This is a genomic window from Kribbella sp. VKM Ac-2571 (assembly GCF_004362255.1).
Lineage (GTDB): Bacteria > Actinomycetota > Actinomycetes > Propionibacteriales > Kribbellaceae > Kribbella > Kribbella pratensis.
This window is the reverse complement of record NZ_SNWS01000002.1, coordinates 1-115,343: the sequence shown is the minus strand read 5'-3', so window position 1 is coordinate 115,343 and position 115,343 is coordinate 1. Positions and strand designations below refer to the sequence as shown.

Annotated in this window: 101 protein-coding genes (1 of these 101 running past the window's edge); 37 read left to right on the top strand and 64 right to left on the bottom strand. The window is 68.4% G+C overall.

Annotated elements, in window-relative coordinates:
• From EV651_RS04510 to EV651_RS04460, 11 genes are all read left to right on the top strand, one after another.
• On the top strand, nt 1–1,030 hold the 3' portion of the coding sequence (locus EV651_RS04510; RefSeq protein WP_133782338.1) for a hypothetical protein. 233 nt of this gene lie to the left of the window's left edge; 1,030 of the gene's 1,263 nt are visible here — the last part of the coding sequence; its start codon lies off the left edge, out of view; the stop codon is at nt 1,028–1,030.
• Nucleotides 1,031–1,184: 154 nt separating this feature from the next.
• Nucleotides 1,185–2,447, top strand: coding sequence for a toxic anion resistance protein (locus EV651_RS04505; RefSeq protein ID WP_133782336.1), 1,263 nt, complete (start codon nt 1,185–1,187; stop codon nt 2,445–2,447).
• A gap of 41 nt (nt 2,448–2,488) precedes the next feature.
• Entirely contained in the window at nt 2,489–3,070 is a 582-nt protein-coding gene (locus EV651_RS04500) for a hypothetical protein (protein WP_133782334.1), read from the top strand.
• A complete protein-coding gene (locus tag EV651_RS04495) occupies nt 3,067–4,443 on the top strand; it encodes an AAA family ATPase (protein WP_133782332.1) in 1,377 nt (458 codons plus the stop codon). The genes EV651_RS04500 and EV651_RS04495 overlap by 4 nt, the downstream gene beginning before the upstream one ends.
• Nucleotides 4,440–5,774: a hypothetical protein gene (locus tag EV651_RS04490; RefSeq protein ID WP_133782330.1), complete on the top strand. Its 1,335-nt coding sequence runs from the start codon at nt 4,440–4,442 to the stop codon at nt 5,772–5,774. Before EV651_RS04495 ends, EV651_RS04490 begins: the two co-directional genes overlap by 4 nt.
• Entirely contained in the window at nt 5,771–6,742 is a 972-nt protein-coding gene (locus EV651_RS04485) for a glutamate ABC transporter substrate-binding protein (RefSeq protein ID WP_133782328.1), read from the top strand. The genes EV651_RS04490 and EV651_RS04485 overlap by 4 nt, the downstream gene beginning before the upstream one ends.
• Complete coding sequence (locus EV651_RS04480; RefSeq protein ID WP_133782326.1) at nt 6,739–7,854, top strand: hypothetical protein; 1,116 nt, start codon at nt 6,739–6,741, stop codon at nt 7,852–7,854. The genes EV651_RS04485 and EV651_RS04480 overlap by 4 nt, the downstream gene beginning before the upstream one ends.
• Nucleotides 7,851–10,205, top strand: coding sequence for a serine/threonine-protein kinase (locus EV651_RS04475; protein WP_133782324.1), 2,355 nt, complete (start codon nt 7,851–7,853; stop codon nt 10,203–10,205). Before EV651_RS04480 ends, EV651_RS04475 begins: the two co-directional genes overlap by 4 nt.
• The gene (locus EV651_RS04470) at nt 10,190–11,263 is read left to right on the top strand and encodes a PP2C family serine/threonine-protein phosphatase (RefSeq protein ID WP_133782322.1); all 1,074 of its coding nucleotides are present in this window, start codon (nt 10,190–10,192) and stop codon (nt 11,261–11,263) included. Before EV651_RS04475 ends, EV651_RS04470 begins: the two co-directional genes overlap by 16 nt.
• Nucleotides 11,264–11,279: 16 nt before the next feature.
• Nucleotides 11,280–12,557 carry a VWA domain-containing protein gene (locus EV651_RS04465; protein WP_133782320.1) on the top strand — a complete coding sequence of 426 codons (1,278 nt, stop codon included), beginning with the start codon at nt 11,280–11,282 and terminating at the stop codon, nt 12,555–12,557.
• Nucleotides 12,554–13,348, top strand: a complete 795-nt coding sequence (locus tag EV651_RS04460) for an FHA domain-containing protein (RefSeq protein ID WP_133782318.1) — start codon at nt 12,554–12,556, stop codon at nt 13,346–13,348. The genes EV651_RS04465 and EV651_RS04460 overlap by 4 nt, the downstream gene beginning before the upstream one ends.
• On the opposite strand, the gene EV651_RS04455 is transcribed toward EV651_RS04460, so the two are convergent.
• Nucleotides 13,345–13,806: a hypothetical protein gene (locus tag EV651_RS04455; RefSeq protein WP_133782316.1), complete on the bottom strand. Its 462-nt coding sequence runs from the start codon at nt 13,804–13,806 to the stop codon at nt 13,345–13,347. The two genes, EV651_RS04460 and EV651_RS04455, sit on opposite strands and share 4 nt — an antisense overlap.
• Nucleotides 13,807–13,881: 75 nt before the next feature.
• Nucleotides 13,882–14,814 (bottom strand): N-acetyltransferase, encoded by a 933-nt coding sequence (locus EV651_RS04450; protein WP_133782314.1) that lies wholly within the window; start codon nt 14,812–14,814, stop codon nt 13,882–13,884.
• 242 nt (nt 14,815–15,056) lie between these two features.
• Here EV651_RS04450 and EV651_RS04445 point away from each other — a divergent pair, with 242 nt between their 5' ends.
• Nucleotides 15,057–16,007, top strand: a complete 951-nt coding sequence (locus EV651_RS04445) for a glycoside hydrolase family 6 protein (protein WP_133782312.1) — start codon at nt 15,057–15,059, stop codon at nt 16,005–16,007.
• A gap of 174 nt (nt 16,008–16,181) precedes the next feature.
• Here the strand turns inward: EV651_RS04445 and groL (EV651_RS04440) are convergent, their stop codons facing one another.
• Nucleotides 16,182–17,807, bottom strand: a complete 1,626-nt coding sequence (gene groL, locus EV651_RS04440; protein WP_133782310.1) for a chaperonin GroEL — start codon at nt 17,805–17,807, stop codon at nt 16,182–16,184.
• A 234-nt stretch (nt 17,808–18,041) separates the two neighbouring features.
• Here groL (EV651_RS04440) and EV651_RS04435 point away from each other — a divergent pair, with 234 nt between their 5' ends.
• The gene (locus tag EV651_RS04435) at nt 18,042–18,614 is read left to right on the top strand and encodes a GNAT family N-acetyltransferase (protein ID WP_166658498.1); all 573 of its coding nucleotides are present in this window, start codon (nt 18,042–18,044) and stop codon (nt 18,612–18,614) included.
• A gap of 47 nt (nt 18,615–18,661) precedes the next feature.
• Here the strand turns inward: EV651_RS04435 and EV651_RS04430 are convergent, their stop codons facing one another.
• From EV651_RS04430 to EV651_RS04420, 3 genes are read right to left on the bottom strand one after another with little or no spacing between them, the layout of a single operon-like run.
• Complete coding sequence (locus tag EV651_RS04430; RefSeq protein WP_133782306.1) at nt 18,662–18,997, bottom strand: MmcQ/YjbR family DNA-binding protein; 336 nt, start codon at nt 18,995–18,997, stop codon at nt 18,662–18,664.
• 36 nt (nt 18,998–19,033) lie between these two features.
• Nucleotides 19,034–19,885, bottom strand: a complete 852-nt coding sequence (locus EV651_RS04425; RefSeq protein WP_133782304.1) for a PASTA domain-containing protein — start codon at nt 19,883–19,885, stop codon at nt 19,034–19,036.
• The gene (locus EV651_RS04420; protein ID WP_133782302.1) at nt 19,882–20,373 is read right to left on the bottom strand and encodes a SigE family RNA polymerase sigma factor; all 492 of its coding nucleotides are present in this window, start codon (nt 20,371–20,373) and stop codon (nt 19,882–19,884) included. The genes EV651_RS04425 and EV651_RS04420 overlap by 4 nt, the downstream gene beginning before the upstream one ends.
• A gap of 130 nt (nt 20,374–20,503) precedes the next feature.
• Here EV651_RS04420 and EV651_RS04415 point away from each other — a divergent pair, with 130 nt between their 5' ends.
• Complete coding sequence (locus tag EV651_RS04415) at nt 20,504–20,839, top strand: PspC domain-containing protein (protein WP_133782300.1); 336 nt, start codon at nt 20,504–20,506, stop codon at nt 20,837–20,839.
• 75 nt (nt 20,840–20,914) lie between these two features.
• Here EV651_RS04415 and EV651_RS04410 read toward each other — a convergent pair whose 3' ends face one another.
• Nucleotides 20,915–21,880 (bottom strand): glycerophosphodiester phosphodiesterase, encoded by a 966-nt coding sequence (locus tag EV651_RS04410; protein WP_133782298.1) that lies wholly within the window; start codon nt 21,878–21,880, stop codon nt 20,915–20,917.
• Nucleotides 21,881–22,161: 281 nt separating this feature from the next.
• On the opposite strand from EV651_RS04410, the gene EV651_RS04405 reads away from it, so the two are divergent.
• Complete coding sequence (locus tag EV651_RS04405; RefSeq protein WP_133782296.1) at nt 22,162–23,883, top strand: ABC transporter ATP-binding protein; 1,722 nt, start codon at nt 22,162–22,164, stop codon at nt 23,881–23,883.
• Nucleotides 23,880–25,616, top strand: coding sequence for an ABC transporter ATP-binding protein (locus EV651_RS04400; RefSeq protein ID WP_133782294.1), 1,737 nt, complete (start codon nt 23,880–23,882; stop codon nt 25,614–25,616). The genes EV651_RS04405 and EV651_RS04400 overlap by 4 nt, the downstream gene beginning before the upstream one ends.
• 50 nt (nt 25,617–25,666) lie before the next feature.
• Here EV651_RS04400 and EV651_RS04395 read toward each other — a convergent pair whose 3' ends face one another.
• Together EV651_RS04395 and EV651_RS04390 are read right to left on the bottom strand one after the other, a co-directional pair.
• A complete protein-coding gene (locus EV651_RS04395; RefSeq protein WP_133782292.1) occupies nt 25,667–26,209 on the bottom strand; it encodes an rRNA adenine N(6)-methyltransferase family protein in 543 nt (180 codons plus the stop codon).
• 61 nt (nt 26,210–26,270) lie between these two features.
• Nucleotides 26,271–27,407: a CapA family protein gene (locus tag EV651_RS04390; RefSeq protein ID WP_133782290.1), complete on the bottom strand. Its 1,137-nt coding sequence runs from the start codon at nt 27,405–27,407 to the stop codon at nt 26,271–26,273.
• A gap of 77 nt (nt 27,408–27,484) precedes the next feature.
• Here EV651_RS04390 and map point away from each other — a divergent pair, with 77 nt between their 5' ends.
• The 3 genes from map to EV651_RS04375 all read left to right on the top strand — a co-directional run bounded on the left by map (nt 27,485) and on the right by EV651_RS04375 (nt 30,355).
• On the top strand, nt 27,485–28,252 hold the full coding sequence (gene map, locus EV651_RS04385; RefSeq protein WP_133782288.1) for a type I methionyl aminopeptidase: 768 nt from the start codon (nt 27,485–27,487) through the stop codon (nt 28,250–28,252).
• Between the two features lie 970 nt (nt 28,253–29,222).
• Complete coding sequence (locus EV651_RS04380; RefSeq protein ID WP_133782286.1) at nt 29,223–29,750, top strand: hypothetical protein; 528 nt, start codon at nt 29,223–29,225, stop codon at nt 29,748–29,750.
• Nucleotides 29,747–30,355: a hypothetical protein gene (locus tag EV651_RS04375; RefSeq protein WP_133782284.1), complete on the top strand. Its 609-nt coding sequence runs from the start codon at nt 29,747–29,749 to the stop codon at nt 30,353–30,355. Before EV651_RS04380 ends, EV651_RS04375 begins: the two co-directional genes overlap by 4 nt.
• A 32-nt stretch (nt 30,356–30,387) precedes the next feature.
• Here the strand turns inward: EV651_RS04375 and EV651_RS04370 are convergent, their stop codons facing one another.
• Genes EV651_RS04370 through EV651_RS04350 form a run of 5 tightly spaced genes read right to left on the bottom strand, consistent with a single transcriptional unit; the run spans nt 30,388 to nt 34,314 of the window.
• Nucleotides 30,388–31,404 carry an Rv2578c family radical SAM protein gene (locus tag EV651_RS04370; RefSeq protein WP_133782282.1) on the bottom strand — a complete coding sequence of 339 codons (1,017 nt, stop codon included), beginning with the start codon at nt 31,402–31,404 and terminating at the stop codon, nt 30,388–30,390.
• Between the two features lie 55 nt (nt 31,405–31,459).
• On the bottom strand, nt 31,460–32,209 hold the full coding sequence (locus EV651_RS04365; RefSeq protein ID WP_202870161.1) for a phosphotransferase family protein: 750 nt from the start codon (nt 32,207–32,209) through the stop codon (nt 31,460–31,462).
• A gap of 39 nt (nt 32,210–32,248) precedes the next feature.
• On the bottom strand, nt 32,249–32,887 hold the full coding sequence (locus EV651_RS04360) for an SAM-dependent methyltransferase (protein ID WP_133782278.1): 639 nt from the start codon (nt 32,885–32,887) through the stop codon (nt 32,249–32,251).
• A 13-nt stretch (nt 32,888–32,900) separates the two neighbouring features.
• Nucleotides 32,901–33,464, bottom strand: a complete 564-nt coding sequence (locus EV651_RS04355) for a DinB family protein (RefSeq protein ID WP_238156656.1) — start codon at nt 33,462–33,464, stop codon at nt 32,901–32,903.
• Nucleotides 33,465–33,480: 16 nt separating this feature from the next.
• Nucleotides 33,481–34,314 (bottom strand): NAD(P)H-binding protein, encoded by an 834-nt coding sequence (locus EV651_RS04350; RefSeq protein WP_133782276.1) that lies wholly within the window; start codon nt 34,312–34,314, stop codon nt 33,481–33,483.
• A gap of 70 nt (nt 34,315–34,384) precedes the next feature.
• On the opposite strand from EV651_RS04350, the gene EV651_RS04345 reads away from it, so the two are divergent.
• Nucleotides 34,385–35,176 (top strand): TetR/AcrR family transcriptional regulator, encoded by a 792-nt coding sequence (locus EV651_RS04345; RefSeq protein ID WP_133782274.1) that lies wholly within the window; start codon nt 34,385–34,387, stop codon nt 35,174–35,176.
• Here the strand turns inward: EV651_RS04345 and EV651_RS04340 are convergent.
• Together EV651_RS04340 and guaA are read right to left on the bottom strand one after the other, a co-directional pair.
• Nucleotides 35,173–36,156: a helix-turn-helix transcriptional regulator gene (locus EV651_RS04340; protein ID WP_133782272.1), complete on the bottom strand. Its 984-nt coding sequence runs from the start codon at nt 36,154–36,156 to the stop codon at nt 35,173–35,175. The two genes, EV651_RS04345 and EV651_RS04340, sit on opposite strands and share 4 nt — an antisense overlap.
• Nucleotides 36,157–36,250: 94 nt before the next feature.
• Nucleotides 36,251–37,801, bottom strand: coding sequence for a glutamine-hydrolyzing GMP synthase (gene guaA / locus EV651_RS04335; RefSeq protein ID WP_133782270.1), 1,551 nt, complete (start codon nt 37,799–37,801; stop codon nt 36,251–36,253).
• A 442-nt stretch (nt 37,802–38,243) separates the two neighbouring features.
• Here guaA and EV651_RS04325 point away from each other — a divergent pair, with 442 nt between their 5' ends.
• The gene (locus EV651_RS04325) at nt 38,244–38,945 is read left to right on the top strand and encodes a hypothetical protein (protein ID WP_133782266.1); all 702 of its coding nucleotides are present in this window, start codon (nt 38,244–38,246) and stop codon (nt 38,943–38,945) included.
• Between the two features lie 11 nt (nt 38,946–38,956).
• Here EV651_RS04325 and EV651_RS04320 read toward each other — a convergent pair whose 3' ends face one another.
• The 6 genes from EV651_RS04320 to EV651_RS04295 form a co-directional block, all read right to left on the bottom strand.
• Nucleotides 38,957–40,021: a cytochrome P450 gene (locus EV651_RS04320; RefSeq protein ID WP_133782264.1), complete on the bottom strand. Its 1,065-nt coding sequence runs from the start codon at nt 40,019–40,021 to the stop codon at nt 38,957–38,959.
• Nucleotides 40,018–40,674 carry a dethiobiotin synthase gene (gene bioD, locus EV651_RS04315; protein ID WP_133782262.1) on the bottom strand — a complete coding sequence of 219 codons (657 nt, stop codon included), beginning with the start codon at nt 40,672–40,674 and terminating at the stop codon, nt 40,018–40,020. Before bioD ends, EV651_RS04320 begins: the two co-directional genes overlap by 4 nt.
• Nucleotides 40,671–41,792, bottom strand: a complete 1,122-nt coding sequence (locus EV651_RS04310) for an 8-amino-7-oxononanoate synthase (RefSeq protein WP_133782260.1) — start codon at nt 41,790–41,792, stop codon at nt 40,671–40,673. The genes bioD and EV651_RS04310 overlap by 4 nt, the downstream gene beginning before the upstream one ends.
• Complete coding sequence (locus tag EV651_RS04305) at nt 41,792–43,105, bottom strand: adenosylmethionine--8-amino-7-oxononanoate transaminase (protein ID WP_238156655.1); 1,314 nt, start codon at nt 43,103–43,105, stop codon at nt 41,792–41,794. Before EV651_RS04305 ends, EV651_RS04310 begins: the two co-directional genes overlap by 1 nt.
• A gap of 115 nt (nt 43,106–43,220) precedes the next feature.
• A complete protein-coding gene (locus EV651_RS04300) occupies nt 43,221–44,162 on the bottom strand; it encodes a zeta toxin family protein (RefSeq protein ID WP_133782256.1) in 942 nt (313 codons plus the stop codon).
• Nucleotides 44,162–44,530 carry a hypothetical protein gene (locus tag EV651_RS04295; RefSeq protein ID WP_133782253.1) on the bottom strand — a complete coding sequence of 123 codons (369 nt, stop codon included), beginning with the start codon at nt 44,528–44,530 and terminating at the stop codon, nt 44,162–44,164. Before EV651_RS04295 ends, EV651_RS04300 begins: the two co-directional genes overlap by 1 nt.
• Before the next feature lie 194 nt (nt 44,531–44,724).
• Here EV651_RS04295 and EV651_RS41180 point away from each other — a divergent pair, with 194 nt between their 5' ends.
• Together EV651_RS41180 and EV651_RS04290 are read left to right on the top strand one after the other, a co-directional pair.
• Nucleotides 44,725–44,868, top strand: coding sequence for a hypothetical protein (locus EV651_RS41180; protein ID WP_166658497.1), 144 nt, complete (start codon nt 44,725–44,727; stop codon nt 44,866–44,868).
• Between the two features lie 51 nt (nt 44,869–44,919).
• The gene (locus EV651_RS04290) at nt 44,920–45,108 is read left to right on the top strand and encodes a hypothetical protein (RefSeq protein ID WP_133782251.1); all 189 of its coding nucleotides are present in this window, start codon (nt 44,920–44,922) and stop codon (nt 45,106–45,108) included.
• A 137-nt stretch (nt 45,109–45,245) separates the two neighbouring features.
• Here the strand turns inward: EV651_RS04290 and EV651_RS04285 are convergent, their stop codons facing one another.
• The 6 genes from EV651_RS04285 to EV651_RS04260 all read right to left on the bottom strand — a co-directional run bounded on the left by EV651_RS04285 (nt 45,246) and on the right by EV651_RS04260 (nt 51,665).
• On the bottom strand, nt 45,246–46,337 hold the full coding sequence (locus EV651_RS04285; protein WP_133782249.1) for a hypothetical protein: 1,092 nt from the start codon (nt 46,335–46,337) through the stop codon (nt 45,246–45,248).
• Nucleotides 46,338–46,379: 42 nt separating this feature from the next.
• Nucleotides 46,380–46,586, bottom strand: coding sequence for a hypothetical protein (locus EV651_RS04280; protein ID WP_133782247.1), 207 nt, complete (start codon nt 46,584–46,586; stop codon nt 46,380–46,382).
• 72 nt (nt 46,587–46,658) lie between these two features.
• Nucleotides 46,659–46,850, bottom strand: coding sequence for a hypothetical protein (locus tag EV651_RS04275; protein ID WP_133782245.1), 192 nt, complete (start codon nt 46,848–46,850; stop codon nt 46,659–46,661).
• Entirely contained in the window at nt 46,847–47,842 is a 996-nt protein-coding gene (bioB, locus tag EV651_RS04270; RefSeq protein ID WP_133782243.1) for a biotin synthase BioB, read from the bottom strand. The genes EV651_RS04275 and bioB overlap by 4 nt, the downstream gene beginning before the upstream one ends.
• Before the next feature lie 533 nt (nt 47,843–48,375).
• A complete protein-coding gene (locus EV651_RS04265) occupies nt 48,376–50,076 on the bottom strand; it encodes a GMC oxidoreductase (RefSeq protein WP_133782240.1) in 1,701 nt (566 codons plus the stop codon).
• Nucleotides 50,073–51,665: a succinic semialdehyde dehydrogenase gene (locus EV651_RS04260; RefSeq protein ID WP_133782238.1), complete on the bottom strand. Its 1,593-nt coding sequence runs from the start codon at nt 51,663–51,665 to the stop codon at nt 50,073–50,075. Before EV651_RS04260 ends, EV651_RS04265 begins: the two co-directional genes overlap by 4 nt.
• 258 nt (nt 51,666–51,923) lie before the next feature.
• Here EV651_RS04260 and EV651_RS04250 point away from each other — a divergent pair, with 258 nt between their 5' ends.
• Nucleotides 51,924–53,372 (top strand): hypothetical protein, encoded by a 1,449-nt coding sequence (locus EV651_RS04250; protein ID WP_133782235.1) that lies wholly within the window; start codon nt 51,924–51,926, stop codon nt 53,370–53,372.
• 46 nt (nt 53,373–53,418) lie between these two features.
• Nucleotides 53,419–54,327, top strand: coding sequence for a TIGR03086 family metal-binding protein (locus EV651_RS04245; RefSeq protein WP_133782233.1), 909 nt, complete (start codon nt 53,419–53,421; stop codon nt 54,325–54,327).
• On the opposite strand, the gene EV651_RS04240 is transcribed toward EV651_RS04245, so the two are convergent.
• The 9 genes from EV651_RS04240 to groES form a co-directional block, all read right to left on the bottom strand.
• On the bottom strand, nt 54,312–54,740 hold the full coding sequence (locus EV651_RS04240) for a hypothetical protein (protein WP_133782231.1): 429 nt from the start codon (nt 54,738–54,740) through the stop codon (nt 54,312–54,314). The genes EV651_RS04245 and EV651_RS04240 overlap by 16 nt on opposite strands.
• Nucleotides 54,741–54,792: 52 nt before the next feature.
• A complete protein-coding gene (locus tag EV651_RS04235; protein WP_166658496.1) occupies nt 54,793–55,503 on the bottom strand; it encodes an acyl-CoA thioester hydrolase/BAAT C-terminal domain-containing protein in 711 nt (236 codons plus the stop codon).
• Entirely contained in the window at nt 55,500–56,606 is a 1,107-nt protein-coding gene (locus EV651_RS04230) for a GuaB3 family IMP dehydrogenase-related protein (RefSeq protein WP_133782227.1), read from the bottom strand. The genes EV651_RS04235 and EV651_RS04230 overlap by 4 nt, the downstream gene beginning before the upstream one ends.
• A gap of 27 nt (nt 56,607–56,633) precedes the next feature.
• On the bottom strand, nt 56,634–58,148 hold the full coding sequence (gene guaB / locus EV651_RS04225) for an IMP dehydrogenase (protein WP_133782225.1): 1,515 nt from the start codon (nt 58,146–58,148) through the stop codon (nt 56,634–56,636).
• A 141-nt stretch (nt 58,149–58,289) separates the two neighbouring features.
• Nucleotides 58,290–59,744, bottom strand: a complete 1,455-nt coding sequence (locus EV651_RS04220; protein ID WP_133782223.1) for a hypothetical protein — start codon at nt 59,742–59,744, stop codon at nt 58,290–58,292.
• Nucleotides 59,737–60,360 carry an RNA polymerase sigma factor ShbA gene (gene shbA / locus EV651_RS04215; RefSeq protein WP_133782221.1) on the bottom strand — a complete coding sequence of 208 codons (624 nt, stop codon included), beginning with the start codon at nt 60,358–60,360 and terminating at the stop codon, nt 59,737–59,739. Before shbA ends, EV651_RS04220 begins: the two co-directional genes overlap by 8 nt.
• A gap of 129 nt (nt 60,361–60,489) precedes the next feature.
• Entirely contained in the window at nt 60,490–60,894 is a 405-nt protein-coding gene (locus EV651_RS04210; RefSeq protein ID WP_238156654.1) for a GNAT family N-acetyltransferase, read from the bottom strand.
• Between the two features lie 238 nt (nt 60,895–61,132).
• Nucleotides 61,133–62,752 carry a chaperonin GroEL gene (gene groL / locus EV651_RS04205; protein ID WP_133782218.1) on the bottom strand — a complete coding sequence of 540 codons (1,620 nt, stop codon included), beginning with the start codon at nt 62,750–62,752 and terminating at the stop codon, nt 61,133–61,135.
• A gap of 149 nt (nt 62,753–62,901) precedes the next feature.
• A complete protein-coding gene (gene groES / locus EV651_RS04200) occupies nt 62,902–63,198 on the bottom strand; it encodes a co-chaperone GroES (protein WP_133782216.1) in 297 nt (98 codons plus the stop codon).
• A 265-nt stretch (nt 63,199–63,463) separates the two neighbouring features.
• Between groES and EV651_RS04195 the strand changes: the two genes are divergently transcribed.
• Both EV651_RS04195 and EV651_RS04190 read left to right on the top strand, forming a co-directional pair.
• A complete protein-coding gene (locus tag EV651_RS04195; protein WP_133782213.1) occupies nt 63,464–64,078 on the top strand; it encodes a peptidoglycan-binding protein in 615 nt (204 codons plus the stop codon).
• 9 nt (nt 64,079–64,087) lie between these two features.
• Entirely contained in the window at nt 64,088–65,257 is a 1,170-nt protein-coding gene (locus EV651_RS04190) for a methyltransferase domain-containing protein (protein ID WP_133782211.1), read from the top strand.
• Here the strand turns inward: EV651_RS04190 and EV651_RS04185 are convergent.
• Nucleotides 65,215–66,204, bottom strand: coding sequence for a zinc-binding dehydrogenase (locus EV651_RS04185; RefSeq protein ID WP_133782209.1), 990 nt, complete (start codon nt 66,202–66,204; stop codon nt 65,215–65,217). The two genes, EV651_RS04190 and EV651_RS04185, sit on opposite strands and share 43 nt — an antisense overlap.
• Nucleotides 66,205–66,258: 54 nt before the next feature.
• Between EV651_RS04185 and EV651_RS04180 the strand changes: the two genes are divergently transcribed.
• A complete protein-coding gene (locus tag EV651_RS04180) occupies nt 66,259–67,047 on the top strand; it encodes a helix-turn-helix domain-containing protein (RefSeq protein WP_133782207.1) in 789 nt (262 codons plus the stop codon).
• Between the two features lie 83 nt (nt 67,048–67,130).
• On the opposite strand, the gene EV651_RS04175 is transcribed toward EV651_RS04180, so the two are convergent.
• The 10 genes from EV651_RS04175 to EV651_RS04130 all read right to left on the bottom strand — a co-directional run bounded on the left by EV651_RS04175 (nt 67,131) and on the right by EV651_RS04130 (nt 75,751).
• On the bottom strand, nt 67,131–67,841 hold the full coding sequence (locus tag EV651_RS04175) for a dienelactone hydrolase family protein (RefSeq protein WP_133782205.1): 711 nt from the start codon (nt 67,839–67,841) through the stop codon (nt 67,131–67,133).
• Entirely contained in the window at nt 67,838–68,284 is a 447-nt protein-coding gene (locus EV651_RS04170) for a GNAT family N-acetyltransferase (protein WP_133782203.1), read from the bottom strand. Before EV651_RS04170 ends, EV651_RS04175 begins: the two co-directional genes overlap by 4 nt.
• On the bottom strand, nt 68,281–69,333 hold the full coding sequence (tsaD, locus tag EV651_RS04165) for a tRNA (adenosine(37)-N6)-threonylcarbamoyltransferase complex transferase subunit TsaD (protein WP_133782201.1): 1,053 nt from the start codon (nt 69,331–69,333) through the stop codon (nt 68,281–68,283). Before tsaD ends, EV651_RS04170 begins: the two co-directional genes overlap by 4 nt.
• Nucleotides 69,330–69,779, bottom strand: a complete 450-nt coding sequence (locus EV651_RS04160; protein ID WP_133782198.1) for a GNAT family N-acetyltransferase — start codon at nt 69,777–69,779, stop codon at nt 69,330–69,332. Before EV651_RS04160 ends, tsaD begins: the two co-directional genes overlap by 4 nt.
• A complete protein-coding gene (gene tsaB, locus EV651_RS04155) occupies nt 69,776–70,435 on the bottom strand; it encodes a tRNA (adenosine(37)-N6)-threonylcarbamoyltransferase complex dimerization subunit type 1 TsaB (protein WP_133782196.1) in 660 nt (219 codons plus the stop codon). The genes EV651_RS04160 and tsaB overlap by 4 nt, the downstream gene beginning before the upstream one ends.
• Before the next feature lies 1 nt (nt 70,436).
• Nucleotides 70,437–71,363: a tRNA (adenosine(37)-N6)-threonylcarbamoyltransferase complex ATPase subunit type 1 TsaE gene (tsaE, locus tag EV651_RS04150; RefSeq protein WP_133782194.1), complete on the bottom strand. Its 927-nt coding sequence runs from the start codon at nt 71,361–71,363 to the stop codon at nt 70,437–70,439.
• Nucleotides 71,360–72,478, bottom strand: a complete 1,119-nt coding sequence (locus tag EV651_RS04145; RefSeq protein ID WP_133782192.1) for an alpha/beta fold hydrolase — start codon at nt 72,476–72,478, stop codon at nt 71,360–71,362. The genes tsaE and EV651_RS04145 overlap by 4 nt, the downstream gene beginning before the upstream one ends.
• A 6-nt stretch (nt 72,479–72,484) precedes the next feature.
• Nucleotides 72,485–73,639: an alanine racemase gene (gene alr / locus EV651_RS04140; RefSeq protein WP_133782190.1), complete on the bottom strand. Its 1,155-nt coding sequence runs from the start codon at nt 73,637–73,639 to the stop codon at nt 72,485–72,487.
• A gap of 15 nt (nt 73,640–73,654) precedes the next feature.
• Nucleotides 73,655–74,296: an HAD family phosphatase gene (locus tag EV651_RS04135; protein ID WP_133782188.1), complete on the bottom strand. Its 642-nt coding sequence runs from the start codon at nt 74,294–74,296 to the stop codon at nt 73,655–73,657.
• A gap of 228 nt (nt 74,297–74,524) precedes the next feature.
• The gene (locus EV651_RS04130; protein WP_133782186.1) at nt 74,525–75,751 is read right to left on the bottom strand and encodes a hypothetical protein; all 1,227 of its coding nucleotides are present in this window, start codon (nt 75,749–75,751) and stop codon (nt 74,525–74,527) included.
• A gap of 252 nt (nt 75,752–76,003) precedes the next feature.
• Here EV651_RS04130 and EV651_RS04125 point away from each other — a divergent pair, with 252 nt between their 5' ends.
• Entirely contained in the window at nt 76,004–76,780 is a 777-nt protein-coding gene (locus tag EV651_RS04125; RefSeq protein WP_133783270.1) for an META domain-containing protein, read from the top strand.
• On the opposite strand, the gene EV651_RS04120 is transcribed toward EV651_RS04125, so the two are convergent.
• The 5 genes from EV651_RS04120 to EV651_RS04100 all read right to left on the bottom strand — a co-directional run bounded on the left by EV651_RS04120 (nt 76,764) and on the right by EV651_RS04100 (nt 84,589).
• Nucleotides 76,764–79,754: a PIG-L family deacetylase gene (locus EV651_RS04120; protein ID WP_133782184.1), complete on the bottom strand. Its 2,991-nt coding sequence runs from the start codon at nt 79,752–79,754 to the stop codon at nt 76,764–76,766. The genes EV651_RS04125 and EV651_RS04120 overlap by 17 nt on opposite strands.
• Nucleotides 79,755–79,846: 92 nt before the next feature.
• Nucleotides 79,847–81,274 carry an NAD(P)H-hydrate dehydratase gene (locus EV651_RS04115; RefSeq protein ID WP_133782182.1) on the bottom strand — a complete coding sequence of 476 codons (1,428 nt, stop codon included), beginning with the start codon at nt 81,272–81,274 and terminating at the stop codon, nt 79,847–79,849.
• Between the two features lie 2 nt (nt 81,275–81,276).
• Entirely contained in the window at nt 81,277–81,627 is a 351-nt protein-coding gene (locus EV651_RS04110) for a holo-ACP synthase (RefSeq protein ID WP_130384581.1), read from the bottom strand.
• A gap of 87 nt (nt 81,628–81,714) precedes the next feature.
• Nucleotides 81,715–82,719, bottom strand: a complete 1,005-nt coding sequence (locus tag EV651_RS04105) for a LacI family DNA-binding transcriptional regulator (protein WP_238156652.1) — start codon at nt 82,717–82,719, stop codon at nt 81,715–81,717.
• 31 nt (nt 82,720–82,750) lie between these two features.
• A complete protein-coding gene (locus tag EV651_RS04100; protein ID WP_133782178.1) occupies nt 82,751–84,589 on the bottom strand; it encodes an alpha-glucuronidase in 1,839 nt (612 codons plus the stop codon).
• Nucleotides 84,590–84,741: 152 nt separating this feature from the next.
• Between EV651_RS04100 and coaA the strand changes: the two genes are divergently transcribed.
• The gene (gene coaA, locus EV651_RS04095) at nt 84,742–85,695 is read left to right on the top strand and encodes a type I pantothenate kinase (RefSeq protein WP_166658495.1); all 954 of its coding nucleotides are present in this window, start codon (nt 84,742–84,744) and stop codon (nt 85,693–85,695) included.
• Here coaA and EV651_RS04090 read toward each other — a convergent pair.
• The 3 genes from EV651_RS04090 to EV651_RS04080 all read right to left on the bottom strand — a co-directional run bounded on the left by EV651_RS04090 (nt 85,676) and on the right by EV651_RS04080 (nt 97,070).
• Nucleotides 85,676–86,779, bottom strand: a complete 1,104-nt coding sequence (locus tag EV651_RS04090) for an MFS transporter (protein WP_238156651.1) — start codon at nt 86,777–86,779, stop codon at nt 85,676–85,678. The two genes, coaA and EV651_RS04090, sit on opposite strands and share 20 nt — an antisense overlap.
• Before the next feature lie 806 nt (nt 86,780–87,585).
• On the bottom strand, nt 87,586–88,062 hold the full coding sequence (locus tag EV651_RS04085) for a hypothetical protein (RefSeq protein WP_133782172.1): 477 nt from the start codon (nt 88,060–88,062) through the stop codon (nt 87,586–87,588).
• A gap of 11 nt (nt 88,063–88,073) precedes the next feature.
• A complete protein-coding gene (locus EV651_RS04080; RefSeq protein WP_166658494.1) occupies nt 88,074–97,070 on the bottom strand; it encodes a LamG-like jellyroll fold domain-containing protein in 8,997 nt (2,998 codons plus the stop codon).
• 427 nt (nt 97,071–97,497) lie between these two features.
• On the opposite strand from EV651_RS04080, the gene EV651_RS43195 reads away from it, so the two are divergent.
• The 6 genes from EV651_RS43195 (at nt 97,498) to murQ (ending at nt 105,596) form a co-directional block, all read left to right on the top strand.
• Complete coding sequence (locus EV651_RS43195) at nt 97,498–98,058, top strand: 4'-phosphopantetheinyl transferase superfamily protein (RefSeq protein WP_370352023.1); 561 nt, start codon at nt 97,498–97,500, stop codon at nt 98,056–98,058.
• Nucleotides 98,059–98,140: 82 nt separating this feature from the next.
• Nucleotides 98,141–100,714 (top strand): glycoside hydrolase family 3 N-terminal domain-containing protein, encoded by a 2,574-nt coding sequence (locus EV651_RS04070; RefSeq protein WP_133782166.1) that lies wholly within the window; start codon nt 98,141–98,143, stop codon nt 100,712–100,714.
• Nucleotides 100,715–100,724: 10 nt separating this feature from the next.
• Nucleotides 100,725–101,999, top strand: coding sequence for an exo-beta-N-acetylmuramidase NamZ domain-containing protein (locus EV651_RS04065; protein WP_133782164.1), 1,275 nt, complete (start codon nt 100,725–100,727; stop codon nt 101,997–101,999).
• A complete protein-coding gene (locus EV651_RS04060) occupies nt 101,996–103,720 on the top strand; it encodes a serine hydrolase domain-containing protein (RefSeq protein WP_133782162.1) in 1,725 nt (574 codons plus the stop codon). Before EV651_RS04065 ends, EV651_RS04060 begins: the two co-directional genes overlap by 4 nt.
• A 36-nt stretch (nt 103,721–103,756) precedes the next feature.
• Complete coding sequence (locus EV651_RS04055) at nt 103,757–104,644, top strand: MurR/RpiR family transcriptional regulator (RefSeq protein ID WP_133782160.1); 888 nt, start codon at nt 103,757–103,759, stop codon at nt 104,642–104,644.
• 67 nt (nt 104,645–104,711) lie between these two features.
• Complete coding sequence (gene murQ, locus EV651_RS04050) at nt 104,712–105,596, top strand: N-acetylmuramic acid 6-phosphate etherase (RefSeq protein WP_133782158.1); 885 nt, start codon at nt 104,712–104,714, stop codon at nt 105,594–105,596.
• On the opposite strand, the gene EV651_RS04045 is transcribed toward murQ, so the two are convergent.
• The 7 genes from EV651_RS04045 to EV651_RS04015 form a co-directional block, all read right to left on the bottom strand.
• Nucleotides 105,588–106,751 (bottom strand): low temperature requirement protein A, encoded by a 1,164-nt coding sequence (locus tag EV651_RS04045; RefSeq protein WP_202870160.1) that lies wholly within the window; start codon nt 106,749–106,751, stop codon nt 105,588–105,590. The genes murQ and EV651_RS04045 overlap by 9 nt on opposite strands.
• 10 nt (nt 106,752–106,761) lie before the next feature.
• Complete coding sequence (locus EV651_RS04040) at nt 106,762–108,207, bottom strand: ketol-acid reductoisomerase (protein WP_133782156.1); 1,446 nt, start codon at nt 108,205–108,207, stop codon at nt 106,762–106,764.
• Between the two features lie 76 nt (nt 108,208–108,283).
• Nucleotides 108,284–109,375, bottom strand: a complete 1,092-nt coding sequence (locus tag EV651_RS04035) for a Gfo/Idh/MocA family protein (protein ID WP_133782154.1) — start codon at nt 109,373–109,375, stop codon at nt 108,284–108,286.
• Entirely contained in the window at nt 109,368–110,138 is a 771-nt protein-coding gene (locus EV651_RS04030) for a ThuA domain-containing protein (RefSeq protein ID WP_133782152.1), read from the bottom strand. Before EV651_RS04030 ends, EV651_RS04035 begins: the two co-directional genes overlap by 8 nt.
• A gap of 34 nt (nt 110,139–110,172) precedes the next feature.
• Nucleotides 110,173–110,976 carry a carbohydrate ABC transporter permease gene (locus tag EV651_RS04025; protein WP_133782150.1) on the bottom strand — a complete coding sequence of 268 codons (804 nt, stop codon included), beginning with the start codon at nt 110,974–110,976 and terminating at the stop codon, nt 110,173–110,175.
• Between the two features lie 10 nt (nt 110,977–110,986).
• Nucleotides 110,987–111,925, bottom strand: coding sequence for a carbohydrate ABC transporter permease (locus EV651_RS04020; protein WP_133782148.1), 939 nt, complete (start codon nt 111,923–111,925; stop codon nt 110,987–110,989).
• Between the two features lie 4 nt (nt 111,926–111,929).
• A complete protein-coding gene (locus EV651_RS04015; protein WP_133782145.1) occupies nt 111,930–113,159 on the bottom strand; it encodes an ABC transporter substrate-binding protein in 1,230 nt (409 codons plus the stop codon).
• 148 nt (nt 113,160–113,307) lie between these two features.
• On the opposite strand from EV651_RS04015, the gene EV651_RS04010 reads away from it, so the two are divergent.
• Nucleotides 113,308–114,372 carry a LacI family DNA-binding transcriptional regulator gene (locus EV651_RS04010; protein WP_133782143.1) on the top strand — a complete coding sequence of 355 codons (1,065 nt, stop codon included), beginning with the start codon at nt 113,308–113,310 and terminating at the stop codon, nt 114,370–114,372.
• Here the strand turns inward: EV651_RS04010 and ilvY are convergent.
• Entirely contained in the window at nt 114,296–115,144 is an 849-nt protein-coding gene (gene ilvY, locus EV651_RS04005) for an HTH-type transcriptional activator IlvY (protein WP_238156650.1), read from the bottom strand. The two genes, EV651_RS04010 and ilvY, sit on opposite strands and share 77 nt — an antisense overlap.
• Between the last annotated feature and the right edge of the window lie 199 nt (nt 115,145–115,343).

Sequence of the window (115,343 nt, the reverse complement as noted above, 5' to 3'; positions counted from 1 at the left end):
GCCGCTGCCCACGAACCAGCTACGAGCTGCACTTCTCTCGGCGCAGCGGAGACCGCTACAACGACCCGGAGGATCGTTGTCCGAGAAGGCGACGCAGCGAGTTCTGGACGTACTGATGCGAGAACGACCGTCCCTGGCCGATGCACTGGGCGCACTGCTTGCTGAGTCCCTTCCACCGGACAGGCCAGACCTCCGCCCTCTCGCCGAACAACGTGACGCCGTTGCGACGCTGCTCGAGGTGGCCAGGTTCGCACCCGACGAAGCTCTGAGCTCAGACCGTTCATGGCTCGCCGGCACCAGGCGGACGTTCCTTCCCAGCACACATGGCATCACCCCGCTCGAAGACACGATGCTCGAGCACGATCGAGGAAGGTTTCTAGGTTGGGAGCCCGAAGAGACCGACGACATCGGCGTACGGTCGTTCACGAACGGAGCCGGCAAGGAGCTGCGTGTTCTGAATGTCAATCGATGGACCGCCGAGACCGCATTGGGATGCGACCTTATCTACTACAACGTCCAGCGCCATAGCTATGCCCTTCTGCAGTACAAGCGAATGACATTCGAATCAGGCGAGATGCGCTACCGCCCAGACGCGCATTTTGAGCAGCAGATCGAGCGAATGCGAATACTTGACTCCGATTGCAACGATCAGGATGACTCGCAGTACAGATTGTCACCGACTCCGAGCTATCTGAAGATATGCCAACTCGAATCAATGCAACTTGATAAATTCTCCGTCGTACCCGGTATGTATCTGGCGCGCGAGCAAGCCGAGATACACCTCAACGACCGCGACGGACGCGGCGACCACGGCGGACGTTACTTCTCGTTCAAGAACGTTCAGTCCTACATGACGATGTCAATATTCACGGACCTCTTGTCGTTGGGCCTCATCGGAACCAGCGGAGCGTCGACCGAACACATCCGCGAAATCATCGACATGAGTCTGACTCAGCGTGGCGCGGTGGTTGTTGGCATCCTGAACGACAGGACCGGGCGACGGCCTGGCTGGAAGCAGCCGCCGCAGTAGCTGCTCACACCACGTTGGGTCACGCCAGTCCCCCATCTTCTTCCCCCCGCAGGTAACAACGAGTGCGCAACAGGCGCGCCACGGGGACCTGGAACCGCGTAGATTGTGTGCGCGTCACGGAGGTATCCAGGGGCGCCTCTCGGAGGGGAACACGATGACTGAAGCCGACAACACCGCTGCTCAGCCCGCTGCCGCGCAGCCCGCTGCGGCACCGCTGCAGCCGCCGACGGCCACCGCGCCGGGGCTGATACTGACCGCGCCGCCGCCGTCACAGCCGGTGGCCGAGACTGCCGCGCCGAGTATGGCGCCGGCCGTCGACCCGGCCGCGTTGCCGGGGCTGGACAGCAAGGTGGACACCTTCCTGAGTGCGCTGATGGCGGCCGAGCCCCGCTCGCCGGAGTTCGCGTCGAAGGCCAGTGACGTGCGCAGCATGGGCGACGTCGACATCCGCGCCGCGGCCGAGAGCTCGAACCGGCTGCTCCAGTCCCCGGTGCGGGCGCTGCAGGAAGGCGGCCTGTCGGAGGGTTCGACCGTCGGCAAGACGCTGCTCGAGCTGCGCCGTACGGTCGAGGACCTGGACCCGAAGGAAGCCACGGGGGTGAAGAAGCTCCTCGGGATGATCCCGTTCGGGGACAAGATCGAGGACTACTTCCGCAAGTACCAAACCGCGCAGAGCCATCTCGAGGGCATCCTGCACGCGCTGCGCAACGGTCAGGACGAGCTCGGCAAGGACAACGCCGCGCTGAACCTGGAGAAACAGCAGCTCTGGGACGCGATGACGCGACTGAACCAGTACGTGTACGTCGCCGAGCGCCTCGACGCGCGGCTGTCCGCGGCGATCGCGGAGCTGGAGGTGACCAACCCGGAGAAGGCGAAGGCGTTCCGCGAGGATGTCTTGTTCTACGTCCGGCAGAAGCACCAGGACCTGCTCACGCAGCTGGCCGTGTCGATCCAGAACTACCTGGCCATCGACATCGTGATCAAGAACAACATCGAGCTGATCAAGGGTGTCGACCGGGCATCCACGACCACGGTCTCGGCGCTGCGTACGGCGGTCATCGTCGCGCAGGCGCTCGGTAACCAGAAGCTCGTGCTGGACCAGATCACCGCACTGAACACGACCACCAGCGGGATGATCGAGCGCACCTCGGAGATGCTGCGGGACAACTCGGTGGCGATCCAGCAGCAGGCCGCGTCCGCGACGATCGGGCTGCCGCAGCTGCAGGCCGCGTTCGCGAACATCTACGCGACCATGGACGCGATCGACACGTTCAAGGGCGAGGCGCTGGACAACATGGCCGCGACGATCGGCACGCTGGAGAACGAGGTGACCAAGTCCCGCACGTACCTGGAACGGGTCTCCCAGCAGAACCAGCAGGTCGTCCACGGCAGCCTCGACCTCAACCTCGAACGCTGATCCACACCACCACCAGCTGACAGCGAGAGACGGGGGACTGCATGGCGCTCGGCGACTTCTTCGCGCGGCTGACCGGTCGCAAGGAGGAGCCCGAGCCTGCCCCGATCCCCCGGCCGCCGACGAACGACGACCTGCTGGCGGCGCTGGTCCGCGTCGAGCAGCTGGTCGCGGGCGGCGCCGTACCGGCCGTCGTCTCCTCGCGGGTCGCCCGGGTGGTTCGCGTCGTCCGGGAGACCATCCCGCGGCTGGGGAACCTGGGCGGCAGCGTGCAGGCGTACTCCGTGATGGCGACGGCGACCGACTACCTGCCGGAGGCGATCGGCGGGTACCTGCGGCTGCCGCGGCAGTGGGCCGACACGCGCCCGGTGGACCGTGGCAAGACGTCACTGATGATCCTGATCGACCAGTTGGACCTCTTGGCCGCGACGATGGACAAGGTCTTCGACGCGGTGAACCGCGCCGACGCGGCGGCGCTGATCGCCCACGGCAGGTTCCTGCAGGAGAAGTTCGGCACCGGCTCCACCGGCGGAGGCTTGGCCCTCGGCCCGACCGAGTCGACCCCGCCGCCCGACCTGGGACCGGCGGGACCACTGGCACCACCACCTGGACGAGGAGGGTCATGAGCGGCGCGGGGGGAAAGTCTCTGCAGCAGGCGTTGTCCGAGCTGCTCGTGGTCGCCGGCCGCGCCGGTGTCGACGACGATCGAGCCCGGTCGGAGGCGCTGTCGCTGGCCGCCGCACTGGCCGAGTCGGCACCCGGTGCGCCCGCCGACTGGGGCAAGGCGTTCGAGGGCGCGACGACGCAGGACTTCTTCGACGCCGCCGTCCGCGGCCGGCGTTGGCGCGGCGCCCCGACGGCTGTCCTGACCGAGCTGATCGCCAACGGCTCGGCGGAGAAGACGGCGTACGCCGAAGCTCTGGCGGAAGTGGCCTCCGCGGCCTGCACGTTGGGTGAGCCCACGATGCGGGTCGTCGGCAACGCGTCGGTGGCAGCTGCTGCCCAGCTACAAGCTGCTGGTGCCCGTCCACTGCAGGCTGCTTCGACCCCGCAACCGAAGACCCAGGAAGCACCGCAGGAAGAAGCGGCGGCAGCGGAAGAGCCGGCCAAGACGGTTGAGGAGTTGCTGGCCGAGCTGGACGAGCTGACCGGGCTGGCTCGGGTCAAGCGCGAGGTGCACCGGCAGGTCGCCGTACTGCGGGTTGAGAAATTGCGGACCGAGGCGGGTCTGAAGAGCCCGACGATCACACGGCACCTGGTGTTCGTGGGGAACCCGGGCACCGGCAAGACGACCGTCGCACGGCTGGTGAGCGGGATCTACAAGGCGCTCGGCCTGCTGTCGAAGGGGCAACTGGTCGAGGTCGACCGCTCCGAGCTCGTCGCCGGGTACCTCGGACAGACCGCGACGAAGACCGCCGAGGTGGTTGCCTCCGCGGCGGGTGGCGTGCTGTTCATCGACGAGGCGTACAGCCTGACCGCGGGTGAACTGGGCGCCGACCAGTACGGGCGGGAAGCCGTCGACACGCTGGTCAAGGAGATGGAGGACCGGCGCGACGACCTCGTCGTGATCGTTGCCGGATACCCCCAGCCGATGGAAATGTTCATCGCCGCGAACCCCGGGCTGGCCAGCCGGTTCCGGACCACGATCGAGTTCGAGAACTACAGCGACGACGAACTCACCGACATTCTCACCGGGCTCGCCGAGGCCGCGGACTACGAGCTGGTCCCGGAGGCGGTGGACAAGTTCCACGAGGTGCTCGCGGCGACCCCGCGGGACAGCTCGTTCGGCAACGGACGGTTCGCGCGCAACGTGCTGGAGGCCGCGATCGGGCGGCACGCGTGGCGGCTCCGCGACGTACCGGCTCCCACGACGACCCAGCTGCGTCAGATCCTCGCCGAGGACCTCACCGAGCAGCCCGCCGACGCCGTTGAGCCCGAAGAGCCGGCAACAGCCGGTACTTCGGACGTCACGGAGACCGAACAAGGAGAAGAGGCGTGACCCAGACGCAGAGTGCGCCGCCCGCGACCGTGCCGACGGCCCCACCGCCGGGTACGACGCCGCAGGCGCCGAACGCGAGGACCGCCGGCCCCCGCGGCGCCGTCGCGCAGTGGTTCGAAGGTACGCCGGGCCGGATGCGCGCGTTCCTGATCCTGGCCGCCGCGATGAGTGTGGTGTTCGGCCTCGCCGCCGCGCAGGGCTTCAGTCAGTCCGACGGCGCGCTCGACCGGGCGCAGGCGAACACCGCGCAACTGGTCCGCATCCAGGCGATCCACACCAACCTGGTCAGCGCGAACGCCGACGCCACCAACGCGTTCCTGGTCGGCGGTCTCGAACCGCCGGAGCAGCGTGCACACTTCGTCAACTCGCTGGCCGCGGCCGCCGGGCTGATCGCCGAGGCCGCGACCGCGCAGCCCGCGGACCGCGACGTGCTCGGCGCGCTGAACAAGACGCTGATCACGTACGGCGGCCTGATCGAGCAGGCTCGCGCCAACAACCGCCAGGGTCTCCCGATCGGTTCGCAGTACCTGAAGGACGCGAACTCGGTGTTGCAGGACGACTCGCTGCCGCTGGTGAAGGCGCTGGTCGAGGCGAACGAGAAGCGCGTCGACACCGAGTTCGACGGGATCAGCCAGGGCACCATCTGGATCCTCGTCGGCGGCCTGCTCAGCCTTGTGGTCTTCGCGATCACACTGCGCTGGCTGGCCCGCCGTACGCATCGCTACCTGAACGTCCCGATCGTGGCCGGCGCCGCCCTCGTCCTGCTGACCACCGTCGTCGGCGGGGTTTCACTCGCCAGCGCCTCGAACTCGGCGAAGTACACCCGCAGTTCCGAGTACGAGCGGACCTTGGCGCTGTCACGCGCCCGGATCGCGGCGTACGACGCTCGCTCGAACGAGAGCCTGACCTTGATCGCACGCGGCTCCGGCGACGCCTTCGACAAGGCCTACAACGCGGCGGCCACGCAGGTGAACGAGCAGCTCGGCAAGGTCGGCTCCAGCGACAGCGGGACCCTGACGGACCTGTGGAGCACCTACCAGGCGGTCCACAAGAAGATCCGGACCGCAGACGGTGACAAGGGCGACTGGGAGGGCGCCGTCGCGATGGCGGTCGGCAAGAACGAGACCAGCGACAACTCGGTCTATGCGTTCGACGCCTTCGATTCCGCGTCCAACCAGCAGCTGACCGCCACGAGTACCGCGGTGCAGAAAGATCTCAAGAACGTCCGCGACGGTCTTCCGCCGATCGGCTGGCTCGGCGTACCGATCGGCATCCTGGCCGCACTGCTGGTCGCCTGGGGCATGTCGCAGCGTCTGGAGGAGTACCGATGAAGAAACTGATCCCACTCGCCGCCACCACCGCCCTACTCCTCACCGCCTGCGGCAACGCCAACTACGCCACCACCCAGATCCCGCCGGCGCCGTCACCTTCAGCAGCCGCCCCGCCGGCCCCGTCGGCGCCCAAGCCGTGCGCCGACGGCAAGGACGCGCTGGCCTCGTACCCGCCGCCGGCCACGTTGCCGAAACCCGACGAGCCGGTGACCGGCTACCTGAAGACGATCAGAGACCGCAAACGGTTGATCGCCGGCGTGTCGGCCGACAGTCTGCACCTCGGTGCTCGCAACCCGATCAGCGGCAAGATCGAGGGTTTCGACATCGACATGGTCAAGGCCGTCGCCACGGCAATCTTCGGCACCTGGGAAGGTCACCTCGAGCTCCGGGTGATCTCCAGCCCACAGCGCATTCCGTCACTGCAGAACGGCTCCGTCGACATCGTCGCGCGGAACATGACGATCAACTGCGAGCGTTGGAACCTGATCGCCTTCTCGGCGGAGTACTACCGCTCCGGGCAAAAGACGCTGGTGCCGCTCGACGCCAAGGAAACCAGCGTCAAGCAGCTGTCCGGCAAGACCATTTGCGCTCCCGCAGGTTCCACCAGCCTGACGAACCTCATGAAAGAGAACCCCGCGGTCAAGCCCATCACCGCCGACACCGACACCGGTTGCCTCGTGCTCTTCCAGCAAGGCAAGGCGTACGGAATCTCCGGTGACGACACCGTGCTGGCCGGCGACGCCGCACAGGACCCCTACGCGAAGGTGCTCCCCAACGAGAGGTTCAGCGAGGAGCCGTACGGGCTCGGCATCAACAAAAAGAACGTGGACTTCGTCAAGTTCGTCAACGGTGTGCTCGCCCAGATGAAGGCCAGCGGCGCGTGGATGACTTCCTACAACACCTGGCTCAAGCCTGACCTTGGTGAGCTCGCTGCGCCACCGACACCTCTTTACGGCCGGACGCAATGACCGTTCGTACGCCGGTTGTTTCGGCGCCGGTGCCGGCGGGGCGGATGGGGAGCAGTGTTCCGGCTGCGGAGCTGCTTTCTTATCTCGGTGCGCTCGGGGAGTGGCGGGATCGGCGGAAGGCCGAGCTGGACGAGCTGGATCAGGCCGCCCTGCACTCGCCCGACGGGGATGCCCTCAATGCCGACATCGTGCTCAGCATGACGGTCTGGAAGGCGGTCTCGGACCGGTACGAGTTGATCCTGGTCACCTGGGACTCCGGCCGGGTCGGGCAGACCGAGACCGAGCGGATCTCCACGCTGATCTGGGGCGGCCTGGACGCCGGCGGCGCCGGTGGCTCGCTCCCCGTTTCGTTGCCCGAGGCCTGCAAACTGTCGGACGCGCTGGCTTCCAGCCTGCGCGCGAAGCTCGATCTCCAACCCGGCGACGCCGACCTGGCCGCCCGGCTGCGGCAGTTGCGCGCGCAGGTGGAGCGGATCAGCGACCTGGTCAAGCAGGAGCCCGCGAACGTCCGCAACGACGCCCTCGCCAAGCATCACGACCTCGACCGCCGGCTGACGGACCTTGCCGAACGCAACAAACGCGGTGCCGACATCGGCGGGCTGATCGGCCCGCTGGACATGGACGCGGCGCGCACAGAGCGGGATCTGATCGTCGGCGCCGCCACCCGTAAGGAACGCGCCGCCGACGTTGCCCGGGCCCGCACCGTACGCAGCGAGCTGGAAGCTCAAGGCACCGCTGTCCGCGCGTTGGCCGACAAGGCTGTCGCGACGGTCAGTCCGGCGCCGCGTCTCGCCGTACCGGATGTGACCGCGCTGGGGCCGGTGCCGAACACCCCGGCCGAGCTGGAGAAGTACCTGACCCGGTTGGACGCCGTACGGCGGGCGCTCGGTCAGGCGCAGGCGGCGTACGGCGCTGCTCTGCAGAAGCGTGACGAGCTGACCCAACTGCTGGACGCCTATCAGGTGAAGGCGGCAAGTGTTGCCCCGGGCAACGAAGATCTCGCCGAGCTGTACCGGCGCGGCCGAGCGGTGATCGGGACCGAGCCGGTGGACCTGGCTCGCCTCGGCGCACTGGTAGCGGCCTACCAGGCCTACCTGGAAGGGACGAAATGACGACCAACACCGCCTGCACCCAGCCGGGCTGTACCGGCTCCATCGTGGACGGGTACTGCGACGTCTGCGGCTCCCCCGCCGCGGCGAGTGCCGCCGCGCCGGTTGCTGCTCCTGCGACTGGTGCGTGCACACAGCCGGGCTGCACGGGGACCTATGTCGACGGGTACTGCGACGTGTGCGGCTCGCCCGCGCCGGACGGCAGCACCGCGACCGCTGCCGAGCCGGACGCGCTGAGCTCGGTGTCGACAGTCTCCCGCGCCTCGAACCGGCTGGCCTCCACGCCACTCGGCTCGGCGCGGGCGGCACAGGCCGGCTCGAAGCTGACCCGCAAACTCGGTACGTCGTCCACCCGGCTGCGCGGCGCACGGCTCGGCGCCGGGCTGACTCACGTGCCGACGATCCCGGCGATCGACGCGAGCAAGGCGATCCTGGCCAACCCGATGGTCCCGGAGGACCGCCGGAACTGCCCGAGCTGCGGCCACCCGGTCGGCCGCTCCCGCAACGGCCAGCCCGGCCGTACCGAAGGCTTCTGCCCGAACTGCCGCAACCGGTTCTCGTTCTCGCCGAAGCTGCAGGACGGCGACCTGGTCGGCGGGCAGTACCTGGTCCGCGGCTGCCTCGCGCACGGCGGCTTCGGCTGGATCTACCTGGCCCAGGACCAGAACGTGTCCAACCGCTGGGTGGTCCTGAAGGGCCTGCTGAACTCCGAGGACCCGGACGCGGTCGCGGCGGCCATCGCCGAGCAGCAGTTCCTGGCCCGCGTCGAGCACCCGCTGATCGTCGAGATCTACAACTTCGTCACCCACGACGGCGCCGGCTACATCGTCATGGAGTACGTCGGCGGTACCTCGCTGAAGACCCTGCTCAAGGAGCGGATGGCCGCCAACAACGGTCAGTACGACGCGCTGCCGATCGACCAGGCGATCGCGTACCTGCTGGAGATCCTCCCGGCGTTCTCGTACCTGCACGACCTCGAACTGGTGTACTGCGACTTCAAGCCGGACAACATCATCCAGGTCGGTGACGCCGTCAAGCTGATCGACCTCGGCGGTGTCCGGCGGATCGACGACCCGGACTCGGCGATCTACGGCACCGTCGGCTTCCAGGCGCCCGAGATCGCCGAGGTCGGACCGTCGGTCGCCTCCGACATCTACACGCTCGGCCGGACGCTGTGCGTACTCGCGATGGAGTTCCGCGGTTACCAGAGCCGGTACGTCGACACGCTGCCGCCGGTGGCCGAGGTACCGCTCTTCCAGAAGTACGACTCGGTGTACCGTCTGCTGGCCAAGGCGTGCGCGAAGGACCCCGCGGACCGGTTCCAGTCCGCCGACGAGTTCCGCGTGCAGCTGCTCGGCGTACTGCGTGAGGTCGTCGCCGACAAGCAGGGCGTCAAGGCCGCACAGCACTCGGCGTCCTCGCTCCTGTTCGGGACGCCGGGCGACAGGGCCGCCGGACTGGGTGAGGCGGCCCAGCCGTGGCAGCAACTGCCGTCGCTGGCACCGGACGACAGCGACAAGATGGCCGGCTGGCTCAAGACGGTCAGCGTGCCGGACCCCGTGAAGCGGCTGGAGCTGCTGGTCGACGCGCCGGAACAGTCGCCGCAGACGCTGCTAGAGGTCGCAGAGGCGGCGCTGGAGGTCGGACCGGAGCGCTACGACATGGTCGACACCGCGGTGGCCGACCTGCTCAACGAGGACCCGTGGGAGTGGCGTGCGGTCTGGATGGCCGGACTGGTCGCCCTGGCCCGCGGCGACTCGGCGGCGGCGCAGTCCGCGTTCAACGCCGTCTACGGTCAGGTGCCGGGTGAGCTGGCGCCGAAACTGGCGCTGGCGATCGCCTGTGAGCACAGCGGCGAGTTCGACGTTGCCGAGGGCCTCTACCTCACCTGTGCACGCACCGATGCCAACTACATCGCAGCCTCGGCGTTCGGCCTGACCAACATCAGGACCTCGCGCAACGACGTGGACGGTGCGCTCAACGCGCTCGACCTGGTGCCGCGAACCAGCGGCGAGTACGTGCGGGCCCGTCGCCTGCGAGCCGGTGTGCTGGCAGGATCGGGGCGTGGCCTTCCCGCGCTCGCCCAGGCGATGGACAGCATCGCGACGCTGACCATCGACCCGGTCGACCGGGCCAACCTGGCCGCGAACGTGTTCCGGACCGCGCTCGCCGAGGTCCAGCAGTCCGGTCCGCAGGAAGCTGTGCGGATCGACGGACGGGCAGCCACCGAGACCTCCCTGCGGGACGGGCTCGAGGCCACCTACCGGCTGCTGGCCGACCAGGCGCAGACCCGGCGGGAACGGATCGCCCTGGTCGACCAGGCCAACGAGGTTCGAGGATGGACGTTCCGATGACGAGTACGACCGACACGGTCTGCCCCAGCTGCGGCGGGGCGGTGTCCGAGGCGGACCTGTTCTGCGAGGCCTGCGGTGCCGAACTGAAGCCGGGGACCGCCCCGACCTCACCGGCACTGGACACCGACACCGAGCCGACCGTGGAGATCGGCGCGGTGGCCGGCCCGGAGGCTGCGGCCGCCGGCCCGTGCAGGTCGTGCGGCGGCACCGTCGGTGCGGACGGGTACTGCGAGACCTGTGGCACCAAGGCGGCCAAACCGCGCGACCACTTCGAGGAGCAGCCCGCCGCGTGGGTGGCCGGGGTCTGCGACCGCGGCATCCGGCACAGCCGGAACGAGGACGCGATGGCGATCGCCGCGGACGCCGAGCCGGGCAGCCGGGCACTGCTGGTGGTATGTGACGGCGTCAGCTCGTCACTCGACTCCGACGTCGCCTCGCTCGCGGCCGCCCGGGCAGCGCTCGAGGTGCTCCAAGCCGGTCACGCGCAGGGCCTCGGCACCGAGTCGTCGCGGGCGAGCGCGATCGGGGCCCGGCTCAAGGCGGCGGCCGACGCGGCGAGTGACGCCGTACTCGACAACACCAGTCCGGACAGCCCGAACCCGGCGTCCTGCACGTTCGTCGCAGCTGTACTGGAGAACGGGATGCTCGTGGCGGGCAGTGTCGGCGACAGCCGCGCGTACTGGTTCCCGGACGCGGCCGAGCCGGTCGCTCTGACAGTCGACGACTCGTGGGCCGCCGAGCTGATCTCCACCGGGGTTTCGCGTGAGGAGGCCGAGTCCGGTCCGCATGCGCACGCGATCACCCGCTGGCTCGGCAAGGACGCACCGGACCACACGCCACGGACCACGACGCAGCAGGTGAGCGGGCCGGGCTGGCTGCTGGTCTGCTCCGACGGCCTCTGGAACTACTGCTCCGAGGCGGCACCGCTGGCCGACCTCGTACGTCAGACTGCTGCGGACAAGGGCGGCGAGCCCCTGGCCACCGCGTCCGCCCTGGTCGACTGGGCCAACGCCCAGGGCGGTCAGGACAACATCACCGTCGCGCTCGCACGCATCTAAGGAAAGGCTGACCGAGATGGCCGACTTCACCGCCTCCGTTTACCAGAACGAGTTCCTGCCGGACGGCGGGACCGACGTGCATGCCATCGTCACGGTGACCTGCACCGGTGCCGGCGCCGCAGGGCAGTCCGGCAGCGGCGACGCGGGCGAGATCATCATCGTCGACACCTCCGGCTCGATGGGCCGCGACGGTGTCCAGGCAGCCGCGTACGCCGCGCAGACCGCGCTCGACCAGATCCTCGACGGTGTCTGGTTCGCGGTGATCTCCGGCAACGACCGCGCGCAACTGGCGTTCCCGCCGTCCGCGGAGCCGGTGATGGTCAGGATGGACCCGTACACCCGGCAGGCCGCCAAGGACGCCGTGTCCAGGTTCTACGCCGACGGCGGGACCGCGATGGGCACGTGGCTGCGGCTCGCGTCGCGGGTGTTCGCCACCGTGCCGTCGCTGACGCAGAAGCACGCCATCCTGCTGACCGACGGCGAGAACCAGCACGAGACGCCGGAGGCGCTGACCCAGACGATCGAGGCGGTGACCGGCCAGTTCCAGTGCGACACCCGCGGCGTCGGCGTGGCCTGGCAGGTGGACGAGGTACGCCGGATCGCGCAGGCCCTGCTCGGCACCGTCGACATCATCCCGGCGCCGGACCAGCTGGCCGCCGAGTTCTCCAAGCTGATCCAGAACGCGATGGGCCGTGGTGTCGCGCAGGCCGATCTGCGCGTGTGGGCGCCGCAGGGTGCGGAGGTGCTGTTCGTCCGGCAGGTCGCTCCGACGGTCGAGGACCTGACGTCCCGGCGTACGGCGATCAACCCGTTGACGGGGTCGTACCCGACCGGGTCGTGGGGTGACGAGTCCCGCGACTACCACGTGGCGATCCGGCTGGCCGCGAAGGCGGTCGGGCAGGAGCAGCTCGCGGCGCGCGTGCAGCTGGTGCTGGGCAACGACACCGTCGCGCAGGGCCTGGTGAAGGCGCTGTGGTCCGCGGACGAGGCCCTCACCACCCGGATCAGCCCGGAGGTGGCGCACTACACCGGACAGGCCGAGCTGGCGCAGGCGATCCAGGACGGTCTGGCCGCGAAGGCGGTCGGCGACACGGCGACCGCGACCACCAAGCTCGGGCGCGCGGTCCAGCTCGCCGCTCAGACCGGCAACGAAGAGGCGACGACGCGGCTGCGGAAGGTTGTCGAGATCGATGACCAGGAAACGGGTACGGTGCGGCTGAAGCGGACGGTCGAGAAAGCCGATGAGATGGCTCTCGACACGGCCTCCACCAAGACCACCCGGGTGCGGAAATGACCGTGAACTGTCCTAGCGGACACCCCTCCACCTCCACCGACTACTGCGACGTCTGCGGCCTCCCGATCGGGGCCGCGGCCACACCTGCCGGATCAGCGGTGCCGTCACCTGCGGTTCCGGCTCCCGGGCCGGGGACTCCGGGCACGCCGGGTGGCCCGACCCCGGGCGCGCCCGACGCCGTGATCCCCTCGAGCACGCCGGAGGGTCAGGCGTGCCCGAACTGCTCGGAGCCCGCAGCCGCCGACGCCTTGTTCTGCGAGAACTGCGGCTACGACTTCACCACCGGCACCATGCCGCGGCCGCCGTCGTCGCTCGACCTGTCCTCCGGCCCGGCTCCGGCGACACCACCGACGACCCCGTCTGCACCGGCCGCGCTGGCCGAGTGGGTCGTCGAGCGCTGGGTCGACCCGGACTGGTACGCCGTACAGCAGAGCGACGACCCGTGTCCGTCACCGGGGTTGCCGACGGTGATCCCGCTGACCGAGAAGAGCCTGCTGATCGGCCGGCCGTCCCGTAGCCGCGGTATCTCGCCGGAGATCGACTGCGGCGACGACACCGGCGTCAGCCGCCGGCAGGCCCAGCTGACCACCGATGGCCAGCGCTGGTGGGTGGAGGACCTGCAGTCCTCCAACGGCACGTACGTCGCGTCCGCCGCCGGACCGCTCCCGGAGACCCCGATCATCCCGGGCCAGCGCCAGGAGCTGAACCCGGACGACCGTGTCTACGTCGGCGCCTGGACCCGTCTCGTGGTCCGCAAGGCAACCCCCGAAGAGCAGGCCGGGCAGGCCTAGGGTGTCGCGCCGGGCTGGGCCTGTCGGGTCCAGCTCGGCGACGGGTTGAAGCACAGCCACTCGATCACGGCCGTCCCGATCACGATCGGGAGCAGCCAGGCCCACCACTGGTGCGGCAGGGACACGACCGCGATCGCGGTCCACAGTGCTACCCAGCCGCCGCCGTACCCCCGCAGGACGCCGCGGTACCAGAGTCCGCCGGGCGCCTCGGCCGCGCGCTGGCCGAGGTACACGAACAGGTACGTCGCGATCGTGATCGGCCAGAAGTACCAGAGCCGGCTCCAGTCGTACGGGACCATCACGAGCGCGGTCAGGCAGACCAGCGCGAGCGTCCAGTGGTAGACCTCGCCGGCCCAGTTCAGCCCGCGGCGGCGCAGCGTGAGCACGATCGCCAACGGTCCGAACAGGACAGCGAGGATTCCTGCCAGGACGTGCAGGATCAGAGCGATGTCACGCATCGCCCCGCTCCCCCGAAGCTCTCTGACATGTCAGGGAGCATAGGGATTCGGGGCGCGCGCGTCTCTAGCTCGCCGTCAGTTCGCGGGGAAGGCGAGGACCCGGCGGACTGCGAACACCCGGTACCCCTGGCGCTCGAAACACTTCGCCATCGGGACGTTGCCGAAGTCGGTGTCGGCCCGGATGTCTTCGGCGCCGGTCTCCGCCAACTGGTGCGTGATCTCGGCCAGCAGGTCGTCGCTCAGCCCTTTCCCGCGGTGCTCCGGCACGACTCCGAGGTAGCCGACGACCGGCCCGCCCGCGTTCGCCGACGGGATCTCGAACCCGACCAGGTCGCCGTCACCGTCGTACGCGAGCCGCCACCAGCCTCGGTCGCCCGGCATCGACTTGTAGATCGCGAGCTCTTCCCGCGCCGCGGCCTCGGCGCCGAGTCGCGCGATCTCCCGCGCGGTCCCGGAGTCCAGACTGCCCTGGCTGACCCGCATGAACACGTCGACGAACGCCTCGTCGTCGGCCGGCTCGAACTTCAACCGGGTGGACCGTTCCGGCAGCCCGTACGTCGGCTTCCACTCGTAACGCAGCCGATCGGTGATCCCGGTCATCCCGACAGCGGCTGCCGCTTCGCTCCGAGCCTGCAGCGCCGCGACGACGTCCGGGTGGTCCTGCCAGTCGCTGTCCAGGAAGAAGTGGTACTCCGGCGGCTCGGCGTCGGCCGGCCGGGACGCAACGGCGTACTTCAGCAGCTCCGTCCACACGGGGACCGGGTCACCGTCACCGGCGTAGTACAGGCCGTCGATGCTGTACGGGTGGGTCTCGCCCGGGAAGCCCCACCAGATCACGAGGGCCTGGATCGTGCCGTTCTCCTCGACGACCCAGTTCCAGTCGTGCTTGTAGTAGCCGCGGGCAACGTACTCGCGGTACCGCTCGACGGTGACGGTGTTGACGGACTTCTGCTCGATCAGAGCAAGGATGGTGTCGAGGTCTGCCTCGACGGTGTTGCGGATGGTCACAGATCCTCCAGCAGGAGGCGCGCTACTCCGCTCAGTGCGAGCTGTGCGAGCGGACCGGACACGCCGGGAAACAAGTCAGTGTGTTCATCGGTCGCTCCTTCCGCTCCGGGATCTCTCGCCGGGGAGGACATTAGGGGTACGGCGGGGTCATAGTCCACCCGTTATTCACAGTCGACGAGGACAGCTGAGTTGGCTACGAGTAATGTCGTCGGCACGTTGAGTGATCAGGAGGATCCTTCACGATGCCGACCACGCGTCCGGTTGTTGCCTTCCTTGTGCTGACCGCCGCGCTGCTTGTCTTCGGCCGGCCCGATTCCGGGCTGGCCGAGGCGACCGGCGATCCGTTGAAGCTCACCACCGGGTTCTACGTCGACCCGGCCTCGCCCGCGGCCGCTTATGCACGGCGGCATCCGGAGGACACCGAGCTCGCGACGAAGATCGCCGCGCAGGCGTCGGCGCGGTGGGTCGGGGCCTGGAGCGGAGACGTGAAGGCGGGCGTCACGGCGTACACGACGGCAGCGGACACAGCGGGCAAGTTGCCGGTGCTGGTGACGGACAACCTGCCGGGCCGCCAGTGCGGGATCGGTGGCGGGGCCGCGACGGATGCGGCGTACCGGGCCTGGATCGCGGCTGTGTCGGACGGGATCGGGACGCGGCCGGCGGTCGTGGTTCTCGAGCCGGACGCGCTGGCGCGGCTCGACTGCTACCCGACGTCGGAGTGGGACGGACGGATCGCACTGCTGAAGTACGCCGTCGGCGTGTTCGCGACGAAGAACCCGAACACGTGGACGTACCTCGACGCCGGCAACGTGACGTCCGGTGACGCGAAGGAGATGGCGCGCAGGCTGCGGCTCGCGGACATCGGCAAGGTCCGCGGGTTCGCCCTGAACACCGCGAACTACTTCACCACCGAGCAGTCGGCGGCCCGCGGCGCCGAGATCCTGCAGGCCCTCGGCGGCGGCACCCACTACGTCATCGACACCAGCCGCAACGGCAACGGCTCCGACGGCAGCTCCTGCAACCCACCCGCCCGCAAACTCGGCACTCCGCCCGCACGCACCCCCGCCCCCGTGGACCTCCACCTCTGGCTCCGCACACCAGGCGAGTCCGACGGCCCCTGCGGCCTCACGCCGGACCTCCCAACGCGCACCTTCTCCCCCGTCCTCGCCCACCACCTGATCACCGGCACCTGACCGCCGCGAGTCGGGCGAGGACCCGCGCGCCGGGCCCGTTGAACAGGTAATAACCCCCGCCCAGGCACCACTTCCTGTTCAACACCCGCCGGCACCATCCCGACAACACAAAAGGTCCCGGGCGTTGGCCCGGGACCTTTTGGTGTTGCTGTGTGCTGTTGGACTACTTCTGGATCAGAAGTCCATGCCGCCCATGTCGGGCGCGCCGCCCGGAGCGGCTGCTGCCTTCTCCGGCTTGTCGGCGATGACGGCCTCGGTGGTGAGGAACAGGGCCGCGATGGACGCCGCGTTCTGCAGCGCCGAGCGCGTCACCTTGGCCGGGTCGATGATGCCGGTGGCGATCAGGTCGACGTACTCACCGGTCGCGGCGTTCAGACCGTGACCCGGCTCGAGGTTGCGAACCTTCTCCACCACGACGCCGCCCTCGAGGCCGGCGTTCACGGCGATCTGCTTCAGCGGCGCCTCGACGGCCTTGCGCACGATCTCCGCACCGGTCGCCTCGTCACCGTCGAGCTCCAGCTTCTCGAACGCCACCACGGACGCCTGCAGCAGGGCCACGCCGCCGCCGGCGACGATGCCCTCCTCGACGGCCGCCTTCGCGTTGCGAACGGCGTCCTCGATGCGGTGCTTGCGCTCCTTCAGCTCGACCTCGGTGGCCGCGCCGACCTTGATGACCGCAACACCGCCGGCCAGCTTGGCCAGGCGCTCCTGCAGCTTCTCGCGGTCGTAGTCGGAGTCCGACTTCTCGATCTCGGCGCGGATCTGGTTGACCCGGCCGGTGATCTGGTCCGTGTCACCCTCGCCCTCGACGATGGTCGTCTCGTCCTTGGTGACGACGATCTTGCGGGCCTTGCCGAGCAGCTCCAGCTCCACCGAGTCGAGCTTGAGGCCGACCTCCTCGGAGATCACCTCGCCGCCGGTCAGGATGGCGATGTCGCCCAGCATGGCCTTACGACGGTCACCGAAGCCCGGCGCCTTGACGGCAACGGCCTTGAAGGTGCCCTTGATCTTGTTCACGACCAGGGTCGCCAGCGCCTCGCCCTCGACGTCCTCGGCGATGATCGCCAGCGGCTTGCCGGACTGCATGACCTTCTCCAGCACCGGGACGAGGTCCTTGATGCTGCCGATCTTGCTGTTCACGACCAGGATGTACGGGTCGTCGAGGACGGCCTCCATCCGGTCCGTGTCGGTCACGAAGTACGGCGAGATGTAGCCCTTGTCGAAGCGCATACCCTCGGTGAGCTCGAGCTCGAGGCCGAAGGTGTTGCTCTCCTCGACGGTGATGACACCTTCCTTGCCGACCTTGTCCATCGCCTCGGCGATGATCGAGCCGACCTGGGTGTCCGCGGCCGAGATGGACGCGGTCGCCGCGATCTGCTCGCGGGTCTCGACCGGCTTGGCCAGCGCCAGCAGCTGCTCGCTGACGGCCTCGGTCGCCTTCTCGATGCCCTTCTTCAGGCTCATCGGGTTGGCGCCGGCGGCGACGTTGCGCAGCCCCTCGCGGACGAGGGCCTGAGCCAGCACGGTGGCGGTGGTCGTACCGTCACCCGCGACGTCGTCGGTCTTCTTGGCAACTTCCTTGACGAGCTCGGCCCCGATCTTCTCGTACGGGTCCTCGAGCTCGATCTCCTTGGCGATGGAGACGCCGTCGTTCGTGATCGTGGGGGCGCCCCACTTCTTCTCCAGAACGACGTTGCGGCCCTTCGGGCCGAGCGTCACCTTGACGGCGTCGGCGAGGGTGTTCATTCCCCGCTCGAGGCCGCGGCGCGCCTCTTCATCGAAAGCAATCAGCTTGGGCATTCTCCGCGAGTCCTCCCGCGTCGAGTCATTGGTGGTTCAGCCGGCCGGGATGCCCGCGACGGACGGCACCGACCCGCGACGCTCATGTCCCGCCGCGCTCCGGCACCTCATCGAGGCCGTCTTCTTGCACACTCCACCGGGCGCGAGCATTATCACTCTCACCCATGGAGTGCTAACCAAGTATTAGCACTCGACCCAACCGAGTGCAAGCCAGCCCCGGGCTACGGTGCTCCTATGGTGAACGTACGCCCGGCCGGACCGGACTCCTGGCCCGACGTCGCGACAGTCATGGGCGAGCGCGGCGACCCGTCCCGCTGCTTCTGCCAGTACTTCCGTCTCCGCGGCAAGGCGTGGTCCGGCAGCAGCCCGGAGAACAACCGCGAGGCCCTCAGGAGTCAGGTCTGCGACGGCGAGCGACCGCCCGGCGTTCTCGCGTACGACGGGAGCGCTCCGGTCGGATGGTGCGCTGTCGGACCGCGTACGTCGTACCCGCGGGTGCTCGCCTCGCCCAACTGGCGCACGGACCACCCGGACGCCTGGGTGATCACCTGCTTCGTCGTACCGGTCGGCCACCGCCGCCAGGGCATCGCCGGCGAACTGGTCCACGGCGCCGTCGACCTCGCCCGCTCCCACGGCGCCTCGACGGTCGAGGCCTGCGCCGTCGACACCGGGTCAGGCGAGCGCATCCCGTCCGCCGACCTGTACCGCGGGCCACTCTCCATCTACCTCGACGCCGGCTTCACCGAGGTCAGCCGCACCAGCTCGCACTGGGTCCTCGTCCGGACGACAGCTTCACCACGAACCTGACGTCGACCGGTTGCTCCGGAAACGCGAGCCGGGTGACGTACCGGCGGTCAGTGGTCTAGCTGGGCAATCAGGTATTTCGGGGCGGTGAGGCGCCACGCCTCGGTGACCAGTTCGCGGAGCTCTTCCTCGTCGGCGAGGTCTACCTGGATGAGGAGCCAGGCGAAGCGGCCGCCTGCCCAGGACGGCGTGTAGACCTCGGGGTTCTCGGCGACGAGGGCCTCTTGCTCCTCGCGGAGTGCCTTGAGGTGCAGGCGGGTATGGTCCTCGGACAGGTACGCGAAGCTCTTGTTGCGGACCTTGAAGACCGGCTGCCCCGCCCACCCTTCCTGCTCCTCGGCGCCCGGCAGCCCCGCCATCACCTTCACCACCGCCTGCACGTCCATACTCAACACGCTAGGCGGCCCCACCGACAGTTCGAATCAGCGCGCGACCGTCACGGTCACGGTCGACCCGACGGGCAGCATCGCACCGGGCGCCGGCGAGACGCCCAGGATCGTGCCGGATGGATAGCTTGGCGACTTCACCCGCTTGAACTCCGCCTTCAGCCCGGCGGCCGCCAGCCGAGGCGCGTAGTTCTTCCAGACGGCGCCCTGGGGCGCGACGGCGGCCGACCAGTAGCTGGGCACGCCTGTCCGGTTCGGCACGATGTGGATCCAGCTCAGCATCCGGTCTACTTCGCCGGCGCTCGTCGACGACTCGGCGCGGAACCACACGTCGAGCGACGGAATCCGCACCGTGCTGACACACATCGTGACGTTCGCCTTGGGGTAGTTGGAGGGCGAGCAGCTCGTCCGCTGCCGCTCTGCGCGTACGCCGTCGATCTCGAGCGTCTCGTCAGGGTGGAAGTCCACTCTTGGGCGCCCGTAGTACACCGCCACGCTCTCGACCCCGGGAGGGCGGTACGCCATGCATAACAGCATTTCGCTCGGGTCGTCGAGGAGGAGGGTGTCCTGATGCGGCGTGCCGCAACTGCTCTTGTTGGTCGGCCAGTCTGCGGGGACGGCGATGGCGGCGTGGCCGAAGCCGACCAGGCGGGTCGCAGGTGCGCTCGGGGTTGGGGTCGGGGTCGTTACGGGGGCAGTCTGGTCGCGGGAGGTCAGCAGGGTGGTCCCGCCGATCACGGCCGCGACAGCAACCACAGCAGTGCCTGTGAGTCCCGCCGTACGGCGGCGTCGTCGGCGGGTCGCTCCGGCGTGGAGGGCGTCCAGTGGAGGTGGGCCTACGGGTGTCTGGTCGGCGGTGCGTGCCAGGAGCTCGGTCAGGTCGGTCATCGGGGTTCTCGCAGTTCTGCCAGGTGTGGGTCCTGTGCCAGGGCCTTCACCGCGCGGGACAGTCGGCTCTTGATCGTTCCCGGGGCGACGCCCAGTACGGACGCCATCTGCTGCTCGCTCAGGTGCGCGTAGTACCGCAGTACGACTGCTGTGCGCTGGTCGCCCGGCAGGCGGTCGAGTGCGCGCATCACGGCGTCCGTGTCGTCCACCCCTGCCGTCTGGTCACCACCGGGGGACTCCGGGAGCGACGCGGACGGCAGCTCACCGTGCCAGCGACGTCTGCGGGAGGAGCGGAAGCAGTTGACCAGTACGCGGTGCACGTACGCGTCACGGTCCTCCGCTGCCCGTACCCGGTTCCACTTGAGCAGGCAGCGCTCCAGCGCGGACTGGACGAGGTCCTCGGCTTCGGACGGCGTACAGCCGAGCAGAACCGCGGACCGCACCAGCGTGGGCCAGCGTGCGGTCACGTACTCGGTGAACTCGTCCATACCCCCTCCTCACCCTTAGAGACAGGCTGAGGGACGCGGTGGGTTCCACGAAAGTCGTCGGGGTCGGCTCAGGGGTCGGTCGGTACCGATCCTGATGTGGCGCAAGGCCCCGAAGCGGGAGAGTAGAGCCATGACGAACTCCAACGCACCGTTCCAGAACCTCTCCGGCAAGGTCCTCCGTCGTTCCGCCAACCAGCGGATGCTCTCCGGCGTCTCCGGCGGCATCGCCGACTACCTGAACGTCGACGTGACCCTGGTCCGCCTCGGCTGGGTCGGCCTCACCCTGATCACCGGCGGCGCCGCAATGATCGGCTACGCGGTGGCCTGGATCGTGATGCCGGAATCCGACGGCAAGGCGGTCTGGCAGAACGTCCAGCAGTCGGTCAACCACAACCAGGACACCACCGAGAACGACATCGCCTCCCGCCTCTACGACGACACCAACAACAAGCCCCCGGCGGCGTGACCGCCCCTGCGCCCACACCGGGCGCAGCTCCCCGAGCGGGGTGACCGCAAGCAGCGGGCACCCCGCTGCCGCTTGCTAGACGTTCAGCACCGATGTGCGGAGTGCTGCGACTGCCTGGTCCGGGTGGTCGGCGAAGATGCCCTGGAGGCCGAGGGCGGCGAAGCGGGCCAGTTCGGTGGGCAAGTCGGTCCCGGTCGGCAGGAAGCGGCGCTCGGCGCGGAACGTCCAGACCTGGACGCCCAGACCGGCGCGGTGGGCTTGGTCGACCAGGCGGGTGGGTTCCCCGAGGCAACCGTCCGCGCTGCGCGGCACGACCAGGTCCTTGCACGGCGCCAGCACCTGCGCGTACGTCGCGATTTCCCGTAGCCCCCGTGGCTCGATCAGGTCGGCGTACGTGCGCCCGTCACCGGTCCGCAGGAAGTCGTTCGGTGCGCTCCCGGAGTCGACCAGCTGCACCAGCGGCACCCGCGTCATCACCGACAGCCGCCGCAGGCTCGTCGGCTCGAACGACTGGATCATGATCTCGTCCGGACCCAGCCCGAGCGCCAGGATCCGCTCGGTGAGCAGCTCCTCCAGCGGCAGGCCGAGCCGCCGGAAGTACGTCGGATGCTTGATCTCCGGCAGTACCCCGATCGGCCGTCCCAGCCGCGCCGACTCCCGGCGTGCGAGCGCGGCCACCTCGTCGAAGGTGGGGATCTCCTCCAGCCCGTCGTACGCCGTGTTGCCCGCCCGGAGCGCGGGCATCCGTTCCCGGGCCCGGAGCGTCCGCAGCTCGGCGAACGTGAAGTCCTCGACGAACCAGCCGGTGACGGCGGTCCCGTCGACGATCTTGGTGATCCTCCGGTCGGCGAACACCGGGTGCTCCGCGACGTCCGTCGTACCCGAGATCTCGTTCTCGTGCCGGCAGACCAGGACGCCGTCGAGGGTGGCGACCAGGTCGGGTTCCAGGTAGTCGGCACCCTGGGCCGCGGCCAGCCGGTAGGCCGCCGGCGTGTGTTCCGGGCGGTAGCCACTCGCTCCCCGATGCGCGATCACCAACATGGATCCAGGACAGGGGCCGGACATGACCCGGCGGGAACCCGTTGCCCAACGCAAGGTGAAGGTCTACCGACCGTCACCGTCACCGCGCGTGCTTCGCCCCCGGCAGCAGATTGCCGGCCAGCAGATACTGCGCGACGCAGTACGTCGCCATCACCAGATAGCCGCGTGCGAGCAGCCGGCCCCGTCCCCTCGTCATGGCGTAGATGGTGCCGGTTCGGGGGTCCACAGGTGCGATTAATTCGCATGCGACTGTCGGAGGCGGCACCTAGCCTGGGAAGGTTATGAGACAACTGCCGCTCGCCGAGCCCGGCGTCCCGAACCATCGCTCGCCGGCCCGCTATCTGTGGTGGGTCGCGAGGGGTCAGGCCCGCACACTCGCGGGCGGGATGACGTTCGGCATCCTGTGGCTGTCCGCGCAGGCCTTCGTCCCGGCGATCCTCGGCCGGGCGATCGACGAGGGCATCGCGGCGCGCGACGGCGAGCGACTGCTGCGCTGGACCGCGCTGCTGTTCGCGGTCGGCATGGTGCAGGCGTCGGCGGGCATCATGCGGCACCGGTTCGCGGTCACCAACTGGCTGACCGCGGCGTACCGGACGGTCCAGGTGGTGACGCGGAAATCGGCCGACCTCGGCGCGACGCTGCCCAAGCACCTGGCCACCGGCGAGGTGGTCAGCGTCGGCGCGGGCGACCTCGCGTACATCGGGAACCTGATGGAGGTCACGGCCCGCTTCGCCGGCGCGATCGTCGCTTTCGTGGTGGTCGCGGTGATCCTGCTCTCGTCCTCGACCGTGCTCGGCCTCGTCGTGCTCATCGGGGTACCGGTGATGGTGTTCTGCCTGGGTCCGATGCTGCGGCCGCTGCACAAGCGGCAGTCCGCGCAGCGCGAGGCCGTCGGCGAGCTGAACTCGCTGGGTTCCGACATCGTGGCCGGTCTGCGGGTGCTGCGCGGCATCGGCGGTGAGGAGTCGTTCTCGCGGCGCTACCGGAGCGAGTCGCAGCAGGTGCGGAAGGCCGGCGTACGGGTGGCCGGCATCCAGTCCGTGCTGGACGCGGCACAGGTGCTGTTGCCTGGCATCTTCGTCGTGCTGGTGGTCGGTCTGGGTGCGCACTTCGCTCTGCGCGGTGACCTCAGCGCCGGCTCACTGGTCGCGTTCTACGGGTACGCGACGTTCCTGGTGATGCCATTGCGTACGGCGACCGAGTTCGCCAACCAGCTGATGCGTGGACTGGTCGCAGCAGGCCGGGTCATCCGGGTGCTGAAGCTGGAGACCGACATCACGGATCCGGAGACACCGGTGCGGCTGCCGGACCACGGTGACCTGGTCGACCCGGTCTCGGGCGCCCGCGCACGCGACGGTCTGCTCACCGCAATCGTCTCCGCGGAGCCAGAAAGCTACGACAAGCTCGCAGACCGCCTAGGTCGGTACGACGACGCCAGCGAGGTCAGGTACGGCGGTGTGACGCTGGCCAGTGCTACGCGGGCAGACGTCCGGGAGCGGATCCTGGTGAGTGACACGGGCGCCCAACTGTTCACCGGTGTGTTGCGCACGGAGCTGGACCCATCAGGTCGCCGTACCGACCAAGAACTGATGGCCGCGCTCCGTACGGCGTCCGCCGAGGACGTCCTCGACGCGCTGCAGGACGGCCTCGACTCGGAGGTCGAGGAGAAGGGCCGCTCGTTCTCCGGCGGACAGCGTCAGCGACTGGTTCTGGTCCGCGCACTGCTCGCGGACCCGTCCGTGCTGGTCCTGGTCGAGCCGACCTCGGCCGTGGACGCGCACACCGAGGCGCGGATCGCGGACCGGCTGCGCGCTCACCGGTCCGGCCGCAGCACCGTCGTCCTGACCGCGAGCCCGCTGCTGCTGGACCGCGTCGACGAGGTGATCTTCGTCGCCGACGGCCGCGTCGTTGCCACCGGCAAGCACCGCGAGCTGCTCGAGAGCACACCGCAGTACCGCACCACCGTCACCCGCCAGACCGAAGAAGAGGAGGCCCTCCGATGAGGCAGATCCTGCCCGTGGCCGGGCCGGCCGAGATTCGGCGGCATGCCCGGCGACTGGCCCGGCGGCACCCGCGCAGCCTGACGATCGCGCTGGTGCTGCACGGGCTCGCCGCGGTGAGCGGGCTCGCGGCGCCACGGCTGATCGGCAACCTGGTGCAGGGCGTACAGAACGGCACGACCGCCGCCAAGGTCAACCTGGTGATCATCGTGATCGCCGGGTTCATCGTCGCGCAGTCGTTGCTGACCCGTTGGGCGCGGTACCGGTCGTTCGCGCTGGGCGAGCAGGTGCTGGCCGAGCTGCGTGAAGAGTTCGTCGACAACGCGCTCGCGCTCCCGATCGGAACTGTCGAGCGGGCCGGCACCGGCGACCTGCTGTCGCGGACGTCGCGGGACGTCGACACACTGTCCCGCACTGTGCGGTTCGCCGTACCGGAGACGATCATCGCGTTCGTCACCGTGATCTTCACCGTGGTCGCCACGCTGCTGGTCGGCGTCTGGGTGCTGGTGCCGATGGTCGCGATGGTCCCGCTGCTCTGGCTGAGCACGAAGTGGTACCTGCGCCGCGCCAAGGACGGGTACCTCCGCGAGAACGCGGCGTACGCGCAGATGACCAGCTCCCTTGCGGAGACGGTCGAAGGCGCGCGGACGGTCGAGGCCCTGCGCCGGTACGACGACCGTGTGCGGCGCGGTGACGCGGACATCCGCGGAAGCTATTTGGCCGAGCGGTACACGCTGTTCCTGCGGACGGTCTACTTCCCGGCCGCCGAGCTCGGGTACTTCGTGCCGCTCGTGGTGACGCTGCTGTTCGGCGGCTGGATGCACCTCAACGGTCATGCCTCGCTCGGCGCGGTGACAGCCGCCGTGCTGTACGTGAACCAGCTGCTCGATCCGGTCGACCGATTGCTGTCCTGGCTGGACGAGCTGCAGTCCGGCGGTGCGGCGTTCGCGCGGCTGCTCGGCATCAGCGACGTACCGGACGACCGGACGCCGTCGGGGCGCGAGCCTTCCGGTGAGCTGGTCGAGGCGAAGGACGTTCGGTTCTCGTACGTCGACGGTCGCGACGTGCTGCACGGCGTCGACCTGACGATCCAGCCGGGCGAGCGGATCGCGATGGTCGGGCCGTCCGGTGCGGGCAAGTCGACGCTGGGTCGGCTGGTCGCGGGCATCCATCCGCCGCGGACCGGTTCGGTGACGGTCGGCGGTGTGGGGATGACGGAGCTGCCGCTGGACGAGCTGCGCAAGCAGGTCGCCCTGGTCACGCAGGAGCACCACGTCTTCGTCGGAACACTGCGAGACAACCTCTCGATGGCGCGTCCGTCCGCGACGGACGCGGAGCTGCTCGACGCGCTTGGTGCGGTGGACGCACGCGAGTGGGCAGAGGCGCTGCCGGACGGGCTCGACACTCGCGTCGGGTCCGGACAGCTGGCGTTGACGCCGGCGCAGGCTCAGCAGTTGGCACTGGCGCGACTGGTGCTGGCCGACCCGCACACGCTGGTGCTCGACGAAGCGACGTCGCTGATCGACCCGCGGGCTGCGCGGCACATGGAGCGCTCGCTGGCCGCCGTACTGGAAGGCCGCACGGTCATCGCGATCGCCCACCGTCTCTACACCGCCCACGACGCCGACCGCGTCGCTGTGGTGGAGGACGGTCGCATCTCGGAGCTGGGCAGCCACGACGAACTGGTAGCCCGCCAAGGCTCCTACGCCGCTCTCTGGAACTCCTGGCACGGCTGACAGCAGAAACCCCCACGAAGTCACCTCTGACTTCGTGGGGGTTGCGCTCCCTAGCGTTTGCGCAGTACCAGGACTGCTGAGTCGACATGCGGCGGTGGGGTAAATGCTTTGCGGGGAAGGCGAAGTCCGAGCGACGGGTCGTAGTGGCGGAACCACCGGTTCGCCCCGGGTGCGTCACCGCGAACCCACCGATTCGCCACCTGCCGCTGCAACACCAGATCCGCCGACACCAGGCGTGACCCCGGCGCCAGCAAGCGCTTCAGCAGCAAAGTGGAGATGTTGTACGGCGGACTCGACACCACCCGGAACGGCCGTGACGGCAGGCGCAGATCACCCGCATCGGCCCGGACGACCGTCACCGGCGCGTCCGCGAACCGCCGGCGCAACCGATCGGCACGGCCGGGGTGGAGTTCGACAGCGACCACCCGGGCGCCGGCCCGGACCAGCGGCGCGGTCAGCGCGCCGAGCCCGGCCCCGACGTCGAGGACGAGCTCGCCGGGCGTGATCCCGGCCGCGTCCACAACCCGTTGGGCCCAACGACTATCGAGCGGATGCCATCCCCAGGCACCCCTCGCCTGCCCGGAGGCGGGCACGACGGACCATCACGAAGTACGTAATCATGCGCCCGACCCTAGACCGCCACGACGCCTTGACTCAAAGCATTTTCGGCGTCGCGCCCAGTGCCGTCACGGTCTCCGTCGTACGGCGCTGCGCCAGTTCGAGGCGACTGCGCCGGGGCGTGTCCTTCGCGAGTTCGCGTCGTACGTCGAGGACTCGCACCGGCAGGTCGTCGGTCATCAGGAGCGGTGCGTACTCGGCCGCGGTCGTCCAGCGGTCGCCGCTGCGGGTGAACGTGAAGCGGGCCAGCAGACCTTCGGACTTGGTGCTGTTCGGTTCGCGATGCGCGGCGACCAGGTTGCCGAGTCCGTACGCGACCCACTTGCCGTCGATCTCCTCCATCGGCTGCACGACGTGCGCGTGATGCCCGATCATCAGGTCGATGTTGCTGTCAGCAAGCAGTTGCGGAGCGACCTCGCGCTGCTGGTCGTTGAGCTTGTTCGAGTACTCCGTGCCCCAGTGGCAGCTGACCAGCACGAGGTCGGCGCCGCGGTCGCGAGCCTCCTGGGCCTTCAGCTTGATCGTCTTCGTGCTGATCGTGCCGGCCCGCCAGCTCTGACCGTTCGGGTACGGCAGCCCGTTGAAACCGAAGGTGAAACTGAGCGACGCGACCTTCACTCCCCCGACATCGACGATCGTGATCTGCTCCGCCTCGACCCGCGATCGCGCCGTACCGGCATGCTTCAGTCCGACCTTGTCCAATGTGTCGAGCGTTCGGTCGATGCCGGCCGCGCCGCCGTCGAAGCTGTGGTTGCTGGCGGTCGTGCAGAGGTCGTAGCCGGTCTGCTTCAGCGCCGTGGCGATCTGCGGCGGCCCCTGGAAGAGCGGGTAGCCGTGGTACGGACCACCATCACGAGCCAGCGGTGTCTCCAGGTGTGCGATCGCGAGATCCGCCTTCTGCACAAGGGGTTTCACGCTGCTCAGCAGTGGCGCGAAGTCCCAGCGGCCGTTGTCGCCGTCGCGTTTCGCGGTGGTCCACAGGCGTTCGTGGAGCAGTACGTCGCCGGTCGCGACGACCGTGATCCGCTCAGCCGGCTTGCTCTGCTTCGGTTGCGCACTCTTCTTCGGCTGACCACCCGTATCCGCGAACGTGTCCGCCATACATCCGCTGGTCGCCGCGGCCGCGGCTCCGGCGAGCATTCCCCCGAGCACCGCGCGTCGTCGTACTGCCATTCCCGTCCCCCAAAACCCTTGTTGTCGTTGAAGACGCCGCACAGGTCCGGTTGGTTGGGGTTGTGGTAGAAGGAATCATGGTCGAGTTGAAGACGCCGGCGCAGATCGAGCAGATGCGCGCGGCCGGGCGGGTCGTCGGCACCGCGCTCGCAACGGTGAAGAAGCACGCCGCGGTCGGCGTCTCCTTGCGTGAACTCGACGAGGTGGCCCGCGAGGTACTGCGTTCCGCCGGGGCGGTGTCGTTGTTCGACGGATACCAGCCGGGGTTCGCGACCTCGCCGTTCAGCGGCGTGATCTGTACGTCGGTGAACGACGCCGTACTGCACGGACTGCCGTCCGATCAGCGGCTCGCCGACGGCGACCTGCTCAACGTGGACTGCGGCGCGTCCGTCGACGGCTGGTGCGCGGACTCGGCGATCAGCTTCTGCGTCGGTACACCGCGGGCCGAGGACCTGGAACTGATCGCGACGACCGAGGAGGCGCTCGCCGCGGGGATCGCGGCCGCTGTCGAGGGCAACCGGATCGGCGACATCGGCGCCGCCATCGGAGAGGTCGGGAACCGGGTCGGCGTCGGCACCAACCTGGACTTCGGCGGCCACGGCGTCGGCCGTCGCATGCACGAGGAACCGCACATCCCCAACGGCGGCCGCCCCGGCCGAGGTCTCAAACTCCGCGCCGGCCACGTCTTCGCGATCGAGCCCTGGTTCTGGTCCGGCCCAGGATCCACCTACAGCATCGACGAGGACGGCTGGACCCTCCGCTCCGCCGACCGAACCCGAGGCGCCCACGCCGAACACACCGTAGCCATCACCCCCGAAGGCCCCCAGATCCTCACCGTGCCTTAACAACTGGATGCGGTCAGCCCACACGGTGCTACGCACGGCTCCTTCGTCGCCGCGCTACGCGCCGCCCACCCAACCCCCGGCTAGCGCCGGCATGCGCGCTGCCGCGCGAGCGACCGCCCCGCTGTCATGCGGACACGTTCTACGAGGCATCACGCTCCACGCACCGCAGCGAGCACGAGGTGCTCGTCGGACCGCCGAGCGGCTGGAGCTCCTCGGCGTCAAGCGCCTGCCGAAGCGGCTGACAACACAATGTGGTTGCTCTGTCACAACGTGCAGTACTGTGCTGGCTGATCGGAATCCGTTCGGGGAGATGGGGCGCCGTGGGCGAACTGCGCGGACGAGGTGGCGACCGCGACCCGAACCAGCCGGACCGGGAGCCGGTCCTGGAGCCACGGCCCGACCGTACGACGCCTGAACCTGAAGAGCCACTCCCCAACTGGGCGGATCGGTACCCACTGGAGATGCGCCGTCAGCTAGCCACCGATCCCACCATCGCGATCCTGCACGACACGGAGCCACGCAAGCCCACCGAACCGGCACCGAACCGCGAGCAACCAGCCACGCAGCCGGACTCCACCCAGCCGCCGAAACAGGACGGCTCGCGCCACGACGAACGCGATGCCGCTCGCAGTCGCAGTCGCAGTCGCAGTCGCAGTCGCGAGGATCGTCCACCAGGCTCCGAGACGAACAGCCGCCGCCACCGCTGCCCGCTCAGAAGCCCACGGACGACATCGCGGCGCGGTCGCCGAATGGCGAGCACAACCGGACCGACGACGCCGCGCGAGACCGCCGTACAGAACCGGAGGACGGCAAGCCGCCGAACCCACCTGACACCGCCCGGCAGACCGACGGCCGCGTTTCGGATCGAGCCGACGCACCGCCTATCAAAGACACCGGTGAAGGACGAGACGCCAACGGTGCGGACGCGCCAGAACACGAGTTCGTCGAGGATGCTGACGATCCGCGGGCCATGGACGCGTACCGGCGGATCCGGGAAACGGATGACCTGGATGCCGTCGCCGCCAACAGCGGATTCCCGCGCGAGGTCGTCGAAGTGGCGAAGGACAATCTGTTCATCCGGCAGCACGACGTGGCGGTCGAACCGGGTGTGGTGCGGCGCGGCTACTTCACACCCGAGACGGCGTACAGCGAGCTGTGGGACCGAGCAGCATCTGGCACTGCGTTGACGGGCGAGGAGCGTGTGCAGTTCTGGTCGCTGTTGGCGCATGAGTACGTGGAGGCGAAACTGATGCAAGCCGGACTGCCGTACAAGTCTGCCGAACCAGATGCTTGGAACGAGTACGGGGTGTCGAAGGTGGAACCGGAGTATCCGTCAGCGCATAACGTGGCGCCGAAGAGTATGCAGTCGACGATGAAGGACCTGCTGGAACACTGGATGAAGCTTGAGATACCGAGGAGTGGTCTGCGGGTGGCGGAGGATTTGTCGAATCTGGACGACGTTGTTCGGGTGGCGAAGGAAGGGCTGGGGCTGCTGTGACGGACACCGCGGCGTGTGAACGGTTGCTGACACGTCTGGTTGCAGCCAGGTGGGACGACGACGAGGCCGAGATGCTGCACGAGACGTCGCGGGGCGCGCTGGCGAGCGAGTTCTTCCGGCGGAAAGCAGTCTGGGCAAACGCCCTGGGCGTGACGCGGCAGTGGCCGTTCGCCGACATTGCGTTGCTGTTCGACCCGTCGCTGGAAACCGACCCGATGTGGCTCGAGCGGTTGCAGGCCGCAGTCGGCCGTGAGTTGCTCCCGACGGTCCGCAAGGTGGTGACTGACATGTTCCGCTGGGCGTCACTGGGCGACCGACCGTACGTGCAGTTCCCAGAGTTCGATGACCCTTACGAGCCGATGGTGCAAGTATTCGAGCGCGGAGGCGAGTTCTTGCCCGGCCAGGGCGGGATCGACCTTCCTATCGCCGGCGTGGCCTATCGCAGCCTCGACTTCCGGTTGGAGCAGGCGCCGATACCGATCGATGCCGCGACCCTGGCCGCGCTCGACGAGAAAGACCGGATCCAGTTGGAGGAGGCGGAGGCACGGATGGCGGCACGACATGCCGAGCAGTCGCCGCAGGAACCGGGTACCGCGAGCGACTGAAATGCGATCAGCAGACCAGAGCGTCCGTTCCTTTAGAACAACGGCTCCTGGGACGGTTTCGGCGGGTGCATGCCGTTGATGGGCCGCGTGCGGTGGGTGGAGCCTCGGTTGAAGCCGTGTTTGGCTAGTAGGGGGCGGAGCTTTTCCTCGAAGGCTTTGCGGTAGCTCGGGGAGGCGTTGGAGCCGTGGGCGTAGAGGGAGTTGTAGCGGCTGACGAGCTCGGGGTGGTCGTGGGCCAGCCATTGCATGAACCAGTCCTTCACGCCTGGGCGTAGATGCAGGACGAGAGGGGTTACACCGGTGGCGCCGGCCGCGGACAGTTGCTCCAGCAGGTGGTCTAGCTGGTCAGGGGAATCGGTCAGCCACGGCAGGACCGGGGCGACCATCACGCCGCACGGCAGACCGGCTTCGCGGACGGCTCGGATCAGGTCGAGGCGGCCGCGGACCGAGGGGACGCCGGGTTCGAGGCGGCGGCGGAGTGCTTCGTCGCCGAGGGCGAGCGAGAGGCCGATGCCGACGCCGACCTCGGCGGAGGCCGCCGAGAGCAACCTCAGGTCGCGGCGGAGCAGGGTGCCCTTGGTGAGGATGGACAGTGGTGTGCCCGAGCCGGCGAGGGCCTCGATGATGCCGGGCATCAGGCGATACCGACCCTCGGCGCGCTGGTACGGGTCGGTGTTGGTGCCCAGGGCAACTTGTTCGTGACGCCAGGACGGGCGGGCCAGCTCGCGGCGCAGGACGTCGGCCACGTTCGTCTTCACGACGATCTGCCGGTCGAAGTCCAGCCCGGTGTCGAGCTCGAGGTACTTGTGGGTGGGCCGCGCGAAGCAGTAGCGGCAGGCGTGCGAACACCCGCGGTACGGATTGACGGTCCAGTTGAACGGCAGCGCCGTACCGGGCACCGAGTTCAGCGCCGACCGCGCCAGCACCTCGTGGAACGTGATCCCCTGGAACTCCGGCGTCGTCACCGACCGAACCAGCCCCGCGATCGACCCGAGCCCCGGCAACGTCCCCGGAGTCTCGGCATCAACCCGCTGCCCGGCCCACCTCATGCCTCATAGTCGAACACACGTTCCCACAGCCGTCAAACGGCGGCCGGGCCGCCTCTCACATCCGGGATCTCAGTACGTCGAACTCGCAGCCTGGCGAGTTCGGGTCGAAGCCGTGCTGGATCAGCCAGCGGGAGAACAGCAGGCTCCGGAGCGACCACCAAGCGCGGATCACGTCGACGTCGGCGTCGGTGCCGTAGCCGGCGATGACGTCGGCGAGGCGCTCCTCGTGTCCGAGCGTCAGGCTCGCCAGGTCGAACATCGCGTCGCCCTGGCTCGCCTCGGACCAGTCGATGATGCCGGTGAGCTTGTCACCCTCGACGAAGACATGGGTGATCTGCAGGTCCCCGTGCGTAAACACCGGCGTCCAGGGCCGGAGCGCGGCCCCGGCGATCTCGCGGTTGCGCTTGACCAAGTCGGCGGGGAGGGATCCGCTCGTGACGAGCCACTCGCATTCGCCGTCGAGCTCCGCTGCGATCTCGTCGCGGCGCCTCCGACCTGGCCACGGCGGCAGCGGCGCTTCGTGCAACCGTCGGATGGCGGCGCCCGCCGCGGCCCAGGCCGCCGGCGACGCGGTCGACGGCTCCCCGAGGCGGCCGAGTGCCGTCCCGCGGACGGCGGCGATCGCGAGCACTCGCGGTTTCCGCCACAGGATCTCCGGAGTCGGGACCGGCACCAGGCCCATCGCCTCGACCTCGACGTCGAGATTCCTCTGATCAGAGTCGATCTTCAGGAACATGTCACCGACGCGCAGTGTCGCGCGCTGGCTGTGCGCAACGACAACCTCGACCTCATCCACGTCGGCCATTGTCGCGAACACACCGACCAACCGCACTCGAATTGACCGTCAGCTGGGCGAGCCGGCCTGGTCGAGCACTCCGCTGACGTAGAGCAGGTCACCCATGCGCAGTTCATCGCCCTCGAGGGGCGGAAGCCCGTTGGCAGCAAGCAGATCCCGAGTGCTGAGCTCGTTCAGCACCCAGCCGCGGTCTCTGAGGTAGGGAGCGGCTTCGTTGCGCTCACCGAAATAGCGGAGCCTCGCATGGTCGAGATCGAAGCCGTGCGCACGCCAGCGTTCAGAGATGCGCTGCAGGCCTTCCTTCGCTTTGCCGTCTTCCCCCGGTCGCGGGTTGGGCCTGCTTTCGGTCGCCACCCGGCTTCCGGGCGCACTGAGTTCGGTGACGGTGTCCAGCAGGCGATCCTGCGCCTCGGGCGGCAGATAGCCCAGCAGGCCTTCGGCGCACCATGCGGTCGGCCGGGCCGCGTCGAATCCGGCCGCGCGAAGTACGGTGGGCCAGTCGTCGCGCAGATCGACCGCGACCACCCTGTGGTCAACGGTCGGTGCGGCGCCCAACTTGGCCAGTGTGTGGGTCTTGAATGCGATGACGTCGGGCTTGTCGAGCTCGTACACCACGGCCCCGGCCGGCCAGGGCAGTCGGTACGCGCGGGAGTCCAGCCCCGAGGCCAGGATCACGGCCTGCGTGATCCCTGCGCGGGTATCAAACGGCGGCGCGGGCGGCCTCTTCGACGCGGTTGCGGTAGTTGGCCCACCAGGCGACGTCCTGCTCGGGGAGGTTCGAGTTGGTGGGGCTCAGGCCTGCCGTGCCGTCGAGTTGTTCGCGGAGGATGTCGGCGTGGCCGGCGTGACGGCTGGTTTCGGCGAGGACGTGGACGAGGATGCCGTGCAGCGTCACCGTCGGGTTGCGCCACCACGGCACCTGGCCCTCCGCGTCCAGGTCGAGCGCCTCGATCGTCGCGTCGGCGTGCGCGCACGCCCGCTGGTACCGGTCGACGATCTCGGCGCGCGTCTCGTCGGCGGTCGCCCACATCTCGACGTTCGGTTCGGCGTCGTCGTCCCACCACGGCAGTTCTTCGGCGAACGGCCGGTCGAAGGTCTTCCCGAAGTACCAGGCCTCGACGATCGACAGGTGCTTGACCAGGCCGAGGAGGTTGGTCCCGCTGGGCGTCAGCGGCCGGCGGATGTCGTACTCGCCGAGTCCGTCGAGCTTCCAGACCATCGCCTCGCGGGCCTTACGGAGGTAGTCGTGCAAAGTCTCTTTCACAATCGCGAATCATGCCTCAGGAGAAGACCGCCGCGTTGGCACGCGCCCATTCGCGGTACGTCGTACCCGGCCGGCCGGTGAGGTCGCGCACCGCCGGCTCCGGCTTCATCGGGTGTTCGGCCATCATCCGGAAACCGTCCAGCAGCCACTGCGCCGTCTCGCGTCCGATCACCGGCGCCAGCCCCTCGACATACTCGTCCGGCGTCAGTTCCTCGAACCTCACCTCCCGCCCGATCGCCTCCGAGATGCACGCGACCTGCTCCGGCGGTGTGATCCCCTCCGGTCCGCTCATGGTGATCTTCTGCCCGCCGTACTCCTCGGACAGCAGCACCACCCGCGCCACGGCCGCGATGTCGGCGAGGTCGATCGGCGTCTGCACCGCGCCGGCGTACGGCGCCCGCACGACCCTCTCAGCCTTGATCGACGGAGCCCAGTCGAGCGTGTTGTTCATGAACTGCCCCGGCCGCAGGAACGTCCAGTCGAAGCCGCCGGCCTCGATCGCCCGCTCGATCCGGTAGTAGTGCCACGTCGACGGATCCCCTTGCGCCTCGTAGTCCGCAGGCTCTCCAGACAGTACGACGACCCGCCGCACGCCGGCGTCCTGCGCGCAGCGGACGAAGTCGTCGACGTACGCCGGAAGCGGCGCGAGGTACACGGTGTCGACACCGGCGAGCGCCGCGGGCAGCGTCTCGGGCTTGCCGAGGTACCCGCGGGCGACCTCCACACCCTCCGGCAGCGCGGCCCGGGCCGGCTTGTTGGTCAGCGCCCGCACCGGCGCACCCGCGGCCACCAACTCGTCGACCAGCAGCCGGCCGACGCTCGCGGTCGCACCCGTCACCAGGATCGTCATTCCCATCTCCTCTCAACGATGAATTTCCGTAGGGTATACGAGAATTCAAGGAAGCGCCTATCGTTGGCCCGTGAGCGAGCGGCGGAGTGGCGAGGGGCAGCCGGACAAGACGCTGGCGTTGCTGTGGCGCAACCATCGCCAGCCGGCCGCTGACGAGGCCGTCGACGGGGTGGCGAGGAAGCGCGGTGCCGGCCGACGGCCGTCGCTGAACGTGGACGACGTCGTCCGGACAGGGATCCAGCTCGCCGACGACCAGGGGCTGGCGGCGGCGTCGATGGGTGGACTCGCGAAGGAGCTCGGCGTCGGCACGATGACGCTCTACACGTACGTGCCGTCGAAGGACGAGCTGCTCGACCTGATGGTCGACCAGGTGCTCGGCGAGCGCGAGCTGCCCGGGCCAGGCGAGCCGCGGCCGGACGACTGGCGGGAGCAGGTGGAGCTCTACTCCCAGCAGACCCGTGCGATGTTCCAGCGGCACCTGTGGTTGTCACAGGTCTCGACGATCCGCCCGCCGGTCGGTCCGGGCATGCTGGCGGGCCGCGAGTACCTCCTGTCCGCGTTGCTCGGTCTCGGACTCGGAGCGCTCGAGACAAATACGGCTGCGCTCGCAATCGCGACGTACGTCGACTCCGCGGCGAGCCTCGAGGCGGAGAGTCAACTGGTCGAGCGCGCGACCGGTCAGACCAACGACGCCTGGTGGTACGAGCGCAACGACCTGTGGGAGACGTACTTCGACGTCGACCGGCATCCCGCGATGACCACGATCTGGCACGCGAAGGGCTACCAGTCGACCACCCGCGAAGCCGCCGCCGAGTCCTACCGCTACGGCCTCGACCGACTCCTCGACGGCATCCAGCCCTAGCTGCGGGCGCCGGTGAGTACGTCGGCGCCGATCGGGTTGAGCATGTGGCGGACCGAGCTGCCGATGCGGTGTGTGGTGACCAGGCCGGTGTTGTGCAGGATCCGCGCGTGCTCGCTGGCCGAGGCCAAGGAGATCCCGGCCCGGGCCGCCAGCTCGCTGGTCGAGCACGCACCGCTCGAGATGCTCTTCAGCACCCGCGCCCTGGTCTTCCCGAGCAGATCGGCGACGGCGCGATCGCGGTCCGCGTGACGTACGACGGCCTCGGCCCGGTCGGCGCGCCGCACCGGGTACACGAGCACCGGTGGCAGCTCCGGATCGAGCAGCATCATCGGGTACTTCCTCCAGCAGAAGAAGGACGGCACCAGCCGCAGCCCACGACCGTTCAGGTACAGATCCCGGTCGATGTGCGGCAGGTCGACCGACAGCACCGGCGCCTCCCAGCGCAGCGTCCGGTGCAGCTGCGGGATCAGCGACTCGAACCCGTCGCCGGCGACGGTGCCGTTGTGCTTGGCAACCGTCGATTCGATCGCCGGCGTGATCATCGGCAGCTGCGGCGCGATCTTCGTCCGGTGGAACGACCGCAGCCCGTGCACCAGCCGGGTCATCACGCCGTTCTCTCCGGCCGCGAGCCGCCGGCTCCAGGCCGGCAACCGCACGCTGTCCGACAACCTGCTCAACTCGGATCTCAGCTGACTGGGCGGTGTGGCAGCGACCGCCGCCAGTCCCGCCTCGAGCCCTTGACCCGCGGCACGCGGTGTCAGGAAATCCGGTGAATAACCCACCGGCGGCGCGAGCGCGAGCAGCTCCTGCTCCAGCTCGCTCAGTCGGGCCCTCGCCCGCTCCCGCCAGGTGCCGAAAGTCTCCGGCTCGTAGTCGGCCTGCAGGACGTGGAGACCCAGCAGGACCTCCCACAACGGATCGGGCTCCTGCGCGATCGTCGTCCTCGCCAGATCCGCACACTCGAAATGAACGCGGAACACCACGGTCTCCTCCCCCGAGGAAAGTCACCCGCCGTGGTCAACGGGCAACAGAACTACCGTAACAGCCCTCGGGGTCACCCACCGTGACGTAGAACTACTCCCACTCGATGGTGCCCGGCGGCTTGCTGGTGACGTCGAGCGTCACGCGGTTGACCTCGTCGACCTCGTTGGTGATGCGGGTCGAGATCCGCTCGATCACGTCGTACGGCAGGCGGGCCCAGTCGGCGGTCATCGCGTCCTCGCTGGTGACGGGGCGCAGTACGACGGGGTGGCCGTACGTCCGGCCGTCGCCCTGGACGCCGACCGACCGTACGTCGGCCAGCAGGACCACCGGGAACTGCCAGATGTCGCGGTCGAGACCGGCCGCGGTGAGCTCGGTGCGGGCGATCAGGTCCGCGGCGCGCAGGATGTCCAGCCGCTCGCGGGTGACCTCGCCGATGATCCGGATGCTCAGGCCGGGGCCCGGGAACGGGTGCCGGTAGACCATCGTCTCGGGCAGGCCGAGCGCCAGGCCGAGCTCGCGGACCTCGTCCTTGAACAGCGTCCGCAGCGGCTCGATCAGGCTGAACTGCAGGTCGTCCGGCAGGCCGCCGACGTTGTGGTGCGACTTGATGTTCGCGGCGCCGGCGCCGCCGCCGGACTCGACGACGTCCGGGTACAGCGTGCCCTGGACCAGGAACTCGATGTGCCGCTCGGCGTCCACCTTGCGCGCGGTCGCCTCGAAAGTCCGGATGAACTCGCGGCCGACGATCTTGCGCTTCTGCTCCGGGTCGGTCACCCCGGCCAGCGCGGTCAGGAACTGGTCCTCGGCGTCGATCGCCTCGAGCCGGATCCCGATCGCGGCGACGAAGTCCTTCTCGATCTGCTCCGACTCGCCGGCCCGCTGCAGACCGTGATCGACGTACACGCAGGTCAGCTGGTCGCCGATCGCCTTGTGCACCAGGGCCGCCGCGACCGCGGAGTCGACACCGCCGGACAGCGCGCACAGCACCTGCTTGTCGCCGACCTGCTCGCGGATCAGCTCGACCTGCTCCTCGACGACGTTGCTCGTCGTCCAGTCGCCCTTGCAGCCGGCGATCTCGTACAGGAAGTGCTCCAGCACGGCCTGCCCGGCCTGCGAGTGCAGGACCTCCGGGTGCCACTGCACACCGGCCAGCCGCCGGTCCAGGTCCTCGAACGCCGCGACCGGCGCGCCCTCGGACGCCGCGAGTACAGCGAAACCGGCGGGCGGCGCGTGCACCGCGTCACCGTGGGACATCCACACGTTGAGGTCCTCGGGGATGCCGGCGAGCAGCGTCCCGGCCTCGCTCACCGTGACCGGCGTCCGGCCGAACTCGCGCAGTCCGGTACGCCGGACCTCGCCGCCGAGCGTCTGCGCCATCGCCTGGAAGCCGTAGCAGATCCCGAACGCCGGTACGCCGGCCTCGAACAGCCCGGAGTCGACCCGCGGAGCGCCCTCGGCGTACACCGACTGCGGGCCGCCGGACAGGATGATCGCCTTCGGCCCCTTCGCCAGCATCTCCTCGACCGGCATCGAGTGCGGCACGATCTCGGAGTACACCTTCGCCTCGCGCACGCGGCGCGCGATCAACTGCGCGTACTGCGCCCCGAAATCGACGACCAGGACCAACTCATGCTGCGTCACCTGGCAAAGCCTATCGGTGCAGGTCAGCAGGGCTGTAATCCACCGCTCGCCCGGTCACCGCCAACACCTCGCTGGTCACCTCCAGCCCCGGAAACCGCCGCCGCATCGCAGCCTCGTACCGAGCCGCACCCGCCTGGTCACCGATGTAGTCGGAAATCAGATGCACCCCGAACCACAACCGCACACGACACCGAGTCGACAAGCTCACAAGCCCCGACGCTAGCGACGCAAGTTGTCCCGGGTGTTACCGAGAGTTACAGCCTGAAGACACTTCAGGCCTTGCGAACCGTGATCGTCCGATTACGGTTCGAGTCGTCGACGATCTAGCATCGATCAAGAGCTCCGCAGACATGCTGAGGGCCCGTCGGCATAGACCGACGGGCCCTCAGGTGTTCATGTAACGGAGAGACCTGCCTCCGCCTTCACAAAGAAGTTTAGGATCATGCCTCCTGCGAATCAAACCGCCCGCTACCACGCTGTGGTCGCCGGCAAGATCAGCGGACCGCGTCTCGCGCCGTACCTGGCGGCGACGGATGGCAATGTCCGCCGAGCCCTGACGCTGTATCAATGGAGTGTCGAACTCTCCGGCGCGGTGTACGAGTGCCTGCATCGATTCGAGGTGATTCTGCGCAACGCGCTGGACGAGCAGCTCTGCGGCTGGAATGTGGTCCAGCGGGATCGGCAGACGGGCCGATCACACTCGTCGGACTGGCTCATGGACCCAGCCCGCTTGCTCCGACGACTGGCTGGCGACGACATCCGCAAAGCCACCCGGAGAGCCCAGACCGCCTTACGTGGCGCCGGCAGGGCACCTGGGCATCCCGACGTACTCGCCCAACTGAGCTTCGGCACCTGGCGCTTCCTGCTGCCCGACAACGATCCCGGCAGGCAGCATCTCTGGAACAAGGCGCTCGCCGCAGCGTTCCCGAGCTTAACCGGCGCGCCGTCGGACCTCGTGGATCACGTCGACCACATCTACAAACTGCGCAACCGCGTCGCCCATCTCGAGCCACTGCTCAACTCGAGCATGGTTGCAGACCGGCTGACCCGGATGAGGACCGTTCTGCTTGCGATCGACCCAGCCCTCGAGACGTGGTTCGTCTCGCGGCAGCGCGTGACTGCGACGCTGAAGACCAAGCCCTAGGTGTCAGGCCGTCACACCGCTGTCGAAGTCACCACCAACCGCGCCGGGGCGCGGAAGGAGAGCAGTTCGATCATTGGTGGGGGCTCGACCAGGCGGACGCCGGTTAGCAGCTGCTGTGCGCAGTCGAGGGCTACTTGGGTTTCCATTCGGGCTAGGGCGGCGCCTAGGCAGCGGTGGATGCCTAGGCCGAAGGCTAGGTCGGGTGGGCCGCCGTGGCCAGTTAGGCCGAGGAGGATGGGGGCGCCGGCCGGCAGGTTCACGTCGGCCAGGGTGGTTGGCTTGGCGGTGATTCGGCGCCAGGTGGGGACCGAGGACGCCTCTTGGAGGACCTGTTCGACTGTGGTGCCGGGGCCGTCCAGAGAGCGCTGGAAGGCGGTGGAGATGAGTTGGGTCGTGGTTTCCTGTCCCGCGATCAGCAAGAAGTAGCCAACCGCGCACACCTCCTCGTCGGTCAGCCCCAGACCGACCAGCACCCCGAACAGGTCGTCACCGGGCGCCTTCCGAGCGGCCGCGGTACGCGTGCGCAGCCAGGCGTAGAACTCGGCAGCGCTGTGCGCCAGCTCCAACTGCCGGTCCTCATCGGGCCAGCCCCAGAACAGTTCCAGCGAGTCGAGGCTCCAGGCCTTCAGCGCAGGTACGTCGACGTTCGTCAGGCCGAGCATGTGCAGTACGACGAGGGCCGGCGGCTCCGCGGCGATCGCCTGCACCAGGTCAACCGGTTGACCGTCAGCAAGGGCTCTCATGGCAGCCGCGACTCGTGAGGTGTTGAGTTCTCGGGTCAGCGGTTCGGCAGCGGCGACGCGGGCGGGACTGAAGAACCGGGCGACGGCGGCACGGATCGGGCGGTGTGACTCCCCCGCGTTGTTGGCCAGCGTCGGCGGCAGCGCGAAGCCGACGCCGGACAGGACGCGGAGCGCCTTCACGGACAGCGGCGTGTGGGCGAGTACGGCGTTGTCCGGGCGGAACGTCTGCGGGTCGAGCAGCACTTCCCGCGCCAGCGCCGGGTCGTCGACGACCCAGTACCCAAGCGTCTCGTCGTACCGGGCCGGGCAGCCGGTAGCGGAGCTCCGCGTCACTCGAACCATCCCGGTGCGGCGGCCCGGAACTCCTCTCGGCTCCAGGCGCCGGCACCCGCAGGGATCCGCCCGATCACCGGGACCCCGGTCGTCGCCGGGAGGTCCTCGAGGTTGCAGCTCTCGGCGAGATCCGGCTCGGCCGGCCAGGACCCGATCACCAGTCCCTCGACCGGCAGCTCCCGCGACCGCAGCGCCTCGACGGTCAGCCCGGTGTGGTTCAACGTGCCGAGCCCGGCGCGGGTCACCACGACGAACCGGAACGGCGACGTCAGATGCTCCGCGAGATCCGCCAGGTTGTTGCCGTCAGCATCAAGTCCGACCAGCAGTCCGCCGGCGCCCTCGACCAGCACGGTGTCGTAGACCCGGGCCAGGTCGTCGATCGACGCGGCGTACTCCTCGACCGACGGCAGCGGGATCCCTGCGCGCCGGGCGGCGGTGGTGGGCGCGAGCGGTTCGGGCAGCCGGACGCCCTCGTGCAGCGCGGTCACGCCGCTGAGGCGGACGACCTCGGCGAGGTCGCCCGGCTCGTCGGGGCCGACGCCGGTCTGGGCCGGCTTGACGACTGCGACCGACTCGCCGGCGCGCACCGCGAGCGCGGCGGTGACGATCGTCTTGCCGATCTCGGTGTCGGTCCCGGTGACGAAGGTAATCATGAAACCGTCCCCATCGCGTCGACGATCACGGCGCAGGCGCGATCGAGATCGGCGGCCGACAGTCCCGCGTGCGCGGTGAGCCGCAACCGGGAGATGCCGTCGGGGACGGACGGCGGCCGGAAACTCCCCACGCGTACGCCGTTCCGCAGGCACAGCTCGGCCGCTCGGACGGTCTCGCGCGGTCCCGGCATCGGGACGGAAACCACCGCGCCACGCGACGGCGGCACGTCACACGCAGCCGCCAGCCGCGCCGCGGCCGCGTGAATCGCCGCGGGACGGTCGGGCTCGGCCTGGAGGACCTGCAATGCGGCAAGAGCAGCGGCGCACGCCGCCGGGTTGAGACCGGTGTCGTAGATGAACGGACGTGCCCGGTTGACGAGGTGCTCGCGGAGCACCGACGGACCCAGCACGACGCCGCCCTGCGAGGCCAAGGACTTGGACAGAGTCATGGTGACGACGACGTGCTCCAGCCCGGCGAGACCCTCCCCATGCACGGATCCACGACCGTTGCCGCTGACCCCCAACCCGTGGGCTTCGTCGACCAGCAGTACGGCGTTGTGCGCGCCGGCGACCGCGGCCAGTTCGAGCAGCGGCGCTTCGTCGCTGAGCACGCTGAACACCGACTCGGTCATCACCACCGCATGCGGCTCGTTGCGCTCGGCAAGCACTTTCTCGACGGCGTCGACGTCGTTGTGCGGAACAATCTCGACCCGGGACCGCGCCAGGCGGCAGGCATCCACCAGCGAGGCATGCACGTGTTCGTCGGAGACCAGCAAGGTTCCCGGCCCGCCGAGCGCGGTGACGACACCGAGATTCGCAAGGTACCCGGACGAGAACACCAGCGCGGACTCTTGCCCGACGTACGCCGCCAGAGCGGATTCGAGCTCCTCGTGAAGTTCCGTCGTACCGGTGACGAGGCGGGACGCGGTCGAGCCTGTCCCCCAGGTGCGTACGGCGTCAGCGGCAGCCGTCACTACCCGCGGATCGCGAGTGAGACCGAGGTAGTCGTTTCCCGCGAGGTCGATCAGGTCACCGTCCGCGGCCCGCGCAGTGAGCCGCCGGGTCAGACCCCGGGCCTCCAACGCGGCAGCCTTCGGGGCGAGCCAGTCCTGCAACATCAGCCTGCCTCCTCGACCGCGCCTGTAATTGCCGCGCCGATGGTGGCGATGTCGGCGTCGGTGCAGACGTACGGCGGCATTGTGTAGACGAGATCGCGGAACGGCCGGACCCAGACCCCGCGACGCAACGCAGCGTCGGTCAGCCGCGGCAGATCCACCGGCCCACCGAGCTGTACGACGCCGACCGCGCCGAGCACCCGCACCTCCTTCACCGCAGGCAGCTCGGCCGCCGGAGCGAGCCCTGCCGAAAGCCCTGCGGAAATCGCAGCCACCCGCGAAGCCCAGTCCTGGGAGAGCAGCAGATCGATCGACGCGAGCGCGACCGAACACGCGAGCGGGTTCGCCATGAACGTAGGCCCGTGCATCAACGCACCACCCGGCCCGTTGGAGACCGTGTGTGCGACGTCCGACGTACACAGCATCGCGGCCAGCGTCAGGTAGCCGCCGGTCAGCGCCTTGCCGACGCACAGGATGTCGGGGTCGACGCCCGCGTGCTCGGACGCGAACAGCGTGCCGGTGCGGCCGAACCCGGTGGCGATCTCGTCGAAGATCAGCAGGAAGCCGTGGCGGTCGGCGAGCTCGCGGAGAATGCGCAGGCAGGCGGGGCTGTACGGGTACATCCCACCGGCTCCCTGCAGGACCGGTTCGACGATGATGCCCGCGATCTCACCCGCATGTCGCTCGGCCAGGGCCGCCAGCTCGCCGGCCCAGGACTGCAGTTCCGGATCGGTGTCCGGCCGGTCGAAGCCGGCCGGCGGTTGCGGTCCGAACACCTGCTCCTTGAGCGCGCCGGTGAACAGCGAATGCATCCCGTTGACCGGGTCGCACACGCTCATCGGCGCGAACGTGTCGCCGTGGTACCCGCCGCGGACGGTCAGCATCCGCGTACGCCCATGGTTGCCGCGCGCAACCTGGTACTGCAGCGCGAGCTTCATCGCCACCTCGACCGAGACAGATCCCGAGTCGCAGAAGAACACGTGCCGCAACGGCTCCGGCGTGATCTCCACGAGCCGCTCGCCCAGCCGGACCGCCGGCTCGTGGGTCAGCCCACCGAACATCACGTGACTGAACTCGTCGACCTGGCGCCTCAGCGCGGCGTCCAGCACCGGGTTCCGGTAGCCGTGGATCATGCACCACCAGGACGCCATCGCGTCGATCGCCTCGACAGTCCCGCCCGTACCGTCGTCCAGCTGCAGCCGTACGCCGTCCGCGCCCCGGACCAGCCGCACCGGCGAGGGCTCGGTCAGCGACGAATACGGATGCCACAGCAACTCCGCGTCCCGCTGTAGCCACCCATTGACCGACTGTGACACCGCGCTCCTCCGTCCTGAGGATTCCCAACGGTAATCGGTCCTCTCCCCGGCCGCCGCCGCAGGTAGGCCGGATGTGACGAGTACCTCCATGCCGCCTTCCCGAGTCCCGACGGGGCTAGAAGGCGGTGCCGGCCTTGGCGATGTGGAGCGTCACCGCGTCGGGGTGCACCCGCGGCCGACCCATCGCGGTCACGGCCCGGACGCCCTCGACCGCCTCGTCCCGGATCCACTGCACCGGCGCGACCAGACCCAGCGGCTCGACCTGCGCCACGGACTCCAGGAAGTACCGCGACTCCAGAACGGTCCAGGCACGGTCCCGCTCCCAGGTGATCGCGTCGGCGGTCCGGGCCGGCTGCTGCCAGGCCGCGTTGCCATCGCGCTGGTTGCCGTACACCAGCTCCCCGTCGGCACGCAGTACGCCGACGCGATCGGCCCACTGCCCCGTGTCGACCAGCTCGGCCGCCCGCAGCACACCCACGTAGCCGGCATCGTGGGCGCTCTGCTCCACGAACCGGCCGAAGCCGAACTTCTCCAGTGACCGGATGTGCCGCTCGAGAATGCCCAGCCGGCTGCGTGCCTCGGGCACCGCGAGGAGGGCGACCTCGACCTGGTAACCGGCCGCCTTGAACCGCTGCGCCGACTCGGCGAACGCGTCCGGGTCGGCGAGCTCGGTCTCGACGATCGCGTCGTACCGCTCTCGGATCACCAGTTCCTCGGCCAGTGCGAGCCAGCGCCGGCCGTCGGCGGCGACATGTCTCCAGGCGGCCGGCGGTACGTCGGTGATCGGCTCGTAGAAGTCGGGGTGGTACGGCTCGTAGGTCAGCGCGCTGAGGACGAGCGGACGGCCGCGGCGCTGCAGGACCGCTTTCGCCAGGGCGGTGATCGAGGCCTTGCCGTCCCCCGGCTGACCACCGACGAACATGACGATCGGCTGCTCCTGCGGTACGCCGCTCAGCTGGTCGGGAACGATCCGCTCGCGGAAGATCCGCGCGCTCTCGGCCTCGTCGAGCAGGTGCTGGTCGTCACTGGTTGCTGCAGGCCCCCATGGTGCCGTCACTATCCCCCCTGCGCATCGTCGTCTTCGTCGTCCGAGTCCTCGTCGTCCTCGTCGTCTTCTTCGTCGTCATCGTCGTCGTCGCCGGCCGCGAGGAGGTTGTCGGCGTCGTGGCGGATGCTCTCGGTCGCGCTGGTGTCCAGCGGGGTGAGGTCCTGCGCGCGCTTCGCCCAGGCCAGCTGTTCCGCCCGCCAGAGCTCGATGGTGTCGGTGTCGGGCTCGTCGGACTGTTCCTCGGTCGCGATGAACTGCGTGTAGAAGCCGATCGACTGCCGAACGCCCTCCAGCACGGTCTCGTACCCGACCGCGCGCGGCGTCGTCCAGGTCGCCTTACCGAGTTCGGCGAGCACGTTGACAGCGACGTTGACCACGCACGAACTTTATCCGACCGTCTAGGTCACACACGCCCGTACCCACGTCTGGCTGAACTGAGGGTGAACCCCAGCCGCGGTTATGTTTCCGAGGCGCCGAACCGGAGGGGAACCAGTTGCCGGATCGCGGCGTCTGCTTCTGCACAACGACAGTGCCGGGCCGCCCGCGGCCCGCAGCGAAGAGGGGTTACCAGGTGCCTTCGTACGGCAGCAAGGACAGCAAGAGCAAGGGCAGCAAGACCGAGAAGGGCTCGGGGTCGACGGGCAAGGGCGACCTGCCGGTCCTCTACCCGACCACCCACCGCCCCAAGGGCAAGGGTCAGGGCCAGAGCCGCTAGCCGCTGCCTCATATGCACTCGATCACACACAACAACTCGGAGGGATAGACGATGGCAACCGGTAAAGACGGCAAGTCCCGCGAACACAGGGGAAAGGGCAAGGGCACCGAGACCAAGCACCAGTACGGTCAGGCCCGTAACCAGGCCGACCAGCAGCGCAACCCCAACCCGAACACCCGCGCCGGACGCGCCATCATCAAGGCGAACAAGGACAAGGGCAAGGACGGCAAGAGCAAGTAGCAACCCTGCGACACTCCGCCGGGGCGACCGTAGATCGGTCCGCCCCGGCTTGCTGTTCGCCCGAGCAGACCGCCTTGCTTTCACCCGGATCAGTCGGCTTGCTTCACCCGGGTCGTCGCGCCGCTTGCTTCGCCCGGTCAGCGGCGGCGGGAGCCGCGTCTCGGGGTGGGCTGACCGTCGCGTGCGGGGCGACCGCCGGTGCGCTTACCTCGGGGGTTTCCGGGCTTGCTACCTGCCGGGCGGGGTGCCGCTGGTTTGATCGGGTCGGACTCGAGGGCCTTCTTGACCGCGTTGAAAGCGTCGTTGGCGTTGCGGACTGGCTTGACGCCGGTGAGTTTGGGGATGGCGGAGCGCTGGCGGCGGGTGTGGGTCTGGATGCGTTCGACGACGCGGGTGCGGACCTCGTCCAGGTCGGCGCCGGTCAGGCTCTGCACCGGTTTGCCGCGGTCCAGGGCGACGTCGAACCATTCGGTGTAGCCGTGCGTGTGGACGACCTGGTTCGGCGACTTCTGGCCGAGGCGGTGGTACTGCGTCAGTACGTCGTACCGCTCGTCGAGACCGAGGACCTCCTCGCGCAGCCCGAGCTCGACCTGGCGGTCGTAGGTCGCGGCGACCCGCTGGTCGATCTCGGCGGCGGAACGGTCGACCGACAACACGACCTGCCGGGTCGCCGGGGCGACGGCCCGTTCCGGATCGTTGCCCATGGCACGCGCCAGTGCGTTCACGATCGCGTCGTAGTTGTTCTCGTGGATCTTCCCGGCCGCCTTCGGGTCGAGCCGCGAAAGTACGGCGTACGCGTCCTCGGCCATGCTGCGCGGGAAGTCACGGCGTACGGCGTTCCGCGCCTCCGCGACCGCGTCCACCTCCCAGCCCTCCAGCAGCGAACGCACGTACACGCTGGTGCCGCCGACGACGACCGGGACACCTCCGGCGTTCCAGCACTCGTCCATGTGCTGGCGCGCCTGCGCGACGAACGTCTCCAGCTCGAGCTTCCGCACCGGCTCGGTGACGTCGATCATCGTGTGCGGGATCCCGCGCATCTCCTCCGGCGTGGTCTTGCTGGTGCCGATGTCCATGTACCGGTACACCTGCCGCGAGTCCGCCGACACGACCATCGGCGGCAGCCCGAGCTCGTCCCGGATCCGCAGGCACAGATCGACCGACACCGCGGTCTTACCCGCCGACGTCGGTCCGTAAAGAGCGACCAGGAGCCGGGGCACGTTGGACATACCCCAACCCTAGCCGGACCCGGCCCGACGCCGGCGCAGTCCTCAAACGCCGTGCTCGTTCGGCGTCTTCGGGGTCCGGCCCGCGAAGTTGCCGATCACCTTGCCCCGGGTGTCGCGAACCTTCCCGTCCTCACCGAGACGGCCGGCAACGGCCTCCTTAGCGGCCTTCCTCGCCTGGCGCCCCGTCAGCTTGCCGCCATTCGCCACCGCGTCGCTGCGTGCCGCCTTCTTCCTGCTTCCGTAACTCATCGCGCTGACTTCCCTCCCGCGTCGAATGATGAAACGACGGTAGGACCACGCAGTGGCAAACGACCGTTCCAATCAGTGTGCGGTCAGGATGCCGTGGACGGAGCAGCGGGCTGACCAGCCCATGGGGTGGACCTGGACGATCATTCGGCGGCGGCAGCTCGCGCAGTACCTGGGTGGTTCGAGGGCCAGTGCGCGGCGGCAGTCCTCGTGGGTGCCGTCGGTGATGTCGCGGCCGCAGTGGCCGCAGTACGTCGTCTCGGTCACAGCGTCTTCTGGAGTTCCTTCACCGGCATCTTCAGCTCGGCGAGCAGGTCGAGGTCGGCGGTCGCCGGGCGGCCCAGGGTGGTCAGGTAGTTGCCGACGATCACCGCGTTGATGCCGCCGAGCAGACCTTCGCGGGTGCCCAGGTCGCCGAGGGTCAGCTCGCGACCGCCGGCGTACCGCAGGACCGTCCGCGGCATCGCGAGCCGGAACGCGGCGATGGTCCGCAGCGCGTCCTTGCCGTCCATGATCTCCAGGTCGCCGAACGGCGTACCGGGCCGCGGGTTGAGGAAGTTCAGCGGGACCTCGTGCGGGTCGAGCTCGGCGAGCTGCGCGGCGAGCTCGGCGCGCTGCTCGAGCGACTCACCCATCCCGACCAGACCTCCGCAGCACAGCTCCATCCCGGACTCGCGCACCATCAGGCAGGTCTCCCAGCGCTCCTCGAAGGAGTGCGTGGTGACGACATCGCCGAAGTACGACCGGGCCGACTCGAGGTTGTGGTTGTAGCGGTGCACGCCCCACGACTTCAGCTCGTCGACCTGCGCTCGAGTCAGCATGCCCAGCGAGCACGCGATGTTGATGTCGACCTCGGCGTTGATCGCGTCGATGCCGGCCTTCACCTGGCTCATCAGCCGCTCGTCGGGCCCGCGAACGGCGGCGACGATGCAGAACTCGGTGGCGCCGGTCTTCGCGGTCTCCTTGGCGGCCTCGACGAGTTCGGGGATGTTCAGCCAGACCGCGCGCACGGGCGAGGTGAACTGGCCGGACTGGGAGCAGAAGTGGCAGTCCTCGGGGCAGCCGCCGGTCTTCAGCGAGATGATCCCCTCGACCTCGACCTCCTCGCCGCACCACTTCACCCGGACGTCGTGCGCGAGAGCGAGCAGTTCCGGCAACTGGTCGTCGGGCACGGTGAGAACCTCGACCAGTTGCTCCTGGCTCAGCCCGGTGCCCTGCTCCAGAACCTGCTCACGTGCCACGTCCAGGATCTTGCTCATGGTTCTCCTGCCTCATCTCAACGGTCGGCCTCACAGTAGGTCAGACAGGTACGGCGGGGCTGCGGCGGGCGTCACGTGGAACACCTGCGACCGAAGTGCCTCACCGCCACTCTCCGCACTCCCCGGAAAAAGTTTCTGGGTTTTTCTGCGGAACCTCGTAACCCCCTGTAGATGGGCTCGTTGATGTGTGCAGAGGCGGTTATCGCAAGGAAGACCGCCACCCGGTTACCAGGAGCTACAAATGCTGATCATTACGATCAGCACGCAGAGTGGTCACAAGCCCTGAAGCCCCTGGAAATCGGATGTAAGGTAGTAACCAAGAGCTCGGGTCGCCAGCCATGGTTGGCGATCCGATCCCAAAGCGCCGGGCGCCTCACCCCGGCTTGAGTGGGTCCCTCGGGAAACGATTTGGGCGGAAACGTTCCCGAGGGACCTGCTCCCTTTTCCGGACCTGTTTCGAAAAGGCACAGCGCGAAAGCCTCAGCAACTTACTGCTGAGGCTTTTTCATTTCGCGCAATTCTTCGCTGTTCTGTTACGACTCCGTCACAGCCTGCTTCGGGAAGATCGGGAGCCGCAGCGCACCGGGCGCATCCGTCGGGACGACCGGGTGCTCGGGCCTCACCGGCTGGATCCGCTGGTACGCCGTACCGACCGCCGGCCGCGGGTCCGTGGCGCCCTTGTTCGGCCAGAACGAGAGCGCCCGTTCGGCCTGGGCGGTGATCGTCAAGGACGGGTTGACGCCGAGGTTCGCGGAGATGGTCGAGCCGTCGACGATGTGCAGTCCGTCGTACCCGTAGACCCGGTGGTACGGATCCACGACGCCCGACGACGGTGAGTCGCCGATCGCGCAGCCGCCGATGAAGTGCGCGGTCATCGGCACGTTGAACGGCTCCCCGATCGTGCCGCCCGGCGTACCGTTCATCAGCTTCGCCATCCGCCGGACCACCTGGTTCGCGACCGGGATCCAGGACGGGTTCGGCGCGCCGTGCCCCTGCTTCGACGTGAGCTTCCACCGGCCCAGCCGGTCACGCTTGCCGTACGTCGTGATCGAGTTGTCCGCGGTCTGCATCACCAGCGCGATCACGGTCCGCTCGGACCAGTGCTTCAGGTCGTACAGCTTCCGGATGTTCTTCCGCTGGACGCCGAGCTCGCGCAGCCAGGTCCGCCAGCGCGGCTTGTCGCCGTCGCCGTCGGTCAGCACGGTCTGCAGCAGCGACATCACATTGCTGCCCTTCCCGTACCGCACCGGCTCGATGTGGGTGATGTCGTCGGGGTGGAACGACGACGTGATCGCGACCCCGCGGCTGTAGTCGACGTCGGTGTCGCGGGAGATCGCGCCGAGCAGCGACTCCGAGTTGGTCCGGGTCAGCACGCCGAGCCGGTCCGACAGCCGCGGCAGTTTGCCCTCGTCGCGCAGCCGGTGCAGGAGCTTCGCCGTACCGAGAGCCGACGCGGCGAAGATCACTTGTCCCGCGGTGAACCGGCGGGTGGCCTTCTTGTTCGACGTACGCCGGGTGTCGATCGCGTACCCGCCGTCCGGCAGCGGCTCGACCGACGTGACCGTGGTCAGCGAGTAGACCTCGGCTCCGGCCTTCTCGGCGAGGTAGAGGTAGTTCTTCGTCAGGGTGTTCTTCGCGTTGTGCCGGCAGCCGGTCATGCACTCGCCGCAGTCGATACAGCCGGTACGGCGGGGGCCTGCGCCACCGAAGTACGGGTCGTCGACCTCGACGCCGGGCTCACCGAAGAAGACACCGACCGGTGTCGGGTGGAACGTCTCGCCGACGCCCATGTCCTCGGCGACCTGCTTCATCACCTTGTCGGCCGGCGTGAATCCGGGGTACGTCGTGACGCCGAGCATCCGCTTCGCCTGGTCGTAGTACGGCGCCAGCTCGGACTGCCAGTCGGTGATGTGCGCCCACTGGCGATCGGTGTAGAACGCGGGCAGCGGTTCGTACAACGTGTTCGCGTAGACCAGGCTGCCGCCGCCGACCCCGGCGCCGGACAGGATGATCACGTCGCGCAGCGCGCTGATCCGCTGGATGCCGTACCAGCCGAGCTTCGGCGCGAACAGGAACCGTTTCTTGTCCCACGAGTTCTTCGCGAACCCCGCGTCGTCGAACCGCGCACCGGCCTCCAGTACGGCGACCCGATAGCCCTTCTCGGTCAGCCGCAACGCGCTGACCGACCCGCCGAAGCCCGAGCCGACGATGACGACGTCGTAGTCGAAACTCACGGGCGACCGATCTTCTTCAGGATGCGGAGTGCGCCGGTCATCAGTTCCGCGAATTTCTCGTCGGAGAGGCCGTGGGAGGCGGCGATCGGGATCAGCCGTTGGGTGGCGATCGCCTGTGGTTCGACGTACCGGCGGATGCCCTCGACGCCCTGCCTCCGACCCAGGCCGGACGACCGCATGCCGCCCATCGGCGTGTCGATCGAGCCGAACGTGGCGCCGTACCCCTCGTTGACGTTGACCGTGCCGGCCATCAGCTGCGCTGCGACCGCGCGACCGCGACGGCCGTCGCGGGTCCAGACGCTGGCGTTCAGGCCGTACTCGCCCTCGTTCGCGCGCTGGATCGCCTCGGACTCGTCGGAGAACCGGTAGATCGAGACGACCGGCCCGAAGGTCTCGTTGTCGAAGCACTCCATCGCAGGGGTGACTCCGGACAGGACTGTCGGCTCGTAGAAGAGCGGACCGATGTCCGGGCGGGCCTTACCGCCGGCAAGCACCGTGGCGCCCTTCTCCCGAGCATCGTCGACGTGCCGCGTCACCGTTTCGAGCTGCGCCTTCGAGATCAGCGAGCCCATGTCGACGTCCCAGCCGGTGCCGGCGCTCAGGCGCAGTTTCTTCACCCGGTCCACGAACGCCGTGACGAAGGCGTCGTACACCTGGTCGGCGACGTACAGCCGCTCCATCGAGACGCACAGCTGGCCGGCGTTCGCGAAACACGCCCGTACGGCGCCCTCTGCCGCTCGGTTGATGTCGGCGTCCCGCAGTACCAGCATCGGGTTCTTACCGCCGAGCTCGAGGCTGCAGCCGATCAACCGCTCGCCTGCCTGCTTCGCCACCAGCCGGCCGGTCTTGGTCGACCCGGTGAAGCAGATGTAGTCGGCGTTCTGGATGAGCGCGCCGCCGACCGTCGGGCCGTCGCCGTTCACCGCGAGCCAGGCCTCCCGCGGCAGGCCGGCCTCGTACAGCAGCTCGATGCCGCGCAGTGCGGTGAGCGGGGTCTGGCTATCGGGTTTGTGGACGACGGTGTTGCCGGCCAGGATCGCGGGCAGGCCGTCGGAGATCGCCATCGTCAGCGGGTAGTTCCACGGCGAGATGATGCCGACGACACCCTTCGGGACGAACCGCTCCTCGGCACGGGTGAGCAGCGGGAAGATCCCGAGCTTGCGCTGCGGCTCGAGCAGCTCGAACGCCTTGCGGCCGTAGTACCGCGCCGTCAGCGCGACGTGTGCGAGCTCCTCGAACGCCTGCTTCCGCGCCTTGCCGGACTCGCGGATGATCAGGTCGACCAGCTCGTGCCGGTGATCGAGGACGAGATCGTGGTACCGCAGCAGGATCGCCGCACGCTCCGCCAGCGGCACCCGCCGCCACGTCTGCTGGGTCCTCCGGGCGGCCCGGACGGCCGCGACTACGTCGTCTTCACTCGACACCGGCAGGTCCGCGATCGGCTGCCCGGTGGCCGGCGCGTACGACGTCCGGGTGCCGGCCGTGGCGCGCAGCAGCCCCGACAACCGGCGGATGACCGACTGATCGGTCGCGTACGACGCGGTCGGGTCGAGCTCCGGATCCGCAGGAATCGAAGTCTGCTCACTCATACACGAAGGCTACCTGCCGGTAATAGCGGCTGTCAGTATCAAGAGACCGTTAAGCTGATCCGCTGAGAGGGCGTCTGAGCACGCTGCGCCGTCGCGAGCAGGTGCTCGGTGCGGTGCATCGGCGTGCGGGAGCGAAGGTCTCGATGCGGAGCATCGTGGCCTTTGCTCACGTGCGGCGAGGTGCCGTGCCGAGTGCCGCGCAGTAGGCGCAGCGTGCTCAGACGCCCTCTCCGACCTGCGAAGGGGTGGAACGTCAAGATGGTGGACAGCGGGGGGCTTTGGACGCCTCCTGAGGACGAGCTCGGTGAGGCGCTGCAGACAGCCCAGGTGCTGATCGAGGAGGGCCGCGCCGACGAGGCAGGGCCGTACCAGCAGCGGGTCATCGAGCTGGCCAGGGAGCGGGCCGAAGGGCACCCGAACCACTACGAGGCCAAGCATCTGATGGCCGCTACGCAGTACGAGCTGGCCGGATCGCTGAACGCGTCCGGCCGCCACGAGGAGGCCCTCGCCGCGCTGCACGAGGCGCAACTCGGGTACACCGAGCTCCAGGACGCCGGCGTACTCGACGCGACCTGCTTCCTCGCCGACGTCCGCGCCCGGCGCGCGATGACCCAGGCACACCGAGGTCACGGCGCCACCGCCGTACTCGAGATGGACGGCGCGGTGATCGCGTACGGCCAGCTCGTCGGCGGCGAGGACGGTCTCAAGCACCAGCCGGACTTCGCCCGGGTGCTCGCGATGAACGCGCTCATCCTGCGGCGGTACGGCGACCCCGCGCTGGCGGTCGCGTCCGCGGACGCGGCGACCCAGCTGTTCCTGCAGCTCGCGGACCAGATCAACGAGAGCCCCCAGTCGCTGTCGTACGCCCGCTATCTCTGTACGGCGACCGCGGTGTCGGCCGACGTCCACGCTGCAGAAGGGCGGCTGGACCTTGCGCTCGAGGCGGACGAGATCGGACTGACCACGGCCGACACGCTCGCCGACTCGGACTCGGCAACCGACATGCGCACGCTGGTCGCCGCCCTGGTCAGGAAGGGCAAGCACCTCGGCATCGTCGGCCGGTTGGAGGGCGAGGCCTGCTTGCGGACGGCGTACGACACCGACGCCGAGACGGCGGCCCGGGTGGTCGAGGAGCTGGACCGCGGGTTGCCGCTGACGCTGGTCGCGGCATTGGAGAACGCGGAGATCAAGCTCGGGCCGTTCGAGCAGTACCACCGGCTGGTGGCGCTGAGTGAGCCCGCGCCCGGGATGACGCTGGCGACCGTGTCGGGCCGGACAGATCCGGAGTCGGCGGCGCAACGCGCGACCGAGCTCGCGGAGTTGGTGAAGCCGCTGCTGTCGCAGGACGGCAATGCCGCGCTCACGCTGGGCATGGAGGCGCACTACCTGTTCGCGATCTCGTCCGAGCGGGAGTCGCACCGGATGCGGTTCCAGACCGACATCTACGTGCCGATCTGGGCGCAGCTGCTGCTCGACATCTCCGAGGCGTACTTCCAGGCGGGGCGCACCGATCTCGCGCTCGATCTCGGCGGCTGGTGCGCGGAGGTCGCGACCGCCCTGATCCCGTACGCCGACGACAACCCGCTGATGAAGGACCTGGCCGGCGCCTGCTACCGGCACCACGGCAATCTCCTGGCCGCCACCGGCGACCTGGCCGCGTCGCACCACGCCCACGAGGCCGCGGAGCAACTCCAGCTCGGCCGTTGACGTCCCGGCCTCCTCCGGCCCACGCTGACGCTGGGAGGGGGATGTCATGGACGTTGTGGAACTGCACAATCGCACGGTCGCCAACTTCGCGGACCTGGTCTCGGAGGTGCCGGCCGATCAGTGGTCGGCGCCGACGCCGTGCTCGGACTGGGACGTCCGGGCGCTGGTCAACCATGTCGTCGGCGAGGAGCGCTGGACCGTGCCGCTGATGGCGGGCAAGACGATCGCCGAGGTCGGGGACACCCTCGAGGGCGACCTGCTCGAGGACGATCCGGCCGGTGCGGCGTCGTACGCTGCCCGCGAGGCGGAGGCCGCCGCGACCTGGTCGATCGACAAGGTGCACCTGTCGTACGGCGACGAGGATCCGCACGAGTACCTGCGACAACTCGCGGCCGACCACCTGATCCACGGCTGGGATCTGGCCGTCGCGATCGGCGCACTGCCGCGGATGGACCCCGAGGTGGTGGACGAGGTCGCGGACTGGTTCGCCAAGCGCGAGGAGCTCTACCGGTCGGTCGGAATGATCGGCAACCATCTGGAAGGCTTCACCGATCCGGCCGACGCCCTGCTCGCGGCGTTCGGGCGGGATGCGCGGTGGACGCCGGCGACTCCGGTGCTCGAGCGGTTCGGGGCTGCCTTCGATGAGGGCGACCTGGAGACGGCGATGTCGCTGGTCACCGACGACATCGTGTTCGAGTCCACGTCGCCGGCGCCGAACGGCGGGCGCTTCGAGGGCGCGGACGCGGTCCGGGCGGTGTGGGCGACGCTGTTCACGGACACCGTCGAGCCGCACTTCGAGACCGAGGAGACCGTGCTGCTCGGGGACCGGGCCGTCGTACGGTGGCGGTACTCCTGGCGCGAGCCGTCCGGCGACCGCGCCCACGTCCGCGGCGTCGACGTACTGCGACTCCGCGACGGCAAGATCGCGGAGAAGCTGTCCTACGTCAAGGGTTGACTGCGTGGACCGGGCTGGTCCTGCAGGTCGGGGCGGAGGGCGCCGACGAACAGGCCGGCTTCGGCCTCGGTCATGCCGGTCTCGCTGACGACCAGGGCGGTCGCCTGGTGGAGTTCGCCCGCGGCCTTGAGGGCGCGGGTGCGCTCGGCCAGGTTGGTGCCCGGGCGGCGGACCAACGGCGTACCGGTCGTCGGCGGCACGTACCGCCCGAGGCGGATGTCGTCGACCAACTCCTTGGACTGCTTGAGGTCGAGGCCGGTGCGGTCCCGGATCAGCTTGACCGCGTGCACCGCCTTCTTCGTGGTGATCAGGAACCGCACCTGATCGACGTCGTCCGGGGACAGTCGGCCTCGCGCTGCGGCGAGGGCAACATTGTCCGTGTCCTGGCTGCTCCGGCGGCTGAACAATCCCATGCGGCAATCCTTCCAGAACCCGTCAAACCGGGTGAACTCGACGCAAGTCGCGTCAAGCTGCCAGCAGTCGCAGGATCTCGGGCCACGCTCGGGCACCCAACTCACGGTCAGCTGCCTCGGTCCCGCCGCGCGCCATCCGCTGTCCCGCGGTCTTCGGCTCCTCCCCCGGCAACACCGCACGATGCCCGGCCTCGGGGACCATCACGATCCGGGTCGCCTGCTCGCCGCGACGCCGCTCGATCTCCTGCGCGAACTCGACCGCCGGCCACACCTTGTCGTCACCGCCGGCGATCAGAAGCACCTGGTTGATGCGCTCCACCGGGATCCGCGCCTGCTCCGGAGCACGCCGCAGACTCTGGCGATACAGACCGGTGTAGCTCGGCGGATCGTCCTCGGGCTTCCAGTCCAGGTCGAACGGCACGAACGGCAGCGGCTCCCCCTGCCAGGTCCAGGCCGACCGCTGACTGCCGTCCTCCAGGTTCCGGCCCCACACGTAGGCGCTCGGTGCGAACGCGACCACCGCGTCGACCCGCTCGTCGAGTGCACCCAGCAGCAACGCCGCCTCGGCACCCCACGAGCTGCCCATCACAACCAGCCGATCGCGGTGCGCCAGCTCATCGACCGGGAACGACTCCAACGGAACCTCGTGCGTCACCGTCCAGCGCGGAGCGAGTACGTCGTACCCCTCGGCCTCGAGCAGACGAGCCCGAGCCAAGTCCGGCGTACCGCTCGAACCGTGCAGGAGCAGTACGCCGGTACTCAACCGACGACTACCTCGACTCGCTGGAACTCCTTGAGTTCCGTGTAGCCGGTGGTGGCCATTGCGCGTTTGAGGGCGCCGACCAGGTTCATCGTGCCGTCCGGGACCCAGGACGGGCCGAACAGGATCTGCTCCATCGTGCCGGTGACGCCGACCTCGACCCGCTCACCGCGGGGCAGGTCCTGGTGCCAGGCCTCGGCGCCCCAGTGGAACCCGCCGCCCGGAGCGTCGCTCGCGCGGGCCAGCGGCGAACCGACCATCACGGCGTCCGCGCCGCAGGCGATCGCCTTCGCCACGTCACCGGACCGTCCGACCGAGCCGTCCGCGATGACATGCACGTACCGGCCGCCGGACTCGTCCATGTAGTCCCGCCGCGCCGCCGCCACGTCGGCCACCGCACTCGCCATCGGCACCGCGACCCCGAGCACCTTCCGCGTGGTGTGCGCCGCACCGCCGCCGAAGCCGACGAGTACGCCGGCCGCGCCGGTCCGCATCAGGTGCAACGCCGCCTGGTGCGTCGCGCAGCCGCCGACGATCACCGGTACGTCGAGGTCGTAGATGAACTGCTTCAGGTTCAGCGGCTCCGCCTGGCCCGACACGTGCTCGGCGGACACCGTCGTACCGCGGATGACGAACAGGTCGACCCCCGCGTCGACGACGTGCTTGGCGAACTGCTTGGTGCGCTGCGGCGACAGCGCACCGGCCACCGTCACACCGGAGTCGCGAATCTCCTGCACCCGCTGCGAGAGCAGCTCGGGCTTGATCGGCGCCGCGTAGATCTCCTGCAACCGGTGCGTGGCCTGCTGCGTCTCGAGGCTGGTGATCTCCTCGAGCAGGCTGGTCGGATCCTCGTACCGCGTCCAGAGACCTTCGAGGTTCAGGACGCCGAGACCGCCGGCCTTGCCGATCGCGATCGCGGTGGCCGGCGACATCACCGAGTCCATCGGCGCGGCCAGGATCGGCAGCTCGAACCGGTACGCGTCGATCTGCCAGGCGACCGAGACCTCCTCGGGGTCCCGCGTGCGGCGCGACGGCACGATCGCGATGTCGTCGAACGCGTACGCCTGCCGACCCCGCTTCGCGCGGCCGATCTCGATCTCGGTCATCTGGTGTCCTTACAGGTAGCAGGCGGGTCAGCGGCCCGAGTAGTTCGGGGCTTCGACCGTCATCTGGATGTCGTGCGGGTGGGACTCCTGCAGGCCGGCGGAGGTGATCCGGACGAAGCGGCCCTTCTCCTGCAGCTCCGGCACGGTCCGGGCGCCCGTGTACCACATCGACTGCCGCAGGCCGCCGATCAGCTGGTGCGCGACCGCCGACAGCGGGCCCCGGTACGGCACCTGGCCCTCGACGCCCTCGGCGATCAGCTTCTCGTCGGAGCCGCCGTCGTGCTGGAAGTAGCGGTCCTTGGAGTACGACTTGCGCAGGCCGCCGGCCGACGACATCGCGCCGAGCGAGCCCATCCCGCGGTACGCCTTGAACTGCTTGCCGTTGATGAACACCAGGTCGCCCGGCGACTCCTCGCACCCGGCGAGCAGCGAGCCGAGCATGACCGTGTCCGCACCCGCGACGAGCGCCTTGGCGATGTCACCGGAGTACTGCAGGCCGCCGTCGCCGATCACCGGGACACCGGCCGGCTTGCAGGCCAGCGACGCCTCGTAGATCGCGGTCACCTGCGGCACGCCGACGCCGGACACGACCCGCGTCGTACAGATCGAACCGGGGCCGACGCCGACCTTGACGCCGTCCGCACCCGCCTCGACCAGCGCCTGCGCGCCCGCGCGGGTGCCGACGTTGCCGCCGACGACGTCCACACCGCGGGTGGCCGGGTCGGCCTTGAGCTTGCGGATGATCTCGATCTGGGCCCGGGAGTGACCGTGCGCGGTGTCCACCACGAGCACGTCGACACCGGCCTCGACCAGCGTCATGGCCCGCTTGTAGGCCTCGCCGAAGAAGCCGATCGCCGCGCCGACCATCAGCCGGCCGGAGCCGTCCTTGGTGGACAGCGGGAACTTGTCGCGCTTGACGAAGTCCTTGAGCGTGATCAGCCCGGTGAGCTTGCCGGCGTCGTCGACCAGCGGCAGCTTCTCCACCTTGTGCTTGCTGAGCAGCGCCATCGCGTCGTCGGCGGCGATGCCCTGCCGGCCGGTGATCAGCGGCTGCTTGGTCATCACCTCACGGACCGGCCGGGACAGGTCGGTCTCGAAGCGCATGTCGCGGTTGGTGACGATGCCGACCAGGACGCCGGCGTCGTCCACCACCGGCACGCCGGAGATCCGGTACTGCCCGCAGAGCGCGTCGGCCTCGCCGATGGTGGCGTCCGGGCCGATCGTGATCGGCTGCGCGATCATGCCGGACTCGGAGCGCTTGACCAGGTCGACCTGCTGGGCCTGATCCTCGATCGAGAGGTTGCGGTGCAGCACGCCGAGGCCGCCCTGGCGCGCCATGGCGATCGCCATCCGGGCCTCGGTGACGGTGTCCATCGCGCTGGACACCAGCGGGATGTTCACCTCGACGTTGCGACTCAGCCGGGACCGCGTGACGGCCTCGGACGGGATGACGTCGGACTCGTTCGGCTGCAGCAGTACGTCGTCGAAGGTGAGGCCGAGGACGGCGAACTTGTCGGGAACTCCAGCGGGGGTGATGTCCATGGGGAAAACGAGCACCTTTTGTACGGCGACAACGGAACCCCATCCTATCCGCGCCGCCACCAGGCCCCGAATCCGCCGTCCACAGGCCACCACAAGCAACCGCCCGCCACGGATCGTGGCGGGCGGTCGGTGGTCGAACGGTTACTTGATGGGCGCGTTCACGACGTCCAGGATCTGCAGCAGGCTGGCGTCGGCGGTCGAGCCGTACGTCCGGGCGATGGCGGCATGCTTGCCCTCGGCGTACGCACCGCTGGAGTGCTTGCCCTTCGGGTAGGCCTTGCGGACCGAGCCCGTGCTGACCGTCCCGCTCGCGTGCTTCCCGGTCGGCTTGGCGGCCGCCTTCTTCGCCGTCGCCTTGCTGGTCGTGACGGACTTGGCCGTCGCGTCGGGCGTGCCGAAGAACCGCTCGGTGGTTTCGTTCGCGACCGGCTCACCGCTCGGCGTCGGCAGGACCGGCGCCACGATCGTCTCGACCACGTCCGCGATTTCCTTGACCTGGTCCGGGACCTGCGTGACGTCGCTACCCGGCGTCTCACCGGCGCCCGAGGTGTCGGTGCCCGACGTGTCCGAACCGCTGGTACCGCCGGTGTCACCGGCGGGCGTGGTGGTGCTGTCCGAGCCCTGCGTGGTCTCCCCGTCGCTCGTCTGCCCCTCGCCCGCGCCGGCGCTCGGCGTGGCCGTCGGCTCACCGGTCGACGTGTTGTTGTCGCCCGTGCCCGTGTCACCCGTACCGGTGTCGCCGTTCGTCGGCGGCGTCGTGGTGGTCGGATCCGTCGGAGTCGGCGTGGGCGTGTCGGTCGGCTCGTCGGTCGGGGTCGTCTTCGGGGGGTCCGGCGGCGTCTCCGTCGTCTTCGTGTCCGTCGGATCGGTGGTCTTGGGGTCGGCCGGCTTCGTCGTGGTGGTGTCGGTCGGCTTCGCCGTCGTGGTGTCGTCCGTCGGCGTCACCTCGGTCGTCGGCTTGACGGGGCCCTGCGTCTTCTGCTCATCGATCGGCAGCGGGAACGCCACAGGCCTCTCGCCCGGTGGCACAACGACTTCGGGCGTTCCCTTGATGTCCTGCGCCTGCGGGTCGTCGCCGGCGGAGCCGCCCTTGCCCGCGTTCTCGGCGGCGTGCTGGGCCGTCGCCTTGGCCTGGAAGTCCTTGCCGACCTTGACGATCTTGCTCCGGTCCACGACCGGCAGTCCGTCGAGGTCCTCCTTCGGGAAGCTGGTCTGCGGACGGACCGCGTCGACCATCTTCTCGATGACCTTCTCGTACGGCGACAACGGGTCACCGGTGACCGCCGCGGCCACCCCGGAGACCGACAGCGCCGCCACCGCGGCGACACCGAACGCCAGACCGCGGGTCGCCATCTTGCGGGCGAACGGGTCGGTGACCGGGTTGAGCGCGGCGCAGCGCGCCAGGAAGCTCTCCGGATCGTCGATGGTCTCCACCGGGAGCTCGTCCTCGACCTCGACCGCCAGCCGCAGATCGGCCAGCAGTGCGACGGCCGGGTCGTGCTCGCCCGCCGCTCGGGCGGACTCCCCACCGGCGGCGAGCAGATCGAGCAGCGCGTCATCGGCCTCGATCGCGTCCAGGTCGAAACGGTCAGCCATGATGCCCCTCCCCTGCTCTTCCTCGTTCCAGCTCTGCTTCATGCCCCACAAACCCCCTGAGCGTGTTCAACGCCCGATGCTGTGCGACCCTCACCGCCCCCGGTGTCATCCCCAGTGCCCGGCCGGTCTCCTCGGCTGACATCCCCGCAACGACGCGCAGGCGCAAAATCTCCCGCAGTTTCTCCGGCAACTTTTCCAGCAGGCCCATGATGTGCTGGACCTCTGAGTGCCGAACCGCGCGCTCCTCCGGCGTCGGTGACTCGTCCGCGCCGTCCGGCAGGTCCGGCGTCGAGACGTCGGCGACCGCGAACGCACGCTGGGCATCGGCGACCTTGCGGGCCGCGATGCCGTAGACGAAAGCCTCGAAAGGCCTCCCCTCGTCACGATACCGGCCCAACGCGCCGAACACCGCGACACATACTTCTTGTGCGACGTCGTCGACCATGTCGGCGCCGCCGGGATAGGTCCACAAACGGGACCGTACGTAACGGTGCGCTACTGCGCGCACCCTGGTGAGCAGGTCATTGAGAGCTGTACGGTCCCCGTCGCCGGCCAGCGCGGCAAGATCCCTGAGCTCGACCCGGTCGTGGGTGTCAGGTACTCGGACCTCTGTCACCCCTTGCCCCCTCGTGTTCGGACCGGTCAGCCGTGAAAGATGGTACGGCGCTCAACTCTCATTGCATAGTGGCAATTCGTGATCAAGCCCCCCAAATGATCACAATCTGTCACTACTGACCAGTTCGATCTACGGCGCCGCGAAGCGGACCAGCTCGGACGCCTGCTCGCCGCCCCAGTCGATCGGCGTACGACCGACCTCGCGCCAGCCGGACCGTCGATAGAGGTGTACGGCGGCGCCGCGGTTGTCGACCACCTCGAGCGAGAGCTTCCGCCCGAGCTCGGCAGCGGTCGTCACGCAATGGTCGAGCAACTGCCGCCCGATCCCCTGCCGGGTCGCCTGCGGATCCACGAACAACCGCTCCACCTCGGCAGCATCACCCACAGCCGTCAGCACCACATGCCCCACGACCCGCGCGCCACTCACCGCGACCCAGCAACCCAGCCGGTTCTCCGGCGTCAGCCAGGTTCGCGGGTCAGCAGGCCAGTTGATCGGGTACGCCGCCTGCTCGTGCACAGCCCGCAACAGCTCCACGCAAACACCCAGATCGTCGTCACCCCGCGCCCGTATCAACACCCACCCATCCCACCAGATCCCCCCGACTCCCCCGTCGTACGGGGGTGGAGACAGGCGTCGGGGACAGGGGACGTGCAATTGCCTGTTCCGACTCACCGGGGCCTGTGCCCACATGCCCGCCGTACAACAGAGCACCGCCCGGCAGTTGCCTGCCGGGCGGTGCTTGGTGTGCTGTCGAACTACTGGTGCTGAGGGATCAGTGGCCGTGGCCGTGGCCGTGACCGGCTGCGGCGGGCTCTTCTTCCTCGGGCTTGTCGACCACCAGGGTTTCGGTGGTCAGCAGCAGCGCGGCGATCGAGCCGGCGTTGGCGAGCGCGGACCGGGTCACCTTGACCGGGTCCAGGACGCCCTGCGCCAGCAGGTCGCCGTACTCACCGGTGGCGGCGTTGAAGCCGCTGCCGGACTCGAGCTCGGCAACCTTCGCCGTCACGACGTAGCCCTCGTAGCCGCCGTTCTCCGCGATCCAGCGCAGCGGCTCGACGACCGCCTTGCGGACGATCCGGACACCGGTGGCCTCGTCACCGTCGAGCTCGAGGTCCTTGTCCAGCACGGTGGAGGCGTGCACGAGTGCGGAACCGCCACCCGCGACGATGCCCTCCTCGATCGCGGCCCGGGTCGCGGACACCGCGTCCTCGATCCGGTGCTTCTTCTCCTTCAGCTCGACCTCGGTGGCCGCGCCGACCTTGATGACGCAGACGCCGCCGGCCAGCTTGGCCAGCCGCTCCTGCAGCTTCTCGCGGTCCCAGTCGGAGTCGGTGCGCTCGATCTCGGACTTGATCTGGCTGACCCGGCCCGCGATGTCCTCGGCCTTGCCGGTGCCCTCGACGACGGTCGTGTTGTCCTTCGAGACCACGATCCGGCGCGCCGAACCGAGCACCTCGAGGCCGACCTGGTCGAGCTTCAGCCCGACCTCGGGGGCGACGACCTGTGCGCCGGTGAGCGCGGCCAGGTCCTCCAGCATCGCCTTGCGGCGGTCACCGAAGCCCGGCGCCTTGACGGCGACCGAGGTGAAGTTGCCGCGGATCTTGTTGACCACCAGGGTCGACAGCGCCTCGGCCTCGACGTCCTCGGCGATGATCAGCAGCGCCTTGCCGGACTGCACGACCTTCTCCAGCAGCGGCAGCAGGTCCGCGATCGCGGAGATCTTGCCCTGGTGGATCAGGATGTACGGGTCCTCCAGCACCGCTTCGCCGGCCTCGGCGTCGGTGATGAAGTACGGCGAGATGTAGCCCTTGTCGAACTGCATACCCTCGGTGAACTCGAGCTCGGTCCCGAAGGTGTTCGACTCCTCGACGGTGATCACACCGTCCTTGCCCACCTTGTCGAACGCGTCCGCGATCAGGCCGCCGATCTCGGCGTCCCGGGCGGAGATGGTGGCGACGTGGGCCATGTCGCCCTTGTCGTCGACCGGCCGCGCGGTCTCGACCAGCCTGGCCGACACGGCCTCGACGGCCGCCTCGATACCGCGCTTGAGGCCCATCGGGTTGGCGCCGGCGGCGACCGCCCGCAGGCCCTCGTGCACCAGTGCCTGCGCCAGCACCGTCGCGGTGGTGGTGCCGTCACCGGCGATGTCGTTGGTCTTGGTGGCGACCTCCTTGGTCAGCTGCGCACCAAGGTTCTCGAACGGGTCGTCCAGCTCGACCTCACGGGCGACGGTCACACCGTCGTTGGTGATGGTCGGGGCGCCCCACTTCTTGTCCAGGACGACGTAGCGGCCCTTCGGGCCCAGCGTCACCTTCACCGTGTTCGCGAGCTTGTCGACGCCACGCTCCAGCGCGCGCCGCGCGTTCTCGTCGAACTCGAGGATCTTCGGCATGAAGAAAACCAGTCCTTTTCCGTATGTCTCGTTGCAGGAGCGAGCGCTGTGTCCAACTCCGCCCCACCACCCCGGTCGGGATGCCGGACCCACTCCGCCCCGGCGCCAGAGGCTCCGGGGCGGTGTCAGTCAGGAACAGCGGGCGTTCGTCACTTGCTGACGACTGCGAGGATGTCGCGGGCGCCCAGGATCAGGTAGTCCTGACCGTCGTACTTGACCTCGGTGCCGCCGTACTTGGAGTAGATGACCTTGTCGCCGACAGAGACGTCCAGCGGGACGCGGTTGCCGTTGTCGTCGATCCGGCCCGGGCCGACGGCGAGGATCTCGCCCTCCTGCGGCTTCTCCTTGGCGGTGTCCGGGATCACCAGGCCGGACTTCGTGGTCTGCTCGGCTTCGAGCGGCGCGACGAGGACACGGTCCTCGAGCGGCTTGATCGTGACCGACACTTGCTGACCTCCACGGTCGAATTCGCTTGTCTGTGACATGTGGTCGCGCTCCCCTGCCGTCGCGGGGGTCAGGAGGCCGGACCGTTGGCACACTCACACCGAGAGTGCCAACACCGAATCTAGGCCGCGATTAGCACTCGGTCAACTCGAGTGCCAAACAATCTCCGGCAACCCGGTGATCGGGCGGGTACGGAATGTGGCCGAACGCTGGGCCGAACCCTCTGGCGCATGCGACCGTTCTCTCAGAGCGATCGGAGGAGAGGCCATGGCGTTCAAGGTACCGGCGCTGCCGAAGCTGTCCGGGCGGACGATCGCCCTGCTCGCCGCCGTCGGCGCGGTCGCCGTCGGGGCCGTCGCCGCCAACGCGTCGAAGAACCCGTCACCATCCGCCGCAAAGCCGTTGTCCACAGCGCCGGTCTCCGAAGCGCCGGCGGCCAAGGCGCCTGCCGACCAGCCTGTCGCCCACGACGCCACTGCCGCCGAACTGAGCGCAGCAGCCGCTCTGCCGCAGTGCAGGTCCGCCCGCCTCGTGCCGGTGAACCGGAGCTGGGGCATCCCGATGCCGTCGATCCTGGGCAGCACCAGCACCACCTGCAACCTGATGTACGGCGACGACCCGTACCGCGGCTCCAGCCGGACAGGCGACCCGGAGACCGCGATCCAGGTCCTCCAGCGCAACCTGAACTTCTGCTACGGCTCCAAGCTCGCTGTCGATGGCATCTACGGCAGCAACACCCGCGCGGTCGTCAAGACCGTCCAGCGCAAGCACCACCTGGTAGTCGACGGCATCTACGGCCCGAAGACCCGCTCCGCGATGAACTGGCGGCTGTACTCGATGGCAACCCGCAGCTGGAGCAGGACCTGTTCGAGCCCCCTTTAAAGTTGCCGGGTGAGTGTTACCGCGCTGCTCGACGGACCGGGCGCTGAGGTACTGGCTGCCGCCTGCGCCGAGTACCGCCCCGGCAACGAACTCCAACTCGTCGAGAAGCTCAGACGCCGGTACGACGCAACGCTTGTCACGACTGCGGTCACCCAAGCCGCACTGCGCCACCGCGCCGTCGCCAAGTTCGGACCGGACGCAGAACGCATGTACTTCACACCAGACGGCCTGGAGCAAGCCACCCGCACCACGGTGAGCACCCACCGAGCCGCACGGCTCGCAGCCACCCTGCTGGGCGCCGCCGTGGTCGATCTGGGATGCGGAATTGGCGGTGACCTCATCAGCGCCGCACGCGCCGGACTGCGTGTGACCGGTGTCGAACGCGATCCAGAGACAGCAGCCACCGCCCGCGCCAACCTGTCCGCACTGGGACTACCCGGCGAGGTACTGGTAGGCGAAGCCGAGTCCACCGACCTCACGCCGTACGACGTGGTTTTCGCCGACCCCGCGCGCCGGGCCGACGGACGGCGGGTGTTCGACCACAACGCATACTCGCCGCCGTGGTCGTTCGTCACCCAGCTCCTGCAGCGGACTGCGTGCGTGAAGGTCGCGCCCGGCATCCCGCACGACGCGATCCCCGAAGGTGTGGAAGCCGAATGGATCAGCGACTCCGGTGAGGTCAAAGAGGCCGCCCTCTGGTCGGGGCAGCTCTCCCCCGGCACGTCCCGGCGGGCCACGCTGCTCCCCGGCGGTGCGAGCGTCACCGACGCACCGGAAGCCGACAGCGGTCCGGTCGGCAGGTACATCTACGAGCCCGACGGTGCAGTGGTCCGAGCCGGTCTGGTCACTGCGGTCGCCGCAGCGGTCGACGGCTGGTTGCTGGATCCCCGCATCGCCTACGTCACGGCGTCGACGTACGTCCCAACTGCGCTGGCCTCGGCGTACGAGGTGCTGGAAGAGCTGCCCTACAAGGAGAAGGCGTTGCGCTCCTGGGTCCGCAACCAGGGCATAGGGACCCTGGAGATCAAGAAGCGCGGCGTGGATCTCGACCCGGCCCAGCTACGCAAGAAGCTCGCACCGAAGGGCTCCACGTCTGCGACCCTGATCATCACGCGTATCGGCCGCGACGCCGTCGCCTACTCGTGCCGCAGGGTGACGACCAGCTTCCCGGTCGCCTGATCGTCCTCCATGCACCGGTGCGCCGCGACGATCTCGTCCAGCTCGAAGACGCGGTCGACGTTCGGCCGGTAGACGCCGCTCTCGACCTCGCTCACGATCCGCTGCAGCACGTCCGCGCGACCCTTCATCGTCTCGCTGTGGAACGCCGTCAGCCGGGTCCCGGACGGGATCATCGCGATCGGCTCGAAGTCCTGGATCAACCACCCGCTGAGTGAACCCGCCACACACACCGTGCCGCCGCGACGGACCAGCCGCAGCGAGTCCACCGCCGTACGCGCGCCGACCAGGTCCAGAACGTACTCCGGTCCGTCCGGCCAGATCTCCCGCAGCGATCCGCCCAGCGATCCACCCAGCGATCCGCTGTCGTCGACCACCACATGGTCCGCGGTCAGCGCCTCGACCTTGCTCTCCTGCCGCGTCGTCACCGCGGTCTCGACCCCGGACCCGGCCGCGATCGCCGCAGCAGCCATCCCCACCGACGACGTACCGCCGCGAATCAGCAGCCGGCCGCCGCGCTCGATCCCCAACGCGTCCAACGCACCCTGCGCCGTCAGGTACGTCTCGGGCAGCGCGGCCAGCACCTCCCACGGCAGCGTGGTGCCGACCGGCATCAACGTTGCGTTCGGCAACAATGCGTACTCCGCATAGGCCCCGTCGTACACCCGGCCCATCTCTCCCATCACCGCCGCGACCGTCGTCCCTTCCGGTACGGCGGGATCGGTCGAGGTAGCCACGACGCCGACACATTCGATCCCGAGGACCCGCGGGAACCGCACCGACGGCGAATGCCCCTGCCGGGTCCGCAACTCCGACCGGTTCAGACCGGCTCCGTGGACCCGCAACAGACTCCAGCCGTCCCGAACCGCCGGCACCGGCAACTCGCGAAGCTCCAGCACTTCGGGGCCACCCGCCCGGACACACACCGCGGCACGCATCGTCGCACTCATGCCTTCACTCTCGCCGCAGACTGGCATGGCCGACCACCGATAGAATGCCAAGCTATGCCCGTTGGCCGCCAACCTCTCCGCTCGGAACTCTTTCCGTCCGCCGGCGCCCACCACTGGGCCTCGGGCGGCACGAGCCCGCTGCAGACGCACGACGAGGGACACCTGGTGTACGCCGCCCGCGGCGTCCTGGCCGTGCAAACAGATCGGGGTACGTCGATCGTGCCCGCCAACCGGATCGCCTGGACGCCGGCCGGGTTCACTCACCAGCACCGCGCCCACGGCGAGACCGACATGCGAATCGTGTTCCTCCCCGCACCCCTGGCCGAAAGCATCCCGGACCGTCCGGCCGTGTTCCTGGCGTCCGGCCTCGCCCGCGAGGTCGTACTCGCCCTGACGAGCCGCCACCTCGAGCCCGCCGCCCGTGCCCGCCTCCAACACGTTCTCGTCGACGAACTCCACGAGGCGACGGAGCAGCCACTGCAACTACCCGAACCGCGCGACGACCGCCTGCGCAGCATCGCCGAACTCCTCCGCGAGAACCCCGCGGACAACACGCCCCTCGCCGAATTGGGACGCAATGCCGGAGCCGGCGCCCGCACCCTGAGCCGTCTCATCCGCAACGAGCTCGGCATGACGTACTACGAATGGCGCACGCAACTCCGCATCTACCACGCTCTCGTCCTGCTCGCGGACGGCCACGACACCACGTACGTCGCACACGCCTGCGGCTGGGCGAACCCGAGCGGCTTCATCGCAGCCTTCGCCGCTGTCGTCGGCACGACGCCCGGCCGCCATCGCGCCCAACAATCAGGACTTGCGTTCGCCGCACATTCGAACATATGATCGATCTCACGAGCGGGTCTCCGGGCGACAAGCCGGCGGGCGAGGTGCTGCGTCCGCTGCCGCAACTCCCCGGAGACCCGCCACTAACTTGCCCGGAACCGTTCCTTCACGGCCATCCGGAGCCGGGCGATCGCGATCTCGCCGATCGCCGACGCCGTCTGATCGCGCACCGTCGGCAAGTGCTCGTCGCCACCACCGGCAGGGATCCCCGCCACGAACTCGGCTACCAGCCGGTTCCAGTTCTTCGCGCGCCGCAGCATCGCGTGCCCTTCCCCGGCGAGCGAATACGTCGTCACCGCTGTCCCGGCCGCACGCAGCCTCTGCACGTACGCCGCCGTGCCCTCGGGAGACGTGATCGTGTCGTCGGTCCCGTGCACGAACGTGACGGGCGGCCGAAGCGCGACGAGCGGCTCGTCGCGCGGCAGCCACGGCGCCAGCGCGAGCACGCCCGCCACCCGCGGATGATCGCCGGCGCCGACTACGGCTCGCCCGCCCATCGAGTGCCCGATCAGTAACACGCGCGAGATCACCGGCGGCAGCTCGTCCAGAACCGTCCGCAGATCGGTCGCCGCGTCGCCGGCGTCGTTCCAGCCGCGGAAGCGATACCGGACGAACCCGATCGCGGCGTTCGGCGCGACCGACCGCGCGGCCTGCGCGAACGGCCACAACCGCAGCACCGCAGGGCGCCACAGGTGCGGGTCGGAGTGCGAGCGCTCCTCCCCGCCGTGCGCGAGCAGCACCAGCTCGGTCGCGCCCGCCGGGTGCCGGACGAGATCGACACCCGGACGCCTCACGGCCGCACGTACAACTCGGCCGGTTCCCTGCGGATCGCCATCATCCGTCCAGGCGGCGTTTCGCTGAAACCGTACGACCGGTAGAGCTCGTGCGCGTCGGCGGTCGCCAGCAGGATCTGCCGCAGGCCCTTCAAGTCCGGATGCTCGAGCAAGGTCGACACGACGAACCGCCCGAGCCCGTGCCCCCGGTGCGACTCCAGCACGAACACGTCGGCCAGCCACGCGAACGTGGCCCGGTCCGTCACCATCCGCGCGTACGCGACCATCGCACCGTCCGCGCCGTATACGCCGAGGTTCAGCGAACCGGCGATCGCCCGGTCCACCACCTCCCGCGGGATCCCCTCGGCCCAGTACGACGTACTCAGGAAGCCCTGCACCACGTCGACGTCGATCCGCTCGGCGTCGTCGTCCGCCTCGAAGCCGTCCGGGCCGGTCCACCTCATTTGTTCAGTACCTCCGTGATCGGCATGGACGAGTCGGCAGGAAGGTCGAGTGGTGACGGCGCCTTCCCGGACCGGACCAGCTCCGAGCCCAGCGCGGCGACCATCGCGCCGTTGTCGGTACACAGGCCGGGCCGCGGCACCCGTACGGCGATACCCGCCGCGGACGCACGCTCCTCGGCCATCGCCCGGAGCCGCGAGTTCGCCGCGACACCGCCGCCGATCAGCAGGTGCTCGAAACCGCGGTCCTTGCACGCGTCGATCGCCTTGCGGGTCAGTACGTCGCAGACCGCTTCCTGGAACGCCGCCGCGACATGGTTCACCGGCACGTCCTCGCCGTCCCGCCGCCGAGCCTCGACCCAGCGCGCGACCGCCGTCTTCAACCCGGAGAACGAGAAGTCGAACCGGTGCCGCTCGAGGTCCCGCTGCGACGTCAGACCGCGCGGGAACGTCACGTACAGCCGGTCCCCGCCGTCCCGCGCCGCCTTGTCGATCCACGGCCCGCCCGGGAACGGCAGCCCGAGCACCCGAGCCACCTTGTCGAACGCCTCACCGGCCGCGTCGTCGATGGTGCTTCCCATCGGTACGACGCCGTCGGTGATGTCCTCGACCGCGAGCAGGGACGAGTGCCCACCGGACACCAGCATCGCGACGCAGCCCTTCGGCAGATCGCCGTGCTCCAACGTGTCCACCGCGACGTGCGCCGCCAGGTGATTCACGCCATAGATGGGTTTGTCCAGCGACAGCGCCAGCCCCTTGGCCGCGGCAACGCCGACGAGCAACGCGCCGGCCAGACCGGGCCCGCTGGTCACCGCGACCGCGTCGACATCGGTCGGTTTGATACCGGCCGTCTCGCAGGCCCGCCGGATCGTCGGCACCATCGCCTCGAGGTGCGCCCGGCTGGCCACCTCGGGGACGACCCCACCGAACCGGGCGTGCTCCTCGACACTGGACGCGATCGCGTCGGCGAGCAGCGTCTGCCCGCGCACGATCCCCACTCCGGTCTCGTCACACGACGTCTCGATCCCCAGAATCAGGGGCTCTGTAGTCACTGTTCCTCCCGCCACCGCATGATCACCGCATCCTCGCCGGCGCCGTAGTACCCGCTGCGCCGGCTGATCTCCTCGAAGCCGAAGCCCCGGTACAACCCGATCGCCGATTCGTTGCCCGCGGCAACTTCCAGTAACACCGTCCGCCCGGCACAGCGGTCCAACGCCGCCGTCAGCAACTGCCCGCCGATCCCGGTACGGCGCTCTGCCGGGGTCACCGCGATCCGCAGCACCTCGACCACATCAAGCGCGACCGGAGGCAGCAGCAGTACGACGTACCCGACGAGCGCGCCCTCGTCCGCCACCAGGACGACCCGGTCCTCGCTCAGCCGGTCGAACTCGTCAGCCCAGGCGCCCGTGCCCCAGGCAGCCTGGCCGAAGCACAGCTCGTCCAACGCGACCAGCTCAGCCTGGTCGTCCGAACGTGCCGCTCTGATCGCAGGTCTCACAGCACACTCTTCGGGCCGCTGGACATGGTCACGTCCGGCCGGCGCAGGTACAGCGGATCCGGCGCGACGACCTCGAGCGTCCCGGTCGCCACGCCCGTCGCCAGCACGTCGGCCGACGGGTACTCCGGGACCTCAACAGCGGTCACGCCCAGCGCCTCGGCGTACAGCACCGCGCCGCGGCCGATCACGGGCAGCCCGGACAGCACGTGGGCGACCTCGGCAGGCTTGTCGACCGCAGGTCCCTCGAGCCGCCGACGACTGCCGTCCGCGGCCGGCCCGTCGTACAGCGCCCAGTAGATCTCCTTGCGCCGCGCGTCTGTCGCGACCGCGACAGGCAACGTCAGCGTCGACTGCCGGGCGAGGATGTCGAGGCTGCACACGCCGGACACCTCGATCCCCAGCACCTCGCCCATCGTCCGAGCCGTCACGAGTCCGACCCGCAGCCCGGTGAACGGGCCCGGGCCGACGCCGACCGCGATCCCGGTCAGGTCGCGCGGCGTGACTCCTGCCGTTTCCAGCGCCGCTGCGATCGCGGGCGCGAGGAGTTCCCCGTGGCGCAACGCGTCGACGGTCGTCGACGAGGCCACGATCTCGCCGGCCGGCGTGGCCAGTGCGACAGTGACAGCGGCACTCGAGGTGTCGAAGGCAAGCAACATGTCAGTTCTTCTCCAGTACAGATACCTGGACGCCGGAGGCGGCCCATCGCGGACCCACCGGAGTGATCCGCAGCGACCGTGTCTCGTCGGTGTCGTCGTCGCCACGGGTCACCACGATGTCCAACCGATCAGGCGCCAGCGCCTCGGCCAGCCCATGACCCCACTCGACCACTGTGACCGCGTCCTCCAGGCTCGCATCCAGGTCGAGATCGTCGAGCTCGGCGAAGCCGCCGATGCGGTACGCGTCGACGTGCACCAACGCGGGTCCACCGGACAGCGACGGGTGCACGCGCGAGATCACGAACGTCGGCGACGTGATCGCGCCGCGCACCTTCAGCCCGACGCCGAGCCCTTGCGTGAACGTCGTCTTGCCGGCGCCCAGATCACCGGACAGCACGAGTACGTCGCCCGCCCGCAGCTGACCGGCCAGCTCCTCGCCGATCGCCTGCATCTCGTCGGCGGTCGGCACGGTCAACTCGAGGGGCATCGCCTTGGCGAAGGTCAGGTTGTGCGCCTGCTGGTCGACGACGGAGTACCCACGCCGCCTCCAGAACTCCACGGTGTCCGGCAGTTCGACCCGCGCGATCAGGTTCACCCGGCTGAGCCCCCGACGTACGGCGACCTCCTCGGCGCAACCGACCATCGCCGAGGCGACGCCACGGGCTTGGTACCGGGGGTCGACGGACACGCGGCGCAGGTTCAGGACGTCACCGACCTGCTCGAACAGCACCGCCCCGAGCGGAACGCCGTCGCTCAGCACCAGCAGCCCGCCGTGCTCGGCGATCGCCGCCGCCACGGTCGTCGCGTTCTCGGACAACGCCGTCGCCGGCGGGTCGAGAACCCGGCGCGCGGAGAAGGCATGGTGGATCACATTGACGATGTCGTCGACATGTTCCTGGGTGGCGTCGACGACGTGAAGGTCTGTCATGAGGGTCCTAGAGATTGTTCGGCTCGCTCGATCATCCCAAGGAGGGCCGCGGTGAATTCACGGTGGTGCTCGATCAGGCCCAGATGACCGCAGTTCTTCACCTCGACCAGCTCGGCGCCGGGCACCCGCCGGACGATCTCCTCGGCGTGCGCGAACGGTGTCAGGTGGTCCTTGTCGCCGCCGACGACCACGCACTCCACCTTCTGCAGCGGCTCCAGGGAGTCGTACTTGTCGTGCAGCGCGAAGATCGGGTAGAACTCCGCGATCACCTCGATCGGCGTCGCCGCGATCATCTCGTTGACGAACTCGGTGAACGCCGGCGGCACCTCGGAACCGAACGAGTACTTCCGGGTCAGCAGGTAGCTGATGTCCGTACCGGCCTTCCGGCTGCGCTCGACCACGTCCGGGATCCGGGCCAGCGCGGCGACCGTCGGCGTGGCCAGCGCCCGCGCGAGCATGCCGACCTTGCCCGGGAACACGATCGGCACCTGGTCCAGCCCGCCGGCGCTGGTCGAGCACAGGCCGACACCGATCACCCGGTCGCCGAACAGCTCGGGATGCTGCTCGGCGAGCGCCATGATCGTCATACCGCCCATCGAGTGACCGATCAGGATCACCGGCCCGGTCGGCGCGAACCGCTCGACGATCCCGTACAGGTCCCGGCCGAGCTGGTCGATGCTGACGTTCGCCTTCGCGGACCGGCCGGAGCGTCCGTGCGAGCGCTGGTCGTAGAACACCATCGTCCCGATGCCGGCCAGGTCACGGCGCTCGAAATGCCAGGCGTCCATGTTCAGGCCGTAGCCGTGCGCGAAGATCACGGTCAGGTCCTCGGGCGGCAACGGCAGCTTCCGGCCGAGCCGGCGCTTCGGCGGCGGTGCGGGTCGCCGCGAGCGCTTCAGCTCGTCCACCTCGACGTACAGCTCGACGCCGTCGTCGGCGGTGAAGATGTACGGCGTCCCGCGCTGGGACCCGAACGGCTCGGCCTCCAACTGCTTGCGTTGCCCTGAGCGCCGGCCGATCACCTGGCGCTCGACCGCGACCCCGGCCGCGGCTCCTGCGGCCAGCACTCCGACCGCGGCCCCGATCAGACCAGCAGTCCGCCCTGCTTTGGACATGCCGGTCTACCTTTCGACTGGGGCGCTGTCGATGTACCTGCGTGGGATCCGGACGCCCAGGCGAGTGACGATCTCGTAGTTGATGGTCCCGGCCGCGTCGGCCCAGTCGTCCGCGGTCGGCTCGCCCGACGTACCCGGGCCGAACAGCACGACCTCGTCGCCCGCCGCGGCCTGGTCGTCCTCGAGGTTCACGACGCACTGGTCCATACAGATCCGGCCGACGATCGCACGCCGTACGCCGTACGCCTGGACCGGTCCGCCGTTCGAGGCGTGCCGCGGCAGCCCGTCGCCGTACCCGAGCGGAATCAGGCCGAGCGTCGACGGCCGCGGCGCAGTCCAGGTCAGCCCGTACGAGACGCCGGCGCCGGCCGGCACCCGCTTCACCATCGCCAGCCGCGCCTTGAGCGTCATCGCCGGCCGCAGCCCGAGCTCGGACGACGGCAGCGCATGCCCGAACGGCGACAGTCCGTACGTCGCGACGCCCGGACGGACCAGGTTGAAATGGGTCTCCGGCAACGCCAGCGTGGCACCCGAGTTCGCGAGGTGCTTGAACTCGGCGTCGATACCGAACGACTCGGCGACCTCGATCGCCTCGGTGAAGGTCGCCAGCTGGGACTCGTTCGCCGGGCTCTTCGGCTCGTCCGAGGAGGCCAGGTGCGACCAGATGCCCTTGATCTCGATCCGCCCGGACGCCTGCGCGCGGACGGCGGCGCGGATCAGCGCCGGCCACTCCTCCGGTACGGCGCCGCCGCGGGACATCCCGGTGTCGATCTTGAGGTGCACCCGCGCCGGGCGATCCCGCACCCCGGCGACGAGTTCGTCGATCTCCCAGGGCGCGCCCGCGGACAGGTCGATCCCGGCCTCGATCGCGTCGGCCAGCGGCTCGCCCGGGGTGGTCAGCCAGCAGAAGATCGGCCCGGTGTCACCGGCCGCGCGCAGTCCGAGCGCCTCCTCGAGGACCGCGGCGCCGATCCAGTCCGCACCGGCCTGGCGGGCAGCCCGGGCGACCGGCACCATCCCATGCCCGTACCCGTCGGCCTTGACCACGGTCATCAGCTGCGCACCCTCGGCGCGGGCACGCAGCGTGCTGACATTGTGACGAATCGCAGCCAGATCGACCACGGCCTCAGCACGGACCGGACGTGACTCAGGAGTAGACATGGTCGTTCCAGTGTCTCAGGCTCCGTCGATGAGGGCTGCGAGGGCCGTCATGTTGTGGAAAACCGTGTCGGCTTCGGAAAGTTTCGCGGGGTCGGTCATGCCGGCGTACCCGAAGACCTTCATGCCGGCGGCGACCGCGGCGGCGACGCCCAGCGGGCTGTCCTCGACGACCAGGCAGTCGGCCGGTTTCACGCCCATCGAGGCGGCCGCGTGCAGGAAGAGATCGGGGGCGGGCTTGCCGTGCGCGACGTCCTCGGCGCTGAAGATCCGACCCTCGAACCGGTGCAGGAAGCCGACCGCGGTCAACGCCGTACGGATCCTTCGATGGGTGCCCGAGGAAGCGAGGCAGTACCTGACGCCGCGCTCGTCCAGGTGGTCGAGAACGGCCTCGACCCCCTCGATCGCCTGCAGGTTCGCAAAGCCGTCGAACAGCCGCTGGTGGTACCGGTCCTCGAGATCCGCGGGCAGCGGCCGCCCGAGCTGGGCCTCCGCCTTCTGGCGCATCGACGCCATGGACCCGCCCATGAAGTCCCGCACCGTCTCCTCGAAGGTGTACGGCAACCCGGCCTCCGTGAGCAGCTCAGCCAGAATCGTATTGGCCAACCGCTCGGAGTCCACCAACACACCGTCGTTGTCGAAAATCACAAGTCCAGTCACACAGAAACCCTAAGGTGTGTCTCCCGGTTCCACGCCGTCGCGAGGAGGTGCTCGGTGCGGTGCATCGGCGTGCGGGGGCGAAGGTCTCGATGCGGAGCATCGTGGCCTTTGCACCCGTGCGGCGAGGTGCCGTGCCGAGTGCCCCGCAGTAGGCGTGGGACCGGGAGACACACCTTCGGCGGCCACCGCGTGAATGCGGTGGCCGCCGGGTTTGCGAGAGCGGGAGGGTCAGTTCTCCTGGATGGAGAAGTCGGTGAAGTTGAAGCGCTGCTTGGTGTTGCCGGTAGACACCACCTCGACGCCGAAATCGACCTGCCAGGTGGTGGCCTTCGGGGTCCAGCCGCGCTTGGCCATGTCGTTGAAGAAGCTGGCCAGCGGCATCGTCCCGGACTTCTGCGTCACCTGCGACACGTACGCGGTGTAGCCGTTCTCGTGCCAGACGTCGTACGTGAAGCCGCCGAACGTCACGGTGCCCACCTTGTCGCCGCCCGGGACCTGGTTCTTGTTGTCGGTCCAGATCATCAGCTCGTTGTTCAGCCCGTCACCGATCCACGCGTCGAACGCGACGTTGTAGATGCAGGCCGGGCAGTTGGCGGGCGTGCTCGCCGCGAACTTGGCCGACTGGATCTTCGACAGCGGTACGTCGTTGTAGTCCTTGTGCACGTTCGGGTACGCCTGGACGCCCTTGTCACCGGGCAGCGGCTGCGTGACGTCGAGGAACCAGTTGTTGTAGTTGCACGCACTCAGCGTGTAGGTCCCGTTGTCGTTGTTCCACATGTTGTTGTGGACGTAGTACGCACCGAACGCCCGCCCGTCGCCCTGGTTGTTCGTCGAGGTGGTGACGAACGACGGGCTCGTGCACGTCTGGCTCGGGCTGGTCGTCGACGTAGGTGTCGTCGAAGTGGTGGAAGGAGACGTCGGGGTCGACGCCGGCGGCTTCGTCGGAGTGGTGCTCGTCTGGGTCGGCGTCGCAGTCGGAGTGCTCGACGTCGGGGGCTTCGTCGGAGTGCTGCTGGTGGTCGGGGCTGTGGTCGGGGACGGGGTCGTCGGCTGGCCTGCTACGGCGGCGAAGTCGTAGTGGACGGTGTAGGTCACCTTGGTGCCGGCCTGATACTTCTGGCCGTCGTAGCGGAGCGCGCGCAGCCGGTAACTCTGGTCGGTGGTGCGGCGCGGGTCGATCGACACCATCGCGGGGCCGGAGGCGGTCGCGGTGATCGCGACCGGCTTCTGTCCGAAGCCGTGCAGGACGGTGCAACCGGAAGAGGCGTCGAGGACGCAGGTCTCCACGCGTCCGACGTTGGGCAGGGCTGTCACCGTGCTGTCCGCGGCGTTCGCGGTCGCGACCGGCGAGTCCTTGGACGCGTGTACGACGATCGGTAGCGCTACCAGACCGGCGACAGCGACGAGGGCCGCGGGCAGAATCGCGCGACTCCGGGCAGTTCGGGTGAGGGGCATGCGAAAAGTTCCTTAGTGTGCTCGACGAGTCGCGCTGCATGCCCCAGAACTCCAGCGCGGCCCTCAACTGATCGATTGGACGAATCCCCAGAAGGGCCAGTTCGGCTGGCCTTGTCGTGCTGTTCGCTCTCGCGTACGGCCGTGACGTTATCGAACCGTGATCAGATCTGCCAACTCCGCCCCCTGAATTAACCAACCCTTCACTTGCAACGGTAGCGCCCCAGGCGGCGTCCTCTAGGTGTGAACAAACGGATGATCGCGCTTGCCGGGACCGGGTTGCTGCTGTTGAGCGCCTGCGGAAACGACGTGGGAACCGGGGGTTCGGGGACCGGGGGTTCACTGACCGGTCGGACGTTCTTGTCAACGTCGGTGACCGAGAACGAGAAGCCTCGACCACTCGTTGCGAAGACCCAGGTCCGGCTGGAGTTCACCACCGACGGCCGGCTGTCGTGGGACGCCGGCTGCAACTCGTCGCAGACTTCGGTCTCGACCTCCGAGGGCAAGCTGAGCCTCGGCAAGGAGATCATGTCGACATTGATCGGCTGTATGGGCGCTCAGCAGGCTCAAGATTCCTGGATCGCCGGCGTTCTCTCGGCGAAGCCGACCTGGAAGCTGGACGGCGACAAGCTCGTGCTCAGCACCGAGAGCACGACGATCTCGCTGCTCGACAAGGAGACCGCGCAGCCCGACCTCGCCCTCGACGGCACGAAGTGGAAGCTGACCACGGTCGTCTCCGGCGAATCCGCGTCGCACCAGGCCGGCTTCGAGAAGGTCTGGCTGACACTCAACGGCGAACGCGTCACCGGATCGACCGGTTGCAACGAGTTCCAGGGCGTGGTCGCGCACGACACCGGCAAGGTCACCTTCGGCGAGCTGGCCACCACACGCCGGGCGTGCGCCGGGGACGCCGCCACGGTGGAATCCCTTGTCCTGAAGGGATTGAAGGGCGAGCTGACCTACCAGATCGACGGCTCGACACTACAACTACGCTCCGCCGCCGGCGGCCTGGACTTCACCGCAGCCCGCTGACCGGCCAGCCGATGCGGATGTCGAAGGCTTGGACCTCGTTCTTCGCCGTCTCGTAGGAGATGAGCAGGTGGCCGCGGTCCTTCAGCTGCTGCTGTTGGGACGCCGTCAACGGGATCGTCCAGTGCTGCACGCCGCGGGTGACCTGCCGAGTGGCCTGCTTCACCAGATGACCGCTCATGTCCGGTGACCACGGCGGCGTCGCGCCGTCGGTGATCGCACACGGCGTGAACCCGTAGTCCGGCGGCGGGTCGGTCGTGCACGACGTCGTCCACACCGGGATCGCGCCGAGCTGACCACTGGTCAGGAAAGCGCGAGCAGTTCCGTTTCCTTTCGACGACGTGACGAGGTGTACGGCGTCGCCACGCACGGCGGAGGACAGGATCTCGAGGTCGTCGGTCGGCACCCGGCCGGAGATCGGTACGCCGTTGCGCGCGGACTGCGCAATCGTTTGCGGCGACAGGGCGCCGTTCAGGTTCGGGTTCGACACGTCCGGCGGCGCCGGCGTGGTGGGGCGGTCCGCCGGCGGTGTATACCCGGGCAGCGTGGCGAGCCCCCAGCGGTACGGGTCGGACTGCACGGAGCCGAGCGCCGACCACCCGAGACGCGTACTCATGTCGATATGCCGCAACGTCGTCGTACCGGCAGCCGAGGTGTCGTCGTTGTCGTACGGCGTGATGTTCAGCCCGAGCCGCGCCGGGTCGACGGCGGACGGGAGGTCGGCGAGCGGGATCTTCACCTCGAGGTCGTAGCCTCCGCCGGCGTATGCGTGCGGGACCGTGGTCTGGTTGCTGCCGACCCACTGCGCGGTCGACGCGACCTGCACGCCGGGCGCGTTGCCGGTGTCGAGGGCACCGCTCGAGTAGCCCTGGTGGTTGTCCGCGTCGCGTTCCCAGCACGGGCCGCCGCTCTGGCTGAACGGGAAGATGCCGAGTTTGAACGTGTTCGCGGTGTCTTTCAGGTCCTGGGACGCGGTGCCGCGCGGGTCGAGCAGGATCTCGACCGAGTCGGCCTGCCAGTGACCGACGCATTCCTCCGGTGTCACGGCGTACGACTGGTAGTCGTCGCGGACGTGGATGAAGAAGTAGAGCGCGTCGCCGGACCAGCTGACCTTGGCCGTATTGCCTTCTCCTGTTGACGAAACGCCGCAGTCGTCGACGCCGCTGCAGGTGCTCGCGCCCTGCCAGATGCGGCCGAGGTCGAGCGTCGGGCCTGGGTACTCACCTGGGTTCGCCTTGCCGTCGACGACCGGCGTCGCCTGCGGGATCACTGTCGTCGGGACGAGCGTGACGGTCAGCGTCTCGCTACCGGCGGCGGCCTGTCCACCTCTCCCTCCGCCGTAGGACGTTCTGATCGGGATCGCCACGTTCTGCTGGGCGGGCAAGGTCGTGTCGGTGTTGGTCAGCTTGAACGTGACGGTGGCGTCCGCGCCGGGTGCGAGGTCGTACGGCTTGGCCTGCGCGTCCACGGTGAAGTTGGCCGGGAGGTCAAGGGACACGGCGCCGGTCTGCTGCTTGGCGGACCAGTTGTGGACGACGACCGGTACGTCGATGGTCTGGCCGATCCCCATCGACTGGATCGCCTGCGAGCGGCCGAGGCGGTTCGCCTGCGGTGCGGTGTTCTGCAGCCACTCGTCGTACTCCTGCCAGTTCCCCCAGCGCTGGAAGCGTCCTTCGGCGGCGGAAACGATCCGTACAACGTTTTCCGTGTAGCCGGTCGCATGCTCGGTGGTGGTGTAGAGCGCGGAAATCTTCGCGTTCTGGTCGACGGTCGCGGTGGCAGCGGGCGTGACGGTGAAGGTGACGTCGGCGCTCGATCCCTTGCGGACCGGTTTCGGGCCGTCGGTCGACCAGCCCGCCGGCACCGTCAGCGCGACGTTGCCTTTGGCAAGTTTTCCGCGGAGGTGCACGGTGGCCTGGAAGGGTTCACCGGCGACGTGGTAGAACCTTTCGAAGGTCAGGTACTCGAGCGTTCCGAGCGGCAGTCCGCCCGGATCGGGTTTGGTCGCTCCGAACAGGATCGCGTCGTCGCGGCCGGCTGCCGCGTTGCTGTTCGGCTGGAACGGTACGAACGACTCGGTCATGCCGAACCGCGGACAGGCGGGAACCGACGTGCCCTTGTACATCACGCGGCTCTGGGTCGGGTACGCCGCGCGGCCTTCGTCCGCGACCTGCTGCCAGATCTTCGGCGTACCAGCGGTCTGCCCTTGCGTGTTACCGGCCGGCCAGGTGTACGGCGAGTTGTAGCCGGTCCACACGCCCGCGACGGTGTCCAGGCCGGTCGGGGTGAATCCGGTGGTGCAGTTCGCCGAGGTCGTCGTACCGCCGATGCCTGCGGTGGCACCGCCGGAAAAGACCTTCTTCACCTGCCAGGTGCTGAGCGCGTGCGGACCCTTGAGTTGCTCGGGGAACATGTTCGGATCCGCGGCCGCGAGGACGCCTTCCCAGATCAGGCGGCCGGCCTGCTGATGGTTTCCGTGGCCGGCCGCAAGGGTCGGGGTGAAGCCGATGTAGATCTCCGGCTGCGTCTCACGGATCACCCGCGTGACCCTCCGGAGCGTCTCCTGCTCGTCCCAGAAGTACTGCGTCAGCGGCGCGCTCTGGTTGTAGAAGAAGTCGATCCGGTCGAGGTTGAAGATGTCGACCGTGCCGGAGCGGTAGTGCGCGACGCGGTCCTCGTTCTCGCGCCGCAGACCGAGCTCGGGGCCGAGTTCGGGGCCGGTCGCGTTCCCGCCGCCCTCACCTCGGGTCACCATGATCACGCCGCACTTGACGCCGTACTGCTGATGCCAGACACCGCACGGCCCGATGATGCTGGTGTCGTCGTCCGGATGGGCCCACTCCCCCATCACGTCGATCTTCGTCTGCCGATCAGCCACGTACGGCTGACTCGTCTGGGCCGTCTGGGTCTGGGCCACGGCCGGCACCGGCAGCACGGCAAGCAGGACAAGAATCACGAACCCGGCGAATCGCTTCACGTGCACACTCCAAAGGCGGCGGAGGCAACGCTCCAGTCCTACGTCCGCACCACAGAGCCGCGCAACCGCTTACCGCGCGTCCTCTGCTGGGTTCAGCTCAGGAGGCGGCGGGTTGCTGCGGGGAGGGCTTGGGCGACGGAGATGGCCGTGATCGGTCCGCCGTCGGATGCGAGGCTGGCCGCGGCGGCGTGCAGGTACGCGCCGACGCTCGCCGCGTCGAGGGCGGTCAGACCGCCGGCGAGGAGAGCGCCGCAGAGTCCGGCGAGCACGTCGCCCGCACCGGCCGTCGCCAGCCATGGAGTGGCGTTCGTGTTCACCCGGACCTCGCCGTCCGGGCCGGCGATCACGGTGGTGGAGCCCTTGAGCAGGACGGTCACGTCGAAGGTCTCGGCCGCGAGCCGCGCGTACTTCAGCCGCTCGGCCTCGACGGTCGCGCGATCGACCCCAAGCAGTCGAGAGAGCTCGCCTGCGTGCGGTGTGATCAGTACGTCGACGTGGTCGCCGGAATCGTCGAGCGCTTTCAGACCGTCCGCGTCCAGGACAACGGGCTCCTCGGCGTCGAGCACCTCCCGGATCCGGGGGACGTCGAGGTTGTCGCCGAGCCCGGAGCCGATGGTCCACGCCTGCACCCGGCCGTCGCCGACGACCTCCGGGTGAGCTTCGCGGACGGCGCTCGCCACCGCGTCCGGACCGACGTACCGCACCATGCCGACGGGTCCGGCGAGAGCGCCCGCGGTCGCGATCACCGCAGCGCCGGGGTACTGGGTGGAGCCGACCATCAGGCCGAGTACGCCGCGGGAGTACTTGTCGGACTCGCCGTGCGGGACGGGATAGAGCGCTTTGATGTCGGCGGCTTGGAGCGCCTGCACTTGCGCGGGTGGGAGGTCGAGGCCGATGTCGACGAGGTGAACCGGGCCGCAGGCTGTGGCGGCGGGGTCGACGAGATGGCAGATCTTGTGCGTGCCGAACGTGACGGTGAGCGCGGCGTTCACGTGCGGCTCGGGCGTCTCACCGGTGTCCACGTCGACACCGGACGGCGTGTCAACAGCCACGATCGGTACGCCGTACCGCTCGGCCACCTGCACCACAGCAAGCGCCTCTGGCCGAAGCCCCGGCCGCCCGCCGATCCCCACAATCCCATCCACCACAACGTCGGCCCCGGCAACAGCACTCTGGGCGGCCGTGCTGTTCGATATGGTCGACTTTGTGGCGGGGATTGCTTGTCCGCCTGCTGTTTTGAGGGCACCGAGACCTGCTGGATGCGGCTTGTCCGACAGCAGGACGGCGGTGACCTGGGCGCCGCGGCGGGCAAGGTACGCCCCGGCGTACAGGGCGTCGCCGCCGTTGTCGCCGGAGCCGATCAGGAGGACGACGCGGGCGCCGTACGTGCCGCCGAGGAAGTTGCTGATGGCAACCGCCAGCCCGGTCGCCGCGCGCTGCATCAGCGTGCCCTCCGGCAGCCGCGCCATCAAGGCGGCCTCAGCCGCCCGGACTTGCTCAACGGTATGCGCGCTACGCATGGTCAGCCCTCCAGGACGACTACCGCGGAAGCGATGCCGGCGTCGTGGCTCAACGACAGGTGCAGGCTCTGTACGCCGAGTTTGGCCGCCTGCGCCGCGACGGTGCCGGTGATCTCCAGCCACGGCCGCCCGGTCTCGTCGGTCTGCACCTCGGCGTCGTGCCAGTGCATGCCCGCAGGCGCCCCGAGCGCCTTCGCCAACGCCTCCTTGGCGGCGAACCGTGCCGCCAGCGACGCCGGCGGCTTCACCGCCTCCACGGCGGTGAACACCCGATCCCGCAACCCCGGCGTACGCTCCAGCGTCCGCATGAACCGATCCACGTCGACCACATCGATACCCACGCCGACGATCATGCAGCCCACCCTAACCGGCCCCTTCGCCCCGCACCTTCCGGGTTGGGGAGGATTTCCCGCCCGATTCGGCACAAAACCCTCCCCAAGCTAGCTTGCGGGAGACGCTGTGGACTGGCGGATCCGCAGGTCGACCGCCAGGTCCAGGCGGAGGGCGGTGGGGGTACGGCCTCGGGAGAGATCGAGTACGACGCGGGTCGCGAGTTCGGCCATCTGCTGCAGGGGCTGGTGGACCGTGGTGAGGGTCGGGGTCACCCATTGCGCCACCGGAAGGTCGTCGTACCCGACGACCGACAGGTCTCGCGGGACCTCCAGCCCGAGTTCACGGGCAGCCTGGTAGACGCCCAAAGCCTGCATGTCGCTGCCGGCGAAGATCGCGGTGGGCCGGTCGGCAAGCCGAAGCAGGGCAAGCGCCTCGCGATGGGCGCCGCCGACCTCGAAGTCCGCCCACCGGATCAGCCCCGGATCGACATCGACACCGGTCGACCGCAGCGCATCGGTGTACCCGTCGACGCGTTGCCGCGAGCACAGCGTCTCGATCGGACCGCCGATCATCCCGATCCGGGTGTGACCGAGGGTCCGCAGATGAGTCGTCGCCAGGCGGCCGCCGTTCCAGTTCGCGGAGCCGATCGACGGTACGTCGTCGCCCACGTCGCCGACCGGATCGACGACCACGAACGGGATCCGCCGCGCCTCCAGCTGCGCGCGCTGATCGGCGTCCAGGTCCGAGAACACCATGATCACGCCGAGCGGCCGCCGGTTCAGCACCGACTCGATCCACTCCTGCCGCGGCCGGAGCGTCCCGCCGCACTCGGACAGCACGAGCTCGACGCCCTCGGAACGTACGACCTCCTCGACGCCGCGGATCAGCTCCATCGCCCACTCGCCGCCGAGCTGGTTGAACACCAGGTCGATCATCGGGCCGGCCGCCGTACTCGAGCTGCGCCGCCGGTACCCGTGCTCCTGGATCAGGCTCTCGATCCGCGCCCGGGTCGCCGCCGCCACGTCCGCGCGCCCGTTCAGCACCTTGGAGACGGTCGGCACCGAGACCCCGGCCTGCTCCGCAATTTTCGCAATGGTCGGCCGCTCGGCCACGACGCCTCCCGATCCGAAACTTTCGAACAGCCTACCTATGAATCGTGCGGCCGTGGGCATCCGGTACGCCGGAAAGCCGGTAGAAGAACGTGTTGACCTGGTCGCGCCACTCGCGGGCGTTCGACAGCTGGGTCTCGAACCGGGCGGTGATGTTCGCGCGGACGGCCGGCTCGAAGCGCTCGGCGATCACCTGCCAGCGCGCGACCATCGCCTCCACCTCGGCGTACCCCTGGAAGTGGGTGTCGTAGATGTGTTGCAGCACGGTGCTTCCGCTCTGCAGCACGTGATCGTAGGGCACGTGGTGGAAGAACAGCAGCAGCTCGTCGGGACAGGTGTACATGTCCTCGTACAGGCTCGCGAGCGGTTCCGGGTACTGCCCCGTGAACCCCGAGCCCGTCTTCACGGTCCGATCCACGCCGACGCCGTACCGATCCGCGAAGTGGTACCTCCCCGCGCCCGAGTACTCGTACCCGTTCACGCTCGGCCCGTAATGCGTTCCCGGCGTCACCATGAACCCGACGCCGAGCGGTGCGGTGTACCGCTCGTACGTCTGCCACGAGCCGGACAGGATGGTCACCAGCTCGCTTCGGGTCCGGTCGTCCATCGCGAACGTCGCCGCCGCCCACTCGTGCAGCAGGCTGACCGGGTCCGCGGCCGGGTCCCACGCCAACCGGCCGAACGCGTAGAGGTTGCTCTGCGCAAGCTTGTGCCCGGTCCAGTTGGGGTCGTCGCCGACGTTGGACACGGCAACGATCGCACCGATGCGGTCGGCAACGGTCACGCCGCCGCCACCGGTCGTGTCGAACTGCAGGATCTCCCGCCACCAGGGCCCCAGGTAGCAGAGGTCCTGCTGCTGGCCGGAGTACTCCTGCGTGACCTGCAACTCGACACCGAAAACGGTTTCCTGGAATTCCCCGAGCAGCGGGGCGACCGGCTCCCGGATCTGGAAGTCCAACGGCCCGTGTTTGACCTGCAAGACAACGTTTTCCTCGAACCGCCCGTCCAGCGGGATGAACGCGTCGTACGCCGCTCGCGCCCGATCCGCCCGCCGATCCCGCCAGTCCTGTTCGGGCTCCGCGCCGGAACATCGCCAGAAAACGCTTCCGCCGTACGGCGCCACGGCCCGTGCCAGCAGGTTCGCGCCCTCGGGATCACGCGCCGTCCGCACGACCAGACCGCCGAGATCCGGTACGACGTCGTACACCCGGGCGACCGTGGCGGCCCACCAGCGCGCGACCCGCTCGTCGCGCGGGTCGTCGACGAAGTCGACCGCGAGGCTCAGCGCGATCCCGTACTCACGGAAAACGCCGGCCAACCGCGCCACGTCGGGCAGCTCGGCGGTGGCGAGCGCGACCGCGTTGATCCCGATCGACGCCAGCAACCGCGCGTACGCCCGAACCCGCGTGAGGTCGGGCACCACCGCGCCGTCGCGGAAAAAGATCGATCCGCCCGAGTATCCGCGCCGTACGACGCCGGACAGCTCGTCCCAGTGGTCCAGCATCCGGATCGGTACGGCGGGTTGCTCGACGACGGTGAAGTCGCCGCTCATCCACTCGAAGTACCGCAGCACGTAGAAATACCCGTACAGCAAGCCGTGCCCGCCCTCGGCCGCGACCACAAGATCGTTGCCCCGTCGCACTACCACGAACCCCTCGACGCCCAGCCCGTGCTCAGGCACCGCGGCCTCGACCTCCTGCCAGAGAGCCGTCTCCCGGACGCGGGTCAACGTACAGACCGCGATCTGTACGTCGGTGCGGAAACGACGCGTCTGCCGGACCTCGGCGCGGATCGTCTGCGCGAGCACGCCCGACGCGTGCACGGTCACCTCGGGCAGGCGTTGCGTACCCAGCCAGGCGGAGTCGGCGGTCATCGAAGGTTGATCCTTACACACCACACGGTCACCACCTGATGACCGAAAGTTTCGAGACCGTACCGTAGCTGAGACATTCCGGGACACTCTGAGACCAAGGCCACGCCCTCCCGATGTGGGTGCATCCGGCGCCGGTGGGAAGAATGGGCCACATGCTGCAGCCGTCGCGGGAGGTGACTCCCTACACCGAGCTCGACCGGGCCACCTGGGCGCAACTGGCCGAGACGACCATCTCCCCGCTGACGGCGGACGAGGTCGAGCGGTTGCGGGGTCTCGGTGACGAGATCGACATGGACGAGGTCCGCGAGGTGTATCTGCCGCTGTCGCGGATCCTCTCGCTGTACGTCCGGCACGCCCGCGCGCTGCACGCGGACACCGAGAGTTTCCTCGGCAAGCAGGTGGAGACCCGCACCCCGTTCGTGATCGGGATCGGCGGATCGGTTGCCGTCGGCAAGTCCACGACCGCGCGACTGCTGCGCGAACTGCTGGCCCGCTGGCCCGAGCACCCGCGGGTCGCGCTCGTCACCACCGACGGTTTCCTCTGGCCGAACGCCGAACTCGAACGCCGCAACCTGATGCAGCGCAAGGGCTTCCCGGAGTCGTACGACCGCAAGGCCCTGCTGCGTTTCGTGGTCGAGGTGAAGTCCGGGATGGACACGGTCGAGGCGCCGGTCTACTCCCACCTGCACTACGACCGGATGGAAGGCGTACGGACAACCGTCGAGCAACCCGACATCCTGCTGCTCGAGGGCCTGAACGTCCTGCAGCCGGCGCCCCGGCACGCGGACGGCAAGAGCGGTCTCGCAGTCAGCGACTTCTTCGACTTCTCGGTGTACGTCGACGCGGCCGCCGACGACGTCCGCTCCTGGTACGTGGCTCGCTTCCTCAAACTGTGGGAAACGGCGTTCCGCAACCCCGAGTCGTACTTCGTCCGGTACGGCGAACTCAGCCGCGAGGAAGCAATCAAGAAGGCCGAGTCGCTCTGGGACGGCATCAACGGCCCGAACCTGCGCGAGAACATCCTCCCCACCCGCTCCCGCGCCACCCTCGTCCTCCGCAAAGGCCCCGACCACGCCGTCCGCTGGGTCAGACTACGGAAGCTCTGACTGCGGGTACGACGGCCAGCGCGACGACTGCGGCGGTCAGGGCGAAGGCGATCGGGTAGCCGGTGCCGCCGACGATTGCGCCGAAGGCCAGTGCGCCGAGTCCCCAACCGCCGTCGTACGCGAGGTTCCAGAGAGCACTGACCTGCCCGAACCGAGACCGGTCGACCCGGTTGTACATCAGAGTCAGCGTCAGGTTCTGCGCAGCGCCGAAGCCCGCCCCGAAGCAGGTAGAGCCGATCAGGATCGCGATCGGGCTCGGCAGGAAGATGAGCGATCCGGCACCGATGGCGGCGAGCACGAGAGCGGGTGCGAGGAGCTTCGCGGGACCGATGCGATCGGCGTACCGCCCGGCCAACCAACGCGCAGCCGGCGCCGCGATCGCCTGCAACAGAAGGGCCGACGCAACCATCGACTGCCTGTCCCCGGCAACGGCCAGCGGCAGGAACGTAACGCTGATCCCGGCCGCCACAGTCACCGCAGCGAACACGAGAGTCGGCATCAACAGCCCACTCCGCCGTACGCCGCCCAGCACCTTCACGTGCTGCTCTTCGACAGCAATCCGCGCCGGCAACCCAACCAGCATGACCAGCCCGGCCAACGACGCGACGGCCGCCAGAACGAACAGCCCACCGAACCCAATCACGTCGATCAGATAGACCCCGAGCGGCAGCCCGATCACCGCAGGAACCCCAACCGCCACGCCGTACACCCCCAGCGCCTCACCACGACGAGCCGGCGGCGTCAGCTCGGCAACCAGCGCCACCGCCCCAACCACCAGAATCGCCAGCCCCGCCCCACGCACGATGCACACAGCCAGCACAACCGGCAGCGAAGCCGACACCAACAGCACAAGCGAAGGCGCCCCAAGTAGCACCAGCCCCAACCCCAACACAACCTGATACCCCCACCGCCCCAACATCCGCGGCACCACCAACTCAACCCCCACCGCAGCAAACATCATCGCCGCAGTAGAAAGCCCCGCCCCCACACCCCCAGCCCCGTTAGCCGCCAGATACATCGGCACGACCGAGGTCAGCAGATACATGCTCAGCCCCGACCCAAACACCATCACCAACAACCGCACGAACTGCCGACTCAGAAGCGGGCTAACCCGGACTGTAGGAACCTCACACACGCTGGCCATACCAAGAACCTAAAGCCAAACCGGTACGCGCCACAGATCCAGTTCGGAGACGGCCGAGAGGACCAGTTCCGACAAGCCGTCGCCTGTCACTTTGTCGACAAGACCCACCCGATCGCCGCCCGTACGCCGCGAACACCTCGACCGCCTCCGGTGCGGAGAACGCCTGAGCCGAATACACGCTGGTCTCACAGCCGTTCCACAAACAACGACCCTCGACCGGCGGCCCCGAGACGTCACGGACCGCCCGACCCACGACGTACTGACGCCGCCCAGACTCCCCCAGTCGACAACCTCCGCAGTCATGCTGCCCGCTGAACCTGCCGCCTCGACATACTGCTGCGGCCAGGCAGCAAGATCGACACGATCGAACGGGGCGTCCGTGGGCAGTCTCCAGAGTCTCAGCGACTAACGAACCCCGCCGTCGAGGAGAGCAAGCCGCTGCCCGGTCACCTCCCACGGCGCCAACACCGGATCCTTGACCTCCCCATGAACCCGCCCGTTCATCGTCAGCGCATGGGTGACTTCTTCACGGAACCCTCACTAGCCCAGGCTAGTGAGCAGGTCATGCGCTACGACATGCATAGCGCCTGACGCCGGTATCCAGCCACCGACGTATGCATCCCACAGCGAATTAGTTAGTCGGTTCTTCCTTTATCCGCGGCTGTCACACACGCAGTCGCACTACACCAGCCGTGATCGCGGGCTCTTGTCTGATCACGCAGGATTTCGGGCGTCGACGGCGCATCTCAAAACATCTTGATATCGAGTACCAGTGACTCGAAGTCAATTTCTCCACCACCATCGCTGCAGTGCAACCTGACGACTTTATTCGGTTGAGGATCGATCAAGATACCAGCGTTCCCAACCCATGCATGGGTAACGCCCGACCCGTCATCCCAACTATTCCAAACTCTGATCCGCCGCCGAGCAACATCGCCCAGCGCGCCGGGCGATCGTGGTGGAACGAACTCGACCACAAAAGGAGACGGGGCAGCGTCAGTCCATACTATTGCCTTCGACATCAAGTGACCGTTGATACTTAGAGTCATATCGCGAGCCGAAAGATTGATACCGTGGCGCACTCTCGGCGACGCACGCACGACCGCAACCTCGGCCCCCTGCGCATCCTCCGGAACGGCCCATTCGTGGGACATATGCACCGTCTGACCGTCGAACTCAATTGGCTTCCCCGCAGATCGAACAAACCAATCACCCAAAGTCATAGAATCCGTCCCTAATATCCTGGGAATCTGAAGGGGTCGATGGCGGCATGGTCCTGAGGCCAACGAGGCACGATATTTTGCCCGCCCATCCGGAATGGAACTGGTTCGTGGCTCAACTCCATCGATTCCGTTCCCCCCTTGTCGGGGTTGTAACGTTGTGGCGCCGAGCCCCGCTGCATGCGCTCGACGTTGCCCTTTCCCCATTTCTGTTCCGCGCCAGGATTTGCGGCCTCGTTCTTCCAGTAGCGTGCGCGCACAGTGGTCCACGAGGGGTCATTACCAGCTCTGGTTGGAGTGTAGACGGGGTCCCCGACACGCCACCCGCGAACACCGAAGAACTGGGCTCCCGGCGGAAGAGGCTCCTCAAGCCCAACGCGTGGTACGCAGCCGCATGGCAGCACGCTGACGACCCCGGCTCCGCTCCCTGCACGACCGCCGCGTCCCCCACCGCCAGTCTCGACGCTTCCGCGGCCGACGCTGCCGCCGGTCATGCGGGGAAGCTCGGGTCCTCCAAGGCAATCTGCGGATTCGCAGATTGCGATGCCATTGAACCAGTTGTAGCTGCCTGTGGCGCTGACGCTGTGGACTACCGAGCCGGCAGTGTGGAGGGCGTTTTGGTATTGCTGGTTAGACCAGTCGACGGTTTCTTGGGTTAGGTCGCCTCCGGAGGTGACGACGGTGGCCGGTGTTGTGGGGTCGCCGGGGCAGAGGGCTGGATTGCCGTTGGCGCAGACGGGGTCGCCGGGCGGTGGCTGAGCGATCGTCTTCGCGTCCTGCTCGAGATCGTCTCGTTCCTTCTTGACCTTCTTGTTGAGTTGGCACTGAGGATCGCACTTCGGCGGCGGCTTAGGTCCGCATTGGCTCTTGCAACCGCCATCGCCGCCGCCATCACAGCTCTTCTTGCAGCCCCCGTCACCATCGCCATCACCGCCATCGCCATCACCGCCATGACCGCCATCGCCATCACCGCCGTCGTCGCAGGTCTTGCACTTGCGGTCGATCGGTGGCGGCGGAGGTGGCGGCGGCTTGGGCGGGTCTTCGGGGCAGACTCTCACCGGTCGCTTGTCGTCATCCAGGTCCTCGACCAGCACCACCCACCGGCAGCTGCGGTCCAGCTCGGGGTCGACTGCGCGGTGCCCGTCAGGATCGTTCAACGTCATCGGGTTGCCGCCGGCGTAGGCGTATAGGTTCAGCAGTGAGCTTGCGGTGCCGGCGTTCTGGGTGATGGTGTCGCGGGAGTTGAAGGTGCCGGTGCCTGGGTTGTACCAGCGGGCGCCTTGGTTGACGTCGCCGGAGCGGGGGTCGGTCCAGTCGCCTTGGTAGCCGACTCGGTACTTCAGACCGGTTGCGCTGGTCGAGTTGCCGAACGGGTCGTAGGTTCGGGTGTCGGGTAGACCGGCGGCCATCGTGGTGTCGGTGGGGTCGAAGCCTGCGACGATGTCGCCGTGGCGGTCGGCCACCACCAGGCGTTTGGTGGTGTCGTAGCCGACCGAAAGCAGTCCGTCAGATGCGGCGCGGCCGAAGAATTGGGTGCCGTCGGAGACGACTTCGTCGCTGAAGCCGTCGTAGCGCATTCGGGCGGTGCCGGCCTGGACGGGGCGGTCGAGGGCGTCGTAGGTGAAGTCGCGGTCTGAGCGGGTGATCATCCGGTCGAACGCGTCGAAGGAGAACGCCTCGGTGGTTGTCCCGGTGGTTTGCGTCAGCAGGGCGCCGCGGGGTGAGTAGGTGTAGGTGGACGTGCCGTCGTCCAGGAGCCGGTTGCGTTCGTCGTACGACGCGAGCTTGGTGCCGGCCTTGGTGCGGTTGGAGTTGGCGTCCCACCCGTAGGCGGTGGTGGTGGTTCCCTTCGTCCAGGAGGTGAGCCGGCCGAGTTGGTCGTAGGCGTAGGTATTGTTCCCGGCCCCGGCGACACCGGTGGTGTTCTTGGCGGTGATGTTGTTGTCGGCGTCGTACCCGTAGGTGATCGACGACACCGATGTGGTGCCGGCCTTGAGTACGTCGGAATTCATCCGGCCGTAGGCGTCGTAGCCGATGGTGCGGATCCGGCTGGAGCCGTAGTCGATCGTGGCCAGTTGTCCGGCGGCGTTGTAGCCGAGGGTTTGCAGGACCCGGGTGACCGGATCCGTGACCGTAGCCGGACGCCCGTTCACATAGGTGAAGTCGGCGGTTCCGGCGGCGTCGATGCGCTGGGTGAGCTGGCCATCGGGATCGTAACCCTGCGTCGATGTTCCGGACGGTCCGTCGGCACGGAGCAGCATGCCGCGGTCGTTGTAGGTGTAGGTGTTGACGCCGTCGAGCGCACTCGATGTCGCGAGCCGCCCGGCGAGGTCATAAGTGAGGTTGCGGGCCGCGGTGGATGCCTCGGCCCCGGCGCCGCTTTCGGTCTCGAGCCTTCCGGCGGCGTCGAAGGTTCGGGTCCGCTGCACCCCACCCGGGGACAACAACGAGACCGCGTTCCCGGCCGCGTCGTACGAAGCCGTCCAGGTCCGGTCCGTCAGTGCGGGATGGCTGGTGGTGGACGGCTCGATGACCTTCTCGACCAGGCCGAGGGTGTTGACGGTGTAGGTGGTCGAGTTGCCGCGGCCGTCGGTGTAGCGGGTGCGGTTTCCTGCGGCGTCGTACCCGTAGGAGATGGCGACCTGGTCGGTCGCCGACACCGGATCCACCTGCCCGATCAGTCGGCCGACGGCATCGTAGGTGTAGGTCGACGAACGGTTCCCCGAGGCGGGCGTCGACGAGACCAGGTTGCCGTCCAGGTCGTACCCGAGAACCGTGGTGCCTAGCGCGACGTTGGACGCGTTCAGGGTCTTCGACGCGACCAGTTGCCCAGCCTTGTCATAGCTCGCGACACTGCTGCGACCCATGGCGTCAGTGGAGACCACCTGCCGCCCCGCGTAGTCGTACCCGACCTGGGTGACCACATTGTTCGGATCCGTGGACTTGCTGAGCTGCCCGAGCGAGTCGTAACTGCTGAGCGCAACAGCACCCGACGGCGACTGGGCACTGATCACGTTGTCCATGTCGTCGTAGGCCAGCCGGGTGACGAAGTTCGCCGCGGTCGGCTTTCGTTCCACGTCGGTGGAAGTGATGACCCGGTCGAGGTCGTCATAGGTGTACTTCTTCACAGCGCCCAACGGATCAGTGGTCGACTCGACGTCACCGTTCGGGGTGTAGGCGATCTTCGTGATCGCCCGCTCGTCGTTGGTCTTCCCGGGAGCGTCGACCTGGATCTGCCGGTTGAGGTGGTCGTAGGTGAACCGCGTAGCGTTGCCGCGCTCGTCGACCTGCTGGAGCAGGTTCCCGACCACGTCGTAGGTGAAGCTCGTCTTCGGCGTCATCGCCGTACCACCCGGCGGAGTGTACGACGGGGCGCTGACCTCGACGGTCCGGCCGAGCTTGTCAAACGTCGACTTCACCACGTTCCCGAGCGCGTCCTTCGACGAGGTCGCCTGCCCGTACGCGCCGTACCCGACCATCGCAGTCGGCTGAACATCGGCCGGCGCACCGCCGTCGTGTTCGACCTTCACCTTCGGCGCGACGGTCTTGATGAGCCGCCCGAGTTCGTCGTTCACATACGTCGAGGTGAAGTCAGCCTTCACCGCACCGCTCGCGTTGCCTCGCGGTGTCGTCATCGACGTCGCCAGCCCCCGCTGGTCGTACGTCCAGGAAGTCGTCATCGCACTCGAGGTGTTCTCCACGGTCTGCGACACCCGCCGCCCGGCCGCGTCGAACACGTAATTGATGGCGTCGGTGACCGCGGTCTGCCCGGCGATGTCGGCGTTCGACCAGTTGCCCGTGTTCGTCTGGCGGGTGATGTTGCCGGCCAGGTCGTGGTCGTACGTCGTCTTACGCTTCAAGCCCTCCGGGTCGACGGTCTGGGTCGCGACGCGTCCCGCGGCGTCGATCGTGTACGTCGTGGTGGTCTTGCCGTTGTCCGTGGCTGCCGTGGTCCGGTTGCCGGCACCGTCGTAGGTGTTGTCCTCCAGTACGTACGCCCGAGTGGAACCGTCGGGGTTGTGGAAACCCTCGAGCTTCTTCGTCTTGAGGGTGTCGTCGAGGTTGTACGTGTAGGTCACGAGCCGGCCCATCGCGTCGACCTCGGCCCGCTTGCGGCCGGCCAGGTCGTACTGCGTCTCCGACCGGACCGCGTAGTCGATCCCTTCTCGCGGCCCGTCGACCGGCGGGTTGTTCGGGTCGGCCGGGAGGTTCACGTCCCAGACCTCAGTCAGCATGTTCAGATCCGAGTACTTGTACTCGAATCGGTTCCCGTTCGCGTCCTCCGACCACGTCCGGTTGCCCGCGTCGTCGTACCCCTGCTGCGACAGTTTGCCGTCGGCATCCACCGTGCTGGCAAGACGGTTGCGGTCGTCATAGGTCAAGGTCGTGACCCGCGGCTCGTCCGACGTCTTCAGATCCCGCGCCGTCGTCTTGGTCACGTTGCCGTCGGCGTCGTACTCGATCTCGGCCTTCTGCTGGTGTTGCTCCCCCGTCACCGCGTCCGTCGTCACCGGACCCGTGATCGCCGTGACGCGCGACATGTTGTCGTAGTCGTAGGTCGTGACGACACCGCTCGGGTAGGTGTCCGAGATCTGCGTCTCGGTCTTCTTCCGGCCGATCTCGTCATAGGTGTACTTCGTGACCAGGCCCGACGGAGCCGTCGTCTGGATGAGTTCGCCGTACTGGTCGTACAAGAACTGCGTCACCGCCGTCGTCGACGCGTTGACCTTCACCGATTGGGTCTTCAGCAACCCCGGGGGCATCGGCTTCCCGTCCGGCCCGGTCTGCACACCATCGGTATAGGTGGAGAGCGTGACGCCACCATCCGGACTCACATCCGAGGCGACGTCGCCATTGACGGTGAGGTTCGAGTAGCGCTTGTAGGTGTCGTCGGTCGCGCTCGCCGACCGCCCGTCTCGAGACGTCGCCATCTTGTCCCACCGGGGATCCAGCGCGGGCCACGCATCGTCGCGGTGGTACGTCGTGTACGCAGTGTGGCAGTCGGTGCCGGCCGCACCGCGGCAGGTCTTCGTCGACGTCACGTTTCCGCGATCGTCGTACCCCATGCTGACCTCGCCACCCATTTCACTGGTGACCTTCGTCAGCTGACCACTCTTGTCATGGGTGTAGCTACGGATCGCATACCCCGTACCTGTGGTCCAGTTCTGCGTCGTGCCTGCAGTCGGAGGCTGGCGAGTGTCCTCGCCGAGCGGCCTGCCAGTACGCCGCAACCAGCCACCAAGCAGGTCGTACTCGTAGACGTAGTCACTGTTGTTCGGGCCAGTCACATGAACGACACGAGACTTGGCGACCTTGCTGGCCCATCCGTTGAGGATCTCAGGCGTACCGATCGTCCAGCCGCCGCCGTTCTCGTCGATGTACTTCTGGATCCGGTCGCTGGCCGGGTTGTACTCGACCTCCGCAGTCGTGCGTCCGCCGGCGGTGCTGATCGAAGACAGTTGATCGGCTGCGTTGCGGCCCTGCTGCCAGTGCGCGATCACGTCCCTGGTCGTCAGGGGGTGGGAGTACAGCGCGACCTCGTCGATCTGACCGGTGAAGTACCGCAGCGCCTGCGTTCCGTACGACGGCCACGCGCTCGGGGCCGCCGCCACCGCCGCACCGATCTCGTTCACCGCGAACTGCTCGTGGTCCACCACGCTCTGCGTGATCGTTCCGATCGCGACACCATCCAGGTACAGCGACTGCCGGGTTCCCATCGAACTCAGCACGACGTGATGCCACTGGCTGTCGTTCACCAAGCTAGTCGACGTCATCGGAGCCGCCGCACCGTGCCAGAACTGACCACGAAGTTTGCCGTCGGCACCGACGTACAGCACCGGCATACCGCCGGTCGTCGTACTGCCCAGCCTCTGCTTCTGGTAGCCGAGCAGTGGCTGGCTCGTCGCACCGCTGGTCTTGAACCACATCTCGACTGCCTCGTCACGGCTGCGCGTTGCCAGACCGTTCGGCAAGGAGACCCAGGAGTTCCCGTTGAACGAGACCGACTTGTCCGCGTCGCCGACCCCCGTCAATGGGCTGCCCTGGTTGAACTGAACGTTCGTGTAAGTACCGAAACCGTCGCGCCACGACATGGCGGCCTCGTTCGTCGCACTGCTATCGGTGCCGTCGTCGGAGAACCGGAAGTAGCCGTCGGGTCGGCTGTCCATCACCGCGCTGCGGTAGTGCGAGCCTTGCGCCGCACCGTACGTCGTGCATTTCTGCTCCGCATTGCACGACTTCGTCAAGACGTCGCCGGAGTACTCGTATGTCCAAGTCAGCGGAGACCCGTTGACCGGCTGGGTGCTGACCGAGGCGACATGCTTGTTGTCGGCCGACCACGTGAACGTCAACTTCCGCCCCGCGCCATCCAGACTCGCGACAGACTCCAGTGTCCCGTTCGTTCGGTAGGCCAGCGCGAGCGGCTTGCCCTGGGTGCTGTAAATCTTGCTCAACTTTCCCGTACCCGGCGCGAACTCGTACTTCGTGCCAGGCACGATCTGCAGCGTCCACGGGCCATTCGCCGACGCCGCCGTCAAGACGGTCTTCGCGCCGCGGGGTGCCGCGAACGTTCCATTTGCGTTGACACCGAACCGCACCTGCCGGCCGTCCGGATACGTCACCAACGCACTGCCGTCGTTCTCGATGACCAGCCGCATGTCATAACGGCTCGACCAGCCGGCTCCGAACAGGCCGTCGCGGCGCGGATCGAGACTGTTGTACGTCCGCGCGACATTCAGCTCAGGGCCCGCCACCGGCACGACAACGTCCAGCGCCGACGCCGTGTAGTTGCCGACCGCCGGGTCGTACGGCTTGTCCTGGGACTTACCGTCGTTGTTCGCGATGTGCCCGGTGATCGCCGGCTGCGGCACACCGGTGAACAGCGTGATCGGCTCGCCGATCGTGTGCTGCCCGTCGTTGTCCTGCACATAGATCTGCCATTGGTATTCACGGTTCCACGCCAGCTTCCCGGATGGCACCACCCACGTCTTCGACGATGTGTAGGACCCGCTGAAGAAGCACCCCACCAGCGGATTGTCATCGACGACCTCACAGACCCGGAAGCTGTACTTCAGCGTGTCCTCCGGCGCATCCGGATCGATCCCGGACGCCCACACCTGCGGCGTCAACGTATACGCCTGCGCGCCGTTCAACGGCCACACCTGCGACAAGTCGACCACCGGCGGAACGTTCTGGATCGTGATCAGCCGCGGCGCGGGCAGGACACCCCAGTCGGTGTACCAGCGATGGATTGTCGTATCTCTGTGCACCATCGAGAACTCGATCTGATAATCGATCCCCTCGGCCGAACCCGGCAACGCGCCGACCGCGACATCCAGATTGATCTTCCCGCCGTGCGGTACCGATGTCGTGATGGGCGTCGACAGCACCGCCCAGTTCTGCAGCTGACCGTCCTTATAGATCCGGTAGCTCATGTAGTCGTCGCCCGGCTGCCACGTGAACCCACCCAGGTTCGTGATCGTCATCGGGAACTTGCCGGCCTTGTCCTGCGTGACGTAGTCCTCCGGGCTCTGGGCCCGGAACGCGTACGCCGCGTGGTACGGCGAATGCGTCACCGCAAGCCTCGGCGGGTTCGCGGTATTGATACCCGCGAACTTCTTCCACGAGTAACGATCCGTGCGCTGGTTCGCGAACATCGCGAACCCAAAGTTCGACCGCTGACCATCGACCAGGCTCTGCAACCATGACACACCAGCCGCGTTGAACGGCAACGCGTCGTACATCGGCTGGCACGCGGTCGTGCCGGTCGTGTTGGACACATAGCCACGCGAGAAACTGCTCGACGCGATCACCGACGGCGTCACCTGTGGACCCGGATACTTCAAACTCGACAGCGGAGTGGACTGCCAGCCCTCCATCGCGCCATACACGTCCACCCGACGCGACGAGCAGGTGTCCGCCTGGTAGTTGTACATCTCAAGCTGCGCACTCACGATCGTGTCGTACCTGAACGCGTCCACGAAATTCGGGAACGACAACAGCGACGTGTACGCGTTCCACCCAGACGTAGACGAACAGTTCGTCGTACCCGCCGCAGGACGACACCCGACCTGCAGATCACTCGCACCACTGATCGAACCGTTCACACCCGCGCTCACCGCGTACGTCGGCGTCAACCGGTCCGTCGGAATCACCGTCGGATCGATCCGCACCGGGAACACCCGCGCAGGATCGTCCAACCATGCACTGTCCGCGGTGACCTTCAACGCCTGACGGCCATCGACCGTCACCAGCTCGTACGACACCGCGCTCGAGGTCGCGCGCACCTCGACCGTGTTCGAATCCTCCATCACACCGGCCGGAATCCGCGCCCGCTCAGTCCCGTGCTCGTCAGCCAGCACGATCTCCCGACCCACCAGTGACGCGGCCAGGTTGTCGCTCAGACTCAGCGGGAACACGAACGATCGCGGCGCCGTCGTCGACTTGAGAACAATCGTCTCCTTGATCCCCCGCGGCTGCGACTCCAACTCCAGATCCGTGCCTGACAACAGCTCAGGGAACACAACCTTGCTGCCCGACATCTGCCCAGCAACCGCACCCGCACCGGCCACACCCCAGCCGATGTTGTGACCATCCCCCAACTCGATCCCCGCCACCGGGTCCGCGTTCGACTGCCCCGCGATCCAGGAATAGACCTCCGTCGAGATCGTTTCCCAGCCACCACCGTCCCGCGGCTGCAGATTCGCGTCGATCTCCGCCCACGAACCATCAGGCTTCTGGAAGTTCAACGGCGCCGGCGACAAGACACTCGTCTCCGTGCCATCGGTGTTGGCGAACGTTTGCGTGAAACGATCCCGCTTCTCCGGCAACTCGCGACTCGTCTGCTTGTCGAAACCCTTCACCGCGACTTGCTTCGACGGCAACGCCTTCACAGGCTTCGGTGCCGGCTGCTCCGCCGCGGCATCCACCGGCTTCGCCTCAGTCACCGGGAACATGTCCCGCAACGTCGGCGGCTCGACCTTGTTCTGCCCCGGCCCAAGCGGCGCAGGCAACTTCCCAGGCCCGACACGTTGCGCCGGAGCCTTCGCCTCCCCCTTACCCGACATCGCCGCCGGGGGCACCGGCGCCGGCGAACCCGCAGCAACCGCCACAGGCAACGCCGGTCCAATACCAGCCAACGGCACTGCCAACGCAACACAAACGCCCACCAACTTCGCAACGCGAACCCGGCGACGGACAGCACGAGAAGACAGCCTGGACCTGGCCATGGAGGATCCCCCTGGGGCGTGGACGACCTGAACGAGAAGCCTGGGGTCCCCCGACCCCGCCAGCGCCGGGACAGAACGTAACACCACGTGACGCTGCGCAGCCACAAACCTGCAACTTCCTGCAAATTCCCGAAAATCTGTAACGCCGGGCGGCACCCGGTGACGCATCGGCGGCCGCGCGCTGCGGCTGGCGGCGCGATAGCTTCGGTTGGTGGGAAGTTGCGTTTACGTGTGGGTGGGGGCGGGCGGTGTTGAGCCGCGGGTCGCGGGTCACGGTCTGCTGCTCGAGCTTGCGGGGACGCTTGTTGAGCGGCCCAGGTTGAGTCATGACGAGGGCGGACGACCACGCGTGCCTGGGTTGGCAGTGAGTGTTTCCTACTCGCAGGGGTTGGTTGCTGTGGCGGCGGCGTACGGCGGGCTGGTTGGGGTGGATCTTGAGGAGGTTCGGGCAAGGGACTTCGAGGGGTTGGCCGGGCGTTGGTTTGGGGTGCGGGAGCTGGAGTGGATGAGCCGGCAGGAGGATGAGCTGGTCGCGTTTCTTCAGTTGTGGACCGGTAAGGAGGCGGTAGGGAAGGCGCTCGGGGTTGGGCTTGGGGAGGCGGGGTTGCGGCGGGAGATGCCGCTCGACGGGGGTGCGGTGGAGTCCGTGCCTGGGCTGGTAGTGACGCACCTGGGGTGGCCGGACGCCGTGCTCGCGGTCGCGGCGCCGGCGGGCAAGGTGGTGGTCAGCCGGCGGTCACCGACTCTTGACCCACCGTGCGCGCGTGGGTAACTTTCGCGTCGCGGGGGAGTATCTGTAATTCAATTACCTTGACGCTCGCCCATGCCCGCCCGGAACTGAGTTGGGGACACCGATGGAACTGACCCGACGCCAAACCCTCGGACTAGCGGCGGCCGCCGTCGCTGGATCGACGGTCGCAGGCACCATGACCGCAAACGCCCAGCGCGACCCCTGGGTCCGTGACACGCTGAACCGGCTGACACTGGAGCAGAAGGTCGGCCAGCTGTTCGTCTGCTACGCCTACGGACCGACCGCCGACACAGCCGACGCCCGCAACACCAGCCTGTACGGCGTCGCCACGCCGGCCGAGGTGGTGGCGAAGTTCAACCTCGGCGGCGTCATCTACTTCGCCTGGACCGATTCGGTCCGCGACCCCGACCAGATCGGCCGGCTGTCGAACGGACTGCAGGCCGCCTCGCTCGCCGCCAGCGGCGTCCCGCTGCAGATCAGCACCGACCAGGAGTACGGCGTCGTCTTCCGTTTCGGACCGCCCGCGACCCAGTTCCCCGGCGGGATGGCGCTCGGCGCGACCCGGTCGGCGGCCTTCGCGCGGTCCGCCGGGCGGATCGGCGGCCGGGAGCTGAAGTCGGTCGGCATCACCACCGACTTCGCACCGGACGCCGACGTCAACGTGAACCCGCTGAACCCGGTCATCGGGGTCCGCTCGATCTCGTCCGACCCGGCGCTGGTCGCCGAACTCGTCGCCGCCCAGGTCAAGGGCTACCAGCGCGACGGCGGGATCGTCTCGACCGCGAAGCACTTCCCCGGGCACGGTGACACCGACACCGACAGCCACGTCGGCATCCCGGAGATCCACCACACCCGCGAGGAGTGGACCCGGATCGACCTGCCGCCGTTCCAGGCCGCGATCCGGGCCGGGATCCACTCCATCATGACCGCGCACATCGTCGTACCGGCACTCGACCCGTCCGGTGACCCGGCGACGCTGAGCAAGCCGATCCTGACCGGGATCCTGCGGCAGCAGCTCGGGTTCGACGGCGTGGTGATCACGGACTCGCTCGGGATGAAGGGGGTCCGCGACAAGTACGGCGACGCGGAGATCCCGCTCCGGGCGATCGAGGCCGGTGTCGACCAGCTCCTGATGCCGGTCGATCCGGGGCTGGCGTACAACTCGGTCCTGAACGCCGTCCGCGGCGGCCGGATCAGCGAGGCCCGCATCGACGAGAGCGTCGCGCGCATCCTCTGGCTCAAGCGCGCCACCGGCGTCGTCGACGCGCCGTACGTCGACCTGTCCCGGATCGCCACCGTCGTCGGTACGCCGGCCAACTACGCCGAGGCCCAGCGGATCGCGGACCGCAGTATCACGCTGCTGCGCAACGACGCGGACCTGCTCCCGCTCTCCCCCGCGCCCCGCACGATCGTCGTCGCGGGATACAGCCCCAAGACGCTGGCGACCGCACTGCAGAGCCGGGGCGCGACCGCGATCGTGAAGGACACCGGCACGACGCCGACCGACGCCAAGATCGCCGACGCGGTGGCCGCCACCGCGAACGCCGACCTGACCGTCGTCCTCACCAACAAGGCCTGGGACACCACGGTCACCGACAAGCTGGCGAAACAGCAGAAGCTCGTCAACACGCTGCTCGCCACCGGTCGTCCGGTGATCGTGGTCCCGGTCCGCGACCCGTACGACGTCGCGTACTTCCAGACCGAACCGGCGACGTCACTCGTCACGTACGGCAACGCGGCCGTGTCGATGGAGGCTGTCGCCAAGGTCCTGTACGGCGAGATCGCGCCGGCCGGAAAGCTTCCGGTCGAGATTCCGGCCAAGCCGGATCCGAACCGTCCCGGTCCGGCTCCCACGCTGTACCCGTTCGGCCACGGGCTCACCTTCGATCCCGAGGTCACCCGGCTGACCGTTGCCTCGTACAACATTCATGCCGGCGCCGGCGAGGACAACGTTTTCGACCTCGACCGGACCGCGCGGGCGATCAAGGCCTTGGACGCGGACATCGTCGGACTGCAGGAGGTCGACGTCCATTGGGGCGACCGCAGCCGGTGGCTGGACACACTCGCCGAACTGGCCGGAAAGCTCGGGATGTACCCGGCGTTCGCACCGATCTACGATCTCGACCCGCCGGCAGCCGGTCAACCGCGGCGCCAGTACGGCGTGGGTGTGCTGTCCCGCTTCCCGTTGGTGCGGGTCGAAAACCATTCCATCACCCGGCTGTCGACGCAGGATCCGAACCCGGTACCCGCGCCGGCACCCGGTTTCCTCGAGGTGGAGGTGGACGTCCGCGGCCGCCGGCTGCACGTGTACTGCACCCACCTGGACTACCGCGCCGACCCGTCGGTCCGGCGGGCCCAGGTCGACGACACCCTGAAGATCCTCGCCGCCGACAGCCGTCGCGACCTGCAGGTCCTGGTCGGTGACTTCAACGCCGAGGCCACCGCACCGGAGCTCGCCGGGCTCTGGACCCGGCTGACGGACTCGTGGACCGCTGCCGGTAAGACGACCGGCGGCCCGAACACCTACCCGGCGGTCGCCGCGAACAAGCGGATCGACTTCGTCACCGTCGGCAAAGGCCTGACCGTGCGGAGCGCAGAAGTACCCGCCGAGGTCCCGGTCGCCGAGGCCGCCAGTGACCACCGTCCGATGATCGCCGACCTCTCGTTCCGTCCCTGAGGAGACCTGTATGAAGCGACGCAGTTTGCTTGCCGGTGCCGGCGCCCTCGCCGCCGCCCCGCTGATCGACTCCCCCGCCGCGCAGGCCGTGACCAGCCGGAAGGTGATGACCGGCGCCGAGGTACTCGCGAACGACGGCTGGAGCGCGTTGGCCGGCCAGAAGGTCGGCGTGATCAGCAACCCGACCGGGATCCTGCCGGACTTCACGCACATCGTGGACACCATGCACGCGTCCGGAAAGGTGAACATCGTCGCGGTGTTCGGTCCAGAACACGGTTTCCGCGGCAGCGCGCAGGCCGGCGGTTCGGAGGGCGACCACGTCGACCCGCGCACCGGGATCATGGTGTACGACGCGTACGGCGCGAATGCCGACAAGCTGGTGAAGCTCTACACCCAGTCCGGTGTGGAAACCGTTGTCTTCGACATCCAGGACGTCGGCGCCCGGTTCTACACCTACATCTGGACGATGTTCGAGGCGATGCTCGCCGCGGTCCGCACCGGCGCCCGCTTCGTCGTCCTCGACCGCCCGAACCCGGTCGGCGGGTACGCGCGCGGCCCGATGCTGAAACCCGGCTACACCTCGGGCGTCGGCAAGAAGGAGATCCTCCAGCAGCACGGCATGACCGTCGGCGAGCTGGCCCGGATGTTCGACGCCGAGTACCTGCCGCTGGAACCGAACGGCGGCCGGCTGAAAGAGCTGACCGTCATCGAGACCAAGAACTGCAAGCGCGACCAGCTGTACGACGACACCGGCCTCACCTGGGTGATGCCGAGCCCGAACATGCCCACCCCGGACACCGCGCTGCTGTACCCGGGCCTGTGCCTGTTCGAGGCGACCAACATGTCCGAGGGCCGCGGTACGACGCGGCCGTTCGAGCTGATCGGCGCGCCGTACGTCGACCACCGCTGGGCGGAGGCGCTGCAGGCCCGGAACATTCCGGGCGTGGCGTTCCGCGAGGCGTACTTCACCCCGACGATCAGCAAGAACGCGAACATCCTGTGTGCCGGCCTCCAGGTGCAGATCCTCGACCCGCACCAGGTCGAGGCGATCACCGTGGCGACGCACATGATCGTCGAGGCCCGTAAGCTCTACCCCGAATTCACCTGGCGGGCGGAGACCCCACCCGGCCGGTGGATCGACCTGCTCACCGGGTCCGATCGGTTCCGCACCATGCTGCTGGCCGATGCGAGCGCGGACGAGATCGTCGCCGCCTGGAGGTCCGAGACCGACGCCTGGACGGCCCGGCGGGCGAAGTACCTGCTCTACAAGGGAGCGCACCGATGAAGCGGTGGGCTGCGGTCACGACGACGTCTGCGGTGATACTCACGATGGCTTCCCCTGCTGTTGCTAGCGGCAACAACTCCGGCCGGTTCGACCAGCCGTACGACGGCTATGCGCCGAAGACCACGCTGCTGCGCGACGCGACCCCGGCGAAGGCCGGCCTGGACCCCGCGCCGATCGACGCCGCGCTGGCCCAGGTCGCCGCCTGGACGCAGCCGAGCGGTGCGACGAAACCGTTGTACGCCGGCGCCGTCACGCTGCTCGGGCACAACGGGAAGATCGTCACCCGGACGGCGACCGGCCTGGCGCTGAAGTACGCCGACGGGCAGGGCACCGAGCTGCCGCCGGACCAGCAGATTCCGATGCGCACCGACACGATCTTCGACATGGCCTCGGTGTCCAAGCTGTTCACGTCGATCGTCGTGCTGCAGCTGGTCGAGAAGGGCAAGGTCGACCTGGACGCGCCGATCGCGACCTACATCCCGGAGTTCGCGGAAAACGGCAAGGAAACCGTAACCGTGCGGCAAGCGCTCACGCACACGAGTGGATTTCCGTCCTGGCTCCCGCTGTGGAGCGCCCAGCCGGATCCCGCGTCCAGACTGCACATGGCGCTGACCGCGAAACTGCAGAACCCGCCGGGTTCGACGTACCTCTACAGCGACCTGAACCTGATCGCGCTCGGTGAGCTCGCCCACCGGGTGACCGGGAAAACGCTGGACAAGCTGGTCGCCGACGGGATCACCAAACCGCTGCAGATGCGCGACACCGGCTACAACCCGGATCCGAAGAAGAAGCAGCGGATCGCCGCCACGGAGTACCAGGCCTCGCCGCCGCGCGGCATGGTCTGGGGCGAGGTGCACGACGAGAACGCCTGGTCCCTCGGCGGTGTCGCCGGCCACGCGGGCGTGTTCAGCACGGCCGACGACATGGCCGTGCTGGCGCAGACGTTCCTCAACGGCGGCAGCTATCGCGGCGCCCGGATTCTCAAGGAGTCCTCGGTGACCGCGATGATCACGAACTTCAACCAGGGCTTCCCCGGCAACGACCACGGCCTCGGCTTCGAGCTGAACCAGCGCTGGTACATGGGCGGCCTGTCCGGACCCCGCACCGCCGGCCACACCGGCTACACCGGCACGTCGCTGGTGATCGACTTCGACTCGCGCTCGTTCGCGATCCTGCTCACCAACCGCGTGCACCCGAGCCGCAACTGGGGCAGCAACAACCCGGCCCGCCGCGCGGTCGCCCAGGGCCTCGCACTCGCCCTCGGCGTCGGCCCGCGGCACGGCAAGGACGCCTGGTTCTCCGGTACGACGGACAACGCGACCAGCACGCTCGACGCGAAGGTCGACGTACCGGCCGGAGGCGCGAAGCTCGCGTTCGACCTGTTCGTCGACACCGAGATCTCCGACCTGCTGTACCTGGAGACCTCCACGGACGGAACGACCTGGACGAAGGTTCCGTTCACGGTGCGCGACCGGGGTTCGGCGATCGACACCGACGGCTCGATCAGCGGCTCCGGCGACCGGCACTGGCACCAGGTGACCGCCGAGCTGCAGGCCGGCCGGCAGACCGTGCGCTGGCGGTACACCTCCGACCCGCTGTACCAGGGCCGCGGGGTGTACGTCGACGGTGTGAAGATCACGAGCGGGACTGGTCTTCTTCTCGACGGCGAACGAACGCCGGAGTCATTTACCGCAACAGGTTGGAGACTTTCGCGTCGATGACCCCATCTCGTGCATAGTCGCCGTACCGTGGCTGCCATGAATTCAACAACCTCTCCAGAACCCACGGGGCCGCTGCTGGTCCGGGTCCGCGCGGTGATGCCCGCGCTGGCGCCGGCCGAGCAGCGGGTTGCGAACGCGGTCCTCGCGGACCCGGGCGGAGTGGCGGCGATGACGATCTCCGAACTGGCCGAGGTGGCGTCGACCTCGGAGACCACGGTCATCCGGTTCTGCAAGCAGATCGGCGTCCCCGGCTATCCGCAGCTCCGCCTGCAACTGGCGGCCCAGTCGGCGACGGAGAGTCTCCGGCCGGAGGTCGGCGGGGACATCGAGCCGGGCGACTCGCTGGCCGACGTGGTCAGCAAGGTCGCGTTCGCCGACGAGCGGGCGGTCCGGGAGACCGCGCAGCAGATCGACGTGGACGCGCTGGCCAAGGTCGTCGACGCGGTCGTGAACGCATCCCGGGTCGACCTGTACGGCTTCGCCGCGAGCGCGTTCGTAGCCCTTGACCTGCAGCAGAAGCTGCACCGGATCCGCCGGGTCGCGTTCGCCTGGTCGGACGTGCACATCGCGCTGACGAGCGCCGCGCTGCTCGGCGAGGGCGATGTCGCGATCGGCATCTCGCACACCGGTACCACGGTCGAGGTCGTCGAAGCGCTCGAGGAGGCGGCCAAGCACGGCGCCACCACGGTCGCGGTGACGAACTTCCCACGCTCGCCGCTGGCCCGTACGGCGGACCTCGTGCTCACCACGGCCGCGCGCGAGACGACGTACCGCTCGGGCGCGATGGCCAGCCGGATCGCGCAACTGACGGTGATCGACTGCCTGTTCATCGGGGTCGCGCAGCAGGTGCTGCCGGACGCGCGGAAGGCCCTCGAGGAGACCGCCAGCGCGGTCCGCGGGCACCGGCTCAAGGGATCCGACTGAGGGTCGATCAATTCCGTCAACGATGAACGGAATTGAAAAACCTTCAGTAGAAAACTAACATAATCTCGTGACCTCACCGACCGAGCAGCGCAACCCGCGAACGCTGGCCATCGATGCGGTGGGCACGTCCGAAATCCTCCAGATGCTGAACAACGAGGACGCCCTGGTCGCCGGGGCCGTCAGCGCGGTGATCCCGGAGCTGACCAAGGCCGTGGACGCGGCCGTCGAGGCGGTCCGCGGCGGCGGCCGGGTGCACTACTTCGGCGCCGGTACGTCGGGACGCCTGGCGACCCTGGACGCCGCCGAACTGCTGCCGACGTTCCACGTCCCGGACGGGCTGGTGGTCGCCCACCACGCCGGCGGCACGGAGGCGTTGCTCCGCGCGGTCGAGAACGTCGAGGACTCCGAGGAGGGCGGCGCCCGGGACGCGGCCGCCGTCACCGGTCAGGACCTCGTCGTCGGCCTCGCTGCTTCCGGGAGCACGCCGTACGTCGCCGGCGCCCTGAAGGCCGCCCGCGCGGCCGGGGCGACCACCGTGCTGGTCACGTCCAACCCGGACGCCCCGCTGGCGCCGCTCGCCGACGTCGTGATCGCCGCGGACACCGGTCCTGAGGTGATCGCCGGCTCGACCCGGCTGAAGGCCGGCACCGCGCAGAAGATGATCCTGAACGCGTTCTCGACGACGCTGATGATCAAGCTCGGCCGCACCTGGTCCAACCTGATGGTCGACCTGGTCGCCACCAACAAGAAGCTCCGCGGCCGGATGCTCCGCATCCTCGCCGAGGCCACCGGCGCCGACGACGACGCCTGCGAAGCCGCCCTGGCCCAAGCCGACGGTGAACTGAAGCCCGCCCTGGTCCACCTCCTGACCGGCACCCCCATCCCCGCCGCCCGAGCCGCCCTGGAGGCAGCTCACGGCCGGGTAGCCACCGCCCTCGCCGAACTAGGCTGACCGCTCCACCGGTGGTCGCAGGACCAGGGTGACGACGATCAGGGCCATGAAGAGTGCGGTCAGCGCGAACGGGACCGGGATCAGCGGATCGAGCAGGACGAGTACGGCGCCCACGGGTACGACGATGTTGACCACGCGGTCCGCGTTGTCGCGCAGGGCGATCCACCAGATGCCCAGGACGAAGATCGCGATCGGGATCGTCACCGTGTAGGACGCGGCGATCTCACTTAGCTCCGTGTGGTGGGTGATGCTGTCGATCTCCACCTCGATCCCGGCCGAGAATGCGCCGGCCGCGGCGAACACGAAGTAGTGCACGTACCCGTAGCGGATCGAGCGGGCGAACGACGTGATCGCGGTGTGGTGCGGCGGCCAGAAGTAGATCCACCAGAGCGCCGCGGTAACCACGAGGGTGAGTACCGAGAGCGCGATCAGCTTGCCGAGGTCCTCGTGCTCGTGGACGGCCTCGAAGATCGCGTTCGCCGAGGCGAGCAGGCTCTCGCCGAGCAGGATGAGCGTGAACAGGCCGTACCGCTCGGTGATGTGGTGCGGGTGCCAGGGCGTCGTCCAGCGTCGCTCCGCCACCACCGGTACGGCCAGCTCGGCCAGCACGAACACGAACCAGGCGACGACGACGATCTTCTCGGACATCACCAACGTGGTCAGCCACAGCACCTGCACGATCGCGATCCCGCCGGCGTACCGGAGGGTCGCCTGCCTGCTCTCCCCTGCCGTGTGGGAGGCCCGCAGCCACTGGGCGATCATCGCGACCCGCATCACGATGTACCCGAAAACCACCACGGTGAAGTCGCGGTCGGTGAAGACCGGCTCGATCCCGGCGGCGAGCACCAGGACACCGCTCATCTGCACGATCGTGAGGACCCGGTACAGCCAGTCGTCGGTCGCGAAGGACGTGGCGAACCAGGTGAAGTTCATCCACGCCCACCAGATCGCGAAGAACACCATCCCGTAGGACAGCAGGCCCTCGGCGATGTGTTTCTCGGACAGCGCGTGGTGGAGCTGGGCCGCGGCGACACTCACCGCGACCACGAACACCAGATCGAAGAACAGCTCCAACGACGACGCGGTCCGACCAGGCTCATGCGGATCCCGAGGCCGCATCGGAACCAGCCGCATCCGCGTCGTAGAGGGCGTCATGGCGCCTAGGCTAAACGGAGATGTCCACGGATGGGCGGAGCTCGGCGGCAGCGGCCAAGGCGTCGTGGGCGGGGTTCTCCAGGAAACGCTTCACGAGCTCAGGGTTGGCGGGCTGGTCGAGGTTCGGGAGGGCGAGCTGTTCGTACGCCGCCTGGAAGCGGGGGCCCCAGCGGCGGGTGCCGAGGCGGGCGGTGCGGGAGCAGTTGTCGACCATGTAGGCGACGTCGCGGGCGTGCATGTACGGCAGGAGCGAGTCGACGGCCTCGATGACCGACTCGTTGACGATCTCGGACCAGGCGTGACCGCGGGCCGCGAACTCGTCCACCTGCGCCGTCATCGTCGCCACGAACAGCCCCGCGGTCAGTGGATCGATGCCGGCCGGCGCTGTCCCGCGCCGGGCGTGGGCCTCGGCGCTGTGCGACCACATCGGGCTGCCGCCGATCTCGGTCATCGGGCGGGTGGCGAGCCGGCGTTCGGCGAGGATCACGCTGCGCAGTTCGGTGCCGTCGGCAACCTCGTCGTACACCTCGGCGACCAGGTCACGGGCCGGTCCGTACGCCGCGGAGTACGCCCGGTCGAACCGCTCCTCGTCGCCGCTCGCCGCCCGCACCGCCGCGAGACCTTCGGTCGAGATGGTCCGCGCGATCGGCCCGGTGATCGCCTCGGTGGACCGCTCGTACGCCGTCACCGGGTCCGCGCCCTCGATCCGGAAGTACCGGTACAGCGCCTCCACCAGTCCGTGTACTGCTCCGAGGAGGATCGCCCGCTCACCGACGATGTCCGACAGGTACTCGGACCGCAACGTGGTCGCGAACGTGTACGGCGACCCGAGCCCGATCGACCACGCCAGCGCCCGGTCCCACGCGTGCCCGTCCGGATCCGCATGTACGGCGATACTCGCGTTGATCCCGGCCCCGTTGACAGTGGCGCCCTGCTGGTACAGGCGCCGTACCGAGTCCCCCATGCCCTTCGGGCACACCGCGATCACCGGATGCCCGTCAGGGAAGGCGCTGCCGATCGAGGTCAGATGACCCAGCAGGAAACCGTGGGACAGGCCAATGGTCGCCCCGGGCTTCAGGACCGCGAAGATCTCCTCGTGCTGCGCCGCCAGCGCCGCGTCCGCGATCAGCAGGATCACCAGGTCCGAAGCCGCGGCCACCTCGAGCCAGTCCCCCAGCGTGCCGTCGTCCTCGCTGAACCCATGCCTGCGTGCGTCCTCCGCCGATGTCGACCCCGGCCGCAGACCGACCGACACGACCAAACCGGTCCCTTCCAGCGAGTCCCGCAGATTCAGCGCCTGCGCGCGTCCTTGCGGCCCCCAGCCCAGAACTCCGATCCGCTCCACACCGTGCAACGCCGTAGGCAGCAGACCGAACAGGTCCCGCCCACCCCGCACGATGTCCTCGGACCCGCCCGGCACATGCATCTGCTCAACCCGAAACACCGAACTCTTCATGCCCACCAGTCAAAGGGCGGCGCGCCCATTGCAGCAAGCGCAATGTCCGCACCGCCCCGTTGCAGGAACTGAAAGATCAGGGTTCCAGGCCGACTGCCTTCAGCGGGTTGGGCCAGGCCTTGAGTGCCGCGTGCAGCGCTGCGTCCTGAGTGGTTGCCAGGGCTTCGTTATAGGCGGCGGCGATGACGTCAGCGACACGGACGGGGACGCCGGTGTTGGCCGAGAGTACGGCGGCCTCGACCATGGCGATGCTGACGACGTTGGAGTGCACCTCGGACTGCGGGATCGTCGAGCTGCGGACCGCGTCGACGAACTCGACCAACGAACCGGCGATCTCCTGTGGTTCGTCGGCCATCACCGCGGGCAGTGCCTCGCCGGACGCCAGCTCGGCGACCGGTCCGTTGTCTCCGTCCCAGGTCGCCGTACCGCCGGGGGTGCTCGCGCGCCAGCGGCCGTTCCACGATGTCTCCAGCCCCACCGCGCACCAGCTGCCGGTGAAGGAGAAGCGGGTGCCGTCGGCGTACCTGAAGATCGCGGACGCGGCCGCGTTGCCGTCGAACCAGCTCCAGGACGGGTTGTACGACTCGCAGTACACCGACACCGGCTCCGACCCGATCAGCTTGCGGGACAGGTCGAACTGGTGGATAGCCATGTCGACCAGGAGCGGCTCGGCCATCCGCTCCCGGAACCCGCCGAAGTGCGGAGCCTTGTAGAACTCGCACGACAGGGTCCCGATCGGGCCGAGCTCGGCGAGCTGACGCTGGAATGCCGCGACGGCCCGGAAGTACCGGCGGGACTGCGAGACCATCAGCAGCTTGCCGCTCACCTCCGACGCCGCGACCATCTGCAGACACTCGCGCACCGTCTCGGCCAGCGGTTTCTCGCAGAGCACCGGAAGCCCACGCAGCAAGGCGTCCACGCTGACCGTCGGGTGCGCGAGCGGAACCGTCACGTCGATGACAGCGTCCGCTCGATCGGCCAGCTCGCCGAGCGAGGCGGCCACCGGTACGTCGCCGAACCCGTGCTCGTCGGCCGCGGCCCGGGCCACGTCGACGTCGAGGTCGACGAGTCCCGCGAGGACGACGTCCGGGTTGGCGGCGATGGTGCGCAGCCAGGCGCGCCCCATCCCGCCGGCGCCGACCTGCAGCAGTCGCAAGGGTTCAGGCATCGGCAGGCTCCTCGATGGGTCCGGTGTACCCATGTCCGTTGAAGAAGTCGCCGGTCTCGTAGCGCAGCAGCGTCGGCACCGCGCGCTCGGGCCGGTCGGAACGGGCCCAGGCGACGCCGTTCGCAATCACCTTACGCACGTCCTTGTGGTGATACACCGGGTAGTCCTGGTCACCGGGCGAGAAGTAGAAGATCTTCCCGTGCCCGCGGCGGAACGTGCAGCCCGAGCGGAACACCTCGCCGCCGGAGAACGACGACACGAACACCAGTTCGTCCGGCACCGGGATGTCGAAGAACTCGCCGTACATCTCCTGCTGCTCGATCACGATCGGGTGCGGGACGCCCTGCGCGATCGGGTGGGTCGGGGCGACCGTCCAGACCAGTTCGCGGTCCCGTTCGCTGCGCCAGCGCAGGGTGCACGTCGTACCCATCAGCTTGCCGAAGATCTTCGACCAGTGCCCGGAGTGCAGCACGACCAGGCCCATCCCGGCCAGCACGTGCTGGTACACGCGGTCGACGACCTTGTCCTCGACCTCGCCGTGCGCGGCATGGCCCCACCAGACCAGTACGTCGGTTTCCGCCAGCACCTCCTCGGTCAGACCGTGCTCGGGCTCGTCGAGGGTGGTCGTGGTGACAGTCGCCTCGAGGTTCTCGCGGATCCCGGCGGCGATGGTCTCGTGCATGCCGTCGGGATAGATCTCCCGGACGTGCGGTTCCACCTGCTCGTGCCGGTTCTCGCCCCAGACGAGTACGCGAATCGTCATAGTTCTTCCTTGTGTGTAAAGGGTTGTTTGACGGCTACTTGACCGCGCCGCCGATGGCACCGGCGGCGATGTACTTCTGTGCGGCGATCAGCAGCACGATGGCCGGGACCGCCGAGAGGACCGCGGTGGCCATCACCGCGTTCCAGTTCTGCACCTGCGTGCCGAGGTACTGGTAGATCCCGAGCGTGACCGGCCGGACGCCGCCCTTCGTGGTCAGCGTCAGCGCGAACAGGAAATCGCTCCAGGAAAACAGGAAACTGAACAACCCGGCCGTGATCAGCGAGTTCTTGCTGATCGGCAGCACGATCGCGACGAATGCCCGGAACAACCCGGCGCCGTCGACCCGCGCCGCCTCCACCAGCGACGGCGGCAGCGAGAGCATGAACGACCGCAGGATCAGGATCGCGAACGGGATCCCGCTGCTGCAGTTGGCCACGATCAGCCCCGGGATCGAGTTCAGCAGGCCGATCCGTTCGTACGCCGTGTACAGCGCGTTCGCGATCACGATGCCCGGAATCATCTGCGAGATCAGGATCGCGAGCAGCCCGACCGACACCCAGCGGGACCGGAACTGCGACAACGCGTACGCACACGGGGTCGCGATCGCCAGACTCAGCACCACGGTCCCGGCCGCGATGATCAGGCTTGTGACGAGGTTTCCGCCCTGCTCGTCGAGCGCGCGTCTGTAGCCGGAAAACGTCGGATGCAATGGCAGGAAACCAGCAGTGAGCGTGTTTCCGGACGGCTGCAGCGAGGCGTTCAGCATCCAGTAGACCGGGAACAGCATCACGCACAGGATCAGTACGCCGATCACGGTGTACGCCGTACGTCGCATCATGCTCTTCCCCCTACTCGTCGACGGCACGGCGGGTGCCGCGCAGGTAGAAGATCGCGAACACGAACGAGATCGCGATCAGGATGTTGGACAGTGCCGCGCCCTGGCCGAACTTGAAGTCGACGAAGGACTTCTCGTACGACTGGGTCGCCAGCGTCTGCGTCGCGTTCGCCGGTCCACCGCCGGTCAGGCCGAGGATGATGTCCAGGACCTTGATCGTGTAGACGACGCCGAGCATCAGCACCACGCTCGCGACCGACCGCAGGTTCGGCCAGGTGATGTGGAAGAACGCGCGCCAGCCGGTGGCGCCGTCGAGCTGGCCGGCCTCGTAGAGCTCGTCGGGGATCTCCGCGAGACCGGAGTACAGCAGGGTCACGTTGAACGGGATGCCGATCCAGATGTTGACGCCGATCACCGCGATCAGCGCCACCGACGGCGAGTTCAGCCAGGGCACCGGATCACCGATCAGGTGCAGCTTCAGCAGCGTGCGGTTCAGGATGCCGCTGTCCTGCTCGAGGATCGATCGCCAGGTCGCGCTCGACACGATCAGCGGCAGCAGCCACGGCAGCAGGAGCAGCGAACGCAGCAGACCGCTCAACGGGAACTTCTTGTGGAAGAACAGCGCCAGCCCCAGCCCGATCACGAACTGGAACGCGATCGACCCGATGGTGAACAGCGCGGTGTTCACCATGGCGTCCGAGAACAGCTTGTCCGTCACGACCGTGCTGTAGTTCTTCAGCCCGACCCACGGCGCGACCCCGGTGAAGAACGTCTTCAGCCCGTAGTCCTGCAGGCTCATCAGCAGGTTCTTCACCACCGGGTAGCCGAACAGCGCCACCATCGCCACCACGGCCGGCAGGACGAACAGGACCTTGGTGAGGGTCTCGCCCCGGTGGCGCCGGCCGCGCGTCTTCGCGCGGCCGGCCACCGTCGTACGTGTGAGCGTCACCATGCCGTCAGCCGCCGGAGGCCTGCTTGAAGGCGTCCTGGGCCGAGGCCTTACCGGTCAGCGCCAGCTGGATCGCCTGGTAGATCACCTTCGCGGCGTCCGGCCACTTGTCACCCAGCTTGCCGGTCCGGGCCCGGGCCGTCTTCACCTGCTCGGCGAACGCCTTCATCGACGGCACCTCCTGGGCGTACTGGTCCAGCAGCGCCGTCTTCGTCGGGAGGGTGAACCGGGCCTTTGCCCAGGCCAGCTCGTTCTCGTCCGAGTTCAGGCACTTCACGAAGTCCGCGGCCTTCTGCTGCTTGGCCTGGTCCTTGTTCAGCGGGACCGTCCAGGCCTCACCGCCGAGCGGCGCGACCGGCGTCTGGTCCGGCTTGTTCAGCGGGAACGTGACCACGTCCCACTTGACGTTCGGGACCTTCTCCAGCGCCGGGATCTGCCACGGGCCGTTCACCATCATCGCGGCCTTACCCGCCGCGAACTGGTCCTTCGCATCGCCTTGCGTCCAGTTGATGACGCTCTTCGACGCCGACCCCGACTTCACCAGATCCACCCACAACTGCAGGGCTTCCGCCACCTGCGGGCTGGTCAGATCGGTCTCGTCACCGCCGTTGGTCCACATCGCCGGCAGGAACTGCCAGGAACCTTCGTACGTCGCGTTCGCGTTGAACGCGATCCCGTACCGGCCGGGCTTGGTGAGCTTCTTCGCCGTGGCCTTCAGCTCGTCCCAGGTCTTGGGCGGCTGGACGCCGGCCTCGGCGAGCATGTCCTTGTTGTAGAACAGCGCGATCGTGTTCGTCACCGGCGCGAGTCCGTAGAGCTTGCCCTGGTACGACGTCGCGTCGACCATGCCCTGAATGACGCCGTCGGCGTTCAGACCCATGTCGTTCAGGGGCGCGAGCGCACCGGTCGCGGCGATCTGCTGTACGTCGGGGTTGTCGAGCATCAGCACGTCGGGCAGCGTCTTGGACGAGGCCTGCTGCAACACCTTCTGGATCAAGGTGTCACCAGGCACCGTCTCCCGTTGGATCGTGATGCCGAGCTTCGACGCGCAGGAGTCAAGGCCCTTTTGCACAAGGGACTTGTCCGGGTCGTTGTTGTAGTAGTCCAGGATCGTGAGGCTCTTGACGCTGTCGCCGGACGAGGCGGGCGACTGGCCGCCGTTGTCACCGCAGGCGACCAGCAGGAGCGACACCGTCGTCGCACCCGCCAGCGCGGCGGCGATCCGCTTGCTGATCATGACATCGGACTCCTTCAAAGCGTTTAACCGAGGAACGTGGGGACTGCGGAGAAGCTTGTGGATTGTGCGGTAAACCGCTTAACTGAGGCGTTGAAGGACTATGTTCCGTACGTCACACCGCTGTCAAGAGTTCGGAGGGGGTCGATCGATGGTCACGATGAAAGACGTCGCTCAGCGGGCCGGAGTCTCGATCGCGACCGTCTCGTTCCTGCTCAACGACACCAAACCGGTGACGGCGGCGACCAGGGCGCGGATCGAGCAGGCGATGCTCGACCTCGGGTACCGCCGCAACATGGTCGCCCGCGCGCTGGCCAGCCGGCGGACCCACATCATCGCGATGGCCTACCCGGCGCTCGAGCACCGGTTCGGGATGTCGACCTCGGAGTTCTTCACCAGCGCGGCCGAGGCGGCGCGCAAGGACGACTACCACCTGGTGCTGTGGCCGGTCGGCAACGACGGCGTCGAGCTACGCGAGCTGCTCGGGCAGGGCCTGGTGGACGGCGTCGTACTGATGGAAGTCCAGCTGGACGACCCGCGGATCGACGTACTGCAACAGGCCGGTACGCCGTTCGCGCTGATCGGGCGTACGACGGAGCTCGACGGGTTGTCGCACGTGGACATCGACTTCGACACCACGGTCGAGGACGCGGTCAAGCACCTGCGCGAGCACGGGCATCACGAGCTCGTGCTGATCTCCGGCGACCTGGACGATCCGCGGTTCCACGACTACGGCCCGTGGGTGCGCACCGAGGAGGCGTACCGCCGCGTCGTCGCGTCGTACGACCTGCCGATCAGGATCATCCCCTGCTCCGACACCACCCAGGCCGGCAAGGCCGCCGCCGCGCGAGTGCTGACCGAGTACCCGGAGGCCACGGCGATCCTGGTCCTCAACGAGTACGCCGCCCTGGGGGTCGTCGCCGGCCTCAAGCACACCGGTCACGACATCCCCGGCGACTTCTCCGTCCTGTCCCTGCTGACGGTCCCCGAAACCGCCGCGATGGCCGATCCCGAACTCACCATGATGCGCACCCCCGGCCCGGAACTCGGCCAGTTGGGCACCCAGGCCCTCCTCCGCCAGCTCGAAGGCGACGACCCGCTCCCGCCGCAGCTCGTCCCCGCCAAGCTCTGCGCCGGTGCTACGGTCGCAAGTCCCAGAGCGCCGCGATCAAAGGGCGGTGCAGGTCGGCGCGGCGCGCGCAAAACCCGATCGTGAGCGGCTCCAGGTCAGCCGGCAGCTCGGTCAGCTGATCGCGTACGGCGGACGACTCGAGGACCAGCCTAGGGACCACCCCAGTCCCGCAACCCAACGCCACCAACGCGAGCAGCGCCTCGTGCCCATCCGGCTCAGCCGCAATCACCGGTTTCACGCCAGCCTTCCGAAACCACCGAAACGCGGCCTCGCGAACAAGCCCTCGGGCAGGCACAACAAACGGCCCGTCGGACAACCCGCCGGACGGCGCGCCGGACCGCCTTTCGGACGGGCTCTTTCGGGCTTTCACCAGGACCAGGTCGGTGACTGCGACGGGCCGGCTCACCAAGGTCTGCGGGAGGCGCTTGGGAATGCCCGCCACCGCAGCGTCAACCTCGCCTTCGTCCAGGCGGGCAAGGGCAGCAGCCGCGTCACCGGTGCGGATGTCGAGGCGGATCTGCGGATGTTCCGTGCGCAGCGGGGCCAGCAGATCCGGCAACAGGGTCTGACAGGCCGTGACAGTGGCGAAGATCCGGAGTTCGCCGCTGAGGCCGGTCGGTTCGGCGGAGCCGGAACGGTAGTCCGCCCACAGTTCCAGCGCTCGCTCGGCGTACGTCGTGAAGCGTCGCCCCTCCGCAGTCAGCACGACACCCCGCGGCCCGCGATCGAGCAACTGCGCCCCGACGCGAGTCTCCAACCGCTGGATCGTCCGAGTCAGCGTCGCCGCACTGACATGACACTCCAAACTGGTCCGCCCGTAGTTGAGCGTCCGCGCCAAATGCAGAAACAACTCCAACTCACGATGCTCCACGGAAACCTCGAAGGAGAGAAAGAGGGAAGGACCAGGGAGGGAAAGAGAGGGTTATTTTGAAATACTAAAGACCTTCAAGAACAAAAACCCTAGTGTCGCGTAAATGATGTTCTTTGACCTGGGGTGGCGTGGTCGAGGATGTCGTCGGCGGTCTTGGTCCAGGTGAAGGGTTGGCAGCGGTCGT

Bases quoted from the DNA above. Each gene is read 5' to 3' on its own strand.
- EV651_RS04505 (WP_133782336.1), top strand. From the start codon at position 1,185: ATGACTGAAGCCGACAACACCGCTGCTCAGCCCGCTGCCGCGCAGCCC.
- EV651_RS04500 (WP_133782334.1), top strand. From the start codon at position 2,489: ATGGCGCTCGGCGACTTCTTCGCGCGGCTGACCGGTCGCAAGGAGGAG.
- EV651_RS04495 (WP_133782332.1), top strand. From the start codon at position 3,067: ATGAGCGGCGCGGGGGGAAAGTCTCTGCAGCAGGCGTTGTCCGAGCTG.
- EV651_RS04485 (WP_133782328.1), top strand. From the start codon at position 5,771: ATGAAGAAACTGATCCCACTCGCCGCCACCACCGCCCTACTCCTCACC.
- EV651_RS04480 (WP_133782326.1), top strand. From the start codon at position 6,739: ATGACCGTTCGTACGCCGGTTGTTTCGGCGCCGGTGCCGGCGGGGCGG.
- EV651_RS04475 (WP_133782324.1), top strand. From the start codon at position 7,851: ATGACGACCAACACCGCCTGCACCCAGCCGGGCTGTACCGGCTCCATC.
- EV651_RS04470 (WP_133782322.1), top strand. From the start codon at position 10,190: ATGGACGTTCCGATGACGAGTACGACCGACACGGTCTGCCCCAGCTGC.
- EV651_RS04465 (WP_133782320.1), top strand. From the start codon at position 11,280: ATGGCCGACTTCACCGCCTCCGTTTACCAGAACGAGTTCCTGCCGGAC.
- EV651_RS04460 (WP_133782318.1), top strand. From the start codon at position 12,554: ATGACCGTGAACTGTCCTAGCGGACACCCCTCCACCTCCACCGACTAC.
- EV651_RS04455 (WP_133782316.1), bottom strand. From the start codon at position 13,806: ATGCGTGACATCGCTCTGATCCTGCACGTCCTGGCAGGAATCCTCGCT.
- EV651_RS04445 (WP_133782312.1), top strand. From the start codon at position 15,057: ATGCCGACCACGCGTCCGGTTGTTGCCTTCCTTGTGCTGACCGCCGCG.
- groL (WP_133782310.1), bottom strand. From the start codon at position 17,807: ATGCCCAAGCTGATTGCTTTCGATGAAGAGGCGCGCCGCGGCCTCGAG.
- EV651_RS04435 (WP_166658498.1), top strand. From the start codon at position 18,042: ATGGTGAACGTACGCCCGGCCGGACCGGACTCCTGGCCCGACGTCGCG.
- EV651_RS04430 (WP_133782306.1), bottom strand. From the start codon at position 18,997: ATGGACGTGCAGGCGGTGGTGAAGGTGATGGCGGGGCTGCCGGGCGCC.
- EV651_RS04425 (WP_133782304.1), bottom strand. From the start codon at position 19,885: ATGACCGACCTGACCGAGCTCCTGGCACGCACCGCCGACCAGACACCC.
- EV651_RS04420 (WP_133782302.1), bottom strand. From the start codon at position 20,373: ATGGACGAGTTCACCGAGTACGTGACCGCACGCTGGCCCACGCTGGTG.
- EV651_RS04415 (WP_133782300.1), top strand. From the start codon at position 20,504: ATGACGAACTCCAACGCACCGTTCCAGAACCTCTCCGGCAAGGTCCTC.
- EV651_RS04410 (WP_133782298.1), bottom strand. From the start codon at position 21,880: ATGTTGGTGATCGCGCATCGGGGAGCGAGTGGCTACCGCCCGGAACAC.
- EV651_RS04405 (WP_133782296.1), top strand. From the start codon at position 22,162: ATGAGACAACTGCCGCTCGCCGAGCCCGGCGTCCCGAACCATCGCTCG.
- EV651_RS04400 (WP_133782294.1), top strand. From the start codon at position 23,880: ATGAGGCAGATCCTGCCCGTGGCCGGGCCGGCCGAGATTCGGCGGCAT.
- EV651_RS04390 (WP_133782290.1), bottom strand. From the start codon at position 27,407: ATGGCAGTACGACGACGCGCGGTGCTCGGGGGAATGCTCGCCGGAGCC.
- map (WP_133782288.1), top strand. From the start codon at position 27,485: ATGGTCGAGTTGAAGACGCCGGCGCAGATCGAGCAGATGCGCGCGGCC.
- EV651_RS04380 (WP_133782286.1), top strand. From the start codon at position 29,223: ATGGACGCGTACCGGCGGATCCGGGAAACGGATGACCTGGATGCCGTC.
- EV651_RS04370 (WP_133782282.1), bottom strand. From the start codon at position 31,404: ATGAGGTGGGCCGGGCAGCGGGTTGATGCCGAGACTCCGGGGACGTTG.
- EV651_RS04365 (WP_202870161.1), bottom strand. From the start codon at position 32,209: ATGGCCGACGTGGATGAGGTCGAGGTTGTCGTTGCGCACAGCCAGCGC.
- EV651_RS04350 (WP_133782276.1), bottom strand. From the start codon at position 34,314: ATGACGATCCTGGTGACGGGTGCGACCGCGAGCGTCGGCCGGCTGCTG.
- EV651_RS04325 (WP_133782266.1), top strand. From the start codon at position 38,244: ATGCCTCCTGCGAATCAAACCGCCCGCTACCACGCTGTGGTCGCCGGC.
- bioD (WP_133782262.1), bottom strand. From the start codon at position 40,674: ATGATTACCTTCGTCACCGGGACCGACACCGAGATCGGCAAGACGATC.
- EV651_RS04310 (WP_133782260.1), bottom strand. From the start codon at position 41,792: ATGTTGCAGGACTGGCTCGCCCCGAAGGCTGCCGCGTTGGAGGCCCGG.
- EV651_RS04290 (WP_133782251.1), top strand. From the start codon at position 44,920: ATGGCAACCGGTAAAGACGGCAAGTCCCGCGAACACAGGGGAAAGGGC.
- EV651_RS04285 (WP_133782249.1), bottom strand. From the start codon at position 46,337: ATGTCCAACGTGCCCCGGCTCCTGGTCGCTCTTTACGGACCGACGTCG.
- EV651_RS04280 (WP_133782247.1), bottom strand. From the start codon at position 46,586: ATGAGTTACGGAAGCAGGAAGAAGGCGGCACGCAGCGACGCGGTGGCG.
- bioB (WP_133782243.1), bottom strand. From the start codon at position 47,842: ATGAGCAAGATCCTGGACGTGGCACGTGAGCAGGTTCTGGAGCAGGGC.
- EV651_RS04260 (WP_133782238.1), bottom strand. From the start codon at position 51,665: ATGAGTGAGCAGACTTCGATTCCTGCGGATCCGGAGCTCGACCCGACC.
- EV651_RS04250 (WP_133782235.1), top strand. From the start codon at position 51,924: ATGGTGGACAGCGGGGGGCTTTGGACGCCTCCTGAGGACGAGCTCGGT.
- EV651_RS04245 (WP_133782233.1), top strand. From the start codon at position 53,419: ATGGACGTTGTGGAACTGCACAATCGCACGGTCGCCAACTTCGCGGAC.
- EV651_RS04240 (WP_133782231.1), bottom strand. From the start codon at position 54,740: ATGGGATTGTTCAGCCGCCGGAGCAGCCAGGACACGGACAATGTTGCC.
- EV651_RS04230 (WP_133782227.1), bottom strand. From the start codon at position 56,606: ATGACCGAGATCGAGATCGGCCGCGCGAAGCGGGGTCGGCAGGCGTAC.
- guaB (WP_133782225.1), bottom strand. From the start codon at position 58,148: ATGGACATCACCCCCGCTGGAGTTCCCGACAAGTTCGCCGTCCTCGGC.
- EV651_RS04220 (WP_133782223.1), bottom strand. From the start codon at position 59,744: ATGGCTGACCGTTTCGACCTGGACGCGATCGAGGCCGATGACGCGCTG.
- groL (WP_133782218.1), bottom strand. From the start codon at position 62,752: ATGCCGAAGATCCTCGAGTTCGACGAGAACGCGCGGCGCGCGCTGGAG.
- EV651_RS04195 (WP_133782213.1), top strand. From the start codon at position 63,464: ATGGCGTTCAAGGTACCGGCGCTGCCGAAGCTGTCCGGGCGGACGATC.
- EV651_RS04185 (WP_133782209.1), bottom strand. From the start codon at position 66,204: ATGAGTGCGACGATGCGTGCCGCGGTGTGTGTCCGGGCGGGTGGCCCC.
- EV651_RS04180 (WP_133782207.1), top strand. From the start codon at position 66,259: ATGCCCGTTGGCCGCCAACCTCTCCGCTCGGAACTCTTTCCGTCCGCC.
- EV651_RS04170 (WP_133782203.1), bottom strand. From the start codon at position 68,284: ATGAGGTGGACCGGCCCGGACGGCTTCGAGGCGGACGACGACGCCGAG.
- tsaB (WP_133782196.1), bottom strand. From the start codon at position 70,435: ATGTTGCTTGCCTTCGACACCTCGAGTGCCGCTGTCACTGTCGCACTG.
- tsaE (WP_133782194.1), bottom strand. From the start codon at position 71,363: ATGACAGACCTTCACGTCGTCGACGCCACCCAGGAACATGTCGACGAC.
- EV651_RS04145 (WP_133782192.1), bottom strand. From the start codon at position 72,478: ATGTCCAAAGCAGGGCGGACTGCTGGTCTGATCGGGGCCGCGGTCGGA.
- alr (WP_133782190.1), bottom strand. From the start codon at position 73,639: ATGTCTACTCCTGAGTCACGTCCGGTCCGTGCTGAGGCCGTGGTCGAT.
- EV651_RS04130 (WP_133782186.1), bottom strand. From the start codon at position 75,751: ATGCCCCTCACCCGAACTGCCCGGAGTCGCGCGATTCTGCCCGCGGCC.
- EV651_RS04125 (WP_133783270.1), top strand. From the start codon at position 76,004: ATGATCGCGCTTGCCGGGACCGGGTTGCTGCTGTTGAGCGCCTGCGGA.
- EV651_RS04115 (WP_133782182.1), bottom strand. From the start codon at position 81,274: ATGCGTAGCGCGCATACCGTTGAGCAAGTCCGGGCGGCTGAGGCCGCC.
- EV651_RS04110 (WP_130384581.1), bottom strand. From the start codon at position 81,627: ATGATCGTCGGCGTGGGTATCGATGTGGTCGACGTGGATCGGTTCATG.
- EV651_RS04100 (WP_133782178.1), bottom strand. From the start codon at position 84,589: ATGACCGCCGACTCCGCCTGGCTGGGTACGCAACGCCTGCCCGAGGTG.
- coaA (WP_166658495.1), top strand. From the start codon at position 84,742: ATGCTGCAGCCGTCGCGGGAGGTGACTCCCTACACCGAGCTCGACCGG.
- EV651_RS04085 (WP_133782172.1), bottom strand. From the start codon at position 88,062: ATGACTTTGGGTGATTGGTTTGTTCGATCTGCGGGGAAGCCAATTGAG.
- EV651_RS04070 (WP_133782166.1), top strand. From the start codon at position 98,141: ATGGAACTGACCCGACGCCAAACCCTCGGACTAGCGGCGGCCGCCGTC.
- EV651_RS04065 (WP_133782164.1), top strand. From the start codon at position 100,725: ATGAAGCGACGCAGTTTGCTTGCCGGTGCCGGCGCCCTCGCCGCCGCC.
- EV651_RS04060 (WP_133782162.1), top strand. From the start codon at position 101,996: ATGAAGCGGTGGGCTGCGGTCACGACGACGTCTGCGGTGATACTCACG.
- EV651_RS04055 (WP_133782160.1), top strand. From the start codon at position 103,757: ATGAATTCAACAACCTCTCCAGAACCCACGGGGCCGCTGCTGGTCCGG.
- EV651_RS04045 (WP_202870160.1), bottom strand. From the start codon at position 106,751: ATGACGCCCTCTACGACGCGGATGCGGCTGGTTCCGATGCGGCCTCGG.
- EV651_RS04040 (WP_133782156.1), bottom strand. From the start codon at position 108,207: ATGAAGAGTTCGGTGTTTCGGGTTGAGCAGATGCATGTGCCGGGCGGG.
- EV651_RS04035 (WP_133782154.1), bottom strand. From the start codon at position 109,375: ATGCCTGAACCCTTGCGACTGCTGCAGGTCGGCGCCGGCGGGATGGGG.
- EV651_RS04030 (WP_133782152.1), bottom strand. From the start codon at position 110,138: ATGACGATTCGCGTACTCGTCTGGGGCGAGAACCGGCACGAGCAGGTG.
- EV651_RS04025 (WP_133782150.1), bottom strand. From the start codon at position 110,976: ATGATGCGACGTACGGCGTACACCGTGATCGGCGTACTGATCCTGTGC.
- EV651_RS04020 (WP_133782148.1), bottom strand. From the start codon at position 111,925: ATGGTGACGCTCACACGTACGACGGTGGCCGGCCGCGCGAAGACGCGC.
- EV651_RS04015 (WP_133782145.1), bottom strand. From the start codon at position 113,159: ATGATCAGCAAGCGGATCGCCGCCGCGCTGGCGGGTGCGACGACGGTG.
- EV651_RS04010 (WP_133782143.1), top strand. From the start codon at position 113,308: ATGGTCACGATGAAAGACGTCGCTCAGCGGGCCGGAGTCTCGATCGCG.